The sequence below is a fragment of the Rothia sp. P5766 genome (genome assembly GCF_048513555.1).
In the GTDB taxonomy this organism is placed as follows: Bacteria; Actinomycetota; Actinomycetes; order Actinomycetales; family Micrococcaceae; genus Rothia.
This window is the reverse complement of the sequence record NZ_JBLXXS010000006.1, coordinates 1-115343: the sequence shown is the minus strand read 5'-3', so window position 1 is coordinate 115343 and position 115343 is coordinate 1. Positions and strand designations below refer to the sequence as shown.

The following is a 115343-nucleotide window of genomic DNA, read 5'->3' as shown; positions in this document are numbered from 1 at the left end:
GCCCAGGAGCTAATATTGAGTGCGCTAGCCTCAGTAGCTCAGTGGATAGAGCAGGAGCCTTCTAATCTCTTGGTCGGGGGTTCGACTCCCTCCTGGGGCGCTATGCACAATAGCCCCTCACCTCTTGGTGAGGGGCTATTTCTTTGGGCGGACTCTCCGGTTCGAGTTTTTGGGCCTCTCCCCTATTCCTTAGATACTGACCTCGTAGAGGGAAGAGCGCTGGGCTCTTCGCAGGACTCGACGGGTGGCTGGGTCAAAGAAGACCAGCCAGAAAGCGTAAGCCAAACTCAAGACCACGGCAATAAGACGGCCCATGTTTTGGTCGAAATTATCCAGATAGGGCGAGACAGCCAACTGGTCTGAAACCGCATAGATAACGAAGAACATGGTGGTCAAGAAGTAGAAGTCAAGTTGCCAGTCAGTTCGTACACCAGAGACAACAAAGAGTGGGATAAACCACAGCAGGTACCAGGATTGCAGCATCGGTGAGAAGGCCACAACTAGGCCCAGGGCTAAGCCTGCCCTGCGAATCAGGTTCTCGTCTTTACCGCACACCATAGTCAGGACTGCCAGTAACACGCCAGTGAGCTTGCCCAGGTTGAAGAATGTGTCCCGAATACCGTTTGCCAGGGCATTATCACCTGTAATCGACACAATAATCTGGTTAATTTGTAGTCCCAGGAACCCGATGGGAGTGAACCAGATGTACTGCCCACCGGTAGTGGAAAGGGCTGAAACCCAGCCAAAGTTAAGGCCTGTTACCCAGCCCATGAGACCGAGTTGGGCCATTGAAATTGCCAGGGTGAGTGCCCAGAAAACGATGCGGCGTGGCCAGCTTGCCCCACGCCCTGCCCAGAAAAGCCCGATAAAGGGTAGGGCTACCAGGGCAATCGGTTTGACGGCAACGGCAGCAGTCACCAGGGTCACGCCAAGAAGGCAACCCAAGGTATCGCGTCTAGAAGCAGCGTAGTAAACGCCGGCCAGGATCAGTCCGGTCATCAGCGCATCATTATGTGACGAGGTAATAAAAGCTGCGATGAAGAGCGGGTTTGCTACCACCAGCCAGTTGGCGCGAATACCGTTGATACCGTGGAGTTGAGCGAGCTTGGGAACGTAGTAGGCAATCATGGCTACGCCGATGAGTGCAAGGAGCCTAAAGAGATAAAGGGCGGTATCGACTGAATTACCCGACCATTGGGCTACCCATTTCTCAATCACCAGGAATATGGGTCCGTAGGGCGGTGCTGATTCAGACCACATCTGGTCGGCCCCGTATTGGAAGAAGTTGTTAACCGAGGAGACTCCATACTCATAGGGGTTGAGGCCTGACGCCATCACCCGCCCCTGGGCAAAGTAAGAAAAAACGTCCCGGCTATAGAGCGGGAAAGCAAAAAGTTGAGGAATGATCCAGCATACCGCTGCACCCGTAGCCCATTTTTTTGCCCTCGAATCCCAGACCATGAGCTTCTGAACCATGCGGAGCCATTCTCGACACAGCATCATGGAACCTACCACCAGCATGGCGATGCAGGTTACCAGACCGGGAGCGGTGTAACGCAGGGGAATAATCCAGTCGACGCGTCGGAAAAGTGAAGCATCGGCAAGCCAGCCCACACCAAAGGAGGCGAACATGACCAGGAGCGAACCAATGGTTCCAACGATTAGGGTACGTAGTGGGCTACCCGACACATAGTTAGCTGTCTTGGGGTTATAGCGGTGTACAGGGCGGTTGCCGGGTTCGATTTGCGCTGTTCTGGGGCTCATGGTCATCCTAGGCGGGCTGAAGATTACACCTGATTTTACCCGGCTCACGCCTTGAGCGAGTACAGCTTCTGCTGGTGGGCCATATTTCCCGAGTTCGGGCCAGCCTGCACACGGTTTGGGGTAGATTGGAGGTGTGTCTATTTCAAATGAACGAATCGTATGGATTGATTGTGAGATGACGGGCCTTTCCTTAGAGAATGATGCCCTGATTGAGGTTGCAGCCTTGGTGACTGACGGGGACCTGAATATTTTGGGCGACGGTGTTGATGTTGTCATTAAGCCTGAGCCCCGGGCCCTTGAGCAGATGGACGATTTTGTGCGGAATATGCACACCGTGTCGGGTCTGCTCGATGAGCTTGATGGCGGTATGACCATGGCGGAGGCCGAACAGCTGGTTCTGGACTACGTCAAGGCCTGGGTGCCCGAACCGGGTAAGGCTGTTTTAGGCGGTAATTCGGTGGGTACCGATAAGACCTTCCTGGTACGCGATATGCCGGCCCTGGTGGACTACCTGCACTACCGTGTGATTGATGTATCTACCATCAAGGAACTTTCTCGCCGCTGGTTTGAGAAGGCAACCTATAACGCTCCTGCTAAGACAGGGAATCATCGTGCTTTGGGCGATATTCAGGACTCTATCGATGAGCTCCGTTACTACCGCGGTACGGTTTTTGTGACCGCTCCCGGACCGGATAGTACGACCTGCCAGCGGGTAGCTGAGTCTGTGGCTGAAAGCCGCCAGGAGATCAACCCGGCCTAGCTCTTGTACGGTGGGCTGAGCTTTCTTGGCTGAGACAGTCATTTTCCAACCCTACAGTGAGAACCATCACCTCAATTTGGGGTAGGAAAATTTGCAGGTTCCCCTGGACGCATGTAAGCTAGTATCCGTTGCCAAGACAAGCTGTTGAATCGGTTTGGCTTGAACACATGGTGGTCGTAGCTCAGTTGGCAGAGCGCCTGGTTGTGGTCCAGGAGGTCGCGGGTTCAACCCCCGTCGATCACCCCGAGTGAGAGGGTCGCTACGGTTTGTCCGTAGTGGCCCTTTTCCTTTACCCAGTTTTCCGAGAGGTTGTTCCGATGGCTGTTTTACCTATTGTTGTTCACGGTAACCCTGTTCTGCACCGCCCGGCAGCTCCGGTGACCGTGTTTGATGATGACTTGCGTCAGCTCATTGATGATATGTATGAGACTCAGGAATTATCGAACGGTGTGGGCCTTGCTGCCCCGCAGGTGGGTGTGGGTCTGCGGCTTTTTACCTATAAGTTTGAGAATGAGGATGGTGTGCCTCCCCTTGGTGTGGTGGTGAACCCGGTTCTAACTCTGGGCAAGATTGCTACCACTGACCCTGACCCCGATGAAGAGGTTGAGGGTTGCCTATCTTTCCCCGGTTATTCTTTCCCATTGAAGCGTGCTGAGTGGGTAACTGTTTCTGGTTTTGATGGCCACGGTAATCCCCTAAAGTTTGAGGCGACCGGATGGTTTGCTCGCGTGATGCAGCATGAGACGGATCATTTGGATGGCAAACTGTATGTAAATCGTTTGAACGCTAAGTACAGCAAGAAGTACAAGAAGGTTGTTAAGGCTGAGGGCTGGACCGTTGAGGGTAACTCGTGGGTTCCCGGTGTGGACCCTGACCCTTTCGGCCACTAATTTGGCAGTTTGAGTGTAGGACGCTGGTGCTGGGCACCGGCGTCCTTATGCCTTAAGGGGTCGTGTGGTCTGTAGCGACGGGCCTAGCACCCCGGGTTCTGCCCGGCAAACGGAGCTGTGCCCTGAGCACCAACTGGCTCGGGGCTGACCTTTAAGGGTGTTGGGTCTAGCTACACCGCCCAGTAGGTAGATAGGTAAGTAAGAGAGAACGGGACGCCCGATAAGCCGGGTTCTGTCCCCCATTTCTGGGGTGGCAATCATCCATCTAGGCCCGTCGTTGCCGGCGGGCTCAAGCAGCCTACCCGAGCGCTTCACCGCACTAGTTACTGGCGCGCTCTGTTTGACCTTGCTCCGGGTGGGGTTTACCTAGCTACCGTAGTCACCTGCGGTACTGGTGAGCTTTTACCTCGCCTTTTCACCCTTACCCCGTGGGGGCGGTTTGTTTTCTGTGGCACTGTCCTGCAAGTTGCCTTGAGTCGATGTTATCGACCACCCTGTGCTGTGGAGCCCGGACTTTCCTCGAGGTGTTGCCTCGCGATTGCCTGGGCGTCCCGTTCCGGGTTCCTACTTTACTACAATGGTGGGTATGTTGATTTTGTTTCCACCGTCTGAGGGTAAGTCTGCAGCAGCTGTGGGTGAGCCGGTGTGCCTGGGTGATTTATCGTTTCCGTGTTTGACGGGTGCTCGTGAGGCTGTTGTTGATGAGCTGGTTCGTGTCAGTGCCTTAGAGGAGGCGCCGGAGATATTGAAGGTTGGGGCTTCCCTAGTAGGTGAAGTGGAGCGCAATACCCGTTTGTGGTCTGAACCTGCGATGGCTGCCGCTCAGGTCTATAGCGGGGTCCTGTTTGAGGCTTTTGGGTACGGGTCGCTATCTGCTGCGGGGCGGGCTCGGGCTGATAAATCGGTGCTAGTGATTTCAGCGGCGTGGGGTGCGGTGCGCCTGGTTGATGCTATTCCTGCTTACCGGCTGTCGATGGGGACCAAGTTGGGTGAGATGGGTGATACCGCTAAGTTCTGGAAGGGTGAGCTAGCTGATGCTCTTGATGAATTTGCGGGCGATCAGCTTATTCTTGATGGGCGGTCAGCGGCCTACGCTAAGGTGTGGTCGCCGCATCCGTCGCGCCACCTGCTGGTGCGGGTGGAGCGGGTGCAGGCTGATGGGGCCCGTAAGGTGGTTTCGCACATGGCCAAGCATTACCGGGGGTTACTGGGCCGCTATGTGGTGGAACAGGGGCTTACCGGTCTTGAGCAAGCTGAAGAACTTGTTCAAGCTCTCAGCGGCGCCTTTGAGGTGGAGCTTGTTGCTCCTACCTCAAAGAAGGCGGGGACGCTCACCTTGCTGGTCAGGGACTAGCCTTTCTACCCCTAGGGTAAGGCAGGCTCACAGCCCCTCTTGGGTGGGGCTGTGAGCATGTTGTAGTTGGGGGCCTTGGATGTTTTCTAGCTGCTGGGCGTTCTAGCCGGCGGTGGAGGCAGAACCCGGTGTGTACCCGGTGCTGACGGTGAAGTCCCAGGGGTCGGTGTTCAGGGTTGAGACGTAGGTGCTGATAGCGAAGCCGCGCTGGGCTAGGGCATCACTCAGAAGCCGAGCGGTTTCTTCCATCCAGAGCCATTCACTGGCGTAATGGGAGCAGTCAATGAGTGCGGGTTTACCGCCGTTCAGTAGTGCCTGTTCGCGGGCTTCTGAAGCGGGGTGGTGGCGCAGGTCAGCGGTGATGTAGACATCGGCCCCGCTGTCACGGGCCTGGGCAAAGAGTGAATCACCGGCCCCGGTACACAGGGCTACCTTCTGCACGCTGGTTTCGGGGTTCCCTGCGATACGGAGGCCACCTGCTGTGGCAGGGAGGAATACTGCAATTTTTTCTGCCAGTTGGGCCAGGGTCAGGGGCTCGGGTAGGTTACCGACTCGACCGATACCTACCCTTCTTTCGGTTCCCGAGATCAATGCGTTTTTTTCATCGGCTAGTATCTGCCGGTCGGTAATCCCCAGGCAGTCCATAAATGCTTCGTTGGTGCCGTGAGGGGCTGAATCGACGTTGGTATGAGCGCCCAAGAGACCGCAGCCAGCTTCGATGAGAGTATGAACGATTTCGCCCTTGTAGTCTGTAGCGGGGAGGAAAGAGGCTCCTTTCAGCAAAAGTGGGTGGTGGGTGATGAGCAGGCCTGCCTGTTCCCGCGCGGCTTCCTGTGCCGTGGCTACGGTTGCATCAACAGCAAAACCTATACGGTCGACGGGGCGATCAGCTCTGCCTAAGACCAGTCCTGCGGCGTCCCAGCCCTCGGCAAGCTGAGGGGGGAACATCTGGTGAAAGGCTTCGACAATATGAGCTAAGGTCGGGGTTAATAGTTCAGTCATAGCCCTTATTCTTCCACGGTGCTCAGCTCACGGGAATAAAGGGGCATTGTGAGCAGTTGAGGAGAGTATGAAAAGTTTTGTTGTAGGCGGCGGATGCTTCTGGTGCATTGACGCCGTTTTTCGCCAGTTTAAGGGAATTACCGCCAGTATCTGCGGGTACACCGGGGGCACATCCCCTGATCCCACCTACCGGGAGGTCTGCTCAGGGCTAACCGGGCATGTGGAGGTGGTCAAGGTAGAGTTTGATGAGACGGTAATCCCGGAGGAAACCGTTCTCGATATTTTCTTTGCCTCGCACGATCCCACCAGTTGGGACCGTCAGGGGGCCGATGCAGGCAGCCAGTACCGTTCCGCCCTCTTCTATGCCTCTGAAGAGGAGAAGAACCTTTTTCAAGATGCTGTTCGTCGAGCCCAGAACCTGTGGGACTCCCCCATCGTGACCCTTGTCCAGCCGCTAGAAACTTTCTACGAGGCTGAGGACTACCACCAGAATTACTATGCGCTCAACCCTTACCAGGGCTACTGCATGGCAGTGATTAACCCAAAACTTGCTGCGGCAAGGAAAAGTTACGCTAGGTTTCTTAAAGGGTAAAGCTCTTGCGTGTGCTCTCGTAGACTAGGGAGCGAATTCATTGACCTATTTGAAAGGCTTGCCTCATGACTCAGCTTTACAAGAACATCACCGAGGTCGTAGGCCGTACCCCGATTGTGCGTCTGAACCGTCTCGATGCTGACCTGCCGGGGAATGTGGCCGTCAAGCTGGAATTCTATAACCCCGCTAACTCGGTCAAGGATCGTATCGGCGTAGCTATTATTGATGCCGCCGAAAAGGCGGGTGTACTCAAGCCCGGTGGCACCATTGTCGAAGGTACCTCGGGTAACACCGGTATCGCTCTGGCTATGGTCGGTGCGGCACGCGGTTACAAGGTGATTCTGACCATGCCCGAGACCATGAGCAACGAGCGTCGTGTCATGTTGCGTGCCTACGGTGCCGAAATTGTCCTGACCCCCGGCTCAGAGGGTATGCGCGGTGCGGTGGAGAAGGCAAAGGAGATTGTGGCTTCCACAGAGAATGCTATTCTTGCCTCGCAGTTCTCCAACGAGGCTAACCCTGAGATTCACTATAAGACCACCGGCCCCGAGATCTGGGAAGCTACCGAGGGTAAGGTTGATATCTTTGTTGCCGGTGTGGGTACCGGCGGCACCGTCTCAGGTGCTGGCAAGTTCCTCAAGGAGCAGAACCCTAAGGTCAAGGTTGTTGCTGTTGAGCCTAAGGATTCTCCGCTACTGACTGGGGGTAAGGCTGGCCCCCATAAGATTCAGGGCTTGGGCGCTAACTTTGTTCCCGATACCCTCGACCGTGAGATCTATGATGCAGTTGCTGATGCGACTATCGAAGATGCTGTCAGCACTGCACGGGAGCTGGGCACCAAGGAAGGTATCCTGGGTGGTATCTCCTCCGGTGCGGCTGTTTGGGCTGCTCTTGAAGAGGCGAAGAAGAGCGAAAATTCTGGCAAGCTGATTGTAGCTGTTGTTCCTGACTTTGGTGAACGCTACATTTCAACTCTGCTCTACGAGGATATTCGCGGCTAAGACGAGACTTTTTGCACGGCTACCAGGTGCCCCTTTGCTACGGTTAGGGGGCACCCCTTTTTTGTGCATTACGCCGGGCCCTCCAGGTAGCAGAGAGTCGATCCCAGTTATTTTTTGGGGCCTACCGGAATATGCTGGGCTACCTGAGCGTTAAAGAGTTCAACATGAAAGTGGCATGCGAGTCACAGGAAGGGAAGGCCTATGAGTTTCTGGTCAAGACTGAGAGAAGATCTTGAGACAGTGCGTACCCATGACCCCGCAGCCCGCGGCCACCTGGAAATCCTCATTAACTATTCGGGGATGCACGCTATTTGGGCTCACCGACTTGCCCATAAGCTATGGCAGAGTGAATCGACCAAGAGTTTGGCGCGTACGCTTAGCCAGTTGGCACGGTTTTTGACCGGGGTTGAGATTCACCCGGGCGCAACTATTGGCCGTAGGTTCTTTATAGATCACGGTATGGGCGTGGTGATTGGTGAGACTACGGAAATCGGTGACGATGTCATGCTGTACCACGGTGTGACCCTGGGCGGCCGTTCCTTGGAGAAGGGTAAACGCCACCCCACCATTGGTGACCGAGTGACGGTGGGCGCCGGTGCTAAGGTTCTAGGGCCGGTACTGATTGGCCCTGACTCAGCAATCGGCGGTAACTCGGTGGTTGTGCATGACCACCCGGCTGATTCGATTATTACCGGCATTCCGGCGCGCTCACGACCCCGAACCCCCGACGCTAAGAAGCCCCTGGTTGATGCGGTGGAGTATGTAGACCCCACCATGTGGATCTAAATACTAAGAAAGAAGCCCTACCCCGGTAAAGGAGTAGGGCTTCTTGATATTTAGTACCGGTCAAGCTCACCCACTGACCTGCCTGGCCAGCTGATGCGTGGCTGGCCTTTTGGGATCTTGGCCTGCACGGAAGCGCATGAAACCTGCCAAGCGCAAACCCTAGTGGGTGTGGGAGTCCTCGGCGTTAATCTCGCTACGGTCACCACTCCACTCGGTGTGCCACATGCCCTCAGCATCAACGCGACCGTAGGTGTGGGCCCCGAAGAAGTCACGCTGACCCTGAATCAGGGCAGCGGGCAGGCGCTTGCGGCGTAGGCCGTCGTAGTAGCTCAATGAGGATGCAAACACGGGGACGGGAACTCCCTCTGCAGTAGCCTTGGCCACAACGCGGCGCCATGAGGGAACCAGGTCTTCCAGCAGCTTCTTGAAGCCGGGAGCCAGCAGCATGTTGGCAGGGGTTTGGTCCTTATAGGCGTCCATGATGACACCGAGCAGTTCAGCGCGGATGATGCAGCCTGCGCGCCAGAGACCGGCGATAACATCGAGCTTGAGATCCCAGCCGTATTCCTTGCTTGCCTTGGTCAGCATGTCGAGGCCCTGGGCGTAGGAGACGAGCTTGGAGGCGAAGAGTGCCTTGCGGACGTCCTCGATAAATTCCTCATCGCCAGCGGCTACCGCGGTGGCCGCAATCAGGCCTGCGGGCAATTCTGCCTGTGCCTGGGTGCGAGCGGCGGGGTTTGATGAAGACAGCGCACGGGCGAAGACTGACTCAGCGATGCCTGAGACGGGTGAGCCGAGGTCGAGTGCGGCCTGAACAGTCCAGAGACCGGTACCTTTCTGGCCTGCTTGGTCTGTGATGACATCAACGAGAGGCTTGCCGGTCTTGGCGTCGACCTGGGCCAGAACCTCAGCGGTGATTTCGATGAGGTAGGAGTTCAGGTCCGTGGTGTTCCAACGCTTAAAGATTTCGGCCTGCTCGGCGGGCTCTACTCCGGCAACGGTGCGGAGCAGGTCGTAGGCTTCGCCGATAACCTGCATGTCTGCGTATTCGATGCCGTTGTGAACCATTTTGACGAAGTGACCGGCGCCGTCGGTGGAAATCCATGCGCAACAGGGGTCGCCGTTGGGTGCCTTGGCGGAAATCTTTTCGAGCAGGGGGCCGAGGGATTCGTAGGCCTTGGCGGAGCCGCCGGGCATGATGGAGGGACCCTTCAGGGCGCCCTCTTCGCCACCTGAGACGCCGATACCGACAAAGTGCAGTCCCTTTTCAGCCAGTGCGCGTTCGCGGCGGATGGTGTCGGGGAAGTGGGAGTTACCGCCGTCGATAATGACGTCGCCTTCATCGAGAAGGGGTACCAGCTGGTCAATGACGGAATCAACGGGACCGCCGGCCTTGACCATGATCAGAATCTGGCGGGGCGACTCCAGGGAGTCAACCAGTTCCTGGAGCGTCTCGGTGCGGATAAAGTCACCTTCTGAACCGTGGGCTTCAAGGAGGGCATCGGTTTTTTCAACAGAGCGGTTGTGGAGGGCAACGGTGTAGCCGTTGCGGGCCAGGTTTCGGGCTAGGTTAGCGCCCATAACAGCCAGGCCGGTTACGCCAATCTGCGCCTTCTGTGCAGTCTTATTTTTAGTCATGTCTTAAAGACTACGCCGGTTACTGTCTTTTGTATTTACAGGCCGACTGAGACAAATAAAACTTTCACATATTGGGAGGGAACGGGCGCACTCCCCCAGCCTCTAATCAGCTAGCTGTTATAGGTGTCCTTAAAGAGGACCCAGACGGCAGCAGCGCCAATTACTAGGGCAACTACAGCGAAGATTGACCAGAGGGTTACGAGAGTGCCTTGCCCTATGAAGAAGAGGGAAATTGCCAACCAGGTGGCTGACAGAAAGACTGCTGTAAAGTTTCTGGGTTTAAAGTTACGATTCATGGCTTTCTTCCGTCACCTAGGGACACGAGGTGTCAGGGCGGCTCATCAGGTGAGTGAGCTTTTAGCCCCTGATAAATCTTAATAAAAGGAAAACCCCGCACAGGGTGCGGGGCTTCTTGGTGGGTCCTACCGGGATCGAACCGATGACATCCACGGTGTAAACGTGGCGCTCTACCAGCTGAGCTAAAGACCCATGTGTCTTCCGCCTTATCTCTCGCGGCGACAGGTAATACTCTACGCAGTCCTAAAGGGCTGTGCAAATCGAAAAGGGGTTCACCTGACCATTTTTAGGTCATTTTTTGCCCATTTTTACCCAAAAACCCCGCATTATACTGCCCTGACATGGGAATATATTCAGGGTAAAAAAATTCCAAAAAATTTTCCAAGCACTCCCCAGAAAGCCGAAGGGCCCCTTACTAGAGGCCCTTCGATACTCACACTTTACTTGCCCTGGTGGGAAATCAGACGGGTAGCAGTCCATTCCTGAGCCAAGGACTCAGTGGTGGTCACTCTAAGCCCTGCCAAGGGAGCCGCATGCAACACATCTGCCGGAGAAACATAACCTTGACGACCGGATTTAGGTGTCAGCAACCAAATCACACCCCCATCATCAATAGAGGCAAGCACATCCATCAGCCCGTCAACCAGGTCGCCATCATCAGAGCGCCACCACAGAAGAACACCGTCGACAATTTCCTGGTCGTCCTCATCCAGCAACTCAGAACCCAACAAATCTTCTAGAGAGTCTCGAAGATCAAAGTCAACGTCGTCGTCATAACCGAACTCTTGAACCAAGCCGTCTTCGGGCAGGCCCAACATTTCTAGTGTCAGTTTTTGTGCAGCACCAGTGGCACTCACGTGCGTCCTCCAAAATCAAACCGTTAGGGTCCTTAGCTCCCAGGCCCGCATCGTGGAACGGCCCTCAAAGCTATACAACCCTGCTATCAGTACCTACTGAACACTTTTCAGCCCATCAAATCAACAGAACACGACCAAAAACTGCCGGTAAATTTTGCGCTGAACCCAAGCCACCTTAAGTGACGGCTATTTCACACCGGTAAACCAACGTCACCGTGACCTAAAAGGGGATAATTTGTGACAACATAGAAGAGAAGTTGTCTCTGCGACTAAAACTCTTGGCACATGAGACAAGACAAAAGGTTCACCATCGGCAGCACAGTTGCCCCGCGGTGACACAGACCCCTACAACAAAGAGAGGTTGGCTAGTGGGACCCTCAGATACGAACGATCACGTTCTCAGTGCACTGACCAATAGCTTCACTGACATCGACCCCGAAGAGACCAGCGAATGGCTCGAATCGTTTGATGACCTTGTAGAAGCGCACGGCACCGAGCGTGCGCAGTTCATTGTTCGCTCACTCATGCAGCGGGCAGGCCAGAAGTCAATCACCGTCCCCATGGTGACCACCACTGACTACGTCAACACCATACCTGTAGACCAGGAACCTGAATACCCCGGTGACGAGCAGATCGAACGTCGCTACCGCGCATTCCTCCGCTGGAACGCAGCCGTCATGGTTCAGCGTGCCCAGAAAGCTACCATCGGCGTGGGCGGGCATATCTCCTCGTATGCCGGTGTTGCAACCCTCTACGAGGTAGGCTTCAACCACTTCTTCCGCGGACGCAACCACCCCGGTGGCGGCGACCAGATCTTCTTCCAGGGCCACTCCTCACCCGGTAACTACGCTCGTGCCTTCCTCGAAGGCCGTATCACCGAAGAGCAACTCGATGGTTTCCGTCAGGAAAAGACCAAGCAGGGCACCCACCTACCCTCCTACCCGCACCCCCGGAACCTGCCCGACTTCTGGCAGTTCCCCACCGTATCCATGGGTCTTGGCCCCCTCAACGCAATCCACCAGGCACAGTTCAATAAGTACCTGAATAACCGCGGTATCAAGGACACCTCCCAGCAGCATGTCTGGGCTTTCTTGGGTGATGGCGAAATGGATGAGCCCGAGTCGCGTGGCGCTCTCCAGCTTGCCGCTAATGACAAGCTGGACAATCTGACTTTCGTCGTTAACTGCAACCTGCAGCGACTGGACGGCCCCGTTCGCGGTAACGGCAAGATCGTTCAGGAACTCGAAGCTTTCTTCCGCGGTGCCGGCTGGAACGTCATCAAGGTTCTCTGGGGCCGTGAGTGGGATGCCCTCCTCGAAAAGGACAAGTCCGGTGAGCTTGTTCGCATCATGAACGAAACCCTGGACGGTGACTACCAGACCTACAAGGCAGAGTCCGGTGGCTTCATTCGTGAGCACTTCTTCGGCCAGACTCCCGAGACCAAGGAACTGGTTGCGGATATGACCGACGACGAGATCTGGGCCATGAAGCGCGGAGCCCACGACTACCAGAAGGTCTACGCCGCCTTCAAGGCCGCCATGGAACACAAGGGCCAGCCAACTGTCATTCTGGCGCAGTCCGTTAAGGGCTACGGTCTAGGTGCTAGCTTCGAAGCTCGCAACGCTACCCACCAGATGAAGAAGCTATCCATGGAGGACCTCAAGCAGTTCCGTGATCATCTGCGTATCCCCATCTCTGACGAAGAGCTGGAGAAGGACCTCTACAACCCGCCTTACTACCACCCCGGTAAGGACTCCGAAGAGTACAAGTACCTCATGGCCCGCCGTGAGGAACTAGGTGGCTTCATCCCCGCTCGTAAGAATGTCCAGCCCGAGATTACCCTGCCCTCCGAGAAGGCCTACAAGGGTGCTTTCAAGGGCACCGGTAAGCAGATGGCCGCTACCACCATGACCTTTGTGCGCCTGCTCAAGGACCTCATGCGTGAGAAGGACTTCGGCCACCGCATCGTCCCCATCATTCCCGATGAGGCACGAACCTTCGGCATGGACTCCTACTTCCCCACCGCTAAGATTTACAACCCCAACGGCCAAAACTACCTGGCTGTTGACCGTGAACTGATGCTGGCCTACAAGGAATCACCCGAGGGTAAGATCATTCACGTAGGTATCAACGAAGCAGGTGGCACCGCCGCTTTCACCGCTGTCGGCACCTCCTACGACACCCACGGCGAACCCATGATTCCCGTCTACATCTTCTACTCGATGTTCGGCTTCCAGCGCACCGGCGATGCCTTCTGGGCAGCCGGTGACCAGCTCAGCCGCGGTTTCATTATGGGTGCAACAGCAGGCCGCACCACCCTGACCGGTGAAGGTCTGCAGCACGCAGACGGCCACTCGCCGATTCTGGCCGGTACCAACCCCGCCGTCATCCACTACGATCCCGCCTTCGGCTACGAAATTGGCCACATCGTCAAGCGCGGTATCGAGCACATGTACGGCACTGGGGACGAAGACCACAACGTCATGTACTACATCACCGTCTACAACGAGCCCATTCAGCACCCCGCTGAACCTGAGAACCTCGATGTTGACGGCCTGCTTGGCGGTATCTACCGTCTACATGAGGCAAAGAACGACGGGCCCCGCGCCCAGATTCTCGCTTCGGGTGTAGCCGTTCCCTGGGCAGAGAAGGCACAGCAGATTCTGGCCGATGACTGGGGCGTTTCCGCCGATGTCTGGTCAGTTACCTCCTGGACCAACCTGCGCCGCGACGGCCTAGAAGCTGAGCGTGAAATCCTTCAGGATCCCACCGCCAGCCCACGCACGCCCTTTGTTGCCAAGCAGCTTGAGGGTGCAACCGGCCCCATCGTGGCCGTGTCTGACTACCAGACCGACCTCATGGACGGTATCCGCCAGTTCGTTCCCAACGAATTCGCAACCCTGGGTACTGACGGCTTCGGCTTCTCCGACACCCGCGCAGGCGCACGTCGCTTCTTCAAGATTGACGCCGAGTCCATTGTCGTCCGTACCCTGCAGATGCTGGCAAAGCGAGGCGAAGTACCCGCCGATGCGCCCGCCAAGGCATTCGCCCAGTACGATCTGAACAACATCAACGCCGGTACCTCAGGTACCGCAGGTGGTGATGCCTAAGCAGTAGGGCAATAGCTCTGCTTGCCTAGGCCCAGGCAAGCCCCCGAGTTCCCTCGGGGGCTTGCCTTTTATCTGCATAGGGTGTAAGTGGCTGTGTGAACTTTATTGGCTTTTGAGAAGATGCAGGTCGAGATGGGGCCTGACCAGGCTTTGGGGAGTAGGATAGTTATTTGAAATTATGTACCGGTAATCTTCAAAGATCCGGTCTCCTTCAAGAACTGAGGCGGTAAATCGCGTGATTGCACTGGTGTGCCCCGGTCAGGGCTCTCAAAAACCCGGCTTCCTATCCCAGTGGCTAGAGCTGGAGGGAGTTCGCGACCACTTAGAGCAGCTCTCAGCGGCAGCAGACCTAGATCTGGTGCACTACGGCACCGAAGCTGACGAAGAAACTATCAAAGACACCGCCATTGCCCAGCCCCTTATCGTTGCCGCTGGCCTTGTGACCGGTAGGCTGGCTCTCACAGCGCTGAAGGGCCAGGACCTCATTCTGGCTGGGCACTCCGTGGGTGAGATTACGGCCTGCACCCTAGCCGGTGTACTCACCGACGAAGAAGCCATGCGCTTTATCAAGGTTCGAGCTACCGGTATGGCCGCCGCGTCAGCTGCTACTCCCACCGGCATGGCCGCTGTTCTAGGCGGCGCCGAAGCGGACGTCCGGGCAGCTATTGAAGCAGCTGGGCTGACAGCAGCAAACTCTAACGGCGGCGGCCAGATTGTTGCCGCTGGCTCCCTTGATAGCATTGCGACCTTTGCTCAGAACCCCCCGGCCAAGGCCCGGGTGATTCCCCTCAAGGTGGCCGGCGCTTTCCATACTTCTTACATGGCATCTGCCCAGGAACCCCTGGCTGATTTTGCCGCGACTCTCAGCCCCGCCCAGCCCCAGTTTGAGCTTCTTTCTAACTATGACGGTCAGGCTCTTGCAGGTGGCCAGGAGACCCTGGACTCTTTGGTCGCCCAGGTCACCCGCCCCGTCCGCTGGGACCTCTGCATGCAGACTCTCGGTAACCACCAGGTAAGCCGCATCGTTGAAGTCTCTCCCGCTGGCACCTTGATAGGCCTGGCTAAACGAGCCATGCGCGGAACCCCCAGCACTGCAGTAAACACCCCCGCCGACCTTGAAGAACTTACAGAAGCGCTCAGCGCATAGCCCACCCGAAAGGATCTCCCATGCCTACTCTCCAGCAGGTTGAGACCAACCGATACTCCCGTATTCTGGGGTACGGTGCCGCCCGCCCCGACCTCCTGGTCACCAACGACGATATAGCCGGGCCGATCAACTCATCCGATGAATGGATTGTTCAGCGCACCGGCATCAAGACCCGCCACCGTGCCTCAGAAAAGATTTCGGTTGCCGACCTAGCTATTGGTGCCGCTCAGGACGCGCTAGAAGCCTCAGGCCTTGCCGGGGAAGAGCTGGATGCTGTCATCATCTCCACCATCTCCCACCCCTACGCCACTCCTTCCTTGGCTACTATCGTGGCCGATGCAGTTGGGTCAAAAGCGCCAGCCTACGACATATCAGCCGCCTGCGCAGGCTTCTGCTACGGTATTGCCCAGGCTGATGCGCTAGTACGCTCAGGCCTAGCGAATAAAGTACTGGTCATCGGTGTTGAGAAGCTCTCAGACTTCATCGATAACACCGAACGATCCATTTCCTTCCTGCTCGGTGATGGTGCTGGTGCCGCAGTGGTAGGAGCATCGGATACTCCCGGTATCGGCCCCACCATCTGGGGTAGCGACGGCGAGCGTTGGGGTGCAGTGGGCATGACCCACTCCATGCTCGATATCCGCAACCGCGACTTTATAGCCAACCCAGTGCAGGAGGGCGAAAAGATTTGGCCCACCCTGCGCCAGGACGGCCAGGCTGTCTTCCGCTGGGCCGTCTGGGAAATGGCCAAGGTTGCTCAAAAGGCACTGGAGGCCGCAGGTATTACCGCAGATGATCTGGGTGCGCTCATCACCCACCAAGCCAACATGCGCATCATCGATCAGATGGTCAAGACCCTCAAACTACCTGAGACTGTTGAGGTTGCCCGCGATATTGAATGCGCCGGGAACACTTCCGCCGCGTCGGTTCCCCTTGCCGCCCACCAGCTTCTGCAAGAGAACCCCCAACTGTCCGGCACCTTTGCCCTACAAATCGGTTTCGGCGCGGGCCTAGCCTTCGCAGCCCAGGTCGTCGTCCTTCCCTAGCTCCTATCGGCAGGGTACCGCTAAAAACGGCGCTCAGGCTGCCGCAATATTTTGAAAAATGTTAGATTTATTTCAAAATTTTAGTGGCGTCACACCGTCTCTTTGCGCGGGCTAGAAGCTACACTCATTGTTGAGGCTTAAGCGGGACTCCCGTGGCCAGCCACCACCCTTGCCCTAAGGCTTGGTGCGTAAAGTCAAAAGCGGCCTATAGGGCCGTCATCTCTCAAAAGGAGCCATCATGGCAGATCAGAACGAAATCCTTGCCGGTCTTGCAGAGATCGTCAACGAAGAAACCGGCGTTGAGGTAGAGGACGTCCAGATGGATAAGTCCTTCACCGATGACCTGGATATCGACTCCATCTCAATGATGACCATCGTTGTCAACGCTGAAGAGAAGTTCAGCGTCACCATCCCCGACGAAGAGGTTAAGAACCTCAAGACCGTAGGCGATGCCGTCAACTTCATTGCCAACGCCTAAAAAGCGTCGTTAGGTTGGGCCCGGTTTTATGCCGCGCCCAACCTCCTTTTTATTATTTTCACCCTTAGTTCGTCTTCAAAGGATTCAAACATGACTCGTAAAGTTGTGGTGACCGGTCTCGGTGCTACTACCCCCATTGGTGGGGACGTCCCAACGACCTGGGAGAAGGCCCTTGCCGGTGTTTCTGGTATCAGCACCATTGAAGAAGACTGGGTTGAAAAGTACGAGCTCCCCGTTTCTATTGCTGGTCGAGTCGCAGTTTCCGCTCTTGATTCGGGCCGTCTGACCAAGGTCGAAGCCAAGCGCCTTGACCCCTCAGGCCAGCTCGCTCTGGTCGCGGCCCGTGAAGCCTGGCAGGATGCAGGCTTCAGTGGCCCCGACGCTGAAGCAGCTGAGGAGTGCGACCCGCTGCGGACCGCGGTTGCCTTCGGCACCGGTATCGGCGGCGTATGGACCCTCCTTGATGCCTGGGACACCTTGCGCGAAAAGGGGCCCCGCCGTATGCTCCCCATGACCGTGCCCATGCTGATGCCCAACTCTAACGCCGCCGCAGTTTCTATGAACCTCAAGGCTCGCGGCTCAGCACAGACCGTGGTATCTGCTTGTGCCTCATCGACCGAAGCACTTGAAATCGGCCTCATGCTGATTCGTTCGGGTAAGGCTGATGTTGTGATCGCTGGTGGTTCAGAAGCCGCTATCCACCCCATGACCATTGGTGCCTTTGCCAAGATGCAGGCCCTGTCTACTCGCAACGACGACCCCCAGGGCGCTTCACGCCCCTACGATACCGACCGTGACGGCTTTGTCATGGGTGAAGGCGGCGCCGCCCTGATCCTGGAATCTGAAGAGCACGCGCTGGCTCGCGGTGCCCGTATCTACGCTGAACTTGCCGGTACCGGTGTATCAGCCGATGCCTACCACATCACCGCGCCCGACCCCGCAGCTCTCGGTGCTAGCCGTGCTCTCCAGGAAGCGCTAACCGACGGCGGTATCAGCCCCGAACAGGTTGTTCACGTCAACGCACACGCGACCTCCACCCCCGTGGGCGATATTCCCGAGTCCCTGGCTCTACGCGAAGTCCTTGGCGATCACACCGATCAGGTCGCTGTCTCTGCCACCAAATCCATGACCGGGCACCTGCTCGGTGGTGCTGGCGCCCTTGAGGCAGTGCTGACCGTCCTTGCTCTTCATCACCGCAAAGCCCCCTGCACCATCAATCTGCAGAACAAGGATCCCCAGGTTGAGCTCGATATCGTTACCGAAGCACGTAACCTACCTGCAGGCGAGATCGTTGCTCTTTCCAACTCCTTCGGCTTTGGCGGCCACAACGCCGTAGCCGCTTTCCGCAGCGTTGAAAACTAACTAAACCCTAGGGTTCAATAACCAGGGGCGGTCTTCTCAACTAGGGGAAGACCGCCCCTGTGCATCTTCAAAACGCCCTTACCTGCATACTGACATCTGTGTGTGAGAAAAGTCAGATGGTTTTTAGCCTTCGCTCCTAATATGAGCGATATTGATGGTCTTCTTGCTATAACGAAGTGGCTCAAGCTCCTCGTCCCAGGCTTGGCCCAGTGCGAGCGCAAACTGGTCGTAGAGGGCCTTGTAGTCACCGGCGGCTTGCTCAAAGGCGTAGCGGATTCTGTCTTCAGTCACGGTAAAGTTGCCCTGCGCGTCAACGGGCTGTGTACAGAGGCCCAGTGAGGGCGTATGCATGATGCGTAAGGCGCTACTGGTGGCGGTGGGCCGTTCGGTGATCTCAAAGTGGGTATCTGAAAATTGGCGGAGGGCTGAAGCCAGCTGGGCGGCTGTGCCTGCTGGGCCGGTCCAGGTAAGTTCGGTGCGCTGGTAACCGGGGCGGGCAGGTTGGGCTTCCCAGCTCAGCTTGAGGGAGGCTTTGAGGGTGTTTTCGATGCTCCACCGGATATGGCTGGTCAGGGCGGCGGGGACGGCATGTAACAGCACGAACCCGCCGGTGAGGGCGGGGCGTTCAAATAATCCTTGAGTCTCTGTTGCTGAAAACATGCTTTTTCTATCCTATATCGTGGCTGATGGCTATCAGAAAGCGAGGGTGCAAAGGTGCAGGCAAGAATGGTGGGGTTCTCTTGTTAGGCTCTGGGGTGGGCACGCGAATAGACCTGCGCTAACCGGTCTACGGACACGTGGGTATAGACCTGGGTGGTTGCCAGGGAGCTGTGTCCAAGGAACTCTTGGACTGCTCTGATGTCTGCGCCCCCGTCGACCATGTGGGTAGCGGCGGTATGGCGGAAGATGTGGGCACCACTGGCATCAGTATTATCGAGGGTTTCTAGCAAGCGGGTTAGGTCGGCTCTGATTTGCCGGGCATTTGCTCGTTTGCCCTTGGGGCCTATGAAGAGCGCGTACTGAGGCTCTGGTTGAGTGTGGGGGTACTCCGTGCTAGCTTGCGGTAGCCACTGGGGCCTACCCTGGGCAACCCAGAGGGAGAGAGCTTTCATAGCCTGAGGACCGAACGGCACTACCCGTTCTTTGTTGCCTTTGCCGATGACCCTCAGGGTTCTGCCCTGCCGGTCGATGCTGGTTAGATCGAGCCCGGTGAGCTCTGAGATGCGGATACCTGTTGCGTAGAGGACTTCCACGGCCGCGTTCAGGCGCAGGAGCCGGGGATTGAGCGGGTCTAGCCCCAGCGCACGGTGCAGGGTCTGGGTCAGGTTTTCCATATGGTGAGCTGAGAGCACCGGGGGAAGGTAGCTGGTTTTCTTGGGGGTGGAGAGCTTAAGCGCCGGGTTGGTTGCTATCAGTTCTTCCTCTTCTGCCCAGAGAAAGAAACTGCGAATACTTGAGGTTCTGCGTGCCATCGACGATCTGGCCGCCTGCTTCTGGTGGTGGATTGCCAGCCAGCCACGGAGCAATTCCAGGGTGATATGTGAGAGGTGGGTTGTTCCGTGCCTCCTGGCATAATCAAAAAAATCCCGGAGATCTGCCAGGTAGGCCCTCATGGTTTCGGGTGACCGGTGCAATTCATAGGTCAGGTAGCGCTCATAGGCTTCAAGGGCCCTGACGTATTCTCGATCTTCGTCGATAGCGGCTGCACCGATTTTGAGGGTGGTGGGCAGCTGATGACTCTCGTAGCTTGGGCCCATCTACTCCCCCTCTTTTCTTACCTGGATATGACGACCATAGGTTCACCCCATTTTAGCCCCTAAGTGCTTGTGCCCTTGCTCAAACTTTTTGCGCCAGCCATTTCCCTGACTCTGAGCTAGCCCTAACCGTTCCATCTGGGTCAGCGCTAGCATGACAGACCGGGCTGGGATTCCGCTTTCAGCACCGATAGCGTCCACAGGGCGGTAGCTACTGACCGGGAGCACGTCCCAGACCCTGCCTTGGATCTCCGTTAGGCTGTCTATTAGCGCCTTCCGGGCATCGACAGATTCGCTCAACAGACTTGCCTGTTCAGGGGCTTCTAAATTCAACCTACCTCTTTCGAGGTGTGTGGCATCGGTGATGAGCTGGGCTAGCCCATCGCGGATCAGCCGGTGGCAGCCCTCAGAGCTCGGGGAAAAGATAGGCCCGGGTACCGCGTAGACCGGCCTGCCCAGCTCTAGAGCGTGGTGGGCGGTGTTGAGGGCTCCGCTGCGCCAGCGGGCTTCTACGACCACGGTGCAGTAGGCAAGGGCCGCAATGAGCCGGTTCCTTTGCAAAAAACGGTAACGCGTGGGGTTCTGGCCCAGAGGGACTTCCCCCAGAATCAGTCCACGGTCGATGATGTTTTCGAGCAGACTGGCGTTTTGACGCGGGTAGAGCCGGTCCAGCCCACCTGCCATGAGGGCAACCGTAGGAAGTTCCGACGCGCCGGTGCTCAAGGCGACCCGGTGAGCTAGAGCGTCAACCCCAAATGCGCCCCCGGATACGATGGTCTTACCCGCTGCGGCTGAGTCACCGGTTAGGTGTGAGGTTGCAGAGTTACCGTAGGAGCTGACATCCCTGGAGCCTACGATGGCCTGGCTGGTAGCAAGGTTGAGATGCTTGAGCAAGGCTCTATCGCCTCTGCCCCACAGCCCAAAGGGCATACGTTCGGCAAGGTCATTGAGGGCCACCGGCCAGTCAGGGTCTTCGGGCACACAGAGCCAGGCCCCGCAGGCCTTTGCCCAGGTCATATCCTGCTCTACCCTAATCCCACCCCGTCGGGCCTGCCAGCGTTCCATACGGGCTTGCACAAGACCACGGAGCGAGGCAAAGAGCTGGGGGTCCTCCCGGCCAGCTTGCGCCAGCTCTTCCTGCAGGTAGCTGGCCGTCAGCTCCCTGCGCCCGGTCAAGAAATCGGCTGTCAGGAGCGGCCCGCAGAGGGCGATCAGGGCGGTAGTTGCTGTATCTTCGGGGTCGCTGATCCGCATGATTTCCGCTCTTGCGCGGCGGATATTTTCGAGGTCCTGGTGCTCAGTCATGATGCGCCGCCTTCCATACCAAGATTGCGAAAATACAGGGCCAGGTCCAGATGGTCCTGGGTGGGGCTAGTGCTCCCGTCAAGATCGGCCAGGGTCCAGGCGGTTCGGAGTACCCGATCATAACCGCGAGCGGTGAGCGTCCCCCGGTCAATGGACCGGGATAGCTCCGCGGTGAGAGCCGCAGAGAGCTTAAGCGGCCCGCGCAGAATCTTTCCGTTCGTCTCAGCATTGGTGCTCAACCCGTAGGGAGCAAGCCGCTCAGCCTGAGCCGCCCGTGCCTGTGTCACTCTGTCCCGAACCTTTGCAGAACTCTCATAAGTGCCGCTGGCCGCCAGATCAGCGGCCGTCACCTTAGGGACGGTAATACGCACGTCAAGACGATCAAGTAAGGGGCCAGAGAGCCTACCGAAGTATGCCCTCCGTTCCCTGCTGGTACAGGTGCAGTCCAGCCCCCGCCCCACGTTGTTACCGCAGGGGCAGGGGTTAGCCGCCATTACCAGCTGAAAACGTGCCGGGTAGCGAGCAGAAGCTGCAGCGCGGTCGATGACAATCTCCCCGCTCTCCAGCGGCTGGCGGAGCGAGTCAAGAACTGTCCGCTTGAACTCAGGTGCCTCGTCCAGGAAGAGGACCCCGCGGTGGGCCTTAGAGACACAGCCGGGGCGGGGAATGCCAGCACCACCACCCAGAATTGCGGGAGCGCTGGCGCTGTGGTGGGGCGCTTCGAAGGGAGGAAGGGTCATCAACGAACTCCGAGCCGCCCCACCCGAGCACAGCGAATGAATTGCCGTTACCTCCATAGCATCTTGGGGACCCAGCGGCGGCAGAATACCGGTCAGCCGCTCAGCAAGCATGGTTTTACCTGAGCCAGGAGGCCCATTCAGGAGCAGATGGTGCCCACCCGCCGCAGCAATTTCTAGTGCCAGCCGGCCTTCGGCTTGACCAGCAACATCTGCCAGGTCAGGAGGTAAAGCCTTGGTTTCTTGTTCATTCTCTCGCACGGGTCTGGTCAGCTGAGGCCGTTTGAGACTTTCAGGCTTCTTAGCACCCAGCTCCACAAAGATATCGGCCAGGCAGCTGTAGCCGTAAACCTCAGCCCCCGCAACCAGCGCCGCCTCCTGCTGGTTACCGGCAGGAACCACAACCTTGGGGTACCCCGCATCGACAGCGGCCTTAACCGCAGGCAAAATACCGGGTATCTCCCGCAGGCTCCCGTCCAGACCTACCTCCCCCAGGTAGACAGTCTGCCCAGACGGCTTCAGCTCCCCTACAGCTTGCAGTGCAGCTACCAGCATGGCAACGTCAAAGGCAGATCCCCGCTTAGGCAGGGTCGCCGGAGTGAGATTGACGGTGAGCTTCTGCGGCGGCAGGGCAAGCCCGGAATTCTTAGCCGCAGAACGTACCCTGTCCTTAGCCTCATTCAAAGAATTATCGGGGAGACCCAGCAGTACAAAGCCAGGAAGCGCAGCGGACACATCAGCCTCTACCTCAACCAGGTGGCCTGTTACCCCGACCAGTGCTATTGAGAACGTCCGAGCAAAAGCCACAGCTACAGCACCGCCTTAACATGCTCAAAAGTGAAGTCCTCGGCTGTGCCGCACACCGCAACAGCATCAATACGCAGGGAACGGTAATCACCGGTATGCTCCGAACACCAGGCATAAGCAAGCTGACGGAGCCGGTTGCCTTTCTCACGGGTAATAGCTTCTAGCGGGTGGCCGTATCCGCTCCCTGACCGCGTTTTAACCTCAATAAAAACCAGATCCATGTCGGGATCAACCATGACCAAATCGATCTCCCCCACCGGTGAGCTCCCTAGGTTGCCAGACGGTGGCCGCCAATTCCGTTCCACCAGGCTATAGCCGTTAAGTTCCAATACAAGCAGCGCAAGGTCTTCACCCCAGCGCCCTACCCTAGTGTGGTTGGCGATACTGGACTGGGTTCTCAAGCTCATAGCCAGGCCTTTCTCATGTGAGGGTCAGGTACCCTCAGCATGGCCTAGCAGACCCCCACTACCTCGCCCCAAGTAGCGCTGTGTATGACTCAAACCGCCCTAGATGCACAAATACAGAGGTAAGCCAGCTACCAAAAGGTGAAAGAATGACGGCCTATTTCCTCGCAGACCTCTCGGGTGCTCACACCCGAGAGTCAATCACCCCACCAGCAGTAGGTAGCGCGGGTAGGGCAAAGCCCCGGTGGGAACTCACTCACCGGGGCCATGAGAACAAGACAGGCACTACCCTAAATCGGGGTCCAAATCAGTCAAATGAGGTACAACCAGTTCCTCCGCAGCCGCCCGCTCCTCAACGTTGATATCACGCACAGAGTAGACCCTCACATTCTTCACAAACCGGGAAGAACGGAAGACATCCCAGACCCACACGTCCTGAAGCTCAACCTCAAAATAGATAGCTCCGTCTGCGGTTCGCGGTCTTACCTGCACCTGGTTAGCCAGGTAAAAACGACGGTCGGTTTCCACTATGTAGGTAAAGAGCTCAGCGACATTCTTGTACTCTTCGTAGAGGGCAAGCTGGGCACCTGATTCGTAGCTCTCTAAATCTTCGTTACTGCTCATCGATCCTCCTTCTCTCGTTCAAGCAATGCGGCTTTCACCTGATCTGCTGTTGCTGGGAGCGACCAGCTCAGGCGGTGGACCGGTGTAGGGCCGGCCTCCTTAATCCTGGCCCGGTGAGTGGTAGAACCATAGCCCTTATTCTTGGCCCATCCAAAGCCCGGATAAGTACGGTCAAGCTCTACCATGAGCCCGTCGCGTTGGACCTTGGCTACCACTGAGGCGGCAGCAATGGAGGCACACCGGAGGTCTCCCTTAACTTCCATCTGGACCGGCCCGAACCAACCGTTCTGGGTACCCGGAACAGCTTTCCAAGCTTCTGCAACAAGGTCAGTGTAGAGTGCCTGGACTGGGTCAAGCTCAGCAAAAAGGTCATTCTGCGGGTCTGCCAGCCAGTTATGTTTGCCATCCAACAAGATAGCATCGGGGTAAGCCCCAGCGGCAGCTACCTGGGCAAGCGCTCGCTGACCTGCTAAGCGCAAGGCTGTGGTAATGCCCAGGGCGTCAATCTCCGCCGGTGATGCATGACCGACAGCGGTTACAGCCCACTGCTGAATCTCGGGGAGCATAGCCAAGCGTTTTTTCTCGCTCAGTGCCTTGGAATCAACCAGTCCCTCAACCTTCAGCTGGGCACCGGCCTTAATGACAGCTACCCCCACCGTCACCGGCCCAGCCAGCGGTCCACGGCCTACCTCATCCATACCGGCTAGCAGGGTAAGGCCCCGCGCAAACAGCGAGGACTCTACCGAAAGGTCAGCAACTGGCCTTGTTGTACCTACCAACTGGCTACTCGCTATCGGGGACCTGCGAAAAGACGTCATCGGCACCATTGATGAAAGTAAAGTTGGACAGCGGCCAAGCTACCACGAATACCTCACCAACCACCTCAGCATCGTTGATGAACTCTGTACCGGTCTCAATGTGGTAGCGGGAATCAGCCGAATTGGAACGGTTATCGCCCATGACGAAGTAGGAGCGTTCGGGGACAATGACGTCAAAGGCGACCTCGGTCGGTTTGACACCGGGCTTGAGGTAGGTTTCGTCAATCTTGACACCGTTGACAAAAATACGCCCGTCTGGGGTACCCACAACGTGATCCCCGCCGACACCGATAACGCGTTTCACAAGGTAGTTGGATGAGCTGTCTGGCATCACGCCCACAAAGGCTAGGGCATCGCGCACAGGGTTTGAGTTAGAAGACGCAGGCATCCACCCCTGGGCGTCTTTGAAGACCACGATATCGCCGCGCTCAGCCTCACCGAACAGTTCACCGGCCACATTCACAAAGACTCGGTCGTTGATCTGGAGAGTGTCCTCCATAGAGCTGGAGGGGATGAAGAACCCTCGTACCACAAAGGTTTTGAGCAAGAAAGCGATGAGGACCGCGTACAGAATAATCAGGGCGTACTCTTTGAGAGCGCTGTTTTCGCGGCGGCGTTTACCGCCTTTAGGTTTCTTCACCTTTGCGGTCTCGCGGTCGCTAGTCTCATCAATGTTTGCTGAGTTCTGCTGCTCCATGAGCATGCACCCTTCTGCTGAAAACGTCTTTACTGGTTTAGTTTAGTTGCTGATTCTGCAAGGACGGTGGAGGCCTTGGCCCAGCCCGGTTTGGGTAGGGGCCCTTGGTCACCTTAGTCAGGTGTGGTGCTACTTGGCCCTATTTTGTTCAAAGGCCAGACGGTATAGACGGGGGACCCAATCACCTTGTCCACCCTAACCATGCCACCTCCAGGTGCCCCCAAAAGCGCCCGTGAGTCAGCTGAGTTAGATCTGTTATCTCCCATAAGCCAGATTCTGCCCTCTGGAACCTGCACGCTAAAGGACACATCACTAGCACTCTCCCCCTGGGGCAGGTAGGGTTCCTCAAGCCGCTGGCCGTTCACCAAAAGGTAGCCCTCTGAATCGCAACATTCAACGGTGTCACCGCCCACCCCAATCACCCGCTTGATGTAAACCGTATCTGAACCCACCAATCCTAGCCACTGCCCAGCCGTTCCCAGCGGATCCCGAACCCAGGGACTACCGGATTGGTAGGGGGAAAAAGAACCGGTGCCGTCAAAAACGACTACGCTACCGCGCTCGATATGGCCGGACTGCTTGGAAACAATCAGCCGGTCCCCGGGCTCATAGGTCGGTTCCATGGAGGCAGAAGGAATGTAGTACACGTCATAAAAGAAAGACCGAATAACCAGGAGCACCGCCAAGGCAAGGAGCGAGGCAGTAGCAACAAGGCGCCAGCCCCGTAAAAAGGGTTGGCGCCTTGCCTCACTGGATTCGGCGGTGAGGCCGCTATCCATTGATAAAGGTGAAACCTAGTCGGTTTAGGCTTCGCGCTTCTCGCGGATACGAGCAGCCTTACCGTGGCGGTCACGCATGTAGTAGAGCTTGGCGCGACGGACGTCACCGCGGCTAACAACCTCAATCTTTTCGATGACGGGAGAGTGTACGGGGAAGGTACGCTCTACGCCAACACCGAAGGAAACCTTACGAACGGTGAAGGTTTCGCGGATGCCGCCACCCTGGCGACCAACAACGAAGCCCTTGAAGACCTGGACACGGCTGCGGTTACCTTCAACGATGTTGACGTGTACGTTGAGGGTGTCGCCGGGGCCGAACTCGGGGATGTCGGTGCGAAGTGACTTGTTGTCAATGAAGTCAAGAGTCTGCATTGAATTTCTCCGTGAATATCTCTGCCGCAGGTCAAACATATTCCTGATAAATCGTAGGCAGTGTCTGAGGACGCCGGGGCGCCAGACCGATGCTGTCTACGAGTAGATTGTTTCACCCTCACCCACTCTGGGGGCTTGGGTGGCTCATACTGTTAGCGGTCGCTCTTCCCCCTACGGCAGGGGCGTGCCCAGTATGAACACAAAAAATAATTATCTCACAGGAAATTAGCTCTGGCCAAGTATGCTGGCGGGAAAGATTGCTGACCTTGTGTGAGTTTAATTGCTTGGCTCTGGGGCTCCTTATGCAATGGCCGCTTGCTCGGCGGCTTTCTTAGCGGCATGCAGTTCTTGCAGGAGCTTACGGTCCTTCTTGTCCCAGCCCTCTTGGGGGTAGGCCTTTATCATGTCGTAGCGTCGCTCAAAGGTGCGGATAATCTGCTCATCGCGCCGCCAGCGGGCGATGGCCCCGTGGTTGCCAGATAGCAGAATAGAGGGAACCTGCTGGTCCCGCCAGGTAGCCGGTTTGGTGTAGACCGGGTATTCAAGCAAGCCGCCTGTGTGGGATTCTTCGTCCAGGGACTCGGGGTTGCCCATAGCACCGGGTATCAGGCGGGTAATAGCCTCAATCATGACCATGACCGCGACCTCTCCCCCATAGAGAACATAGTCACCAATGGATACCGGCATGACTCTAAAGCTTTGCTGGGCCCAGTTGAGTACCCGCTCGTCGATGCCCTCGTAGCGGGCGGGCGCAAAGACAATGTGTTGCTCTTCTTCGGCCAGCTGGTAGGCCAGTTGCTGGGTGAGGACCTGCCCGGCCGGGGAAGGAACGATCAGTAGCGGCTGGGAGTCGCCAGCAAGCGGGGAGTTAGCTAGGGCTTGGTCCAGGGCCAGGCCCCAGGGTTCGGGTTTCATGACCATGCCTGCTCCCCCGCCGTAGGGGGTGTCGTCCACGGTCTTGTGCCGGTCGGTGGCGTAGTCGCGCAGGTTGGTGAGGTTTAGCTCAACTTTGCCGGTCTCTTGGGCTTTGCCCAGCAGGGAAAGTTCCAGGGGCGCAAGGTACTCGGGGAAGATAGTAATGACATCAAAGCGCATGGGTTATGCGTCCTGCTCGTTTTCGCTCTCTTCGGTCTTGCTGTTGAGTTCCAGTAAGCCGGCGGGCGGGTCGATAATGACGTACCCCTCTTCAATATCAATAGCTGGAATAAGCTCTTCGACGAAGGGAATCATGACCTCGGAGCCGTCCGCGGTGTTTTTAAGGAGCATGATGTCCTGGGTGGGCATGGTCTGCAGGCCCACGACTAGGGCGATGGGTTCTTGGGGTAGGTAGCCGTCCTCGCTGATGTCAGAGGCCAGGTAGACCGGCAGATCCAGGAGTTGGTGCTCGTAGTAGCCTTCGCTATCGTCTTCTGCCGCTTCGGTGGTGGAGTCGAAGCTGAGGCGGGTGTCGCGTAGGAGTTCGGCCTGGTTGCGGTTTGTGATTTCTTGGAAGGCTACGACCAGGATTTTTTTGTTCCAGCGGGAGTTTTTGACAGTCAGGCTACCTGCCGGTGCCAGGGCACCGGCAGGAGTTGCGGGGTTGTGGTTTTCGATCTCGAGGACGGAGCCGGGGGCGAAGCGTTCTTGGGGGGAATCGGTGAAAAGCTGGACGGTGACTTCGCCGCGAATGCCGTGGGGTTTGCCGATTCGGGCTACCTGGACCTGCATGGGTGGCTCCTTGAGGGGTTGGGGATGAGGGGTGTTCTTGTTCTTACACTCTACCGGTAGCGCAATGGTGCGGGCACAAAACGCACCGGGGCAGGCAAAAGCCCCGCGCCGGTTTCCCGGAGCGGGGCTTCTTCAAGTATTCAGTTAGCGTCGTCGATCGGTCTCGATGACATCTACCCTAAGACGGTCACCATCATTAATGGCGTTGACCACGGTGCGGATGCTCCTGGCGGTTCGGCCAGAACGGCCAATCACGCGACCCAGATCATCGGGGTGGACGCTGACTTCCAGAGTTTCACCGCGCCGACCGGTCTTAGCCCGAACCTTCACGTCCTCTGGGTTATCGACGATACCCCGAACCAGGTGTTCGAGAGCGTCAGCCAACATGATTACTCTGCTGCTTCCTCAGAAGCGGCTTCTTCAGTAGCCTCTTCAGCGGGAGCTTCCTCAGCCTTGTCCTCACCCTTGGGGGTGATAGCCTCGGGCAGGATGACCGAGCCCTTCTCGGGAACAACGAACTCAGGCTTAGCGTCAACAGGCTTGACCTGGTTTTCAGCCTTTTCGCCCTTGGCAGCAGCCAGGTCGCCGGTTAGCTTCAGCAGAGCAGCTACCTGCTCGGTGGGCTGGGCGCCAACTGACAGCCAGTACTGGGCACGCTCTGAGTTGATTTCGATGCGTGAGGGGTTCTCGGTCGGGTGGTAAATACCGATTTCCTCGATAGCCTTACCGTCACGCTTGGTGCGTGAGTCAGCTACTACAACACGGTAGCGGGGATCGCGGATTTTACCGAAACGCTTGAGACGAATTTTAACAGCCACTGTAGTGGTTTCTCCTGTTTTCTATCAGTGTTCGAAGAACTGGTCCTGGCTCGTGGGGCGGGCCTGACCAAGCTCCTCTGCGGACACAACCTCCCCCGGATGAGAGGGGCCGGGGAAAATCGAGTACCCGTCAAGTATGCCAGCTTGTTCCCACTTAAGCTAGGCTTTAGCCACCTAAAAGCGGTGTGTTGTGTCTAATGCCTATGAGGCTGTGCCCGCCGACTGGCTCGGCTCTGGCGGTCAGGGGAGGTCGGCAGGCTCAGCCGCGAGCGTGCAGGGAGCAGGTTTACTTTTTGACTGCCTGCCTCCAGCTGACCGAGCCACCGCCGCGCATGATATTGGAGTGATAGATTCGGGCACCCAGGCGGGTCAACAGGGCTGCCGCCAGCAGGGTAAGGCCCAATGCGGCCAGTGGCTCCCACAGGGCCACTTCTTCCGTCAGTAGACGGCGGGGCATAGCGATGGAAGACAGCACCGGCACAAAGGATACTATTTTCAGGATGGTACCCGAAGCATAAACTCCGCCAAAGAGGGCGGCTAACAAAACCATAGTGACGGGGCTAGCCAGGTTGGCTATATCTTCGGTACGGGCCGCCATAGCCCCCACAGCCGCCCAGATAGTTGCAATAGCAGTGAAGCCGGCAATATAGAAGACAGCAAACCAGCCTGCCGAAGGTAGGATCCAGCCAAACTCAGCGGCAGCTCCGGTAACCTGTAAACCGATCAGGGCAACGATTGCGTAAGCAGCAACCTGCAGGATAGCCAGGATCAAATTGCCCACTACCTTGCCTGCTAGCACCTGCCTTAGGGGGACGGCGGTAGCGATGATTTCTACGATGCGATTCTGTTTTTCTTCCACAACGCTATTAGCGATGGCAACACCAAAAAGCACAGTACTCATATAAAAGAGCATGGCAAAGACAAAAGCCACCAGGAAGGCTAGGGCGGTGTTATCGTTACCGGAGATAGAGCTACTCGTCACCTTAGTTCCAGCACTGAGGGCCTCTAGGTCTATGCCCTGGGCTGCTGCGTTTTGGGCGGTGACGGTGGAGGTAATGGCCTCGCTCATATCGTTGAACAGGCTCTTATCGGGCTCGCTGTCAAAAACCAGCTCCCAGCCACTATCGGTGGGTGCTAGATAGGCATCAGCATCGCCGTCTTTGACCAGGGCGCGGGCGGCATCGGCATCGGCTACTTGGGTAGCGGTGAAGCTGGTGTCTTGGTCACTGGTGGCATCAGCTACGGTGACGAAGGAGCTGCCTCGGCTGTCAGTGGTGGCTAGGGTGTATTCTTTGCCGCCGGAGTTGAGGAAGTAGGGAATAAGGATACTCGCTAGCACGATTAATACTGTGAAAATAGTACTACCGACAAAGCTCTTGTCTTTGAGCTTGACCATGACCTCCCGTGTGGCCACAATCTGCCAGGCGTTTTTGGGCTGATTAATCGTAGTGCTCATTGCTGGGTTACCTTCCGGTAGATATCGCCAAGAGTGGGTAGCTGACGGGAGAATTCGTGCATGTCGTGTTCGATGCCCTGGCGGAGGAGGGCGGTGCGAGTGGCATGCAGGTCGGCGCCGGGTTCGATTTCTAGGATGGCTTGGGTTCCGGCAACGTCCAGGACCTTGAGGCCGGGGAATTCACGCAACCAGGCGGCATCTTGGCCGCCCTTGTAGATGAACCGAGGTGCACCGGCCTGACGGAGGTCTTTGGCTTTGCCTGCGGCAGGGATACTGCCCTGGTGCAGGATAACCACGGAGTCGCAGAGGCGTTCGACCAAATCAAGCTGGTGGGAGGAGAAGAGAACGGGGACACCCTGTCGCATGAGCGAGCGGAGCATAGCGACCATGGTATCGACGGCTTGAGGATCTAGGCCAGAGAAGGGCTCGTCCAGGATCAGGGCGCTGGGGTTATGCAGGATCGAGGCTACAATCTGGACTCGTTGCTGGTTGCCCAGGGAAAGGGCTTCGAGCTTGTCGTTGAGTCGCTCCCCCAGCCCCAGTTCGCTCAGGTGCTCAGCGGCAAGGCTTTTGGCGCTGCTTGCGCTCATTCCGCGGAGCTGGCCCAGGTAGGTGAGCTGGGCCAGGATGGGCTGTTTGGGGTAGAGGCCGCGTTCTTCGGGCATGTAGCCAAAGCTGGCACGGTCGGCGGAGGTAATCTCTCGACCCCGGTAGCGGATTGAACCTGCGGTGGGTTCGAGCAGGCCCATGATCATACGCATAGTGGTGGTTTTACCTGCACCGTTAGCGCCAAGGAATCCAGTCATGCTCCCGGGTTCTACGGTAAAGCTCACCTGATCAACAACGGTCTTGGTGCCGTAGGTCTTGGTCAGACCTTGCACCTCAATTCTGTTAGCTTGCATCACGGTCTTTCTCCTGGGGAGGTAGGGCTAGCTGCTGTGCTTGCCCCAGTATGTGGTTTTGTTTCTATCTATCACTCTAGGTTTGGGCCAGCATAAAGAACTCCCCCGGGAGGGGGAACCTCTCGGGGGAGTTGTGTGGGGTGGATCAGCTGACCAGCCCTACGCGGTGGGCAAAGATAACCGCCCCGACTCTGTCCCTGCTGTGGGTCTTAGCCAAGATGTTAGAGACATGGGTTTTGACAGTAGCGGCTCCCAGGAACAGGCTTGAGGCTATCTCGGCGTTGGTCATGCCCCCTGCCAGCAGTTCGAGGGTCTCTTTCTCGCGCGGGGTCAGAGAGCTCAGAGCAAAGGCATCCTCAGGGCTCAGCTCAGGCCCGCTCCCCTGCTTGTTTTCCTTCCCCCGAGAGGTGGATTGCACGAACCGGGCGATGAGTGGCAGGGTCATCTCGGGTGAGAGCAGGGCCAGGCCGCTGGCTACCTTACGGATAGCATCGACCAGGTCATCGGCATCGGATGTTTTGAGCAGGAAGCCACTGGCTCCGGCTTCGAGAGCCGCAAAGAGGTAGTCCTCCCGATCAAAGGTGGTCAGAATCAGGACGGCGGTTTCGGGGTAATCTTGGCGGATACGCGCGGTGGCTTCGATACCGTCCATGACCGGCATCTGAACGTCCATCAGAATGACATCAGGCCGAGTCTGCCCGGTCAGGGCTATCGCGTCCTGTCCGTTACCCGCTTGGCCAACGACCTCCATATCCTCTTCCATAGAGAGAATCAGCGAGAAGCCGCTCCGAACCAGTTCTTGGTCATCGGCCAGAAGAACTCGAATGCTCATGGTTACTTTTCTTCCTGGTAGTCTTCAAAATGGACGGGGAACCGAACGAGTACCCTCCAGCCCTCGGCTCCTGTGCGAGGGCCAATCTGGGCGCTACCGCCGAGAGCGGCGGCTCTTTCCCTGATGCCCTGAAGTCCGTACCCAGCCCTTGGCCTAGCCTGGCTGTTTTCTGTCAAAGTACCGTCATCGGTGACTTCAAGCTCCGCCCAGGTCTTCTCCCCTTGACCGCCGGTACGCAGAGCCAGGATCACCGACCGAGCCGATGAATGTTTACGAACGTTTGTTAGGGCCTCCTGGGCCATACGGTAGATGGAGAGCTGGGTGCCCTGGTGGAGGCCCTCTATTTTTTCCAGGCTCTGGGTATCTACCTGTATCACAGTTTCAATGCCACTTTCTTGCATACTGTGGGCCAGGGCCGGAATATCAGCTACTTGGGGTTCCTTGGCAGTACTACCGGGATCAGCCTCTGACTCTCTCAAAATCCGAATGAGGTTCTTCATCTCTGCCACCGATGAACGGGCCAGCTTTTCAATATTCCGTAGTGGTACTGTAGCTAGCTCAGGTTTTTTCCTGAGGGCTCGGTCTGCCGCAGCAGCCTGAACTCCTATGGACGAGACATGATGGCCCACCGAGTCGTGAAGCTCCCGGGCTATGCGCAACCTGTCCTTATGAACTGCATCCTGGGCTATCTGAACGGCCTGAGCCTCAAGCTGGTCGGCCTGCTGGGCCAGAATATGACGCTGATAGGCCTCCTTCCAGGCAGTACGCCCCAGGGCACCAGCCAGGCCGAAGTAAGAGATATTGACTAAGGTCATTACTATATAAGAGGCTGTAGGGCGACTAAAGAGCCCCCCGCTGTAGTTCTCAATCCCAAAGAGGTTAAAAGCAGAACCCAAGGTCAGCCAGATAGCGATAATCCACAGAAAAACTGAAAGGCAGACTAAGGCGTAAGCAATCCACAGCATAGCCCGGTTTTTAGCCCAAGCCACTGCTGTGTAAAGCACAGTAAAGTAGCATAACTGAGAGCTGAGTGTAGAGACTGCAAGCTGGGAAAAGCTACTCATACCGAAAAATATGGCGGTAGCTACCAGCAGGGTTGCTATGGGGTAACGCCGCCGGGTCATCAGCGGCAGGGTCAAGGCGGCAACAACATAATAGCTCTTGACCGTTTGCTCTGGGTCACTGCTGTAGAGCCCACTGCTGTGTAAGCCGGCATTGTAGAGCAGGCTGATAGCTAAAATAAGGACCCAGGCCCAGATATCGCGCCGCAGGCTAGCCCTTGGCGGGGTGGGCCGCTCCCAGTCAGGATCGATACGGTTCCAGGTGCTCATGGTAGGCAGGAAAAGTCTTTTCACCCGCCCACCCTATCAAGCCTGCTAGCCCTTCAAACTCCCCCATCCGGGGGATATATGACCCAGTTCTAGGTGCCCTTAGAAGAAGTGAACTAGACACCAGGCCACAAACCCCGGTCTGGTTTTATTCGGACCTAGGCCCAAGATACTTCTGGCCAGCCCTCCTAGCTTTTGCCCCCAGGCCTGTAAAGGCTCTGCGGCTCAAAGTTTTCAGACTCTTGAGGTCAAGCGGATGAGGATTTTTCTGCTCAGCTTCTTCTTTCTGAGCTTGTAGCTCATCAAGAATTGAGGTAGGCGGCGCATGCCCCTGCTCCGCAGCAGGGGGGTGGACCTGGTGAAGCCAGCTATAAGCACGAGCAAGGACCAGCTCTGCGGCTCCGCTTGCCCCCAGCGCCGCTGCGCTAACAGCGGCACCGCGGGCAGGCTGGCCCTTGAGAAGACGGCGGGTAGCCCACACAGCCAGCAGGCCGGAAGCACCCAATTGAGCAAAGCCATCTGCTGCCGCTAGCCAGGGCCGCTGAATCAGCTCACGGGACACAGCGCTGAGCCTATCAGTACCGTTGGGGTAGGCAGTGACGCTCTCCTTGAGCCGGTCCAGGCCGCTCATCTGCGGGCTAAATTCCCGATAGCCTACAAAGTCGGCAAGGAGCACGGAGCCATCGATAACTTTAAGGAGTTCATCAGGCAGTTCCAGCGCGTGCAGGGCAGATTCTAAACCTTCGGCGCTGGCACCATCCATGACATAGTTGGTCAGTCGTCTGCTCGCCTGCTCATCCAGGCCGTAGAGCCAGATGAGCTGGTCCAGGTTATCGCCGGTCACGATGTCCTGGTGCGGGTTGGGTAGGCGCCCCGGCAGGGACCAGAGCATGTCTCCAAGGGGGCTTTCAAAGGGCAAGCTCACGGTACCGCGTTTGGCTATGCCCGACCAGCTAAAGGTCAGGACTGCCCCCAGGCGAGCATTATCAGGTGCCCCCAGGGCGCGGTTGACCCAGTCGGTTACGGACCCTTCAGCAGGCCCCTGGGCACTCTGAGAGGGTAAAACAAAGCTGAGGTTGTGGGCAAAGAATGTTTTTTCGGCAACGATAGCCGGTACGTTCATGGTCTGTATCAGACGGCTTAGGGTCAGGCTGTCTGCCTGGAGCAGCGACCAGCCCTTATCAGCAGGGGCCGCTTGAACCTCACCGGCTATGATCTCGGGGCGCATATAGCCGGGCAGGCCACTCATGGGCAGCTCTACCAAAGCGGCACACCGGCCAGCAGGGTCAAGGTCGAGCCGATCAAGCCCATCAGAAAAATTGGCGGTGTGTAGGAAATCGCTACCATCGAGCACCCACTGAACACGCCCAGCGGGGAAGCTGGCGGTTAGTTGATCCACAAAGGTCTTCAGGGCAACCCCCGCGAACAGTTCACCCTCTTCGTTGGTCTGTACAGTGCCCAGCGCTCCCCCAGCTTGGCTCTGCTCGCACAGAATGTAGAGCTGAGCGCGGCCACCCTGCATCTCATAGACGGTGGCTTCGGAGCGTGCGGCTAGGAAAGCTGGAAGGTCAAGGGCAAAGTCCCAGTGGGAGTCAGTCTCAAAAGGGGCAGATTCACTCTCTGTGAGAACAACCCGGCCCTCTTGGGCTGAATCCGTTTCGGGAGCTTGGCTAGTCTCTTCGGTTTCTGCCTCAGCCTGCACCTGCGAGGAGCTATTGCTCTGAGTGCCCTCGTCCACAATGCGCTGAATCAGCTCATCAAATTTCTGGGGGTCTGCCACCAGCTCGTCCACCATCCGCAGGTCTTCAACGCTCATAGGCTCAGTATGCCCCCCTGCGGCCTGCACGTTCACAGTGGCCTGATACTGGATCAAGTCGATGATATTCGCTAGCTGTTCACGCACCTGGCGCTTGATTTCTTCTTCCGAAACAGCCCGACTCTCCTTGCTACCCGGTTCGGTGCTATCGGCCTGGTCCGGGGTAAGGGCAAGGGCTGCCGGCCAGTCCTTGGGATCATCAACAACCGATAATCTCATACGAACCCACACGGTGCCAGCTTCCACCTGTTCGCCATTAGCAGGGGGCAAGGGATTGTGCTCGGGTTCGTCCAGGGGGAATGTCATAAAGCCTTTTCCTTGAAAGATGAGCGCCCCTTATCAGAGGGGTCAGGGCGGTAGGTGGTTCTAGCGGGCGGTGCTTGAAAACTCGTAGACAGCACCGGTGTCTAAAGCCCGGTAGGCTTGGCGAAGGCGGTGGGCGTGGCGGGCACCAAAATAGCGGTCCAGGTCCTCCGGCGCAACCCACTCATAGCCCACCAGTTCTTCTTCTTGCAGGGTGATTTCGGCACCCTCGGGCACTACCCCTGCATCGTAAATGTAGTAGGTTGAGTCGCCCCAGATACCCATCGCTAAGCCGTGAAAGATCACCAGAAGGCGGCCAGGTTCTAAGTCCAAGCCCACTTCTTCAGCGACCTCGCGGAAGCAGCCCTCCTGAGGTGCTTCACCAGCTTCAACCGTTCCACCGGGCACAGTCCAGCCGTCCTTGTAGTTGGGCTTAACTGCCAGCATGCGTCCCTGAGTATCACGAATCAGAGCACCGGCGGCCAGACGTCGGGTAGGCAATGTAGCAATAAAGGCTTTGAGCTCATCTTCAGGCAGGTAAGAATCAAGCATGTCAGTCTTCCCTCGGTTCATAAATACAGTGCTGTGCCCAGCGTGCAGGCCTACACCCAAATAGGTGTCACTACCCAATGTACATCTGTCACAGGGCACTCAACAGCAGGGTGTCCCCTTGCACTCTCTCAGCAGAATAGGAGCACTAGAAGATAAGAAGCGGGCGGGCCAGTCACTAGGACCGCCCCGCCCGCTCACCAATCCCGGGCTGTCACCTAATCACGCCCTACTTAAGGAATTTCTCGAAGCCCTTAGGCAGGTTCATCTCGGACATATCAAAGTCCTGCTTCTGCTGGCCAAAGGCTGAGCCTGCCGCGCTCTGCTTCTGAGCGGCGGCCTGTTCCTGGGCGGCACGCTTGGCGGGATTACCGGAACGAGCCTTAGACTTCTTGCCCTTACCCTTACCCTTGCGGGCAGCGCCACCAGCGGCGGCCATACCCGGCATCTGCATGCCACCGGGCATACCGGCCATATTGCCACTGGCCAACTTCTTCATCATCTTCTGAGCCTGGGCGAAACGCTCCATGAGCAGGTTCACCTCGGTCACGCTCACACCGGCACCCTTCGCGATACGGGCACGGCGCGAACCGTTAATAATCTTGGGAGCGACACGCTCGTGCGGGGTCATTGACCTGACGATTGCCTCAACCCGGTCAATTTCCTTCTCGTCAAAGTTCTCCAGCTGCTGGCGAATCTGAGCCGCACCGGGCATCATCATCAGCAGTTTCTTCATGGAGCCCATCTTGCGAATCTGCTGCATCTGAGCGAGGAAGTCCTCAAAGGTGAAGTCTTCCTGGTCCACGAACTTCTTGGCCATGCGGTCAGCTTCGGCCTTGTCCCAGGTCTGCTCAGCCTGCTCAATCAGGGTGAGCACATCGCCCATGTCCAAGATACGGCTGGCCATACGGTCCGGGTGGAACTGCTCAAAGTCGCTGACGTTCTCACCGGTTGAAGCGAACATAATCGGCTTGCCGGTCACCGAAGCAACGGAGAGGGCAGCACCACCGCGGGCATCGCCATCGAGCTTGGAGAGGACAACGCCGGTAAAGTCCACGCCCTCGTTGAAGGCGTTGGCGGTGTTCACGGCATCCTGACCAATCATGGCGTCAATGACGAAGAGAACTTCGTGGGGCTCGATGGCATCGCGGATATTGCGGGCCTGTGCCATCAGCTCGGCATCAAGGCCCAAACGACCTGCGGTATCGACAATGACTACGTCGTGGAGCTTGGCGCGGGCCTCAGCCACACCGTCACGGGCCACCTGAACGGGGTCGCCGGTGGGAGCGTCAAATTCACTGGTGACACCGGGGTGCGGTGCGTAGACGGGAACGCCAGCGCGTTCACCAACTACCTTGAGCTGGTTGACGGCGTTGGGGCGCTGAAGGTCAGAAGCAACCAGCATGGGGGTGTGCCCCTGCTTCTTGAGCCAGTGCGAGAGCTTACCGGCCAGGGTGGTCTTGCCGGCACCCTGCAAACCAGCCAGCATGATGATAGTCGGGCCGGTCTTGGCCATGTTAATGCGGCGGGTCTGCCCGCCCAGGATATTGACCAGCTCTTCGTTAACGATCTTGACGATCTGCTGGCTGGGGTTGAGAGCTTCAGAGACCTCCGCGCCCAGGGCACGTTCTTTGACGTGGGCGGTGAACTCGCGTACCACGGGCACGGCGACGTCGGCATCCAACAGGGCGCGGCGGATTTCGCGTACTGTGGCGTCGATGTCCGCTTCGGTGAGCTTGCCTTTACCGCGTAGGTTTTTGAAGGTTGCTGTCAACCGGTCTGAGAGTGAATTGAACACGAGCTGTGCACTACTTTCGTGGCTGGATGGGTTCGAGGAGGGGAACTGCGTCCACTCAAATGTAAGTCAGCTATTAAGAATAACGCATCAGGACCCGTTCTAGCAGGGTTCAGGTACAGACTATTGGTCGAAGAATAGATACATCTGCCCGATAAAGAACAACTGGGGTGGACACATCCACCCCAGTTAGAGGACCTATATAAATTACCTAACTTTGTTAGCTGGGCATCTTGGGCTTACGACTTCGGCTAGTCTGAGGGAAGATTACCCCAGCTTTCTCAAATTCCTCAAGAGAAATGAGCGGACCGGTCAAGACAGCTTCCAACAGAGTCTGTTGCTGGTCTTCAAGGTATATAAGATGAGTAAGAACAGCGAGAAGCTCGTTAAACTCTTCCGACCACTCCCGAGGCCATGACTCTTGAACAATATTGTTCAGGGGAGAGGTACGTTTACCATTAGGGCTTTTGAGCCTATATCCCGCCCATGAGCCAATCACGTTGTTTCCACCCACTGCGTAATCAAAGACACGGCGATCAACGCCAGACCAGATTGCGTTACCAAAGCACACTACTCTTTCGTAGGAATGCTCGCCGATGGTGATAGAGGGCTCCCATGTCGGCTTATCCTCTGGCATATCACGGCCCATGGCCTTCTCATAGATTGGCAGGCTGTACCCATCACCTGCATCTCTGATTCTCGATATCCCTGGAATAGGTTCACCGACTTCTCCATAGGTATGGAGCCAGACGATATTACGGCCTAGTTTCACTAGGTTAGTCCACAGCTCGGGGTCAGCCGTAACCGGAACACGGATACCAGCTTCTTGCAGTTCTTCATCAAAGGTTCGAACGTAACCAGAGTGTCCAGTAATCCCAGCTAGGTAAAACACGATATCTTCTTCAGTGACCTCTAATCCGAGTCTATCAGTGAGCGAGGAGAGGATACCTTCAATAAGGTTGGCACTACCATCCGGGTGATAAAGGGGGTGGACACGCCCACCTCGATTATTGAAATGGTTCATGTCCGGTATCAGCGAATCAAAATACAATCCGGGGCCAGATTCTGGGAAACGAGCATGTTGTTCCACCACAAAAATCTGGCCGGGAATGCGTGCTGCCCATAGTTCTTTACGGGGACGTTCTATTGCCCGAGAATCAGCAATCAAATATTGTCTGTCAAATGACCTATAGGCTATCGGAATTGTTGTCGGTTGACTCAGCCAATCCAATTCATTGATAGTTATAGTTGTATTTTGCTCAGTATCTGAACCGGGTAATGGCTTACAGGACTTCTGAAGGGATGTACTGGAAGTTTCCTTGAACATCTCTTTTTTGAGTTCAAGGTTTTCCTCGGAGACAAGGTGCGTCCAGCGGGTTTCTAATACCGTGGCTGATGGCGCATAGACCCAAGTCTTATTAGGCTTAACACCTGGGCTTTGCCATAGAAAGAGGTCGGAAATAGCCGGGTAGCTATCCCAATCACTTGTCGGCTTAGGCGTGAACTTATCCCCCCAGCCCTCACGAACTGGCTCGAAACGCTCACTCTTGAGAGTCAGAGACTCTAGTTGCTTGAATTTATGTTCTCGAGTTCCCCCCAGAGCAATGTAACGGATATCAGCTGGGGTATCCTCGGAGGTTCCCGGTTCTCTTACAAAGAGCGCAATGGTCACAGGAGTCTCAATATTGAATATGGCGTTCTTAGCCGGTGGTGTACGCCCTTCAGGAGTTACGTTAATAATCCAGCCTCGACTGGTCTTACGGCGAATGTACTCACGCATACCCGAAAAACCTGGGCCACGCAGATAGCCATCTGCTGTAATGAAACAAACCACCCCTGCATCCGCTGTCTCAGCAGATTCAAAGACCTTCCAGAAGGCCCACCGCCAAAAGTAAACATAGAGATTTTTCAGGACATATTCAAAACGCCCATTGCCCTCCTTACGGAAGTCAGCAAGAGGGACCCCTGAATCGATGTTACCCGACTCTATCCATCCCCCCAATCCCTCAGATTTATCTTTATAAGGCGGGTTACCTATGCACACCTGAATCGGGGTTTCAGCTTTAACCTTGTTCGCTAAAATCCGTTGCTGGGCAATCACCTGTAGGTTATAGCTCATACGCTTATTCGAGGTGGCAGTAGGGTCTTCCAAAGTATCCGTGACATATAGATTTAACCCCTCGTCTGGGATCGTGCCACCAAGCTGCTCAATTGTCTGACTAATACGGAGTTCTGCCACCGCAAATGAACCAGACTGTAGCTCAAAACCGTAAAGGTTCTCAGCCATTGCGCTGACGCGGTCAGCAGCTTCCCCAGGGCCTAACAAGTCGGGATTAGCAGCAACAGAGCGCAAAACTGACAGCGGATACGTACCTGTACCCATCGCCGGGTCAATTACAGCTACCCCATCCGATGCTAGCCCCATATCTTTCCCTAAGAAACCACGGAGAGCTTCATCAGTCAGCCGAACCATAGAGTCCACAACTTCAACAGGCGTATAGTAACTACCCGTTTTCTTGCGTAGCTCAGGATCATAAACGCTCAAGAAATGCTCGTAAAGGTGGAGGTAAACGTCCTCTTTCCCCTGAGAAATCTCCTCCCAGGCAACGGCCTCAAACATTCTGGTGATAATAGTCAAAGTCCGATAAAGGGGGCTGTCTGCATTTATGTAGTCAGTTAGCAAACCTAAAGCGCTCCCCAAAAGGCCATGATTACCGCGCAAATCACGTGACACAGCGTTGAGAGATTGAACATTGACCTCAAGGCCTTCAGATACGGCAATAATCAGAGAGAATACTACGGTCTGTGCGAAACCATCCGCGAATTCTTCATCAGTGGCACCAGGGTAGAGAACGCTACGCCAGTCATCTTTCAAACCTAAAAGGTACAAATCAGCTAAGGCAACCCTGGGATTATTGTTCTTGGCCTTACGCTGTTCCTTGAGTTGGACCAGTATCTCCTCGCGAAGCAGAGCTGCGAGCTGCCCCATGCGCTCCACCAAAGAACTCGCCTTAGTAACCGGTAGCGGTTCCCAGGCCAAAAAAGTCCTTAAGAGTCGCTCAAACTGGTAGATTGCTTCATCTGGAGTAACCGCATAGAGATGAATAGTTGCCTGGGCAACTAGCTCACCAAATGAATACAGATACCATTCAGAGCCATTGGTATAGAGAAGATTTGGCAAACGCCTTAGCTTTCTCCATTGTTCTTTATTACGCTTATCAAAGCTCACTGGGTCTAGCGAAGTTCCTGGTTTCTTTAACTCAACATGGCCCGTAAGTAGGCCGTCCACAACAACGCCAAAATCAGGACGTGCATCGCCCCCATCTAGGCGAGTTTCCCGAACTGTTACTACAGTACCCACTCCGGATATTGAACTTGTCCCTACATTTTGGATAAGAACCGCGGCAGGTGTTGTGAGCTGCGCTTCAGGCTCCCCTATGCCAGTTGCTAGGTTTTGTTTAACGGCTTTAACATACTCGTCTAGATATGCTTTTGTTGTCTGAGTCAAAGGGGAACCTCGTGGAAGCTGAATACGTTTATTGTCGCCCTCATTGTATCGTCGACGACTCTGATCACCGTCACGAACAGGCTGGTAAATGCAGATAAATCGTGACGGCACATTGTTGTTTTTAGGGCCTACAGGTCAATTTCTAGCAGAATCGGAGTGTGATCCTGGCGGGGTCCTGAATCGACCGTCTCCGATGTGGTGACCTTATCGGCCACGCGGTCACTGACCAGCCAGTAGTCAATCCGCCAACCGGTGTTGTTAATCTTGGATGTTTTAGAGCGCTGGGCCCACCAGGTGTAGGCACCGGTCACGTCGCCGTGCAGGTGGCGGAAGGTATCGGTAAACCCACGTGAAAGTAGGTGGGTGAAGCCCTCGCGTTCCTCATCGGTAAAGCCGGGTGAGCGGCGGTTGGACTTAGGATTAGCCAGGTCAATTTCGGTGTGGGCAACATTGAAGTCACCGGTCGCTAGGACCGGCTTGCTGGCGTCCAGGGTTGCCAGGTAGTCAGCATAAAGACGATCCCAGACCTGACGGTCCTCCAGGCGACGCAACCCCTCGGAGGCGTTGGGTGTGTAGACCTGGGTGATGTAGCAGTTTTCGAATTCGAGGGTAATCATACGCCCCTCGGAGTCCATGGTGGTCGGCGCGTCAAGGCGGGGGTAGGTGACAACCGGTTCCAGTTCGGGGCGGTAGAGGAACATGGTCCCGGCGTAGCCCTTGCGGGCAGGCTCATCGGAGGACACCCAGGCCACCTTGTAGCCCGGGAAGTAGCCATCAAGCACCTCCAAATGTTTTTTGGTGGGGCCCTTGACCGGGAGCTTGGTTTCTTGAATAGCCAGCACGTCCGGAGCCAGCTCTGAAAGAGTGGCAAAAACATGGCGGGACAGCTGGGCACGGGGTGATGCGCTGGTAAGAGCCGCATTAAGGGAATCAACATTCCAGGAAACTAGTTTCATATCTACCAGTCTAACGGCCACCCTGCTAGGGTCCCCACCAGCCACCATAGGCTATCGGCTCACTGTGTTGCTTTTCCGTCAGCTAAATGATTCTGCCCAGAAGTTTCCCTTTGAGGCCGGTGTAGGGCGGGTAAATCAAGCGCAGGGTATCCGGGGTGAGAGGCTTTATGAACACAGTTTTTTCGTGGCTAAAAATTTCCACGCTTTTTTCGCCATGATAGGCCCCCATGCCGGACTCACCTACCCCGCCGAACTGCCAGTTGTGCGGTGAGAGGTGAACCAGACCTGCGCCAAAGACCAGGCCACCGCTGGAGGTCTCTGCTACCAGCCGCTGTTGGTTCTGGGGCTGAACAAAGCCGTAGAGGGCCAGGGGTTTGTCGCGTTCATTGATAAAGTCGATGGCTTCGTCCAGGCTAGCCACGGTCACAATAGGCAGCAGCGGCCCAAAGATTTCCTGGGTCATCACCGGGGCTTTGAGCGAGGCTGGTTTGAGCAAGGTCGGTTCAATGTATTTCTCTGCGGCATCGATGCGACCGCCCTGCAGAATCTCACCGTCATCCAGGTATCCACTGACCCGCTGAAAATGGCGGTCGTTGACCATGCGGCCGTAGTCTGGTGACTGCTGGGGGTTTTGGCCGAACATTTCGGTAATAGCTGCCTGCAGCTCCGGGACTAGGTCTTTCTCAACCCCGTCGATAGCCAGCAGGTAGTCAGGAGCTACACAGGTTTGACCGGCGTTGATGAACTTGGCCCAGACGATACGCCGGGCGGCAGTTACCAGGTCGATACCTGGCTCTACAAGGGTTGGGGATTTACCACCCAGTTCCAAGGTGATGGGGGTCAGATGCTCGGCTGCGGCTCGTGCCACCACACGCCCCACCTGACCGTTGCCGGTATAAAAAATGTGATCATAGCGCTGGGCCAGAACTTGGGTGGTTTCTTCTACCCCACCCTCAATGACCCTTACCGCCTGAGAGTCCAGGTAGTTAGGAACCAACCGCGCAATCAGAGAAGAAACGGTTGGCGTGACTTCACTGGGTTTGAGCACCACGGTATTCCCCGCGGCCAAGGCACCCACCAGGGGCACTAGCAGGAGCTGAACCGGGTAGTTCCAGGGAGCAATAATCAGTACCGTACCAAGAGGTTCACGCACGGTAGCTGCCTTGCCGGGGGCCAAGGTCAGGGGCAGCGGCAGGCGGCGGGGCGCTGTCCATCGCGCCAGGTTCTTGAGGCTGTGATCAATAGCATCCAGCGTGATACCAATTTCGGTCATCTGAGCCTCAGTAGCCGACTTGTGCAGGTCAGCGTATAGAGCACCTAGAAGCTCCCGGGTGTTCTCTGCTACCAGAGCGCGGAGGGCCTCAAGCTGTTCCTGCCGCCAAATGCGCGGCTTGGTGGCTCCGCTTGCAAAGTACTCGCGCAAGCTCCTTACTGTCGGTTCAATCATGCTGATATCTGCTGCCATGTTTCTCTCTTTCATCGGGCCGGCTATTGTCGGTTATCTCTGCTATCTCGCCTTGGCGCTCCACACTCTAGCAGGTAGGCGGGTAGTCCTCTCGCAGCTGGCTTTGGTGTTGTCTCGCCCCCTCCCACACACAAGACATAAACGGGCAGAGAAAACCCGCGTACCCTCCCCCACAGCTGCTTGTAAGGAAAATACGCGGGTTCAAAGCTCATACTGCTTAGTCGAGCAGGGCGTCCACGAAAGCACCGGGCTCAAAAGGAGCCAGGTCATCCGGGCCTTCACCCAGGCCAATCAGCTTGACCGGCACGCCCAGTTCTTCCTGGATAGCCACCACAATGCCGCCCTTAGCGGAACCGTCCAGCTTGGTCAGCACGATACCGGTAATCTGCACAACCTCGGAGAAGACTTTGGCCTGAATCATGCCGTTCTGGCCGGTTGTAGCATCAATAACCAGGAGCACCTCGGTCACGGGAGCTTCTTTCTGGACCACACGCTTAATCTTGCCCAGCTGATCCATCAGGCCGGCCTTATTCTGCAGGCGGCCAGCCGTGTCAATCATGACCGTATCTACACCACGAGCTTTGCCCTGACGGATAGCCTCAAAAGCAACGGAGGCAGGGTCAGCACCGTCTTTTTCTGAGCGCACGGTATCCACACCTACCCTGTCGCCCCAGGTTTGAAGCTGGTCAGCAGCGGCGGCGCGGAAGGTATCGGCAGCGCCCAGAAGCAGGTTCTTGTCCTCAGCAACCATCACACGAGCCAGCTTGCCAACGGTCGTAGTCTTACCCACACCGTTGACACCCACCACAAGCACCAGGCCGGGGTTACCGTCAACACCCTCAAGGTTGAGGGAACGGTCGGTGTCCTCCCCCACGATTTTCAGGAGCTCTTCGCGGAGCATCTGCTTAACATGGGCGGGGTTCTCGGTACCCTCAACACGCACACGCTCTTGGAGGGCCTCCACCAGGCGGGTAGAAGGCTCAGAACCCAGATCAGCCAAGAGAAGGGTTTCTTCAACTTCGTCCCAGACCTCCTGGTCAATCTTGTCGCGGGACAGCAGAGCCAGCAGACCCTTACCCAGTAGGTTATTGGACTTGGACAGGCGGGCGCGCAAACGCACCAGACGGCCCTGAGCAGAAGCAGGCTTCTCAATCGAGGTGACCGGTTCACCGGAGTCGGTGACCGGGATATCGTCGGCGTCGCGGGTCGTCCCATAGCCACCTTTAGGTGCCTTAGGACCGCGCAGGAGGACGGCTAGAACACCGCCCAGGATGAGAAGACCCAGCAGAATATAGACAATCAGAGTTAAAGAATCATTCACACCTCTAGCTTGCCACATTCTGCACCGCTATACAGCCCCCGCACCCACCGGTAGAATGCAGTTCTGCATATTATAGCGCTCAGAGGTGTGAGCTATAATACTTTGAGAAAATCTAAGACTGGCGAAAGCAAGATGAGCAAACATATCCCCACCCCCTCCATGGACACCGGAGCCATCCCGGTCATTCCAGAATCAATCCGTCGAAGTGTTCACATCCAAGGCTCCCCTCACCCAGCACAAGAAAACACCAAAGTACCCACCCAAATCAAAGTACTCATCGCTGCCTCCTTTCTCATCGCGCTAGGATACGGACTTGTAGCACCCGTCCTCCCCGGCTTCGCACGCTCCTTCGATGTGGGAGCTATGGCAGCAACCTTCGTAGTCTCAGCTTTCGCCCTCTCCCGCCTTCTCTTCGCCCCGGTCTCCGGCAAACTCATTACAGCATTCGGGGAACGACGCATCTACTCCACCGGCCTGATCATTGTAGGGCTAGGATCCATCGGTGCAGGGCTATCTATCAACTACCCCATGCTCATCGCTTCTCGTATCATCGGGGGCACAGGCTCGGTCATGTTCACCGTAGCCGCCATGGGAATCCTGGTGCGCAACTCACCACCCTCCATCCGGGGTAAAGTCTCCGGCTACTACGCCACATCCTTCCTGCTGGGCAACATCCTAGGCCCAGTCCTAGGAGCTGCAGCCTCCGCCCTGGGCATGCGCGTCCCTTTCTTCGTCTACGCCGGCATGCTCCTGTGCGCCTCACTCATCGTCATAACCCAGCTTAAAGACCAAGCACCACAAACCCACCTCAACACCCAGGGCATACCCGTAGCAAAGCCCGAACTCACCCTCAAAGAAGCCCTCAAGTTCAGCAACTACCGCTCAGCCCTGTTCACCAACCTCACCGTAGGCTGGAGCATCTTTGGACTCCAATCAACAGTTGTACCGCTGGCGGCAGTAGCCCTACTGGCCAGCCTCCACGGCTCAGAGGCAGGCTATGACCCTGCCGCCGCAGGTGCCCGCCTGGCCGGTTTCACCCTGGCCACCTACGCAACCGGCAACGCGCTCATGCAAATCTACTCAGGCAAGCTCGGTGATAGAATCGGTCGCCGCCCCATGATCTTCTCAGGCCTCCTCTTGGCCGGCATCGTCACAATCCTCTTTGGAACCATTACCGCACCGTCGGCCTTCGTTGCCTCCGCAATCCTGCTCGGTATCGCTGCAGCCCTTCTGAGCCCCTCCCTCCAAGCGGCAATCTCCGATATCGTAGGCAACAAACGCTCAGGTGGCCAACCCCTGGCCTACTTCCAGATGGTCTCTGACATCGGCCTGATTGTAGGTCCGCTCTTCGCTGGCTTCATCATCGATGCCTGGGGCTTCTTCCCCGCCTTTGCTGTTGCCGGTGCACTCCTGCTGATCGCCGCCATTGGCTGGATACCGGGCATCAAACCCAAGTTCCCCGCAGATCTTGCCGACAAAGGCTACACAGGCCGCTAAGACTGCAGACACGAGCGCCGGGCTGAAATTTTCAGCCCGGCGCTCGCCCCCTTTAACCTGCCCTGCCTACACCTCAGATGATTGGCTGTAATCTGCAAGCCTCTGCGAAATAACAGCCGAAACGCCATTGCGCATCGATACCCCGTAGAGTGTATCGGCCTGCGCCATAGTGCGCTGGTGGTGGGTAATCATCAGTAGCTGCGACCGATCCCGCAGCTGCCCCAGCACCTCAAGAAGACGGCCCAGGTTTCGATCATCGAGAGCCGCTTCTACCTCATCAAGCACATAGAAGGGAGCCGGGCGGGCCATGAAAACCGCTAGCAACAAGGCCAGTGAGGCCAAGGTCCGCTCGCCACCAGAGAGAAGCGATAGCCTGGTTACTTTTTTACCAGCTGGCTTGACCTGAATCTCCAGGCCGCTGTTCTGACGGTCAGCGGGGTCACTGAGCACCAGCTCCCCCTGACCACCGGGAAAGAGCGTGGCAAAGATAGGCCCAAATTGTTCTTGGACATCTGCCAAAGCTGAGTCAAAAGAGGTCACAATGTAGTCGTTGACCTCCTTCATGACCGCACGCACATCGGTGCGACTAGCTTTAATGTCAGATATTTGCTGGCGCAGATAGCCAAACCGTTGTTCCAGAGCCTGATATTCCTCCAGCGCTAGCGGGTTGGTAACACCCAGGCGGGCTAGCTCAGCTTCTGCCTGGGCCAGAGCTTTCTCAGTCTCAGCACGATCAGCGGCCACCCCGCTACGGCTTGCAATCAGCTCATCCAGGCTCAGCCCTAACTCATCACGGACACGGTTCTCCAACCCCTCCCAGCGCGTCTCACAGCGAGCCCGCTGGGCGGCGGCCTCTGCCTGGAGCGTCAGCGCAGCAGCCAGTGATTTCTGCCCGCTGGCTAGTTTCTCCCGGGTATCGCTGAGACCTTCTGCCAGGGTAAGGGCCTGGGACCGTGTGCTTTCGTGGCCTTTCTCTGCCTCTTTCAGTAGCCCGGCTAGCTGACAAGCAAGAGCCTGAGCCGCCAGGTTTAGACGGGTAGCTTGGCGACGAGCAGCTTGTTCCTGGGCATGGCGGCCTTGCCGATTCAGTTCGGCCGTTTCAAGGGCGTTCAGAGCTTCTTGGGCTTGGAGTGAGCGAGCATGGGCGGCCTGTGCATTCTCCCGATCGCGCTCCAGACCGGTACGGGCCTGAGCAAGTCGTTCAGTAGCTTGCTGAACGGTGCTAGCGGCTTCTTGCGCCCTCTCCAGCAGATCAGCAAGGTTGGGGTGAGGTGGGTTCTTCCGGGCGCGCTCAAGCTCATCTGTTGCCGTAGCCAGTTGTGCTGCAGCCTCTTTAAGCGCTTCATCTGCTCGGTGTGCCGCATCGGTGAGCCTGCGCTTTTCAGCCTGGGCACTGGTACAGGCCCCGGTCAGACTAGCCAGGTCAGTTCGAGCTGTGGTGACCCGCGCAGACAGGGCTCCAACCTTTCGGGCCGCCTGCTTCTCCTGCTCCTGGGCAAGAGTCAGCCCCTGCTGATTTTGGGCAAGGGCGAGGCGAGCTTCTTCGCATTCCTTTTCGATATCTGTCATATGCGACTGAGCCGCAATCAGCTGGGCGTGAGCGTCAAAGCTCGTCTCGACCTCTTGGGGGTAAAGGACAGAGACAGATGTGACCAATAGGCCGTCTGCTGTCGCCACGGTGATGTCCGGGAAGTCTTTGACTGCTTCCTGCGCCTGGACAAGGTTCTCACAGAGATAAACCCGGCCCAGGAGAATGTTGAGGGCATCTGTTAGCGCGGCGGGGGCAGATAGGGCCTGCCGCAAAGCCATAAAACCCTTATCTTCAAGTTCAGGTATAGATAGTTCCTTCTGGCCAGAAGGGTTCTGCATGCCTTCGGGCCGGAATACCTGCGACACCAGGTGGGGCTGATTCCTCCCTTTCTCATCAGCAAGAACACGGGCATAGGGACCAATGACAGCTGCTACAGCCTTCTGCCACTGAGGCTTAACCTCAAGTAAAGATACAAGCTCCTGCGCACCTGCGCTCAGGGCTTTTTCGCGCTCCCCAGCTGGCTCGGTGGATGACTCGTGATCCTGTGACCAGGCCGCTTCGAGTGCCTGGTAGCGAGCCTGAGCAGACCGCAGAGCCAGCTCGGTCTCTTGCAGCTTGACCCGGCTCTTCTCCTGGGCATCCGCCGCGGCTTGACGTCCGCAACGGGATTGTTTCTCGTAGAGGAGAGCCTGCTCGTACTCTGCTACAAGCGCTTGGACCGTGGCACGGGCGGCTTCAACAGAGGCGCTCACCTGCGCCTGGTTGCTCTCAAATTCTTGGTATTCATCCTTGCGGCGGGCTGCTTCAGCCTGAGCTTTTTCAAAGGAGGTCCGCGCCGCTGCAAGTGCGGTGGTCAGCTGCGAAAGCAGTTCCCGGTGTTCAGCAACCTCACTCCTAGCCTGCTCTAGCTCTTGGTTGAGCTGACGGTGATCCTTTTCAGCAAGCCGCGAGATGTCTTCCAGGCCTTTAAGCTCTTTTTCCGCCTGAAGCACCCGTTCCTTAGCCAGGCGGGCGGTTTCTTCCTCCTGGCCTGCACCCAGCCGGGCAGTTTCAAGGTGCGCCAGGGCATCAGTATAATCGTCCTGCTGATTCGCCTGTTTTATACGCTCTGAGGCAACCCGCTCAATCGTCTGGACCCGGGCAGCAAGAGCCTTAAGGGTAGCGACTTCTTGCATGCTTTCTTCCAGGCTGGCTTTGATGGCGGCTTCATGTGCCGTAAGGTCAGCTAGGTCTTGGGTGAAAACCAAGTTCTTTTCTTCGGAGCGAGCGCGGGCTACAGCCGCCTGTTCGGCTGCTTCAGTGTGTTCCGCTATCTCCGTTTTCAGATGGGCACCATCCAGCGCCAACAGATCACCCTTCAGTGCCCGCACACGAGCGGCAACGTCAGAGGCAATACGAGCCGCTTCAGCCTGCTCGCGCCTTCCTTCGAGCTGGTCAGAAAGTTCAGCAGCCAAATCTTCCAGCCGGTCAAGATTACCTTTAAGGTCGTCGAGTTTAGCTGCGGTCTTTGCCTGGCGACGGCGGTGCTTGACCAGGCCAGCAGCCTGCTCAATCAGCTCCCGTCGGTCCTGGGCGGTGCCGTGCAGGATTTTATCGACCTGCCCCTGCCCCACCAGGGTGTAGGGGTCTTTGCCCACGCCGGTATCGGCAAGAAGCTCCTGAACATCGGTCAGACGAGCGGGCTGGCCGTTGATTTCGTACTCTGACCCGCCAGCGGAAAACATGGTGCGAGTGATGCGAATCTCTGAGTGAGGGAGCGGTAAGGAACCGTCAGAATTATCAATAACCAGCTCAACCTTGGCCCGACCCAGCGCCCCGCGTTCGCCGCCACCGGCAAAGATGACGTCCTTCATGGCAGCTCCGCGCAACTGCTTAGCGCCTTGAGCACCCATGACCCAGGCCAGGGCGTCCGCCACGTTGGACTTGCCCGACCCGTTGGGCCCAACAATCACGTTCAGGCCCGGTTCAAACTCAAAAACGGTGGCCGAAGCGAAGGATTTGAAGCCGCGCACGGTCAAAGATTTCAGGTACATTCGAGGCCATTCGGTTGTTCTCTTGGGACAAATTCTCAGGTTTCAACTCTACAACAGCAGCTCCTGGCTACTGTTCGGTGTGAGAGGAACCAGCCCCGCCAATGGGGCGCATGCAAGCGAGCGGGGCATAATATGGTAACGGTGCGCTTTGCAATGAATATTAGCGCCCGCCCCTGTCCCCACTCCGAGGCTAGAAGAGTAGATTGACCGCTAATTCAGATATACGCCACCAGAACGCTTCGATTCTGTCTGTCACCCGTGTACTGCCTCCCGAGGTAGTCACCAGTTCCTACTTCGATGAGCAGCTTGCCGCCACCTATAAGCGGCTCAAGATGCCCAAGGGCCTGCTTGAACGCCTGGCCGGTATTAGTGAACGTCGTTCGTGGGGTAAGGGCATGACCTTTGAGGACGGCGCTGTTGCCGCCGCCGAGCAGGCTATGGCCCAGGCCGGTATCGCCAAGGAACAGATTGGTCTTATCATCAATACCTCGGTAACCCGTGATAACTTTGAGCCTGCCGTTGCCGTGGGCATCCATGACCGTCTGGGTTTGCCCCGCCAGGCCCTTAATTTTGATATCACCAATGCCTGCCTAGGCTTTGTCAATGGCATCACCGTTGCCGCAACCATGATTGATGCCGGGGCGATTGATTATGCTCTTATTGTGGACGGTGAGGATCCTTCGCCCTGGCATGCTACTGCACTTCGTCAGCTCAACCGCCCTGATTCCACACGCGACGATGTTCTTGCCCAGTTCGCTACGCTCACCCTAGGGTCGGGTGCGGCCGCAGCAGTCATCGGTCGTTCCGACTTACACCCCAAGGGGCACAAGATTGTTGGCTCTGTCTCCCGCTCCGGAACCGAGCACCGCAACCTCTGCATCGGCGGCGAGGCTGACCAGGGTATGAGCACCGATGCCGCCGGTCTGCTCAAGCACGGCCTACAGCTGGTCGCTGAGGCCTGGGAAGAAGCCCACCAGAACGGCTGGGACTGGACCGATATGCACTCCTATGTAACGCATCAGATTTCTAACGCTCATACCAACGCAATTATTGAGGCGGTGGGCATTGACCGCAAGCGGATTCCGCTGACCTTCCCCGTCTGGGGCAATGTTGCGGCGGCGGCTCTACCTATGACCCTGGCCGAGGACAGCACCAACTACTCCCCCGGCGACCGTATTCTGTGCATGGGCGTTGGCTCCGGCCTGAATACTGCCCTCATGGAAATTATCTGGTAATAAACCTTTGGGCCCCGGCTCTTTCTGCCAGCAGAGAGAGCCGGGGCGCTGCCTTCTAAAGGGTGCATTGCACCGTCCCGCGTTTTAGCCTGACGAGAGAAATACATGAAGAATCTACAGCTCACCCCGACTCCCGCCCAGTGGCCAGGTGTTGACAGCGACTGGTCCCAGACCATCACGGTAGCCTCCACAGCGCCGGTTGAGAGCACCGGGTCTAGCCGCACCTGGCATTATCTGGATAACGGGCCCCAGCTGGCTGCCGCGGGGCGGGAACCTGTCGGTACGGTATTGGCTGTCCATGGTAACCCCACCTGGTCCTACCTGTGGCGTTCGGTCTTAGCGGCAGCTAGCCAGGCTGAACGCCCTTGGCGGGTGGTGGCTGTTGATCAGCTCGATATGGGCTACTCGGAGCGTACCGGTCTCAAACGCGCCCTCATCGATAGGGTAGCTGACCTGGGAGACTTCACAGCAGCACTGGGTCTCGATAGCACCGACCGCCCTCTTCTTACCCTGGCCCATGACTGGGGTGGCCTGGTATCACTCGGCTGGGCACTGCGGCACCGCGATATTCTCTCGGGCATTATGCTCACCAACACCGCTGTCTTCCACGACTCGGCAGAAAAGATTCCGCTTGCTCTGCAAGCCGCTCTGAACCCCGCTCTTCATTCCTGGGCTACGGCAAAATCTTCCGCCTTCATTGACGTCACTCTGGGTCTTGCGCAAAAACCGCTGGGCGAGGCTGTCAAACAGGCCTACAAACTCCCTTATACCACCAGTGAGCTTAGGGCAGGTGTCCGTAATTTTGTAGCGGATATTCCCGCTACCCCGGCAGCAAGCAGCTACCGGCAGATGATTGAAATCGCAGAAGGTATAAGGGAACTGGACCTTCCAGCTCTCATGCTCTGGGGTACTAAGGACCCGGTCTTCCAGCGCCGCTACATGGCCGATCTTGCCACCCGGCTACCTCATGCTGATATCCACCGTTTTGAACAGGCCAGCCACCTGGTCGCAGAAGACGAAGACATTGCCAGCCCTATTCTTAACTGGCTGACTGAGCACTTTGTCACCGGCATCACCCAGCGTGAGCGCCACCTTGCAGCCCGCCAGGAGCAAGCCCCCGCTTTAGGCGAATACCGCCCGATGATTGCGGAGTTGACCGCCCGGACCAAGGATCATTCACTGGCCGTTGTCGATATGAACCCCAAGGGTGACGGCACCCAGGTTGCGGCTCAACTGACCTGGGCGGAGCTGGCAGCTGAGGTTGATCGGGTCGCTGATGGCCTGTACCAGTTGGGTGTAGGCCGGGGGCATCGAGTCAATCTGCTGGTTCCTCCGGGTATTAGACTCACTACGCTCATCTATGCCTGCCTCAAGCTGGGAGCGGTCATTGTGGTGGCCGATACCGGGTTAGGCGCAAAGGGGCTAACCCGCGCTCTGAAGGGTGCCCGCCCCGACTGGCTGGTGGGTGTTCCCGCTGCCCTCACCGCCGCCCGTTCTCTGGGCTGGCCCGGCCAGCGCATTGCTGCCACGGCTTTGCCCAAGGCGGCCACTAAGGCTCTGGGCCTTGTGGGTTCCGTTGAGGATTTCACAAAATCTGGAACCGCTGACGTTGAGCTCCCCGACCCCGATAGCGACGCGGCAGTTCTTTACACCTCCGGCTCCACCGGCCCCGCTAAGGGTGTGGTTTATACCCACCGTCAGCTGGCCGGTATGCGCGATACCATTTCATCGACCTATGGTTTGAAGGCTGGTAGCGGCCTGGTTGCCGGCTTTGCCCCCTTCGCCTTACTTGGCCCCGCTCTGGGCGCAACCAGCGTGACTCCCGCTATGGACGTCACCAGGCCCAAGACCTTGACAGCGCAGGCGCTAGCTTCGGCAACAGCCGCTATCGACGCCACCACCATTTTTGCCTCCCCTGCGGCTCTGATGAACATCATTGATACCTTTGATGCCCTTGATGAGAACCAGCGGGCCGCTCTGGCTAAGGTCACTACCCTGCTTTCAGCAGGGGCACCAGTAACGACTCCCCTCTTGACCAAGCTTCAGACCATTTTGCCTGCGGCTTCTTTGCACACTCCTTACGGTATGACTGAAGCCCTACCCGCCACCGATGTTTCATTCGATGAGATTAAAGAGGCTGAGCAGGACGCCCGTGACGGCATGCACGGCGCAGGCGGCGGCGTTTGCGTGGGCAAGGCTGTTGATGGCGCTTTCGTTCAGATCGCCCCCTTACTGGCCGATGGTACTGCCGGTGCAGAGACAAGGAAGGAGCCCGGTATTACCGGCGAGATTCTGTTGGCGGCCCCTCACGTTAAAGACCGTTATGACACCCTCTGGGTGACCGAGCAGGTTTCAACTTCGACCCCTGGCTGGCACCGTACCGGCGATGTGGGGCACTTCGATGCGGCTGGCCGCCTCTGGGTGGAGGGCCGCCTAGCCCACGTGTTGGTGACCTCCCAGGGTGTACTGACCCCTGTTGCTCTGGAACAGGCTGCTGAGGGTGATGCCGAGGTGCGCCGCGCTGCCGCTGTAGCCATTGGTCCCGCTGGTACTGGCACGGTTGTGCTGGTTGCTGAGGTCGGTCCCAGGTTCCGGGGTAAGAGGACCGTTCAGGGCCCTGCCCCAGTTGATTTGGCTGCTCGGGTACGGGAGCGTGTCCTGGCTGAAACAGGCGTGGAGGTATCGGCTGTCCTCATTGTGGATGAGCACCCCACCGATGTTCGCCACAACTCAAAGATTGACCGCCCTGTGGTTGCTCAGTGGGCTGAGAAGGTCCTCACTGGTAAGCGGGCTCGCCTAGGAAAGGGTGTTATCGCATGGTAGTCTCCCTGCGTTCTTTAGATCCCAAGGTCTGTCTGCCGGAGCTCGGTGAGACCGTTCTGGTTACCGGTGCCTCTGGGTTGCTGGGCCGCGAGGTTGTCTTTGCCCTCCTGCGGGCTGGCTACTCAGTCCGGGCCTTTCAGCGCGGGGACGCCCAGCTTGAAGAGGTTTTACCCCAACACCTGCGGGGCCGTTTTTGGCAGGTGCGGGGTTCGCTCACTGACCCCGGCGCTGTTGAGCAGGCCTTGACCGGCGTGGATGGGGTGGTCCACCTGGCCGCCAAGGTTTCTGTGGTAGGCCGATGGGAGGACTACCGCCAGGTCAATGTGGAGGGTAGCCGCACACTCCTTGAAACTGCTCAGACTCTGGGGGTCAGTAAGTTCCTGCATACCTCATCGCCTTCTGCAGCTCATACGGGTTCGTCGATTGTAGGTGAGGGCAACCCTCCTGCCTCTCCCAACCATGCCCGGGGTAACTATGCCCGCTCTAAGGCCGAGTCTGAGCTACTGGCCCTTTCCTATAACTCGGACCGTTTCTGGGTGGGTGTTCTGCGCCCGCACCTGGTCTGGGGTCCGGGTGATACCCAGCTGGTTGAGCGTGTTTTGGAGCGTGCCGCCGCTGGCCGTCTCCCCCTGCTCAATCGTGGCTCGGCGATGATTGACACGCTCTATATCGACAACGCCGCTGACGCTTTTGTGCGCGGCTATCAGCGTCTTGAGGCTATCCGGGGTATTCCTCTGGTGGTTACGAACGGCCAGCCCCGCCCGGTGGCGGAGGTTATTGCAGGCATGTGTGCCGCGTGCGGGGTAACACCGCCTGCTTATTCAGTGCCTGCCCCGGTGGCTTACGGGGCGGGTTTGGTCATGGAGAAGCTCTGGAAGGTTTTTGCTCCCGGTGAGATTCCGCCGCTGACTTCTTTCTTGGCTGAACAGCTTTCTACTGCCCACTGGTTTGATCAGGGAACTACTCGTAGCTTGTTGGGCTGGGAGCCCGAGGTGAGCCTGGAGCAGGGTTACCAGGCTTTGGGCCGTTTTTATGGGGACCGGTTTAGTAGCTAGGGTCTTTATCCCTGAACCCCGCGGGGCCTCCGTTGACAGTGCGGATGGAGTGCCCGGGTGCGAGCGAGCGAGCACACCAGAGGGCAGGTAATCGGTGCCCGCCACCTTCAGGCACTTATCACTGAACCCCGCGGGGCTTCCGTTGACAATACGGGCACCGGTAGGAGCTCCTACCCCCAAAAGGTTCACGTACCATCAGCGAGGTGCGACCCGCTTCCAGGCAACGGTAGCAGGGGCGCCCTGCCTGACCGTAGGCCTTGAGGGAACGGTCAAAGTAGCCTGATTCGCCGTTGACGTTCACATAGAGAGCGTCGAAGCTGGTGCCTCCTTGGGTGAGGGCATCGTTCATGACCTCTTGGCAGGCTTTGACGAGTTCCCGGGTAGCTTGCGGTGTGATTGTCCGCGCTGGCTTGGCGTAGTGGAGTTTTGCCCGCCAGAGGGCTTCGTCGGCGTAGATGTTTCCCACCCCGGAGATGGCTGACTGGTCAAGGAGTAGTTTCTTAATGCCGGTTGATGTGGACAGCATACGGCGGCGAAAGTCTGCGCTATCAAAGTGGGGGTCGAGCGGGTCACGGGCGATGTGGGCTACAGCCTCGGGAATGAGAGGCAGGCCCAGGACGCTCATGGAGGCTCCTGGGAGTGGTTGCCCCTGTGTGCCTGTGACCGCTTGTAGGGGGCTGAGGAACATGCCACCGAAGATTCTCTGGTCCACGAAGCGCATATTGAGAGGGCTGGTTTGCCCGCTTTCATCTGTGGCATCTTCGAGTTTCAGCACGATTTTCTGGTGTTTTTCGGCGGGCATGGGCCCCTCTTTGAGCAGGACTTGGCCGCTCATACCCAGGTGAATGACTAGGGCGAAGTCTTCAAGGAGCCTGGTGTCTGCGGGATCTGCCACGGAGTTCAGGCTGGCAGCTTGCTGGGCATGGATGTGGGGCTGGGCGTGGAAGAGGACCCACAGGTATTTGCCACGCCGGGCGATATCGGCTATTCGCAGGCCGGTGAGCCGGGCGCAAAAATCTGGAGTGCCTTCGGTGTGTCGACGGATGGACCGGCTATCGGCTACGGTGACAGCGCCCACTCTTGCCCCTACACAGTGGGCAGCAAGCCCCCGTCGAACAACCTCAACTTCGGGTAACTCAGGCATACTACTTGACCTCTCTTTAGTGTCGTCCCCTAAAATTATGCCCTCTTTACCTCGCTCTTTAGACAGGAGCCTTGCAGAATAGAGTCTAGGCTATTGCGCAGAGAGCAGCCGAGTCTGAACACTACCCTGCCTTGTACCCTGGGTGTGGGTATACCAGCCAGCACAAACTGCTAACCTCAAGGATTATTATGTCTCATCAACCACTGCCCTCCGCTAGGGGCGCGACACAGTCTTATGCCCATGAGCAAGAGGGTTTTAAACAGGGGCTCAAACCCCGCCAAATCCAGATGATAGCAATGGGTGGATCCATTGGTACCGGCCTCTTTCTGGGCGCCGGTGGTCGGTTGCATGATGCCGGTCCCTCCCTAATTTTCCTGTACGCTATCGCCGGTTTCTTCGGCTACCTGATCCTGCGTCAGCTAGGTGAGCTAGTGGCCTACCGTCCTTCGTCCGGCTCCTTCGTGAGCTACACTCGTGAGTTCTACGGTGAGAAGTGGGCTTTCTTTGTGGGCTGGATGTACTGGTTCTCCTGGGCTGCTACGGCCATTGTCGATGCCACTGCTATCGCTATTTATTTCCGTTGGTTCGGTCAGTACCTCCCCTCCATTAATGATGTTCCCCAGTGGGTTGTTGCCTTTGTCGTCATCGTTCTGGTGGTTTCCATGAACCTAATTTCAGTCAAAATTTTTGGTGAGCTGGAGTTCTGGTTTGCTCTAGTAAAAGTCTGTTCGCTCCTAATTTTTATGGTGGTTGGTATCCTCTTCCTTATTTTTGGTACTCCCACGGGTGCCCCGGTGGGTATTACCTTAATAAGCGAATCTGGGTTCTTTCCCAACGGTCTAATGGCTGCTTTGATTGTTTCTCAGGGCGTTATTTTTGCTTACTCAGGTATTGAGCTGGTGGGTACAGCTTCGGGAGAGATTAAGGATCCCCGCCAAGCTATCCCCAAGGCTATCAATACTGTAATTTGGCGTATTGCCCTCTTCTATGTGGGCTCGGTTCTCTTGCTTTCGCTTTTGCTCCCCTACGATGCCTACAGCGCCGATGAGTCGCCCTTTGTGACCTTCTTCGGTTCAATCGGGGTGGATTACGCCGCACCCATTATGCAGCTTGTGGTGATTACTGCAGCCGCTTCTTCACTGAATGCTGGACTCTACTCCACCGGTCGTATTACACATTCTATGGCTATCAACGGCTCAGCACCCAAGTTCACCGGTGTAATGAACACCTCGGGTGTGCCTGTGGGCGGTATTTTGTTGACCGGTGCAGTAGCTCTGTTGGGTGTCATCATCAACTACTGGAAGCCTTCCGATGCCTTTGAAATTGTCCTGAATATCTCGGCAATTTGCATTGTGATTGGCTGGATGGCTATCACCCTGCCTCACCTGCGTTTCGTCGCCCTGGCACATAGGGGTGAGCGTACCCGCCCGGACTTCCGTGCTCCTCTGGCTCCCTTTACCAACTGGTTGACCATGTTCTTCCTGGTGGGTGTACTCGTACTCATTGCCTACGACTATCCCATCGGAACCTACTCGCTTGAGGCGATGGCTCTGGTCATTCCTCTGCTGGTCCTTGGCTGGTTCATGGTTCGTACCAGGGTTAAGCAGCTGGCTCAGGAACGTCTGGCAGAATCCACAGCCAAGACGACCTCCATCAGCATTGTGACCCGAGAAGACGAAATCGGCCTGCCCTAACGATTCATGGGGCGGTTGCCAGGCTGTGAGCGGCCAGCCTGCTTAGCTCAGGGTTGGGTAAGGCTCCGCTTAAAGTCAGAGGGCGGGGGAAGCAGAGGTAATCTTTGCTTCCCCCGCCCTCTGGCATAGGGGACTTTACTTACTGTCGCCGTAGACCCTGTAGTAGGCTTCTTCGGCGGCCATTCGTTCAGCTTCTTTCTTGCTGGTCCCTTGCCCAGTACCCATAAGGTTATCTGCTAGCAGTAGCTGGGCTGTGTAACGGCGGGCATGGTCAGGGCCAGTACCCTCCACCCGGTAGACCGGCTCCCCCAGAGAGTTCGCCGCGGCGTACTCCTGGATTTCGGTCTTCCAGTCACGACCAATGTTGAGGGTTTTACGATCATCCAGCAGGTGCGCTGTATGAGCTAAGACCAGCTCGTGAGCTTTTGCGGGGCCGTAGGCCATGTAGACGGCACCGAAAACAGCTTCCATGGTGTCTGCAAGGATTGAGTCCTTGTCCGCTCCACCGGTCTTTTTCTCACCCTTGCCTAGTAGGATGCAGGGGCCCAGTTTGAGGTTGCGCGCCAGCATCGCCAGAGTCCGGGTTGAAACGACCACATGGTGGCGTTTAACGAGTTCACCCTCGGCCAGGTCCGGGAACCTCTTGTAGAGTTCAGAGGCAACGGCCAGTGAAAGAACCGAGTCGCCCAAAAATTCTAGGCGCTCGTTGTGGGGCACGTTACCGTTCTCAAAAGAATAAGAACGGTGCGTCATAGCAAGCTGAAACGTCTCGGTATCGAGTGTGATACCGAGACGTTTCATAAACTCTTGTGATGCAGAGTTAGTCATACAAACGCTAACTTACGCGTCAGCTACCTTGCGGCCCTTGTACTCGTAGAAGAGTTCGTTGCCGGCTGAGTCAGTTACAAGCTTTGCCTGGTGGGGCAGGGAGTAGGTAACGCGACCGTTTTCAACGGTCTTGACCAGCTGAGGTACGGACGCCTTCCACTGGGAACGGCGTGCGCGGGTGTTAGCACGGGACATTTTCCGCTTGGGAACAGCCACAGCTATCTCTTTTCTCTTGTCGCTTTATAAGTTTATTTTTCGTCTGCATTGAGCAACGCAGAAAGCGCGTTCCACCGGGGGTCAATGACCTCGTGGTGGTGCTCAGGGTCGTCCTCAAGGCGTGTGCCACATTCGGAACACAGGCCCTGGCAGGAGTCACTGCAAACAGGCTGGAACGGCAGTTGAAGAATCACTGCGTCCCGCAGTGCCGGTTCGAGATCAATTTCATCGTTCTCTACGGCATACTGCTCATCTACTTCATCTTCGGGGCCACCTTCTGGTGCCTTCTCGAAAACAAAAAGCTCTTGAACATCGGCTGTAACTTCAAAGTCAACCGGGTCTAGGCAGAGACTGCACTCACCGCTAACGGTAACGCATGCAGTTCCAGTAACCAAGATACCATCTGAAACGGATTCCAGGCGAACATTGAGGTCAATGTCGCTTCCTTCTTCCGCTTCAATGAGAGCGTTGCCAAAGTCGCTTGGCGCTGGCAGAACTTCTTCAAGGGTCTCCATGGCACCCGGGCGATGAGCTAGATCCCTTACAGAGATCATCAGGGGCGATGAATCTTTTCGTGAAATGACGAACTCCCTATCAAATGTTTTAAACCAAGTACCCAGTTTAGAGCTAGGTCAGCCTTGAAGCAAGTAGGGCTAGCTCACTCTTCTACCTGGTTGACCCCAAGCGGGCTTCTGCATGAGCCTAGCCTGGCAACTCTTGCAGGGCTCGCTGGGTGGCACGCGGTACGAAGGATGAAACATCACCACCTAGCCCGGAAACCTCTTTAATCATGGTCGAAGAGAGGTGGTTGTATTTGGGGTCACCCGCTATAAAGGCTGTTTCGACACCAGCAATATGCCGATTCATAGAGGCCATAGGAGCCTCATATTCAAAGTCAGCGGTATTGCGTAACCCCTTGACAATCAGTGAAGAGCCCTGCTCTCGCACAAACTCAGCAAGGAGCTTACCCTCGGGCAAGATAACCGCAGACACACCGGCGAAGAGCCCAAAGGTTTCCTCCACCATCGCCACCCGCTCTTCAAGGCTGAAGCGGTATTGTTTGGAGGAGTTGTGGGAAACAGCCACCAACACGTTGCCATAGATTTTGGCGGCTCGGGTAATAATTTCGACGTGACCATTATGGATAGGGTCAAAAGACCCCGGGCAGACAACAGTTTGCATATGTCAAGGCTACAGTACGGCATGGTCTATGACATACAGTGTCACAGTACCCCGGGTATCCTGGCTTAGCTTGTATTCTGTTGAGGACACAATCCACTGGGAACCGTCGGGCTTTTAGCTAGGCTTTCCCGACTCTTTCAAGCGGGAGGCCAGCATGAGCAAGCCCTACGAGCGTGTAGGAGCGGCAACCGGGCTGCTAGGAGCTGACGGCAGCCAGCGCTCTACTATCTTTGAGGAAATGTCGGCCCTAGCCCAAGCCCACGGCGCTATTAATCTAGGGCAGGGTTTCCCCGATACTGACGGCCCCCAAGCCATGTTAGAAGCCGCTGCTGAGGCAATAGCGCGCGGTGCCAACCAGTACGCCACCATTGCAGGTAACCCTGCTCTTCGGGGAGCCATCGCAGAACACCAGCATCGTTTTTACGGCCTTGAGCTGGACCCCGATACTCAGGTGACGGTCTGTGCGGGAGCATCCGAAGGTCTATCTGCAACCCTAGCAGCTCTGGTGCAGCCAGGTGATGAAGTCATCCTCTTTGAGCCCTACTATGACCTTTACCCTGCGGCGGCAGCGCTGGCTGGAGCCACCATCCGTACCGTACCCCTGCTGCCACCCACTTTTGAACCCGATCTTGAAGCACTCCAGGCGGCTTTCTCTGCCCGCACTGCGCTCATTGTCGTCAACGATCCTCACAACCCCACAGGCATGGTCTTCTCTCAGGAAGCCAAAGAAAAAATTGTCGAGCTAGCCCAGCGATTCAATGCGGTGATTCTAGCTGATGAGGTCTACGAGCATCTGACCTACGGAGCACCCTACTCCCCCATCCAGGCCCTGCCCGGTGCCGCCGAACGGACTATCGCTGTCTCGGCCATTTCTAAAACGCATTCGGCCACGGGCTGGCGTATTGGCTGGATGACCGGCCCTGCCCATCTGATGTCCGCTCTACGAATGGTCAAAGGCTATTTCACGCACAGTGCTGCCGCTCCCCTACAGGAAGCGGCAGCCGTAGGCCTTGCCTCAGGTGATGACTTCTACCTGGGCCTTAAAGAACGCTACGCCCACCAGCTCAGGGTGCTAGTTGAAGGTCTAGCTGATAGCCCCTGGCAGATTATCGAGCCTGCGGGTACTTTCTTCGCTGTGGCTGATGTTGCTCAGGTACTGGCCCAAAAGGGCTTTACAACCGCTCAAGAGCTTTGCCAGGAACTACCCCAAGCCTCAGGAGTCACCCTTATTCCGCTCACTGCCTTTACCACCGAGGGCTACCGATCCCAGGTTGAAGGTTACGTTCGTTTTGCTTTCTGCAAGAAACCTGAAGTACTGGCAGCAGCGACCAGCCGTATCCTGGCATACAGTGCGGGCTAACTACTTACTATCCTTGGCGCGAATCAGGTCAAGAGCCACCAGAGCACCAATAATGGCAAGCCTGACCTCAGCGGGAGCAACCGGGTCAAGATGCACTCCGTAGCGGCTCTTACCTCGAATGGCTGAGGTCAGACCGCCCCACTGCCTGCTAACCTGAGCCGCAACGGTACTACCGGCCATAATATTGAAGCTGTATTCAAGCAGGTTGCCTTCAAGGTTAAGGGTGAGCTGGGGCAGTTCAATGCTCAACCGTTTGGTCAAGAACGAAAAGTGCTTCTGTACGTGAGCGAAGAAGCTACCGTCGGGCTTATACAACTCGTAGCGATCCAGACCCAGGTCAAAGGGGTCACGGATGGTCAGAAGAGGCTGACCACGGTCATCGACCAGGTCGAAGGAGCGATTACCTTTCAAAAAATTGACAGCTAGCGAGCCGGTGGTGTGCACTCGACCCAAAACCATCCCACGCTCGTCTTCAAGAGCAAAATCGTTGCTGAGGAAACTTCGGGTCTGCTGAATCACCAAAGAGTTTTCAGTCAGAAGCCGGGGCACTCCTGTTGACGGCGGCGGCTCATAGGGTGGGGGTTGCTGGGGTTGTTTGTGCTCTTGGGTCATACCTTTACCCTATCAAGGCCACCCCCTAGCAGGTTATGAAGAGAGGTTTTATGCGGAAGTGCTAAGCGCAGGTTCAGCATAGAAGAGTTGAGTCTCCCCGTATTTCTTCTCAGCGAACCGTTCCAGGCCGGTCCCCCAGGAAGGTTCACCAGTGCGGGTAGAACGCTCGACCACTACAACAGCGCCCTGCGCCAGGTAGTCTGACAATAGTTCTAGCAGCTCTTCCAGCTCGGCGTTCGTGACAGAGTATGGAGGGTCAATGAAGACCAGGTCCCAGGGCGCACCGCTATAGCTGGATAAGTAGGTTTTGGCCTGCATACGGTGGATTCTGCTGGTGCTTGCTCTTAAGCCGGCGCTGGTCGCACTCTGAGCAAGAGCCCGGGCGTTCTTCTCGATAACGGCTATTGCCTTGGGGTAATGATCCACAAAATCTACATGGGCCGCACCGCGCGAAAGTGCCTCGCACCCCAGCGCGCCGGAGCCAGCGAAAAGGTCGAGTACACGAACGTCGGCCAGCATGTTGTAGCTCTCCAGGCGGGAGAACAGCGCTTCTTTGACCCGGTCTGTTGTGGGGCGGGTCTTATCGCCGGGCACGTTTGCCAGGCGTAGGCCTCCGGCCAAACCAGAAATAATGCGGCTCACTGCTGTCCTCTCTTGATAATTATTCTGCTTCGACTTACCAACCTACCAAGGCTAGACAAAAACCATGGCACCACCGACTTCAACGGGGGCACCATGGTTTACTTGCTAGTAGTCTAGTTCTTTATCTGATTGACAAATTCTGCCGCAAAATCGTGAATACGTTGTGTATCCACCTCAATGCCATCGGTGCGGGTCTTATCGACCGTACCAGCTAACATGAGTACGCCGCCATCTGCCACAGGGAAGTAGCATTTCTCAGAGCGCATGCTGTCTGATTCATGTTCCATGCCACACATACCGTTACCCATTTCGTGTTTCTCATCCAGACCAGATGTGCGGGTCTGGTAGTCAGACCCGGGAAGGTAGGACACGAGAACGTTGGTGTAGTTCCTGGGATTATCGCCGTGATACATGTACTTCTGGCTACCCTTCGATGAGCCGCTATCTTCAAGCTGTGCACCGTCTTTTTCAAACTGAGCGATTCCATCAGGGCGGGCACCTCCTGCTTTCTCGGCAGAAATAGTCATATCTGCTGGAAGCGGCGCTGAACTAGACGTTACGTCATGAGAAGCTGAAGCGCTTGCCGAGCTGCTGGAAACAGACTCGGTCGGTGAGGCTGAAGCCTGCTCAGACTCACGTGCAGAGGCCGAGCTTGAAGAAACAGCGAAGCTATTGCTCGTAGAGGTCTCAGTAGCCGAAGCGCCCGATTCTTCTGTTTTGGCAGCTTCGGTTGATGAGCCACAGGCTGATAAAGCCAGGGCTAGGGTAGCACAGGCGGTAACGATTTTAAGTGTTTTCATACAACCATCATAGGCATATCTCGGGAAGTCCTCCAGCACAAACAGCACAGTGAAGTGAGTGTCTACAGTGACCCCAAAATATGAACAAGTTCTGCTCTGCCCAAATTTTCATGGCCCAAGAACTCCGCTTCCCAAAGTCTAGCCCCGCCCCAGGAAGGCTTCACGGTCAGCGTCCAAGGCTCGGTCAATGGTACGAGCCAAGTCGGGATGCAAAGCAAGAGTCGGATCCCTCTCAATCACGGCAAAGGCATCTTGCCTAGCCCGCTCAATCAGCTTGGCATCGGTGAGAGCACGCAAGAGTTTTAGGGTGGATTTCTTACCCGACTGAGCGGCCCCCAAAATATCGCCCTCTCGGCGCTGCTCAAGGTCCACCCGTGAGAGCTCGAACCCGTCGGTAGTGGAGGCAACCGCATCCAGGCGCTCCCGGGAGACACCGTCCGCAGGTTGTTTTGTCACCAGCAGGCAGGTTCCGGGGAGCTGGCCTCGGCCAATGCGACCGCGCAGCTGATGCAGACCCGAAATGCCAAAACGGTCAGCGTCCATAATGACCATGAGGGTCGCGTTAGGCACGTTCACGCCCACCTCGATAACGGTGGTGGAAACGAGCAAGTCTAGCTGGCCATCAGAAAACTCGGTCATGACCCGGTTTTTCTCGGCGGTATCCATACGCCCGTGCAGGCCGGCGATACGAACACCGGCAAGTGCGGGTTCCCCCTCAAGGTCTTCCAAGACCGACTCGACCGATGCTAGCGCTCCACCGCGAGCGCTCTCGGTGCTGGCAGTAGCAGAGCCAAAGAGGGTTTCACCGGTTTCAGTTTCTGCTGAGCTGTCGCCCCCGCCAATTTTGGGCACCACTACATAGACTTGGTGGCCGGCATCAATTTCTTCGCGGGCGCGAGACCAGATTCTTTGGGCCCAGGTAGGGTGCTCGGCCAGGGGCACGACGTGTGTACTTATTTTTTGGCGACCCGCGGGGAGCTGGTCAAGTACCGAGGTATCGAGGTCGCCAAAGACGGTCATAGCCACGGTTCGAGGTATGGGGGTTGCGGTCATGACCAGGCGGTGAGGTAGCGCCCCGCCGGGGCCGCGCAGGGCATCACGCTGTTCGACACCGAAGCGGTGCTGTTCGTCTACCACGACCAGGCCCAGATCAGCGAACTGCACGGCATCGGCCAGCAGAGCATGGGTGCCAATCACGATGTCGGCAGAACCTGATGTTATGGCTAGCAGGGCCTCTTTTTTGGCTTTTGTTTTGAGTGAGGCGGTCAGCAGAACCACCCGGACGGTGCCTTTATCTGCCGGGGGTTCATGCACGGATTTAGCGGCGGCTGGATCGAATGGGCGGGTATCGAGAAGATCACCCAGAATCTGGCAAACCGACCGGTAGTGCTGTTCGGCCAGCACTTCTGTAGGCGCTAACATAGCGGCCTGGGCGCCATTGTCAGCAACCTGCAGCATAGCCCGCAAGGCTACCACTGTCTTGCCTGAGCCCACATCCCCCTGAAGCAGGCGGTTCATGGGGCTGGAACTAGCCAGGTCGTCCCTGATTTCAGCGCCTACCGTTTCTTGCCCCTCGGTGAGCTTGTAAGGCAGTAGGCCCGTCAGCGCATCGGCTAGACCACCGGGAACAAAGGGGCGGGCAAGGGTGTGGTGGGCAGCACGAGCCGCACGGATACGTGCCAAGGCCGCTTGTAGCACAAAGGCTTCGCGGTAGCGCAGGGAGTGGTGGGCCGCCCGCCAGGTTTGCTCGGTATCGGGTGTGTGCACGGCCCGGTAGGTCCAGGCCAGAGAGGGAATTTTACGGCTTTTGCGCACGGTGAAAGGGACCGGGTCTTCCAGCTCTTTGAGAGATAGGCGCTCCAAGAGGGCTTCCAGCGCAGCGGCTACCCTATCGGTAGGGTATTTGGGGGTTGCCTTATAGACCGGAATGGGGGCATTAGCCCGTGCTTTGGCACGCTCGATAGCTTCGGCGCTGGCCCCCGGAGCCATGCCCGAAGCACGGTCGGCTATCACGGCGTAGTGGGGGTTGGTAAGCGTCAGCTCACCACGGTAGGTACCCACCTTGCCCGAGAACATGACCTGGTCTCCCTCGTGAATTTCCCGGGCCGCCGTCCAGGCATTGAAGAAACTAAGGGTCATGGTGTCGCTGTTACCCACCATGGCGTAGGAGCCAGGAGCATAGCTGTTGAAGACAGCACCGAGCTTAAAACCATGACCGGCCCCATAGTCGCTTCTTGGGCTACCGGCCATAGCACCGGCTGATCCTTGAAGCCGAGGGTTACTGTAGCCGGGCTGATAGGCAGCCGGGGCGCCAGCCCCCCGGTAGGCATTGGGGTTGGGTCGCAAGGATTCTATGGCGGGACTTGGAGGCTGATCGGTTAGTTGATCGGTGATAGTAATTTCGGTAATGGAACCGCGGCGGGAGGCCATCTGCCGGGTGGTTACTTTCAGTACCCGGGCAACAATCGTGGCTTCGCTCCCCTCAACCAGCGATGAGAATGGGGTGAGTTCCCCGCGCGGCAGGTATTTGCGCGGGTAGTATTCGAGCGCCTGGCCCACCGTTTCAAGACCCAGGTGCCTCGCAAGTGCCTTAGCGGTGCTCGCACCCAGATAGTTTTTGAGGGGGGCGTTCTCTAACCGGTCTTCACTGGCGTAGGTTTCGATAACCTCCCCTACTTTGGGGTCTAGCTCTTTAACTGTGCGGCGGCGGGTAGAGGCGCTGTTCTTAGTCTTCCGAGCGGTTTTTTGTGTGCCTGCTGATCCGGTGCCAGTTTTCTGAGCGCCATTTTTGCGGCTTGCGTTTTTTGTGGAAGTCCGGCGAGGTGCTGGGGCTTTTTCGGGCAGGTCAAAGAGCCCCTGTCCGGGTTCAGTCATGCGAACACCCCGCTAATGCAGGTTCGCTGTCACCAGGAGCCAGGTTACTGATGCGCACGTTGAGTGGTTCACCAGCGGCTTCAAGCACTGTGAGGGCATCCGCTGCGGTGGGTGTATGCACATGAATAGCCCAAAGAGCTTCGTTACCGGCCTCTACCTGGGCTATTGACACAGAATCACCCACAGCGTCAAGGGCACTACGAAGCTGACTGGCTTCGAGTACAGGCAAATGGATATCGCACATGACCTCTACGGTTGAGCCAGATTTCTTGGAGCGCTGTGAGAAGGGAGGGAGGGCATTAGGCCAAGAAGGCGCGGGGCTCTCTTCCAAAAGATCTGCGTAGGTCTTAGTAGGTGCAGAGCCGTTCAGCTCAGTAGCCAGCGCTACCAGAACTAGCAAAAAACCAAGGGCACCGGCATCTACCCAACCGTTGCGGGCGTGAGAGGCCTGAGCAGTTTCCCGCACAGCAGTCTCAGCGCCCTGCAAGAGCTGTGAGGTGTAGCCGAGCCAGTCATCAGCGGGGGGAACCTGCCCAATGGCCTGCATAACCGTCAGCATGGTTCCCTCAGCGGGCTGGCTCAGGGCCGAGCGAGCGTCACGAGCGGCACGCTTGAAAGCACTGGCTAGAAACGCGGGGGTTAGAGCTGAATTTTCCTCAGGTATACCGGTGGTAACAGGTTCAAGTTCGCCTACCGGCCCCAGCTCCCTCGCCAAACCTAAGAGCCACACCGCAAGCAGGGTACCCGAATTCCCGCGGGCACCCCGCAAGGCGGCACGAGCCGCCAGGGCGAGAGTCGGATCATCGGCCATACCAGCGCTATCAGCAGCCCACCCCAGGGTGGCGCTCAAGTTAGAACCCGTATCGGCATCAGCTACAGGAAAGACATTGATGCGGTTCAAAAGTGCACGGTGTTCGACTAGCTGGGTACGTCCGCCTAGCAACCAGCTGAGCCACCAGTTAGCGGGAACCTGCCTCAAAATGATCCCATCCTTTCGCTGTATAGGGGTGCACATCGACTGTTACACCGGTACCTGGGCTCACCGTCCCAATTCTAGTAAACCCGGCTGGTATCTGCTCAGGTGGGCTGGTACCCAGCAGGGCATGGTTTTCGCCGCCTGTCAGAACCCAGCCTAAAGCCAGGTCAGAAGCTTTCTGGCCCTCAGCCCCCGCGAGGAGAAGAGCAGATTCCCTCAGCTCAAGTAGCCAGGGAGCCAAAGAAGCTGTGTCGATGTCAAAGGCGCAAGCCGATGCCTGAGCCAGTCGCCCGCCATCACGCACAAGACCATCCGATACATCCATAAGAGACGTAAGATTTTCGGCGCCTTGGATACCAGCGGCCAGCGGGCTGACCGGGCGTTGCTGGGCTTCGATACAGGCCTCGATTTGGGGGGAAAGGGTTTCGGGCAACTCCGAGTTTTCAAGTAAGGCCAGCCCCGCCGCGGCGGTACCCAGCGCTCCGGCCAGAACAATAGCGTCCCCAGCTTGAGCACCGCTGCGGGTGACAGGCTTTTGAACCAGGCCAAGGGCTGTAACCGTGACTGAAATCTCGGTACCGGAGCCCACATCTCCCCCTGAAATGGAGCAGGTCTCTGCACCCTGTGCGGTGCAAGAGTCCACCAGGCCTCGGGCGAAATCTTTGACCCAGGCGAGAGGGGTAGAGGGCGGAAGGGTTAGCGAAACAAGCAGGGTAACCGGACGCGCTCCCATAGCCGCAATATCTGCAAGGTTCTGCGTTGCGGCCTTCCAGCCAACCTCATAGCCCCCGCTGGTTCTACCGCTAGGCCAGGAGAGACGAAAATCCTGGTTCTGCGTCTGAGTATCGGTACTCATGACGGTCAGTCCACCGCTCAGGTCAAGTACAGCGGAGTCATCGCCCGGCCCCAGAACCAGGCTTCTTGCACCCGGGGTCAGCCTCTGGGCCTTGGCGTTATGTTCCTGGATGGTAGGGAGGAATGTAGCCAAGAGCTGTCCCTCACTCACAGAAGAAACAAGAGTCATGGTAAAAGTTATGCCTTTGGGCTTCGGTTGCGCCACACAAAGTTGAAGACAACCAGCGCAAGACCGGCCACCGCCACACCGCTGAAGATAAGAAGCGGGCGCGCACCGGTCACAATCGATATACCGCGCTGGAATACGTTCGACCCGCCGGTTGGTTCAAACTGGTATCCCTGAGCTTCAGCCCCAATCACACCTGCGGCCTGGTTAGAGTTGTTGGCGGTATCACCGAAATCGTTCTGGTCGCTCGCGTTGAGGAAGCCTTCAACCCAGTCAGGTGTACCGCTGTAGTTCTGCTGCGGGGCGCTCGTCAACCCGAGTACCGAACTGCCAACCGGCGACCGGTTCACTTTGCTGGTATCAGCATCCATTGTGGCGGGAGGCTCAGCCCCGAGCACTTGCAGGCTCGGTGCTGGTGCTAGCCTGTCGGTGCTGGCTTGAACGGGCACCGGGGCCTGCTGAGTAGTAGCCAGCCGGTTGGAGGGGTTCATAGGTTCCTGGCTTTGTGCGGGCGCAGGGTTGACCGGCTCAGCCGGAACAGGAACCGGTTGCGGTTGCACAGGCTCTGAGCTTGGAAGGGGTGCAGGCTCAACCGGTGGTAAGGGAGTAACCGGGGTTGGTTCAGGATCCGTAGGGGGTACCGGGTTCTCTGTTGGAGTAGGCACCGGCTGCACAGAAGGAGCAGGTTCCGTGGGGGTGGGTACAGGTTCTGTGGGTGAAACGGGGTCTTCTGTTGGAGTGGGAGCCGGCTCTTCCGGAGGCACCGGTTCCTCTGTTGGAGTAGGCACCGGCTGCACAGAAGGAGCAGGTTCCGTGGGGGTGGGTACAGGTTCCGTGGGTGAAACGGGGTCTTCTGTCGGAGTGGGAACCGGATCTTCCCGCGGGACCGGGGCATCGGACGGAAGGGGTTCAAGGGGCGGTTCAACCGCTGCACTAGGGGTGGGCTCCGGGTTGGTGGGAAGTACTTCTTGGACTTGCGCAGAAGTCGCTAGCATTGGCAGCATCTCTGCTGGAAGTGCCATTGCCTGGCTACCCTCATCGTGTAGCTGTACCGGCAACAGAGCAAGCGAAGCCACCGAACATGCAACAAGCACTGTCTTTTTGCTGGTGTTCATTCTTTGGCTCCTTGGGGGGTTCCTCCCCCGGTGATCACGGGCTCTACTGGTCCGATAGTGTTCAATTCATCAACCACCACACTACCCAATCACTGGCAAATCAGCCACCGTTTCAAGCCGTCAGGTGGGGCTCAAGTAGCGAAAGTTATACAATGGGCAGGTGAGCATAGACCATCAAAAGATTCTTCCTCTCCTTGTCCTAACTGCCAGCATCACCGCCTGCGGACCGAGCGCGGTTAATCTTCAGCCCGCGCCCGATGCCACCAATCCTGCCTGCGCCAAAGCTATGGTTGCCATGCCCAAAACCCTAAGCGGTTTAGACCAACGGGAAACGACAGCGCAGGCGACAACAGCCTGGGGTGAACCCACGGCAATTGTTCTTAAATGCGGTGTAGAGCTCCCCACCGACCCGGTCTCAGACCCCTGCCAGTCGGTCAATGGTGTTGATTGGATTGTGAAACCCACCGATAAGGAACAGGCCCAATCATCAGAGCAAACCGCAACGGGAACATGGTATGCAGAAACCTTTGGCCGAGAACCTGCAATCCAGGTAACTTTTGAAGCCGACCGGGTTTCCTCATCAACCGTATTGGCAGAGCTGGCCTCTGCGGTGGAGCAACTCCCCCAGAAGAAGCAGTGCACCAATGTGGAGGATACGCTCACCGATGTTCAGGGTGGGGTCGGCTAAATATCCCTTCCAGCCCGAATATTAGAATGTCCCCGGTGTCTCTGCCATGAGAGACCGGGGACATTGATAATTAGCCGATAAGGGTCCAGCTCGGCTAGCTCTAACGCAGGCCCAGCGGGCGTTCCATGGCCAAGGAAATCAGTTGATCGATTAGGTCGCTATAGGCAATACCGGTATTTTCCCACATGGTTTTATACATGGAAATGGGGGTAAAGCCGGGCATAGTGTTGACCTCGTTGATCACCAGGCGGCCGTCCTCAGTGTAGAAGAAATCAGCGCGGCACAGGCCCTCACCGTCAACAGCTAGGAAAGCCTCAATAGCTAGCTTGCGCATACGCTCCGAAACTTCAGCGGGTAAGTCCGCCGGGCATCGAGTCTCGGCAGAGGTCTTCGAAACGTACTTAGCCTCAAAGTCATAGAAATCGTGTTCACGGTCAACCACCACGATCTCACCGGGGTAGGAAGCGCGGGGTAGCTCAGAGTGGTGGCCATCGAGCACCGCGCACTCAATCTCGCGGCCCACAATCCCGGCCTCAATCACAAGCTTTGGGTCGTGCTTCTGCGCCTCGGCAATTGCGGCATCAAGCTGGTCAGCAGAATCAACCTTAGTGATGCCAAAGGAAGACCCGGCACGGGCAGGCTTAACAAAGACAGGATAACCCAGCTGGCTGATTCGCTCACGGGCACCGGCCTGGTCAAGGACCCACTGGCGGTGGGTGACAACTTCGTAGGGGCCAACTTCAAGACCTGCCGCCTCAAAGGCAACCTTCATGAGATGCTTATCCATGCCTACCGCTGATGACGCGACACCACAGCCAACATATCGCAAGTCCGCCATTTCGAGCAGACCCTGGACTGTGCCATCTTCGCCAAAGGGGCCGTGCAAGAGAGGAAAGACAACATCAATCGCGGGGCCAAGCTCCACCCGGGTTTCATCGGTGGAATCAATCAGACGCAGGCGGTTATCGCCACCGCCCAGAGGCAGGAAGACCTGTTTGCCCTCGGCGGGAAAATCAGCCAGCGCGCTCGCTTCGGTTAAACGGGTCAGGGTTTCTTCATCGGTCAGGTACCAGCGGCCGTCACGGGTAATACCGATAGTCACCACGGTGTATTTATCGTGGTCGATAGCCCCCAGTACGCCGCGTGCGGTAATCAAAGAAATTGAGTGCTCGGAGGAACGCCCACCGCAGAGTAGAGCAACGGTGGGTTTAGTGCTGGTTGTGGTCATAGCGTCCTTTGATGGGGCGGGGAGATTCTGTTCTCAACCCACTTACTTGGTAGGTTCGATGTCTTCTGATTTAAGAGAGCGCCCTAGAAGCGCGGGGGCAAGTTCTTCAACTGATATTGTACGGTTGAGGACCGCTACTACAGCTTCTGTAATGGGCATTTCTACCCCTACTTTTCGCGCGAGTTCTGCCACAACGGGGGCAGATTTGATGGACTCTGCGGTCTGGGTCATTACGGTGTGAAGCTCATCGGGAGCGATTCCTTCAGCTAGCAGACGACCGGCAGTGTGATTGCGGGAAAGCGGGGACGAGCAGGTAGCAATCAGATCGCCCATGCCAGCAAGCCCGCTCATGGTTTCCAGTTTGCCTCCCAGAGCCAGGGCAAGACGGGTTGTTTCGGCCAGCCCACGGGTCATCACTGAGGCCTTGGAATTATCGCCGTACTGTTTGCCTTCGCACATACCAACGCAGAGGGCAATCACGTTCTTGACCAGTCCACCAATCTCAACCCCCACAATGTCGGTGTTGGTGTAGGGCCTAAAGTAGCCTGCCGCACAAACTGAAGCGACGGTGCGTGCGCTTGCCTCGGTTGTTGCGGCAACAACGCTGGTGGTAGGTTGCTCCACAATAATTTCTTTGGCTAGGTTAGGGCCTGAGAGCACAGTAACGCGGTGGGGTACGCTTTCGATTTCTTGGGGAGAAGCGCCGGTTGCAACCAGGTGCCCTTGGAGAGAATCGACAATAACCTCGCTCATGCGCAGGCCGGTTCCCATTTCAAGGCCCTTAGCTAGTGAGACGAGCAGGGCATCGGGTGCCAGTAGGGGAGCTACAGTTTCAAGCTGAGATCGCAGGACCTGAGCAGGGATAGCTAACACCACGATCTGGGCACCGGTAAGAGCCTGAGCAAGGTCCGAGGTCATCGTGAGATTTTCCGGCAGAAGGGTACCGGGGAAATAGGCCTCGTTAATGAGGGTCTTAGACATCTTGTCCATGGTTTGCGGGTTACGCCCCCACAGACTTATTTTCCGGTTGCTACCGGTTGCCCGCGCGGCATCGGCAAGGACCTTGGCAAAGGCTGTGCCCCAGCTTCCTGCGCCTAAAACAGCGACTTGGTGGATATCGGAGGTGCTCATTGTGGGGTCCCTTTCCGGTCGGGTGTCTGGGCCTACTGCTCCGGTGATTGACGGACGTTCAAAACTGAATTCCAGCGCCCTTCGGGGGCCTTTTCTCCTCTAATATCCTCAAGCAGGTCAGTAATCCGGTCAAGCATGCGGTTAGTGACAGCGGTCAGTTGGCTATGACTATAGTGGGTACCTGGATCACGGTCTTCAAGCAGATCGCTCAAGTCGATGGGGTCCCCCACAACAATACTGACTTTTTTACGGGGGAAGCCAAAGCGGGGCTTACCGTACTGCGGCAAGAAGTCCTGGTCACCCCAATGGGCAATCGGGTAGACGGGTGCACCTGTGGCTAAAGCCAGACGGGCAGCACCGGATTTACCGGTCATGGGCCAGAGTTCAGGGTCCTTGGTCAAGGTGCCTTCGGGGAAAATCAGCACCGCTCCCCCGGAGCTCAGCACAGCTTGAGCCACCTCCAGTGACTTAGCTGCTTGAGCTGAGCCTCGGGTAACGGGGATGTGAGCGCACTGACGCATGAGCCAGCCGAGGAGCGGCACACGGAAGAGAGAGTCTTTTGCCAAGAAGCGCGGCAGTACCCCCCGCATGAAGAGCGGGTAGGCAACGGTGATGGGGTCAATCTCGGTGACATGGTTTGCCACCACAATAAACCCGCCGTCGGCAGGAAGCTTTTCCATGCCAATCATCTCGGGCCGCATCGGCAGATTGTAGAGAGGCCTGAGCAGGTGCCCTGCGGCTCGGTAGACCGCATCCCCCCGCTTGCTTGGCTTAATCTCTTTCGGCCATGCGCTGTGCTTACTCATGACTAGGCAGTAACCTCGAAGTCAGCTCCCAGGGCGGTGAGCTTATCTACAAAGTGCTCATAGCCACGGGAAATAACCGTAACGCCGGTGACGTTAGATGTACCCTCAGCAGTCAGCGCCGCGATCACGTGGGAGAAACCACCGCGCAGGTCGGGCACGTTAATATCTGTACCACGCAGGGGTCTCTTGCCGGTAATGACAGCTGAGTGCTTGAAGTTCTGGTGGCCAAAACGGCAGGGGGTGGGGCCTAAACAGTCCTTGTGGAGCTGGATAGTAGCGCCCATGCGGACCAGGGCATCGGTGAAACCGAAGCGGTTCTCGTAGACAGTCTCGTGGACCAGGCTCACGCCTTTAGCCTGGGTCATGGCAACAACAAGTGGCTGCTGCCAGTCGGTCATAAAGCCGGGGTGTACGTTGGTTTCAACGAATAAGGGATTCAGGTCCTCGCCCTGGTGGAAGAAGCGGATGCCTTCGTCACTAATGTCCAGGCCACCACCAAGCTTGCGGTAGACGTTGATGAACGTTGACAGGTCCTTCTGATTAGCGTTGCGCACAAATATATCGCCGCCTGTTGCCAGTGCTGCAGAGGCCCAGGAGGCTGATTCGTTGCGGTCAGGCATAGCTACGTGGTTAAAGCCGGTGAGCTCATCTACACCTTCGATGATGATCTGGCGGTCGGTCTCAACAGTGATGATTGCGCCCATCTTCTGAAGGATTGCAATCAGATCCATGATTTCTGGCTCAATAGCAGCGCCGGTTAGTTCGGTCTTGCCCTTGGCGCGGGTTGCTGCCAGAAGAACCTGCTCGGTAGCACCCACAGAGGGGTATTCCAGGGGAATCTGAGCGCCCTGTAGACCGCCAGCGGGAGCCTTCATGGAGATACCGGTGGGCAGTTTCTCAATCTTGGCGCCGAACTTTTCAAGCACACGCAGGTGGTAGTTGATGGGGCGGTCGCCAATCTTACAGCCACCCAGGTCAGGAATGAAAGCCTCACCGATGGTGTGCAGCAGAGGACCGCAGAGCAGGATTGGAATACGGGAGTCACCGGCGTGAACTTCGATGTCGGTATGGTTGGCGACAGAGACCTTGGTGGGGTCCATGCGGAGCTCGCCTGCCTCCACATCGTAGTCCACAGAAACGCCGTGGAGTTCTACTAGGTCGGTGACGACCTTGACATCCTTAATTTCGGGGACGTTGCGCAACACCGAAGGGGTTGAACCCAAGAGAGCGGCAACCATAGCCTTGGGGACCAGGTTCTTGGCACCACGGACGTTAACCTCGCCCTTGAGAGGGGTGCCACCTTCAATACGCAGTGCGCTGACCATGTATATCCAATCGTAAATTTTCTGTCTTCCGAGTAGTCTACTCGGCTCGCCCCTTTTAACCTGAAGCGTTGCATAGATAAATCTGTGGTGCCCGCCTAGGCGACCGACACCTTCACAGCATTATTTCACGCATCAAGCAAAAATTGGTGAATAAAACCTTGCCTAACAACTTTACCTCAGAGTTCAGAGTAGGGCCTACTGGGGGCAGTGTTCTCCACCATAATGGTGCACCAGCGCCCCCCTTTAAAGGGCCCAGGGCACCTACCTATTTTCTGCCGGCTCCCTGGTCTGATGTGGCCTTATACTGATTCCTTGCTTTACTGAGTGCGCGGTAACCAGGCGGGGCGGTTAGCCTCGTAGGCTGTAATAGCTTCTTCATGTTGCAGGGTTAGCCCGATGTCATCGAGGCCTTCCATGAGGCGCCAGCGGACGTAGTCGTCAATCTGGAAAGGAACGGTCAAGGCACCGACGGTGACGGTTTTCTCTTCCAGGTCCACCGTCACTTCAGTACCGGGCTCGGTCTCAAGCTGCTTCCAGATCAGCTCAATGTTGTCCTGATCAACCTGAGCAGCCACCAAACCCTGCTTGCCCGAGTTACCCCGGAAGATGTCAGCAAAACGAGCCGAGATAACAACGCGAAAGCCGTAATCCTTCAAAGCCCAGACGGCGTGCTCTCGTGATGATCCGGTACCGAAGTCAGGGCCGGCAACCAGCACCGAACCCTGCTTGTAGGGTTGCCGGTTGAGAACAAAGTTCTCATCCTTGCGCCAGCCCGCAAAGAGGGCATCGTCAAAGCCGGTCTTGGTGACGCGCTTGAGATAGACGGCGGGGATAATTTGGTCGGTATCGACGTTGGAGGCCCTCAGGGGCACGCCAATTCCGGTGTGCTTTTTAATCGGTTCCATGAAAAATCCGTTTCTACCCGGCTATCCGGGTACTCAAATTCGATGACTTATTCCGCTCTAGAGGTCAGCGGGAGCTGAGAGAGTACCGCGGATAGCGGTAGCGGCAGCAACCAGGGGTGAGACCAGGTGGGTGCGCCCGCCCTTGCCCTGGCGGCCTTCAAAGTTACGGTTAGAGGTTGAGGCGCAACGCTCCCCCGATGCCAGCTGGTCCGGGTTCATGCCCAGGCACATAGAACAACCGGCAAAGCGCCAGTCTGCGCCAAAATCCTTGAAAATCTGGTCCAGGCCCTCAGCTTCTGCCTGGGTGCGAACCCTGTGGGAACCGGGGACAACCATCATGCGAACACCCTCTGCCATGGTCTTGCCCTTAAGGATTTCGGCGGCGGCACGCAGGTCCTCGATGCGGGAGTTGGTGCAGGAACCCAGGAAGACGACATCAACGGGGATCTCTTTCATGGGGGTACCAGCGGTCAGGCCCATATATTCCAGGGCGCGAGCGGCGGCCTTCTGCTCGTTCTCATCGGCAAAGTCCTCGGGGAAGGGAACAGCCTGGGACAAGGGGACACCCTGGCCGGGGTTGGTGCCCCAGGTGACAAAAGGCTCTAGCTCATCTGCGTTGATGAAAACCTCATGATCAAAGGTTGCACCCTCGTCGGTGGGCAGGGTCTTCCAGTATTCAAGGGCGGCATCCCAGTCGGCACCGGTAGGTGCGTGGGGGCGGCCTTTAACGTATTCAAAGGTCGTCTCATCGGGTGCAACCATACCGGCGCGGGCACCTGCCTCGATGGACATGTTGCAGATGGTCATGCGCCCCTCCATAGAGAGGGAGCGGATGGCGGAGCCCCGGTATTCCAGCACGTAGCCCTGGCCACCACCGGTACCGATTTCGGCAATAACAGCCAGGATAATGTCCTTAGCGGTCACACCGGGCTTGAGGGTACCCTCTACGTTAATAGCCATGGTCTTGAAAGGAGCCAGGGGCAGGGTCTGGGTTGCCATGACGTGCTCAACCTCGGAGGTACCGATACCAAACGCCAAGGCACCGAAAGCACCGTGGGTTGAGGTGTGCGAGTCACCGCAGACAACGGTCATACCGGGCATAGTCAGGCCCAGCTGGGGGCCAACCACGTGAACGATACCCTGTTCTTGATCACCGAGTGAATGGATACGTACACCGAATTCTTTAGCGTTCTTACGCAGGGTCTCAATCTGGGTGCGTGAGGTGAGATCTGCAATCGTCGAGAAAATATTCTCAGTGGGGGTGTTGTGGTCCTCGGTTGCAATGGTCAGGTCCAGGCGACGCAGTAGACGCCCCTCAAGACGCAACCCCTCGAAAGCCTGAGGTGAGGTTACTTCGTGAACCAGGTGCAGATCGATGTAGAGCAAGTCGGGCTTACCGTCTGTACCGGGCACTACGGTGTGCGCCTCCCAGACTTTTTCAGCCAATGTACGCGGGGTATGGTCGGTGCTACCAGCCATCAAGTCCTCCAAAAAATATTGTGATGCGTTAATAAGTGTGACGGCACCGCACTCATCTTTCCAATAAACGAACTTGCATATCAGAATATGAGAAGTCAAAATTAAAGTACTCAGACACAATCCATATACCCACTATCTTTCACCCCCGAAAGATCGCATCACACATAATCACTGGGCCAACGCACCGGCCCATCTGCGAAAGTTGCCCACTATGCAAGAGAAGCCTAGCTCCGGCGTCGGCGTACTTGATAAAGCCGCGCACATTCTTGACTGCCTTGAAGCTGGCCCCGCCACCCTTTCCCAGCTTGTTGAAGCTACCGGTCTGGCTCGCCCCACCGCCCACCGTCTAGCTGTTGCCCTCACACACCACAGGCTGGTAGCCCGCGATGTTCAGGGCCGGTTTATGTTGGGGCCCCGTCTCAGTGAACTCTCAAGTGCCGCTGGCGAAGATCGTTTGATTGCTGCCGCTGGCCCCGTCCTCAACAACCTGCGTAATGCTACGGGTGAATCTTCACAAATTTTCCGTCGGCAGGGTGATTGGCGGGTCTGCGTAGCCTCCGCTGAACGGCCCATCGGCCTGCGTGACACCATTCCGGTGGGCACCCAGCTCTCTATGAAGGCAGGTTCAGCCGCCCAGGTACTCACTGCCTGGGAGGATCACGCCCGCCTGGTCGAGGGCCTGCACAGTGCTCGTTTTTCTGCCACCATGCTGGCAACTGTCCGCCGCAGGGGCTGGGCGCAGTCCGTGGGTGAGCGCGAGCGCGGTACCGCCTCAGTCTCCGCACCGGTTCGCTCCCCCTCCGGCAAGGTGATTGCCGCCGTCTCTATCTCCGGCCCGATTGAGCGCCTGAGCCGCCAACCCGGCCGCCTGCACGCTGAGGTGGTATGTGAAGCGGCTGCTGCACTATCAGAAGCCTTACGGAGCTAGCCTTCTGCTCTCAGACCAAGAAAGAGCCCCGGTACTCTTGTGGGTACCGGGGCTTCTTCTGTGAGACCGTAAAGTTACTTGCCGGCCTGGGCCAGTGCCTTGCGGTAGTTGGCAAGTCGATCCAGTTCCTCTTGAACGGGTTCAAGGACACAGCGTGAGGCTACGTCACTCATATTTTCTTCAAGCTGACGGCGAATACCCTTGGCGTACATACGATAGCCGACAGTAGCTATGGCTCGACCCAGCGCAGCCACCAGAATACCGGCCAAGAGGCCCGTAACCACCAGGAGGGTGGGCACAGGTAGCGGGAAACCCTCAACCGTGGGCGGGTCTGGTAGCACAAGCTGGAAGTAGCTTGCGGCGGCGAGCGCGGTCAACCAGAGCAGGCCAAGCAGAGCTGCTGCTAACCCTACCCACTGCAAGATGTTGAGCAGGTGCCACCACCAGCGTTTTTTGGTTGCCTCGTAGTGGACGCTGGCGGCCGCCCGTTCAATTTCGCGGGGTAGGTGTTCTTCGTAAGTTCGGGCGGCTGACCGGATGGAGTGGCTCCAGGGTTCTGCCAGGCCCTCCGATGCCTGACCTGCAAAGGTGCGCAGGCTGGTGCTCAGCGCCGCCTTCTGGGGCGCACCGAGCGGAGGCAGTGAGGACTTGCTGATGGGTGCCCCATCGTGTTCTTTGTGCAGGCCCAGGCGTTTGAGGGGGTCCCGTTTAATCTTGAGGACCCACCGGGTGGCGATCCAGCCGGTTTTCTCGGCGGCGTGGAGCTTATATGAATCGGAGGCCGCTTTGACCAAGCCTTCAGCGCCGGAGGCCCGGTAGAAGCCCTCTTCAAGCTGGGTCATAGCGGGGGCGGTGATGCCTGCCGGTTCCCCCTGCCCGTCCTGGGTAGCAAGTTCTGAGCGAACCCCGGCCAGGTCTGCCTCGATACGGGCCACAGCGGCATTTTTGGCGACAGCGACCTGCCCCAAGATCTCCCGCAGACGTGGAATGTTATGGCCGGTGCGGGCTGAAACACCCAGGGGGTCAGCCAGCAGGGTGCTGGTTAGCCCGTCCTTGGCCAGAAGCAGTTTGAGGGAGTCCAGCACGGCAGGCAGTTCAGCCTCATCCAGGCGATCTACCTGGTTGAGCACAGCCAAGGTTACAGCGCCGTGGGCGGCTAGGGGCTGGATGAAGTCCTGGTGAATCACGGCGTCAGCGTATTTCTGGGGGTCCATAACCCAGACCAGAACGTCCACGCACTGCGCCATTTTCTCCACGATTTTCCGGTTGGAGGCCTCCACCGAGTCGAAGTCGGGCAGGTCAAGCAGGACTAGACCACCGGTGGCTTCTTCTGTTTTACCGGCACCCACCGATGTACGGATTTTGTTCCACATGCCCACGGTAACCGGCACATCGGCCCGGTTGAGGGCTTCTGCCGCTTGGGCAGGGTCCTCGTCCATGTAGGTTCGGTTGCTTACGCCCAGCCAGTCCAGGAGGGGTTCAACGCCCTCTTTACCCCAGACGGCGGCCTGGGCGGTCGATGTGGTGGGCCGGCGGGCGGCGGACTTGGCGATCTCTTTGCCAACCACCGCATTAAACAGGGTTGATTTACCGGAACCGGTAGCCCCGAAGAAACCAATCACGGTGTGTTCTGCTGAGAGTTCGCGGCGAGTAGCAACCCGCTCCAGGACCAGGCGGCCCTTTGCCAGGATTTCGGGGTCTAGGCGGCCTTGGCCTAAGTCGAGGGCGGTGGTGAGGGCATCCACGGTGGTGGCCAGTGCTGTGGTGGCAGGCTCTGCCTTGCTGGTAGAAGTTGGTGTCACGGTTTTAGCTCTCGGTGGTTGTTTCAGAAGCGGCAGGTAGCTGAATACTGGCCGCTAGCTGGGTGCTTGCGGTGTTCAAGGTGGTGGCAACAGCTTCTAGGTCGCTGGCAGTGGGGCGGGCCTGGTCCTCGCTCCCCTGCCCGGTAACAGATTCAAGGCGGTCGATAAAGCGGGCCTGCTGGGTTTCAAGTAGCTCGCCAATGCGCTCTTCGAGCCGGGTGCGGGCACCGGTTGCCATGCGGCGCACAGCGTCCTCGCCAAAGATAGCTTCAAGGAGCTTTTGGCCAATCACACCGGAGCCACCGGCAATACCGACTTCAACGCCGGTCAGTCCACCGGTCATTGAGAAGACCGCGACCATCAAAATCACGGCCGTTACGTTCACGCCCAGGGACATGAAGCGGGCCTTTTGGCGTTTGCCTGCACCCTCGGCAGAGATGATGTCCATGACATCTTGTTGCCAGGCACGGATGCTTTCGGCCACGTCTTCGGAGAAGCTATCGTCCAGCTTGGCGAGGTCCTCCCCAGCCAGCAGAGCACGGCCTGCACGGTCTTCGAGCCAGCGGCGCTGGACGGTTTCGGTGGCTGTAGCTGCCTCTTCCATAATGACCGAGTGCAGGCTGACTTCAAGGGCCTGTTCTACCTCAACAGCCTGTGTGGGCGGGGTTCCCCTGAAAAAGCCTGCGATACGGTCGCGCACCTTGCCCACGGTTGTTTCTACCTGGCGGAAGAATTCTCCGGTACCCACAAAGTCTTGCCAGCGCCCCAGTACTTCGCCTCGGAGCATCTGGCCGTCCTGCGTGCTTTCGTTCAGGTTGGTCAGGGCGCGTGCGAAAGCGCTGGTAGCGTCGGCCCGCAGACGGTTTTCTGCGGCTTGTTGGTCTTGTGCGGCCTGAGCTAGATCGCTTGCCTGCCGAGCTACAGAACGCACAGCCCCCTCCAGGGTACGGCGGGCGATATCGCCACGGGCATCGGTGTCGGCGCCCAGTGAACGTAACCAGAAAATCAAGGGGAGCAGGGCCACGCTGGGAAGCAGGCCGCGCTCATCACGTTCCTGCTCGGTCACAGAGTGAATCAGGGCAGGGGTGATACCGGCTTCGGCCAGCATTCGGCTCAGATCTGCTTCGATCTCGTCCTCGCTGCCCTCGGGCACACGGTTGAGTACCACGGCAATGGTGATATCTCGGGTAGCCGCCTGTCGCAGGATCTCCCAGGGCAGGGCATCTGCGTAGCGGTTAGCGGTGGTGACAAAGAGCCAGAGGTCAGCGGCTCGTAGCAGTTGCTGGGCGAGACGGCGGTTCTCCTCGCTCACCGAGTCAAAGTCGGGGGCATCAATCAGTGCAATGCCCTTGGGCAGGGAATCGACCGGGACGGTCACCAGCTCGTCTTGGCCGCTGTGGGGGTTGGCCCCCGGTAGGGCCTGGCCGGGTTCAACCGGAAGGCGTACCAGATGCGGAAGAATCCGCTCAGGGGTAAAGGCGGCGACGTCCTCGGGCCTATAGAGCAGCACGGGCTGGCGGGTAGTGGGGCGGATAGCCCCGGAACGGGTTACAGGCTCACCGATGAGCGTGTTAACCAGGGTTGATTTGCCGGCTCCGGTGGAGCCACCAACAACCAGGGTCAGGGGCGCATCCAGTGTGGAGAGCTTAGGCAAGATGTAGTCGTCGAGCTGGGTGACTGCGGTTTTGGCTTCTTGCTGAGCTTGTTCAGCCGAGCCTGTGTTCAGCGGGAAAGAAGCCGCCGCGAGAGTGTTGCGGGCTTCTCGCACGGAGGCCAGAGTATTAAGAATAGTTTGGTTGTACACACTCCCTATTCTGGCATGTTCCTAGCGCCGGAGCTGCCCTATCAGTGGAACTGTCGCCACCTATCTTGCCGCTGGTGCCTACCGGTCAGCACAGGGTACAAAAAAAATCCCCCACCTAAACTTTAGGTGGAGGAATCTTTAGCCTGTGACCCCAACCGGATTTGAACCGGTGTTGCCGCCGTGAGAGGGCGGAGTACTAGGCCGCTATACGATGGGGCCCTTGCTCTCAAAAAAGAGCTGCTACCTTTGTGGCAACAGATAAAACTATATAGGCCACCCCGCTAGTACGCAACTTGAGATACTGTAGTTTCAGCCACAGCGCGACCTTAGCGCACAGCCAACAGCGGGAACAAAAAAATTCCCCCACCTAAACCTTAGGTGGAGGAATCTTTAGCCTGTGACCCCAACCGGATTTGAACCGGTGTTGCCGCCGTGAGAGGGCGGAGTACTAGGCCGCTATACGATGGGGCCGTGACATCTTGAAACAAGATGTTCGCTGGGATACCAGGACTCGAACCTAGAATGACGGTACCAGAAACCGTAGTGTTGCCAATTACACCATATCCCATTATCATTGCTTAGCTGATTTCCTTGAGGAAGTCATCGCCGCAACGAGTTATAACTTTATACGACCCCCAAGGGGCGTGCAACTTGAAAAGGGTAGACCTACATCACAAGGCCTTCTTTCAGGGTGCACAGAATCCCAAAGTTCCCCGGTTTTTCGCGGTTTTTGGGGCCAAAAATTCCCTTCAAAAAATTTTTTGGGGTTGCCCCAAAAAGCTAAAGAACCTGCCCCTCCCCAGAGCTGGGGTCAGGCAGGTTCTTGGTTTAGAGTATCGCCGGCTTAGGCGGCAAGCTCCTGGTGCAGTTTCTTGAGGCGGGTCAGCGAGGAATCCTTCCCTAGAATCTCCATGGACTCAAAGAGCGGCGGTGAGATGCGGGCACCGCTGACAGCGGTACGCACGGGGCCAAAAGCCAGGCGGGGCTTAATCTCTAGGCCCTCCACGATGGCGCTACGCAGGGCTTCCTCAACAGCCTGGGCAGTGAAGGTCTCCAGGGGTTCAAGAGCTGTGAGAGCGGCTTGGAGCACAGCGGGTGCTGACTCTTTGAGCTGCTTGGCGGCGTCCTCAGCGACCTCAATCTCTTGGTCCTTTGTGAAGAGGAAGCCCAGCAGGCCGGCGGTCTCCCCCAGCAACTGCATACGCTCCTGAACCAGCGGGGCGGCTTCGGTCAGGATAGCCTGCTCGCCCTCAGTCAGCTCCTCAAAGCTCTTGGCGGTGACCAGGCCGTCCCTGTGCAGGAAGGGAACCAGGCGGTTGCGGAAGTCCTCCGCCTCAAGCATACGAATGTGGGTGCCGTTGATAGCTTCTGCCTTTTTGAGGTCAAAGCGGGCAGGGTTAGCCAGCACGTCCTTGACATCAAAGTGCTCAACCATGGTGTCCATGCTGAAGATGTCCTCGTCGTGGGACAGGGACCAGCCCAGCAGGGACAGGTAGTTAAGCAGGCCCTCCTTAATGAAGCCAGCATCGAGCAGGTTGTAGAGGCTGGACTCGGGGTCGCGCTTGGAGAGCTTCTTGTTACCCTGGCCCATGACGTAGGGCAGGTGGCCGAACTCAGGGATGAAGCTGGTAACACCCACGGCAACCAGCGCCCGGTAAAGGGCAATCTGGCGGGGGGTGGAGGACAGCAGGTCTTCGCCACGCAGAACGTGGGTGATACCCATGAGGGCATCGTCAACGGGGTTGACCAGGGTGTAGAGGGGGCGACCGTTAGCGCGCACCACAACAAAGTCGGGAACGGAACCGGCCTTGAAAGTGATTTCGCCGCGCACCAGGTCCTTGAAGGTGATGTCTTCATCGGGCATGCGCAGGCGCAAAACGGGGGTGCGGCCCTCGGCACGGTAGGCGGCCTTCTGCTCTTCGGTCAGGTCGCGGTCAAAGTTGTCGTAGCCCAGCTTGGGGTCTTCACCCTTGGCGCGGTGGCGCTCCTCAACCTCTTCGGGGGTGGAGAAATCTTCGTAAACGAAGCCGCCGGCCTTGAGCTTGTCAATGACCTGGGCGTAGATGTCCATGCGCTGTGACTGGCGGTAGGGCTCGTGGGGGCCGCCCACACCTACACCCTCGTCCCAGTGAATACCCAGCCACTGCAGGGATTCGAGAACCTGGTTGAAGGACTCTTCGGAGTCACGAGCGGCGTCGGTGTCTTCAATACGGAAGATGAGCTTGCCGCCGGTGTGCTTGGCGTAGGCCCAGTTGAAGAGGGCAGTGCGGACCATGCCCACGTGGGGGGTGCCGGTGGGTGAGGGGCAGAAACGCACGCGGGTTTCGCTGGGGTCTGACAGCTTGAGGGCGTAATCAGTCATGGGTGGGGTCACATCTCTTTCGTTGTGGGTTCTAGGAAAATTTTTTAGTCGGCGCGGACGGTGTTGATGAGGGAGCCAATGCCTTCAACTTCGATCTCCACCTGGTTGCCTGCGCTCAGGCGGCCTACTCCTGCGGGGGTGCCGGTGAGGATGACGTCACCGGGTAGCAGGGTGAAGTATTCGCTGGCGGCGGCTACGAGCTCGGCTACGGAGAAAACCATGTCGGCGGTAGTGCCGTCTTGTTTAAGGTCGCCGTCCACCCAGGTCTGAATGGCTAGGTCGTCGGTGTCCAGGTCGGTTTCGATCCAGGGCCCGATCGGGCAGGAGCCGTCAAAGCCCTTGGCGCGGGCCCACTGTACATCGGTGTTCTGGGCGTCGCGGGCGGTCAGGTCGTTGGCTACGGTGTAGCCGTAGATGACCTCGGGTACGCGCTCTAGCGGCACGGACTTGGCGATACGGCCGATGACAACGGCCAGTTCGCCCTCGTAGGACACGTCGGAGGACCAGTCGGGCAGGGCGATAGGATCGCCGGGGCCGATCACGGAGGTGTTGGGTTTGAAGAAGAACTGCGGGCTGGTGGGGGTTTGGTTGCCCAGCTCGCTGGCGTGGTCGCGCCAGTTGCGGGCGGCCCCAATGACTTTGGAGCGGGGAATGATGGGGGCCAGCAGGCGGACGTCCACCAGGTCGTACTTCTTATCGGTAGGGTTGACCCCGGTGTAGAAAGGGTCGCCGGTCAGCACGGTGAGGGTTTCGGAGCCGGGCTCACCCTCAACCAGGCCAAAGTGAAGGTTATCATCTACGGTAAATCGAGCAATGCGCATGGCTACTAGCCTACCGGACTCGCCTGCCCTGCGCGCAGGGCAGGGGCGGTTAGGTAAACAACTAGGCAACCTGTATTTGGTTATAGGGTTGCTAGTCGCTCTGCAGACACAGCTACGGCAAGGGCCCTTCTCGCCAGGTTCGCTGGCGCTAACTCGGTGATTCACGCCAGCCCCCATCGAGCTTGCCTACCCGCTGTGCCTGATGGGAGATTAGCACCGAGAAGGTGAATCGCAAGCCGTCAGCGACCGACCTTTCTCTTGGAGACAACAGGGAGTTAGTCCCGGATATTAGGATTCCAAGGCCACATTGCCCTGAGCCGCGCGGCGACGCCTGTGCTCCGTAATAATTTCATCTACAAGACCTTCAGAGAGGTCACTTTTCAAGAGTTCCTCGCGAGCTGGCAACATCTCGCAACAAGAGACACGTTCTACAATAAATTTCCTAGTTTCGGGGTTATTAATATCTTCAGCTTCTTCGCGGAAAATGAACCGAGCTTCATTTAAAAAAGAACTAAATAAATCAGCTTTTTCAAGATTAACCCCTGCCAGATAGGCTCGTTCCAAATGAGCAAAATATAACTCTGCATCTTTTAAATTTGTATGCCAAAACTTTGCACCTTCCAGATTAGCGCCCCTCAGATTGCACCCATTCATATTCGCTTCATTCAGCGTTGAGTCCTTGAGGAATACCCCTCCTAGATTCGCATCCTTCAAATAAGCGCCCCATAGGTACGAATCTTCCAAGTGAGAACAATTTAAATTTGAGTTCCCTAAATCTCGGTACGAAAAATTTAGGTTCCTCAAATCAAGAAAACTTAAATCAAAAATTCTCGATTCGGAATAATTCTCAGCAAATTTATTATTAATGGGTATTGCCGATTTTTGATAAACTGGAAAAATATCCTGAATAATCGAATTGAGAGTTGTTTCCTCCAGTTTAGTTCGCCCATCAACCAGCTCTCCATCCTTCTCTTGAGGAACACCAAAAAGAATTTTCAGGATATTTCTCTGCTGGCTATTTTTCTGCCTTTTCACAACTTCCGATGAAGCCGCCAGAGTTTCCCAATCCTGGTAGAGGGTTGCTAGCTGAAAATAGCTTGCTGACCGCTCGTTCTCATCCTTGCTGTAGCGACGCGACAGAATCTCATGCATGCGGTCATTGAGCGACTTGATAATTTCAGCATCCTGCTTATTCTGCTCCCGCTGGGCGCGTTCGTCCTCAATCTCCCTCTGATGTTCGAGCTGCCGCCTCAGGTTCTCCTGCTGGGCAAGCCTGTTTTCCTCACCCGTCTGGTAGCTAACTGCAACAGACACCACAACACCCACCGCAGCAATCAAAGCCACTTATCCAGCGACTAAGCCACCTAGCAAGGTAAGTTCCCAGTCCATCCTGTCCAGGCACTGGGCAAGAGTCAACTTGTGATTATCCAGCTCATTCAATAGCCTAGCAAATAGCCGCCCTAAAACCGTGGCGCCAAAAACCAAGCGAACGCTAGCCTGCGGGAACTGCCTAAGTTCTCATAAGATACTGGAGGGGCACAGTGTGTACCTCCGCTGTATTTTTCTGAGTTCTCGTGGGTTCAACTACCTTTCAAAATCTAGTAGATACTAAGAAAGACCCGGCAATCCTGTAACGCAGACTATTCCGTAGCCCTAACCGAGATTTTTACGTTTTTGTTCTTGAACTTCTTTGTACCTGGCCTTGATTTGCGCAACTAATTCCTGGTCAAAACCAGCAGCGAGTTCAATATTTTTTGCTTTATCAAGATTATCTGCAAGTGACAACTGCTTAACAATATAATTTCGGGTTTCAGAATCTTGCATTTCAGCTTTCTCACGACCGTAAAATATAACTTCTTCCAGATTAGCATCGAATAAATCTGCCCCTGCAAGATCAGTTAACCATAACTTAGCCCCCCTTAAAGAACATTTTACCATACGAGTGTTTTTTAAACTTGCGCGACCTAGATGCGCTCCATCAAGGTTTGCACCTCTCAAATTTGAACCACCCAAGTCCACGCAATACAAATGCGCTCCAGAAAGATTTGCTTCAGCAAATCTGGCTAACCTCAAATCCCTGCGCAATAGATTAATATTTGAAAAGTCCAGCCAGTCAAAGTGCCATATTAGGTTTTTATGCGAGTATCCAGATTCAACACTCTCTGTCTTCCACCCCAATTTCCCTTTTCCATCTTCCTCAACTTCATCAAATATATCCCTACTAATTGAATTAATAGTTTTATTTTCCCAGTTACTTCTATAAAAAATTGGTTTCTGCCGGTTCCATGGAATACAAAATTTCCCACTGCCACAAAAATTTTTTTCTAGAGAATTCTGATAGATATAAACCTCGGAATCCCTTTCTGCAAGACCACCGTGAATAGAACCAAAGAAAATTTTAAGAATATACTTCTGTTGCTCTTTTCGCCTGTTTTCTACAAGCTCTGAGGAAATTGCAAAATTCTCCCAGTCCTTATACAGAGCAGCAAGCTGATAGTAGCTAGCTATGCGCTCACCTTGATCAGCCCCCTGCCTGCGCGGAATTATTTGATGCAGTCTCTCATTTAGGGATTCTATAAGCTCGGCATCATGTTTTTGATTATCGAGCGCCCGAGCCTCTGCCCCATTTTGATAGGAAACAACCATAGATATCACAACACCTACCGCAGCGAACATTGAAGCAAAAATTGTAGCAACACCTTGCCGAGCTTCTCGCCACTCAAACTGATACGTCATCAAAGTTAAAGTAAGAATAGCAACTGATATTAACAAGTAAAACACCGGAAGGATGCCCCATAAAGTTTTTTCAAGAAAATTATTTTTCTTGTTTTCAGAATTTTCTTTATTGAAGGGAAAAATGAATATAACCGCCGCGAGAACAAGTAATACACCTGCAAATGTTATCCATGATACAAAATTTGGAGATTTTTCCCAATTAAACTCTTGATAGCTATAACCAGTCAGGGTAGCAAAAAAAATCCAGCCATATATGATAGTTCCAGTTATCCAAGGAATTTTTCTGAGCCAGTTTACGTTTAGAATCCAGCCTCTAGTTAGCCGCTCCTGACCCTCTTGCCAGTTCTCTTTCTGTTGCTTACCCACCTGCTCATTGCCTTTCACGCAAACACAATTCACTTAAGTATGCCAAACCCACTCCTCATAATCCCGCAGAAACTCTCTTGACGGGTTTCTGCGCCCGCCCATAAACTGGCTCTCGGAATTACTGTCTACAGAAGGCCTATCGGTGGATTTTTCAGCAGCTCTCTAGCCCAGGCTGAAACCACTCTGCCCGTACCCGGCACCGGTTTTCAGCACCCACATCACTGCCACCCTAGCCAGTGTGCCCTCTAAGTGGTCAGCCATGACGAATATTTCTGCCAACAGCTGGACCTCACCCGGACCTTGGATTTGCCCTAAAACCGCTTAAAGATAGATGCCCGCTTCCCCTGCACTAGCAGGAAAGGCGGGCACAGTTCTTAAGCTGAGCCTTTCTGGTACAGCATCGACCGGAGCTGAGCTACAGGCTCAAGGCCCAGTGATTCTTAGACCAGTGTGACGTTCCAGCCCAAGCGGTCCTCAACCTTGCCGGTCTGAATACCGACTAGTTCTTGACGCAGGCTCATGGTCACGGGCCCGCCCTCAGCACCGGAGGCTGAGGGGACCTCAAAATCAGCGGCCTTGAGCTTACCCACGGGAGTAATCACAGCGGCGGTACCGCAGGCAAAGACCTCGGTGATCTCACCGCTGGCTACGCCCTGGCGCCATTCAGACAGAGTAATTTTGCGCTCTTCATGGGTGTATCCCCTGTCCTGGGCCAGCTTGATGATGGATTTGCGGGTAACACCGCGCAAAATGGTGCCGGTTAGCTCAGGGGTGGCAATACGCCCGTCCTTGAAGACAAAGAAGACGTTCATGCCGCCCAGTTCCTCAATGGCATCATCGCGGTTGGGGTCCTTGAAAATGACCTGCTTACAGCCCTGGGCTTCGCCTTCCAACTGGGCGGCAAGTGAGGCGGCGTAGTTGCCGCCGCACTTGGCTTCGCCGGTACCGCCCACACCGGCGCGGGCGTAGGTGGTAGATAGCCAAATATCAACGGGCTTGGGCGTGCCAAAGTAGTTACCGGCGGGTGAGGCGATCACGTAGAAGGAAACTTCACGGGCAGGGCGGATCCCCAGAAAAGCCTCGGTGGCGATCATGAAGGGGCGCAGGTAGAGGGATTCCCCTTCGCCGGAGGGCACCCAGTCAGCGTCGATGGTAACCAACTGGCGGATTGCCTCCAGGAACAGTTCCTCGGGCAGATGGGGCAGAACCAGTCGGTCTGCCGACTTGTTCAGCCGGGCGGCGTTCTCCTGGGGGCGGAAGGTGGTGATGGAGCCGTCAGCCTGGCGGTAGGCCTTGATGCCCTCAAAAATTTCCTGCCCGTAGTGGAAGACACTGGCCGCCGGGTCAAGACTGACAGGCCCGTAGGGCAACACCTGGGCCTTGGACCATTCACCGCCGTCGGTGTGGTTGCCTTTCCAGTCGATACGGACCATGTGGTCGGTAAAATGGTTGCCGAAACCGGGGTCGGCAAGTATTTCTGCCCTGCGCTCAGCGCTGGCGGGGTTGGGGTTGCGGGTAATAGAAAATTCCAGGGTCATGTTCGTCCTTCAATCACAGTGTATGGGACTGTAGCTTGTCAAAATGTTAAGCCCGGGTAAGCAAGGCTGTGCGCCAGCTGGCTCGGGTCTGGCGTTTTAGGGGGTGCTGGTGCACAGCCTTGCTGGCCAGGGGCGGGCTCCTGAGCTTTTGGCTTGGTGTGTGCCCTTATCTTCCTTTTCCTTATGAGAATACATCAGCTCTGTGGTTTCTGTGCTCTACCTAACGTGGTTCCCCGCCGGTGAGCCAGAAGGGACCAAGGAGCTTAGGCATCCAGGGCGGCCAGAATTGCGGAACCGATCTCGTCAGTACCGCGGGTTGCACCGGGGTTGGCAGCTAGGTCTGCTTCTACGGCGCGGTCAATGCGGGCGGCGGTGCCCTCGTAGCCCAGGTGACGCAGGAGCATGGCGGCGGCCAGGATGCTTGCCGTGGGGTTAGCCTTGTTGAGCCCTGCGATGTCGGGGGCGGAGCCGTGGACCGGCTCGAACATGGAGGGGAAGGTGCGGTCGGCATTAATGTTTCCGCAGGCCGCGTAACCGATACCGCCGCTAATAGCGCCTGCCTGGTCGGTCAGAATGTCGCCAAAGAGGTTGTCGGTGACGATGACATCGAACCGTGCCGGGTCGGTGGTTAGGAAGATGGTGGCCGCGTCAATATGCAGGTAGTCGGTGGTGACCTGCGGGTATTGGGTGGCTACCTGGTTGAAGATGCGGGTATAGAGGGCCCCTGCGTTGACCAGGACGTTGGTCTTGTGGATCAGGGTCAGCTTCTTCTTGTCGCGGGTATTAGCCAGCTCAAAAGCGTAGCGGATTAGGCGCTCGATACCGTGAGCGGTGTTAAGCGATACTTCAGTGGCGATTTCTTCGGGGGTTCCGGCGCGCAGGACACCGCCGTTACCTGCGTAGGGGCCTTCGGTGCCTTCACGCACAACCACAAAGTCGATTTGGCCGGGGTTAGCTAGCGGGGAGACTGCACCGGGGTAGAGGCGTGAGGGGCGCAGGTTGATGTAGTGGTCAAAGGAGAAGCGTAGGTTGAGCAGGATTTCACGCTCAATCAGGCCGCTAGGCACTTGGGTGGAGCGGGGGTCTGCGCCGACGGCACCAAAGAGGATGGCGTCGTGGGTTGCTAGTTTTGCTTTGGTCTCTTCTGAGAGGGTTTCGCCGGTTGCTAGCCAGTGACCAGCACCCAGGGGGTACTCGGTGGCGGTGACAGCAATCTGGTCAAGTTCGGCGGCGCGGGTCAGGACGCGCTGGGCTTGGGCTACTACTTCGGGGCCGATGCCGTCGCCGGGAATTACTGCCAGGTTGATGGAGGGAGTTTCAGTCATGTTCTTAAGGCTAGTCCTGCACAGTGCCCTTTGCCCATATTTTGGCTTTGGGTTTCATATATTGGCCGGCTGGCCTGCACCTGTGGGAACCTCTGCACCATTACCCGGTGCTGCTGCAAAGAAGACGAGTTCTTCCGGGCGGGGTAGGCAGACGGGGTTTTGACCGATGGGTGCTATTTCAAGTTCGGTCAGGTACTGCCCCACTAGATGGGCCAGAAGCAGGGCGGATCCGTCCTGGGTGGTTGCGGTTAAGACAGTGCGGGGTGCCGGTGTTTCAGGCCGGCTAGCCAGTAAGGTGGCTTCTGAGTCTGCCGGGTAGTGCAGGGTAAGGGTGATGCAGGTGGAGCAATCGCAGCTCTGTTTGGCCTGTGCTGTGTTCAGCCTGCGGATTATCCCTTGCCGTTCCTGTGCGCTGGGCTTGTGGCTTTCTGCGTCAAGCGGCAGACCCTGAGTGATGAGCGCGGCCAGCAGGTTTTTCTGCTCGTCGGTGAGTGCCTCCATACGGCAAACCCTAGCAGGGCCTGTTTTCTTCCGACAGGCTTTACACCCGGGTAATTTTAACTAGAACAAATCGTCATGGCTACCTGTACGGGTAAGTACGAGCACCAGTTCTTCTCGGTCCACCCGGCATACCAAAAGCCAATCGCCTTCAATGTGCAGTTCGCGGTAGCCTTTCCAGTTACCTTTGAGCGCATGGTCCCGATACTTGGTGGTGAGAAGCTCCTTATTTTCTGCCATAAGCTCTTGGACGGCTTCTGCCAGTTTTTCGGCCTTGTCATGCTTTTTGAAGAGGGCCTTAGCATCGCGCTTGAATTGAGGGGTTCGGGTGATACTACAAAGCATCGGTCAGGTCTGCCATCAGCTCATCAACAGACGAGAACTTCTCCCCCAGCCCATTTTCTGCTTCGTAGCGTGCGCGAGCGCTGGCAGGGTTTTCGCGACGCGGGTAAACGGTATTCCGTTATCCACGAGCGCCTGGCGAAGAAACATATTCAGGGCTGTACTCATGTCGAGGCCAAGTTCACTGAAGAGCCGCATAGCCTCTTCTTTGGTTTCGCGGTCTGTACGGAACGAGATAGTAGTTGTAGACATTTGCCCTCCAGCAGTTAATACATATTCATTACAATGTCACTACAACTGCATGCTATCCGGTCGACACTCTGAACTCAATACATCCGCGCCGGATTAAACACAGTGGCGGGGAACCGTTCGGTTCCCCACCACTGCGTTGAGACTTGATGCCTTAGCTGGCCTGGCCTTAGCTTTCAGGGCCGAGGGCAAGCGTGCGCCTGCCAACTGGCTTAGGCCTGGCTATCAGGGCAAGCGGGCAAGGCTATGCCTGCCAACTGGCTCGGGTCTGGCGTTCAGGGAGGTTGGCAGGCACAGCTTTGCCCAATCTCCCCACAAGCCCCTTGCCCATAGTCTTAGACGTTGCGCTCAATCAGAGCTTTAACAGCCTCTACATCATTGGGTAGGTCAATTAGGTGGCGGTCAGCCTCCATGATGCCCGCGAAGCGCTCAGGGATAGCGGGCTCGGAGCCGGTTGCTTCCTTGATGGTTTCCGCGAACTTGACCGGTAGCGCGGTCTCCATGCAGATAATGGGAGTTTCGACCCTATCGGCCCAGTCGCGGGCAACCTTCACACCATCGGCTGTGTGGGGGTCAAGCAGGACGTTCAGCCGCTCATGGGCATCACGAATCGTAGCCACCCGGTCAGCGTGGGTGGAGCGGCCCGATGCGAAGCCGAACTTATCTGCGGCATCGGTGAAGGCTGGGTCCCCTGCCAGGGTAAAACCGCCCTCTTTGACCTGTCGGCCGAAGAGGTCGCCCACCCGCTCGGCGTCGCGGTCGAGCAGGTCGTAGATGAAGCGCTCGAAGTTGGAAGCGCGCGAGATATCCATGGAGGGGCTGGAGGTCTCTAAGGTATTAGCCGAGGAACGGACACGGTAGTTGCCGGTGCGGAAGAATTCATCGAGGACGTCGTTCTCGTTGGTTGCCACGATCAGGCGGTCAATGGGCAGGCCCATCTGGCGGGCGATATGGCCGGCGCAGATGTCACCGAAGTTGCCGGTGGGTACGCAGAAGGAGATCTTCTGGTCGTTGGTTTCGGTGGAGCGGATCCAGCAGGAAACGTAGTAAACGATCTGGGCCATGAGGCGGGCCCAGTTGATGGAGTTTACGGCGCCGATGCGTTTTTCTGCCTTGAAGCTGGCATCGGAGGAGATAGCTTTGACGATATCCTGGCAGTCGTCGAATACGCCCTCGAGGGCGATGTTGAAGATGTTGGCATCGTCTAGGCCGAACATTTGGGCTTGTTGGAAGGGGGTCATGCGCCCGGCGGGGGTCAGCATGAAGACCTTAATGCCGGTGCGGCCGCGCATGGCGTATTCGGCGGATGAGCCGGTGTCGCCAGAGGTTGCGCCTACAATGTTCAGGTCTTGGCCGCGGCGAGCTAGTTCGTATTCGAAGAGTTCGCCCAGTAGTTGCATGGCCATGTCTTTGAAGGCGGCGGTGGGTCCTTCTGAAAGGTGTCCGATGAGGATACCGGGTTCCAGCTCGGTGACCGGCACGATCTCTGGGGAGGCGAATTTGGGGTAGGAGTAGGCGCGGGCGGTAATGGCCTTGAGGTCTTCTAGGGGGATGTCATCAATGTAGAGGGCCAGGATTTGGGCGGCGAGCCCCTGGTAGCCTTCGGTAGCGAGGACGGCCCGCCAGCGGGTGAGGGTGGCATCGTTGATCTGGGGGTAGGAGACGGGGAGGTAGAGGCCACCGTCGGGGGCTAGGCCTCCCAGGAGGATGTCGGTGAAGTGGGCTGGGGTGCGGGTGGTGTCGCGAGTGGAGATGTACTGCATGACTATAAGGTTACCTTTTCTGGTGGGGGTAGGCCGGTAGGCGCTTCATACTGGGGTATGAACTTGGGCCTGGTGCAGGGTGGGTGCTGGGTTCTGGGTGCGGGTGCAACCTAAACTGGTGGGGTGGAGAGCTTTCTATTTGAACCGGCTGTTTTGGCTCGGCGTAAGCGCTGGGTGAACGGTATTTTTGTTGCCTTGTGCCAGTTGTTTACGGTTGGTTTTACCGGTATTGGGGGCCTCAACGGTAATCTCTGGTGGCTCTATATGCTCCTTTGGGCGGTGGTGACCGGCAGTCTCTATTTCCGCTATAGCAGGCCAAAGACCGTGACTGTTTTAGTCCTTGTGGGCTTGCTGGTTACTGTTGTTTTGCCCTTCCCGGCTCTTGATATGTGGTGGGCGGCTCCGCTGGCGGTCTATCACTGGGCCAGGTACGGCGAGCGCCGGGTGCGTATAGTAACTATTGTTCTTTTTTTGGTGGCTTCAGTGGTGGCTGGGGCTAGTGCGGGTTTTCAGCTTGCTTCTGTCTATAGCTGGAGCACCGTTGAGCTTTTGGTTCTTTCTCTGGTTATTTTCTTCTTTTGTGCCGCCTTGTGCACGATTGCCTGGTTTCTGGGTGATACTAGGCGCTTGCGGGATAACCGGCAGAGGTCGCTGGTTGAGCGTAACCGGCAGTTGGTGCATGAGCGGGAGCAGGAGCGGGTTATGGCGGCCCTGGATGAGCGTGCGCGTATTGCCAGGGAGATGCACGATATTGTGGCTCATTCTCTTTCGGTCATTATTACGCAGGCGGACGGGGCACGGTATGTGGCTCAAGCCCGTCAGCAGGCGGAGCAAGAGATCTCTGCCCGAGGCGGTGAGCTGGTCGAGCCGGTGGAGATTGCCGCCTTAGGGACTATTTCTGAGACGGCTCGTTCTTCTTTGCAGCAGATGCGTTCCCTGCTGGGAGTTTTGCGGACGGATGAGGGCGCCGCTTTTCAGCCTCTACCGGCTTTGCACAATGTGCCGCAGCTGGTGGATCAGATGCAGGAGCTGGGTTTTAATGCCAGGCTGGTGTGGGAGTGCGAGGGGGTTGAGGAGAAGCTGCCGCAGGGGGCTGAGCTGACGGTCTACCGTATTGTGCAGGAGGCTCTGACCAATGTGCGTAAGCATAGCCCCACGACCCCGCTGGTGACGGTGACGGTTCGTGAGGGTAAGCGTTCCTTAGATATTGATGTGGTCAATGCGCCCCAGGTTCAGGCTTCGGAGCCTTTGGTCGGTGCCCGCCGTGGTTTGCTGGGTATGCGGGAACGAGTTGATATGTATAGGGGTAGCTTGCATTACGGGCGCCTGGCGGACGGCTCGTTTAGGGTCTTTGCACAGATTCCGTTTGCTCCCTAAGAGCGCTGGCTGTCTTTTTGGCCGGGGCAGGCCAGCTGTTAAGAGAGAAGTTGTTGAGGTCGAGAGGATTGAGAAGAGACGATGAGCGGAAAGATTAGGGTCATGCTGGTTGATGATCAGCAGTTGGTGCGCTCTGGCCTTGCCATGTTGGTTGGTTCCCAGCCTGATTTGACGGTGGTAGGTCAGGCATCGAATGGCCAGGAAGCTGTGGAGCTTACCCGGCAGTTGGCGGGGCAGGGTTCTGTACCCCATGTGGTGCTCATGGATGTGCGTATGCCGGTCATGGATGGTATCGAGGCGACCGGGGCAATTATTGCGGGCTACCCCTCCGTTCGTATCGTTATGCTGACAACTTTTGATATTGATGACTATGTCTACGCGGCGGTCCAGCGCGGGGCCAGTGGCTTCTTGCTTAAGGACGCGCCTGCTGAGCAGCTCTTGGAGGCTATCCGTACTATCTACCGGGGGGATGCCGTCATTGCACCAAGTGCTACGAAGCGTCTCTTGGAGCAGATGATTATCCCCCAGCTAGCGCAGGATGCCCCATCCGGTCAGGGCGCGGGCCAGGCCGTGGGGTTTGCTGGCTTACCCGCGGACCGGCAGGCTGGCTCCTCCGCTCAGTCCAGCGGTAAACACCAGCAGGAAATAGCCAGCTTGACTGCCCGCGAGTTCGAGATTTTCATGCTCATGGCCCGGGGCCTCAGCAACGCTGAAATCACCTCAGAGCTTTTTGTGTCGGAGGCAACCGTCAAGACGCATGTCTCCCATATTCTGGCCAAGTTGGGCGCCCGCGACCGTGTGCAGGTCGTCATTATGGCCTATGAGGCAGGCCTCCTGCCCTAGGCTACTTGTCGGTCGTTCCAGGCCGGGAACAGGTATCTCATACCCGGGTATGAGGTCCTTCCCAGGTTTCACTCCCAGGCCTGATGTATCCAGGTAGATCTCTTGCCAGACTGGAACTATGAATACACACCACACATTTCCCGTTGCGGTAGGCGCACGCAACCTCAGCAAAACTTACGGAAGCGGTACTTCGTCCGTGCGCGCCCTCGATCAGGTCAGCATCGACTTTGAACGCGGCAAGTTCACGGCCATTATGGGCCCCTCAGGTTCTGGCAAGTCCACTCTGCTCCACGTCCTTGCCACCCTCGATACCCCAGACCCCGGGACTGATTCTTCTTTGCAGGTACGGGGTGTCGAACTGCTGGGCCTCAAAGATTCCGTGCTAGCAGAGTTCCGGGCCAAGAATATCGGCTTTATCTTCCAGGCCTACAATCTGGTCCCCACACTGACCGCAGGCCAGAACATTGATCTGCCCCTGGGTCTTGCCAAGATGAAGGTTGATAATATTTGGCGTGATGAGCTGGTACGGGTTCTGGGCCTGACGGACCGGCTCAAGCATGCCCCGGCTGAGCTATCGGGTGGCCAGCAGCAGCGAGTAGCCATTGCCAGAGCGCTTCTACCCCGCCCCGCCGTCATTTTTGCCGATGAGCCAACCGGGTCATTGGACTCAGTTTCTAGTGCCGAGGTTTTAGATCTGCTACAGCAGGCTGCCCGCGCTCAGGGGCAGACCATTCTCATGGTCACCCACGACCCGGTAGCGGCCTCTTATGCTGACCGGGTAGTACTGCTGCGCGACGGCAAATTGGCCGGTGTGCTTGAATCCCCCACCCGCGAGTCAGTGCTTGCGGCGCTTTCTGGGTTGGGTGAATAGCATGGCAACCACATTGGGCACCGTTGCCCGCTCTAACTTGGGTAAGCACAGGCTGCGCTTTGCGCTGACCTCCATCGGTATTGCTATCTCGGCTTTCTTCCTCTCAGCGGTTCTTATCAGCAACCTGTCGCTCATGACTAGCTTGCGTGAGTCAGCGGCCCAGTTCTATGGGAACTCGGATCTGGTCTTGGAGGACCCTGATCACAGCCAGTTTGTTATAGAAAGTCCCCCCTACTTGAGTCAGAAGGCTGCCCAGCAGGTTCAGGCTAGTTCCCTGGTCAAATCCAGTTGGGGTGTAGCAACAGCTGATGATGTCATGTATTTAGCTGGCTCGGGGGCCCAAGAACCAAGTTTTTTGGTCAAACGCACTGATTTAGCGGCCGATGATTCTGTTCTCTCTCTCACCCTTCAAGAGGGTGATCTCCCCAGAACCAGCAGTCAGGTCCTCATACCCTCCTCCCTTGCTCAAAACTCCGATCTGAGAGTTGGGCAGACGGTACGGATGACTGACTACACCCTACCCGTTGACTTTCAGGGATTACCCCCAACCAGTGACTTTAAAATCAGCGGTATCTACGCACAAAAAGCTGCTACGGGACCTATGAATAATATGGTCTTCACCGGCGGTAGCTTGACCGCAGACTACACCAAGTCACGTGAAGCTGACCCCAGTAGCGGCTACAGCATGATGATGGTCAAGTTAGCACCGGGGGTTTCAGTCCATGATTTCAAGCAGCAGCTCACATCAGCAGGGCTTGAGGTGGCGGTCTCTACTGTAGAGGAACAAATCCAAAAGGATGTAGATGACTTCACCGGGGGGATCTCACAGGTCACCGCCGTTGTTCTGGGCTTCGGCCTGCTATCCCTCCTCATGTCCAGTTTTGTGATAGCTAATACCTACCGGGTCTACGCGGCCTCGCGTACCCGCGAACTGGCTCTGCTCCGTACTCTGGGTGCCACCCGTTTTGCTCTGGTGCGGATGCTCCTACTGGAGGCCTTCATGCTGGGTGTGCTTTCTGCTCTAGCGGGTATCGTCACGGCCTATGGCCTGGCATTCCTTATGTCCACTTTTATGACCGGGGGCTACATGATCGATTTCTCCCCCGTCCCAGCCCTGATCTCCCTCTTTATCTGTGGGACTGTTGCCGTCCTTAGCGCTTTGGCACCAGCCTGGTCAATGCGCAAGATTTCGCCCATCACAGCCATCCAGAGCGTACCTGAGCCCCGGACAAGGAGCGTCCTTAAGAAGGTCTGGTTCTGGCTGCTGGTGCTCCTCCTTGTAGCCCTGGTAGCTGTGGGTATCTTCTGGGCTCAGAGTTCTCCCTTAGAGCCAGGGTATGTGCTGGCCACGGTTGCCCTGGCAACCCTCCTTGTCCTGGTTTTCCCTTTCTTCCTATCCCCCCTGCTCGCTGTGACGAGCAGGTTCTGCCAGCCATTTACTACCGCCGGTATGGCCCATAGTAATATCCGGCAGGCTAAGGGCCAGACCGTAGCTAGCGGCCGGATGCTCTTTATCTGCGCAGCCTTTCTAGCTGCTCTCATGACCGGTTTCACTACCCTGAAGGTTTCCGTCCTTGAGGATATTGAGCGTTCCTACCCTTTCCCTGCTTCGGGCTTTGTGAGTGCTCAGAGCTGGGAGGCTAGCACCCGCTTGGAGCAAGAAGTTCAGGCTTTTGGCGGGGTAGATGCGGCGACTGTGGCAATCCCCCAGGGCTCCTTGGAGAATAAGCTCTACCAGGATGCCAACAGAGTGAGCGTATATTCTCTCGATGCTTCTCAGCTAGATCGCTTAGCTCCCTATGATTTCCCGCACCCCTTGGCCGATGACCAGCTCCTCATCAATGCCTCAAGCGCTGAATCACTCGGTCTCGTAGAGGGTAGCAAAATTAGGGTTGCTGGAACCCACAAGAGCCAGGAACTGACTGTTGTTTATACGGATACTGATTTGTTTGGACCTGTCATGACCCGGGTAACAGGTCAGAGAATAAGCGGTTCCGAGTTTCTGGCTACCTCGCCCTCCCCCTACTCACCCGCCCTGATTCTTGGCTTTGACCCCTCGCTCAGTAGCGATCAGCAGTTGGCGGCTTTGAAGGGCCTTGAGAGCCAGGTGGGGCTTGCCCAGGGTAGCCTCTACGGGAGCCTGACCATGGGTAGAGATATTGAGTTGGGTCTAAACATAGGCCTCTACGTTGCCCTGGGGCTACTGGGGGCAACCCTGGCTATTACTCTGATTGGTATAGCCAATACCCAGATTCTGAGCGCCTACCAGCGGCGCCGCCCCTACGCCCTGTTGAGGGTTGCGGGTATGAGCAAGAAACAGTTGAGGGCCATGATTTCCTTCGAGACGACCCTGGTGGCTTTGCTGTCCATACTGTTGGGTATTGGGGCTGGTTATGCTTGTGCGATCTTGCTCTTGCAGGTGTATGCCACCAATGGTTTTAGCATGAACTACTCTGTTCATGGCTGGGACCTGCTCCTGATTCTGATCGGCGGGGTCGCTCTGACCTGGCTCACTAGCCTGATACCAGCCCTGCGGGCTTCGCGTCTCTCACCGGTCGTCAGCCTGCAAGAGACCCCCTAAAGCTGGTAGGCACACTACTAGTTCATATTGGGCCAAGAAATTCGGTGCTGTGCCCACCTCTACGAGCTTTGGGCCAGTATGAGCTGGGCACGGCACCGATGAGCACCAGGAGGCTAGCAGGAGGGTGGGAAAGGCTGGCCGCGTCCCTAGGATGCTGTGGCTGTTGGCTCAGCTGAGGCGCTAGCACTCTCAGAGGGTGTGGGTAGGGTGACCGTTGAGGTGTTCTTGGGGTCGGCCTTATCCGCTTCCACCCGCTCCTGGGAGGTAGCGTGGATAGCTTCAAGCTCATCCTTGAACTGTTTGAGCCGTTTGTAAACGGACTCGTAGTAAGAATTTTTGAGCTCAGAAACGGAGGAATCAAAAGAATGTCTTTCACGACAGGAAATATCGGCCTCCAGCATCTTCTTAGCATCCGCCTGGCCTACCAGGCTAGCCTGGTAAGAGGCCAGGTCGGTACTCTTGACCTGGCCAAAGCCAGCATCGGACATACAGCTAGCCCACTGCCTCTGCAACTCAACGTACTTCTCGTCCGAGCGCAGGCTATCGGCGATAGCCGAGCCAAACTGGGGAGCCAAGAGGGCGGCCTTAATACCGTTTTCAACCGACCCATAGAGGTACTCATAGCTCTGAGCCATACAGCCGTCAGCTTTCAGTTCCCCACTGGAATAATCCATGAAGCTCACGCTCAAGGTACTATCGCCCTTGCCCAGGTAGGCATCAAGACCAGCCTGGTCAAAGCTGGCAGTTGCTCGGTCGCTCTGGGCGGGCAAAGGCCCGTACCCGTTAGCTTTCAACTCATCAGTAGTGCGCCCGGTATAGACAGCGTGGTCCAGGCTATGCACCGCAACCGGCTCCAGGTATTTACCCCCGGCTTGAGCTACACAGCGCTCAACAAAAGCACGGCGAGCCTTTTCTGCACCCTCAGGGGGATACATCAAACTCTCAAGAGCGGTAATGTGCTCCGGGTTTGCTTGTTCAGGCTCAAGCTCCTGAAAATTTTGGGGCTGGGGCTTACACCCAGTCAGGGCCACAACAAGCAAAAGGGCCAGGCTCGTACCAGCCTTAACACCGTGGGCAGTAAGTAATGACACGCAAGCCTCCCTAGCTAATCATCATCCATTCTAACTACTATAAATAGTCGGGCATCACCACAACTTCCCGTGATGACACGACGGACTCGTCACAGAAAGTAGCAACCGCACCACCATGACACCTGAAACACAGCCAGGAGTTCGCACCAGCCGCCGCGACCTCGTCCGTTTTGCAACCCTCACGGGCGTTGCAACTGTAGCCACAGCAGCTGCAGGGGGCTTGGCCGGTCAGCAGGCGGCTCAGGCAGCCGATGCCAGCTCTACTGTCTTCCCCGCAGAATACATTTACCCCACTGTTTCTGGCCCTTCCTTAGCTATCTGGGGCAGTTCATCCGTAGAAGGAGCTTACGCCGATCAAGGTGTTCCTGCCGGAGTCAAAGCAACCCTACCTGAGCTTCTTTCAAGCTATCTCTCCGTGCCGGTTCTCGGTTTTGGGCGAGGAGGGGACACCTCTTCCCTGATTACTGCACGGCGGGGTGTATCAGCTAATCGATATAAATTAGTTTTCCCGGATGACATGATTCCAGCTTCAGGCACAGTGCCCGTTACCTTGGCCTCGGATGCCAATGTTTCTTGGGGCTCTTCTACACAGGTCCCAGGCTACGTTGGCGACGTCCCCGGCCTATTGTTAGCTGGGGAAACCGAAAACAGCTTATTCTTTACCAGAACAGTTCCCGGCGAAGAAATTTATGCGCCCTCCGATACAGCTGCAGCCTGGCTTTACTCCTACCAGGAGATGATTAGCCGCGCTTGCTACCATGTACTTCAAATCGGTCGCAACAATCTGGCGGAAACCTCCCGTATACAGGAAGATACCCAACGGGCTTTTGACATGGCCCCCACCCGCTCGATTGTTCTGGGGCACTTCCGCGCCCAAAAGGATTCAAACACATCAGATCGGGCTAAGCAGGTCGAAACCTACAACACCTGGGCAGCTAAAACCTTCGGGGATAGATTCATGAACCCCGAGACCTTTCTCCGTGAAACCACCCAGGAAAGCTGGCTCCGCTACGGTGCGCTGGCAGGGTCCGGGGTCTGGTCATCCGATAAGGACCGCGCCGCCTACAAGGAAGGGAAGATTCCCCCCAGCTTCTATGCCACCGACGGCTTCCACCTCAATGGCTGGGGCTATGTCGCTATCGCACAACAGATTTATTACCGGGTCACCCAACTGGGCTGGTTCTAAAGATTCTTACCTCGGATAGCTTCAGGCCCGCTCCCCTTATCTTGGGGGCGGGCCTGAGCTCTATCTGCTATTCTTACCGGTGGCTACGGGTTAGGCTTCCTTGGGGTCCTCATAACGCGGGAAAATCGGAGCAGGCGCGGGCAGAACAGTACCAGCGACCAGGGCCCGGTCAAGGTCCCTAAAGCTACGGTTTTCCGGTGCCACAGCCAGTAGGTCTAGGAGCTTACCCATAGAGGTAGGCATGACCGGCTGGGTGAGGGTTGCCACAATGCGTAGAACCTCAGCGGTCACGTACAGAACGGTGTTCATACGTTCCGGGTCGGTCTTGCGGAGCTTCCAGGGTTCCTGGGCCGTGAAGTAGCGGTTAGCTTCACCGACAACCTGCCAGATACGTTCTAGGGCACGATGGAAGGCCAGAATATCAAAGTCAGCCCGGACCTGCTCCAGTAGAGCACCTGCGGCCTCAAGCATAGCCGTATCCTCCGCAGTAAACTGCCCGGGCTGGGGAACAGTGCCCTGACAGTTCTTAGCAACCATAGACAGTGAGCGCTGGGCCAGGTTGCCCAGGTCATTGGCCAGGTCGGAGTTAATACGGTTCTTGATAGCCTCGGCTGAGTAGGAGCCGTCCTGACCGAAAGAAACATCGCGGAGCAGGAAGAAGCGGAGCTGATCCAGGCCAAAGCCTGCTACCAGGTCTGCGGGGTCCAGGGTGTTGCCGATGGACTTTGACATCTTTTCGCCGTCCACCAGCAAGAAGCCGTGTCCAAAGACCTTCTGGGGTAGTTCCAGCCCAGCGGACCAGAGGAAGGCAGGCCAGTAGATAGCATGGAAACGGGTGATGTCCTTTCCGATCAGGTGCATATCAGCAGGCCAGTATGTGGTGAAGAGTTCGCTGTCGGTATCGGGGTAGCCCACACCTGTCAGGTAGTTGGTCAGCGCATCGACCCAGACGTACATGACGTGCTTGTCGTTGCCGGGTACAGGTACGCCCCAGTCAAAGGTTGTGCGGGAGATGGAGAGGTCGTTGAGGCCACCCTTAATAAAAGAGGCCAGCTCGTTACGGCGGGTTTCGGGGTAGACGTAGCCCTCGGTTTCATACAGGTCAAGCAGGCGGTCGGCGTACTTTGAGAGGCGGAAGAAGTAGGATTCTTCTTCGGTCCATTCAACCTCTGTATCGGTAGCAATCGCATAGCGCACACCGTCACGCAGTTCGGTTTCTTCTTCGGTGTAGTAGGCCTCATCGCGGACCGAGTACCAGCCTGCGTACTTATCCAGGTAAATATCGCCCTTCTCTTCCATCTTCTTCCAGATGGCTTGAGATGCGGCGTAGTGGTCGGGGTCGGTGGTGCGGATAAAGCGGTCAAAGTCGGCTCCCACGAGCTCGGCCATTGCGCGGAATCGGGCTGAGTTTTCGTCGGCTAGTTCCTTGGGGCTTTTCCCCTGCTTCTGTGCAGTGGTTTGCATCTTTTGGCCGTGTTCGTCGGTACCGGTCATGAAGCGCACATCAAAACCGTCTAGTTTCTTGAAACGGGCCATGGTGTCAGCGGCAATGACCTCATAGGCATGGCCGATGTGAGGGGCGCCGTTGGGGTAAGAAATTGCGGTGGTGATGTAGTAGGGGGTAGCAGTCATAGTCATGATTTTACAGGGTGGGGAACAAACCGGCGACCTGCTGATCCCGCATGAGGGTAAGAACTACTCCCGCAGGGGCTAACAGTGTAGGGGCTGGCCTACCTCAATGAATGGAACTCGCTAGGGCTAGGACTAGTGGGATTGATGGATCAAGCTATAACATGCCCCTAGCCGTTGCATCTAAAGGTTTCAGCTATGCATCTACTCAAGTAGAATCATGAACCAGAATACTTACCTGACACCTTTAGAAGGGTAAACACGGGAAGATGCAGAAAGAAAGAGCTGACAAGGATGACCGATACTCTTAAATTCAGATATGAAGACCTCCAGTCGGTCATAGATATCTTTGAAAAAACCCGAGCCAACTTTGAGACCCTAGCTAGTTCCGCCTGCGAACACTCTGCAAGCCAGGACCCGGTAGCTGAACACCATGCCGGTGTAGTTAGAGGGCAGGACGGAAAGCTTCTGGCTAGCGCAATGGAAGCATTTACCAATGCCCGCGACGGGGCGCAAGAAGCTTATAGGTCTTTTAAAGCAGCTGATGCAGGAGGGAAGTAGGGGCCATGTCTACACGTCCTAGTGATTGGTCTCCTCTTGCTGGCGGGGATCCCTGCCCCGGAGATCCCGATGCCTGGATTTCGATCTCAAACTTTTGGTGGGAACAGCGCAACTATCTTATCGATCCTTATCGTGAGTCTCTTTTGGAATACACGAGTATCGATGGCGAGGGTAACCGAATCCGCAGGCTTGAAGCGGTAGCTTCAGACGGTGCAGGCCTAGTATCTCGTATAGCCTATGCCTACGAAAAGGCATCTGATGCTGTAAGTAGATGGAAAAGACAATTAAGAGATATGCAGGAGCGTGCTGATGCTGCATTGAAATCAGCTCAAGATGCTCAAACAGCGAAAAATGATGCACAGGATAAGATTGCGAGGCTGGAAGAAGAGGCTGCGAAAGATGAAAGCCCTGATCCGATTATTGCCCTGACAATTCATGGGTGGACAGGGCATGGTGGTCTGCGCGGGGATATTGCTGACGCTGATGCGGCAATAGCTAATGCGCAAAGAATTGTTGATGATATCCGGGATGAATATTTTACGAAGGCTTCTGAGATTATCGAGCAGTATTCGATTGCCGATTCGGTCGACGCACTCTATAACAACCGTGGTGGTACCCCTCATCAAGGTAATCCTTTTAGTGCCCCTAGTGATGTCTTGACTAGTTTTGAGCTCTTTGATTCGTTGACCCTGATACGTGCGTTTGAAGATGCTAGAACATCGGAAGAAAATATGCCACGGTTACTGGATCTGCTCTCACAGATGACACCGGAACAGATTCAAACTTTTTTCACTGCCAATCCAAAATACGCGCTGTTTGCTTCGAATCCTATTGGTGGAGACAATGTCCAACGCGCCAAGGATACTCAGAAGTGGTGGAACGCCCAGAACCAATTCACTGATGATAAGGGGAACTGGCGTTCAATCAACGCTGATGATCAGGTACCACCAGGAACTTTGAACGAAGCGCAGCGGAAAGCTCTGATCCAATATGCTCCCGGTCTTGTTGGAAATATGCAGGGCATCCAGTACACCTATAGGTCAGAGGCCAATGTGAATTTGGTGAGGATTCTTTCTCAGGATTCTGAAGAAGCCAGAAATCTTGAGAGAGTTGATGGACTCAAGCTACCTGATTCCCCGTTCAATCTTGAAAAGCTGCATTTGCCAGATAATGTACGTGGCACGGCAAGAAATATGCTTAAGCAGTATGAGGAAAATAAAGCTAACTATCCTGACGTACAGATTATAACCTTTGAAGTATCAACAGGCAGCTTAGATGAAGAGCATTGGGATGATGTTAAAGCAGCTTTTGTACTTGGTAATTTAGACAAAGCAGAGTCAATTAGTTATCTGACGCATGGCATTGATAATAGTGCTCTGCGCGACAGTGACGTTAACAGCCACATCAGATCAGCCGGTTCCCTCTACAAAGCTGAAGAATCAGCCATAATACACCACGGGAATATAATCACTGGTAATGGTTCTGCGCCTCAACATGCAACTGTGGCCTGGATGAATTATGAAGCGCCCAAGGGGCCCGCAGAAGACCTTTCCGTTCTTGATAATGATAAAGCACATGAGGGCGGGCACCGCTACGCTCAGGATCTGGATACGCTGAATACTTTACGGGGAGAGGACAATATCCGCCTCAATACTGTTGCTCATTCCTATGGAACAGATACAACCTTTTCCGGTATGACTGAAATGAAAACACAAGTTGATAGCGCCGTCTTCCTAGGATCTGCGGGGCTTGATCAGAAGCAGGTGGATGATGTGCAGGCTCACCCGGATCATTTAGCTGTGGACATCAATAATATTGCCTATACACATGCCTCAGAGGACATTGTAGCTCCTATGGGTTACCTCAAATTCTGGAATAAAACAAACCCCTCGGATATATTGACCCCAGATGGAGCCAAACCCACTGAGCTTACTTCAGATGGCGGTTATACCCAGGATGGTAACTATCTTCAAGATACGGATGGCCATGCCCTTTATGATGAGGATGGCCTAGAGGGCTATCTCAAACCTGGTACATCAGCTCTTGACCAGACAGCCCTATGGACCACCGGTCACAGAGACAAAATTGGTAGGCTACTTGAATACGTGGATCCTTCAGACTTCACTGAGATCAAATCTGTCGGACCAAATAATTACACCTATGTACCTGCTAATGACCGAAAGACGCCTGTAAGCCAAGAGGAGCTTCGAGAATATGCTCGAGCTCGTGGAATCAACTGGGAAGATGTCCAAAAGACAGAATAAAAACATGACCAAAAACCACATCAGAAAAACACTGCTATCAATCACCATCTGCTCACAACTTCTCCTCACAGGATGCGGCACCATGAACACACCACAATCCCCAGAATCAACAGCCACACCATCAGCCAACGAAGCATACAAAAACCTCTACACCACAGTAACGCTAGCTGCCTCAGCCAACGGAGACTACGAAAAATTTAAATGGAAGCACGGCATGGAGGACTTCCCCTACAAGGAATCATCCTGGGCCGATCTAACACCTATTTCATGCGATGCGACTCACCGAAGAATCGAGGTGTATGCCACCATGCTAGCCCCTTCACCAACCACTACAACCTTCAAAGAAAAAGCTGAAAAGGTAAGGAATGCATGGGAAGCCAAAGGACTCAAAGTCCGTAATGTGTGGGCAGACGACGCTTATTTTAGTATTGTCACCGACTTACCCGATCAGACCGTTGTGGTGTATTCAGTAAGTGATAGAGCTGAGATAATTGACGCAGAAACGCAATGTTTACCCGGGTTAGAAGACGACCAGAAGTCTACCGCCGAAGTCATTCCCGCTGAAATAGCCCAATAAATTCTTCTGTTGAGTTAAAACTCTTTTTTTAATCAATTTCTTTTGAGATATATTTTTACTTAATATTTTTTGGAGAAAATTACGATGCCCCAAGAAAATACCCCCACTCCCGAACCTGATCAGAGCTCTACCAACGGAATTATCATTGCAGGCCTCATAGGTTTTCTTGCATGCGTATTCCTTGAGCTATCAATCGTATTTTTGAGCACTGATGAGCAACTCACATCCGTAAGCACCTTCCTGGTGTTCAGCGCCGCTATCTTTTTAGGTATAGCCCTGTTAGTTCCTCTTTTTAGGAAGAGTGAGAATAAAATAATTTCATCGATTCTCGCCCTTTTATATACTGTCCTTGCTTTTGCAGTAGCTTCTTTTGCCGCTGCTATAGCTGGCTGGTCAATCTATTCAAATGGAATGCATCGATAAAAACGTTTATTTCGGGGGCTCTTCCGCCTTTATACCTAGCCTGGCAATCCCACGTACGACTACCGGGTACACCAGCCGGAAGAATGACAGCTTCCCTCATCCAGTGTTGATAGGGCTTAGGTTGTGTGGCTAAAAAGCGTGATTGCCCTATAGCCTACAACTGCTCCGTTGCAGTTCCCTTGACCGGTACAAACAGCACAGCAGGTCTAGCACTAGGGTCGATGGTCAAACCACCAGCCTCAACTAGATCTGCCACACATACTACCGACGAGCCCTTCACTCATCAGAAAATATCACCGGCTTCGACCCATTCTAAAGCCCGCCACGCCAGTCCTTGGGAGCGAACTGAAGGTGCTGGAAGGGGAAATCATGCAGGTTTTCGGGTGCCTGGCCGTACTTTTTCTGCACCTGGGTGTACCAGCGTGAATTGCCCTGGTTTGCTTGGGACTGGCTGGTGTCATACTCGTAGTTAGCCGCCATGCACCAAATGTTACGGTCACTGCCATAGCCACCGTATTTCTGCACGGCTTGCGCGATCATGAGGGTTAGTGGGCGCAACCCCAGGGTATTGAGGTTAACTGCGGGGTTGATGCGGAACCACTGCCCCTCATAGGGTGCCAGAGCATGGGTCAGGTTACCGTCCCCCTGGCGTGCAGGCCAGGAGAAGCCGCTACGCGCATTAGGCAGGGTGAAAGAAACTGCGTGGTTGATAGAGCCGGCAAGAACCTCGTCAATACCGATCTGGGTGAGTTCGCTGGCCATCCCGACCACCGAACTTGTGCCTCCGGTCAGTTGCAGGCTGTGCTTAGAATCGGGGAGCTTGTGAGCATCTTTAATATAGCCGCCGGAGCTGTAATGCCACTGACCGGCATGACTCCCACTGGTTGTTTTCTTGACCTGGTAGAGGGAACGCCAGATACCGGTTCCCCGATCGTAAATAGCGATAGAGCGGTCCCCACCACCGGGAATCTGGAAGTTCTTAGGGACGGGCAGGCGTACAGCCCTTTCAGCCCCCATCAGCCTCTTATACTCATCACTCTGGTATCTAACCCGGTTATCGAGGCTGTAGAACCATTCGTAGTGCTGGGCGGGGTCTTTGCTGTTGACCGTATGAATGGGGATACTGTAGGCGAAGACATTACCGCTCAGAGGTAGCTTGCCTCTAAACCGGTCACTCACATACCTGCTGTGCAGATTCTTGAGGTAGTTGGCCATCTGTGCAGAGTTGGAGAGCACCGGCATCTGCGAGACATTACGCTGGGCAACCGTTCCTCGCGCCAGGTAGGAGGCGGGGCTAAGTGGTGAGGTTATGGCTGCTGATGCCTGTTCCACGGGTAGGGCCATAGCCGCTATACCTCCAAGGAACAGGGGTGCCAGAGCCCGGCGGCTAATGGGGTGTGCAGAAGACATTGAACATCCTTTATCTCGGGGTCTGTGGGTGCCAGAACCGCTGGGAACTGCCAGGATATTTACCCCGCAGTGCGCCCCTTATTTCAGAGGCTGTAAGCCCCAGCGGTTGCTAGCGACCGGCTCTAACCTACCAGTATTGCGCATCACTTTCACCCTCTTAATATCATTCTGATATGGAAAAACATTTATCTTAAGCCCACAAGAACCGCTCATGAGCCCACTGGTCATTCCCCCATCAGCCCACAAAAAAGGTGCCTCCCCTCCCCCCATTCGGGAGATAGAAGGCACCCCATGCCGAGGCTAACTCAGAGCTTAGTCAGCCAAGTTGATAATTGCGGCGCGTGAAGCATTCACGACCCGCTTGATGGACTCCAAGACCTCATAGGTCAGTGCTGAGTCAAGGGCCAGAACACATAGGGCCTGCGCGTCCTTCTCGTGGCGAGAAACCTGCATACCGGCGATATTGATGGAGGCTGTACCCAGCAAAGTACCGATAGCGGCAATGACGCCGGGGCGGTCCTCATACTCCAGAACCAGCATGTGGTCAGTAATGGCGATTTCTACATCGTAGCCGTTGACGTTGGTCAGCTTCTCAATGAGCTTGGGGCCGGTCACGGTACCTGCCACCGATACAACCTCACCGTTTGCCAGGGCACCGGTCAGAATGGTTTCGTTGCGGAAGTAATCGGTTTCGGTGGTGGTCACCAGCTCCACCGCAAGGCCGCGTTGCTCAGCCAGAATCGGGGCGTTAACGTAGGACACCTTATCGGAGACAACATCGGTGAAGACCCCCTTGAGGGCTGAGAGCTTGAGTGAGGTGACGTCCTTAGTGGCGATTTCACCTGCGATTTTGACTTCAACGCGGGTCAAGGCTTCGTCGCCGCCAATGGCGGTCAAAATCCGGCCAACCTTTTCGGCCAGGGGCACGCCGGGGCGCACGTCCTTGTCGATGGCCCCACCGGCAACGTTCACCGCATCGGGCACCAGATCCCCTTCAAGGGCCAGTCGTACCGACTTAGCCACCGAGATACCTGCTTTCTCCTGGGCTTCAAAGGTTGAGGCACCTAGGTGAGGGGTTGCCACAACATTCGACAAACCAACAAAGGGAACCTTCTTAGCCGGCTCCTTGACGAACACATCAATGGCGGCGCCGGCAATCTCACCGCTGCGCAGTGCCGCATCGAGATCAGCTTCGTCAATCAGCCCGCCGCGGGCCACGTTAATGACGTAAGCGCTCTTCTTCATCCTCTTGAAGCTCTTGGCATTAATCATGCCCAGGGTCTCTGGGGTACGGGGCATATGGATAGTGATGAAGTCTGCCCGCTCAATCAGTTCATCCAGCTCCATCAGCTCAACGCCAAGTGACGCGGCACGCGCGGTCGTAACAAAGGGGTCGTAGGCAATAAGCTCGGTGCCAAAGGCACGCAGACGCTCAGCCACCAGGCCACCGATGCGGCCCAGACCAATGATGCCTACGGTCTTTTCGTAGAGCTCGACCCCGGAGAACTGGGAGCGTTTCCACTCCCCTGCCTTCATCGAAGAGTCGGCGGCCGCAATGTTGCGGGCTAGCCCCAGAATATGACCTAGGGTCAGTTCTGCAGCAGAAATAACATTGGATGTAGGTGCGTTGACCACCATGACACCGGCCTTGGTGGCGGCCTTGATGTCGACGTTATCTAGGCCTACACCGGCTCGAGCAATCACCTTGAGCTTCTTGGCAGCTCCAATAGCTTCGGCATCGACCTGGGTGGCAGAGCGGACGAGAATAGCGTCCACATCGGTGATAGCCTTCAGGAGCTGTTGGCGGTCTGCCCCGTCGCAGGTGCGGATCTCAAAATCGGGGCCCAAGGCTTCGACGGTGGCAGGTGATAGTTCTTCGGCAATCAGTACAACTGGTTTTGCAGTCACGGTTTTCCTTGGTTCAGGTAATGAGGGTGTTCTCTCGTATGGGCAGAGGCGCTTCGGACCCTAAGGACGCCTCATCAAAGATTGGGGGTTGCCCCCCGGTGCAGGGCTCTGCGAGGGGCCGGAGTAGGTGCATCCTGTAGTTCACCTTAAGGGCTACAGGGGGCACTCCGTCTGACCGCTGTAAGGGTCATAGAACAACCAAAGCCGACCACCTGACGGTTTGGCAGGTAGTCGGCTTCAGCTCAGAGAGTGTCGGCGCTTAAGCAGCGAACGGTCTTCATGCGCCTTAGCGAGCTACAGAACCATCAACGTAGTCGGCATCCACGCTGTTGGTCCATGCAAAGAGCTTACGCAGTTCGCGGCCGGTGGTTTCGATGGGGTGTGCTTCGCCCTTAGCTCGAAGTTCCTTGAACTCGGGGCCGCCTGCGGCCTGGTCTTCCATGAAGCGCTTGGCGAAAGCACCACTTTGGATATCGGCCAGAACAGCTTTCATGTTTTCCTTGACCTCGGGGGTGATAACGCGAGGGCCGGAAACGTAGTCGCCGTACTCAGCGGTGTCAGAGATGGACCAGCGCTGCTTAGCAATGCCACCTTCAATCATCAGGTCAACAATCAGCTTGAGCTCGTGCAGAACCTCAAAGTATGCAATTTCAGGCTGGTAGCCAGCCTCGGTCAGGGTCTCAAAGCCGTACTGGATGAGCTGTGAAGCGCCACCGCAGAGAACAGCCTGCTCACCAAAGAGGTCTGACTCGGCTTCTTCCTTAAAGGTAGTCTCAATGACACCGGCGCGGGTTGCGCCCAGGCCCTTGGCGTAAGCCAGAGCCAGGTCCAATGCCTTACCTGAGGCATCCTTTTCAACGGCTACCAGGGCAGGAACCGCGCGGCCAGCTTCAAATTCGCGGCGAACGGTGTGGCCAGGACCCTTGGGGGCGACCATGGCAACATCTACGCCGGCGGGAGCTTCGATGTAGCCAAAGACAATGTTGAAGCCGTGGGCGAAGAAGAGAGCGTCACCTTCGTTGAGGTTGGGAGCGATATCCTTCTTGAACACTTCTGCCTGGACCTGGTCCGGGGTCAGAATCATGATGACATCTGCTTCGGCTGCTGCTTCTGCAACGGTAAGTACGCGCAGGCCTTCTGCTTCGGCCTTGGCACGGGATTTTGAGCCTTCTGCAAGACCAACGCGGACATCTACGCCTGAGTCGCGCAGGTTCAGGGCGTGAGCGTGGCCCTGTGAGCCGTAGCCGATGATCGCTACGGAGCGCTCTGCGATATTAGCCAGGTCTGCATCGTCGTTGTAATAGATCTTTGCCATGTGTTTCGATCTCCTTGATCGGTAGAGGGGTAGCTGGCGCTACCCGATCTGTGGGGTTTGAAAACCTCTAACCTACATGGCGGCGCTTGCCGTGGGTAGACAGGGGCTTTACATTGTGAAAGTAAGTGAGCTAGATCCGGTTCTAGCTTCGGAGGGCTTTTTCGTTCATGGAACGAGAGCCACGGGAGAGGCCGATGGTTCCTGCGCGAACAATTTCCCGCACACCAAAGGGTTCAAGCACTTCAAGAAGAGCGTTGATTTTGTTGGCTGATCCGGTTGCCTCAATGACCACCGATTCGGGGGAGACATCGACGATGCTAGCCCGGAAGAGGTCAGCGGCCTGGGTCACCTGAATACGGGCTGCAACATCGGCGCGCACCTTAATGAGGATGTGGTCACGTTGAGCTGAGTTGTCAGCAGGAAGTTCAACAACCTTAAGGACATGGATGAGCTTATTGAGCTGTTTGGTGACCTGTTCCAGGAGCAAATCGCTTGCGTCCACTACAACCGTTATCCTTGAGATTCCAGGGACCTCGGTAGGGCCCACAGCCAGGGAATCGATATTAAACATACGACGCGCGAAGAGGCCAGATACGCGGGCCAGCACACCGGGCTTATCTTCTACGAGAACAGAGAGGGTGTGGCGACTCATAGCATCTCCTCATCATCCCAGGTCGGTGAGATGTCTTTAGCAACTTGGATTAAATCGTTGGATACACCGGCTGGAACCATTGGCCAGACCAGGGCATCGGGGCTGACGTTAAAGTCCACCACAACGGGCCGGTCGTTGATAGCCAGGGCCTGGGCGATGGTCGCCTCAACGTCTTCATCACGTTCACAGCGCAAACCGGCACAACCGTAGGCTTCCGCGAGTTTGACAAAGTCCGGGACCCGTTCGGTACCGATGCCGGTCTTAAGGTGGGTATTGGAGTAGCGGCCATCGTAGAAGAGGTTCTGCCACTGGCGCACCATGCCCAAGGACGAGTTATTGATAATTGCGACCTTGATGGGGATCTTGTTTTGGACGCAGGTTGCCAGCTCTTGGTTGGTCATCTGAAAGCAGCCATCGCCGTCAATGGCCCAGACAATCGAGTCGGGGAAGGCGACCTTGACACCCATAGCGGCGGGTACGGAGAAGCCCATGGTACCCAGGCCCGCTGAGTTGATAAAGTGGCGGGGCTTTTCGTTGGTGATGAACTGAGCTGACCACATCTGGTGCTGGCCAACCCCGGTGACGTAGTAGGCATCGGGGCCGGTCATTTCGCTAATCTTCTGGATAACGTACTGGGGTGCCCCCAAGCCGTCATTGGTCTTGGTGTAGCCCAGGGGGTAAGTTTGCTTGAAATTATTAACCAGTGTCCACCAGTCCGTGAGGTCTGGCAGGGCGCTGGAGAACTCACCGGTCAGAATCTCATTGAGTTCGGGAAGGACCTGGCGCAAATCACCCACGATGGGCACATCCGCAACCCTGATCTTGGAGATTTCAGCCGGATCAACATCAACGTGGATGACCTTAGCTTCCGGGGCGAACTCCGAGACAACACCGGTAACACGGTCGTCGAAACGAGCGCCGAGGGTAATCAGCAGGTCGGACTTTTGCATGGCTGTTACCGCTGGTACGGTTCCGTGCATACCGGGCATACCCAGGTTCTGGGGGTCGGAGTCAGGGTAGGCACCACGAGCAGTCAGCGTGGTGACAACTGGTGCCCCGGTCAGCTTGGCCAGCTTCATGAGTTCTTCCGATGCACCGGCGCGTACGACACCGCCTCCCACGTATAGGACCGGACGCTGGGATTCGGTGATGAGCTTGGCTGCTTCACGGATCTGCTTGGAGTGGCCGCGGGTAACGATGCTGTAGCCGCGTGCCTCATGGGTAACAGGAGGCCAGGAGAAGTCCATCATGCCCTGTTGCGCGTCCTTGGTAATATCGATCAGGACGGGACCGGGGCGACCGGTGGAGGCAATGTGGAAAGCTGTTGCGATGCACCGCGGAATTTCCTGAGGGTCCCGCACCATAAAGGAGTGCTTGGTAATCGGCATGGTCATGCCCACGATGTCTGCTTCTTGGAAGGCATCGGTACCGATAACGGCAGAGGATACCTGACCGGTAATGCAAACAAGCGGTACAGAGTCCATATTGGCATCGGCAATAGCGGTCAGCAGGTTGGTTGCACCGGGGCCGGACGTAGCGATTGCCACACCGACCTTGCCGCTTGCAATAGCGTAGCCTTCCGCCGCATGCCCAGCCCCCTGCTCATGACGCACCAGAATATGATTGAGCTGCTCGGAGTCGTAGAGGGGGTCATAGGTGGGAAGGATGGCTCCACCGGGCAGGCCGAAGATATCGGTGACGCCCAGCGCTTCGAGCGAACGGACGATAGCCTGGGAGCCTGTCATACGTTCAAGGGGTGAGGGTTCTGAGGGTGCGGATGCAGCCCTCAGATTCTTTGCGAGATCTGCCGGGTTGATGGGTTGTCCCGTCGTCATGGGTGATCCTAGTGGTGGTACGAAGATAGTCTTGTGTGCGAGCGGTGGGGTACGCCCTGTGGGCCAGGTGCTACCGGGTCACGGTTTTACCTAGAAAAAAACCCTCCGCTTGGTTGAGCGAAGGGTGCGCACGCCATCAGACACAGAGCATCTTATGCTGCGCACTCCGCTAGGAGTCGCACCACAAAAATAATCTGTGATTGCTGGTGTGATGTCATACTCTTTATTGTTGGCTTTTCCCGGCCAGCAGGTCAAACCGGTCTTAGAATATGACACTATATTTCGTTACTGGGTTCACTGCGCGTAAAAAATCTCGGCTGGTCACAGGTCTATGGTGAGCAGCGCAAGCCTGCCCTCGTCAGCGGGCGAACACCCATTGGGTCCCCCTGCGGATGCCGCTGTCATCTTGTGTCATTTAATATCCCCACAGGCTTAACTGCCCCGAGCCACAGCCCTGCACCGTAGACTGGGGGCATGACTGCCTCACATCAGCTCACCAGCAATGAGATCGCCAAGGCCCTTCACACGGTCTTCGATAGCCAGATCATCAATTACGGTGCCTATAACCTTGTGTTTGCAACAGGTTCAGCTATTTACCGTAACTCCGATGTGGCTTCACTCCAGGAGGACGAGCAGCGTTACTTCCTGGTCGGTTACCGGGACACCCCCCGGGAGGCGATTATCGCTCCCCTCGACCTACCTCAGATTCGTAGCTTGGGCACCCCCACCTCGATTGATAACACCAATGCGGCTCGCACTTTTGCCGTCACAGACCTCAATTTTGGGCTAGAGGCAACCAACGGAACCTCTTTTTCTCTTACCTTTGACCCCAAGCACTTTGTTGAAACGAGTCAGGGATCGGGGGTCTTGGACCAGGCCCTTGATATTGAAGATTTCAAACGGGTCATCATTGACGCATGGGCCCTGTAGTCACCTGTCAATGTATAGG

General features: G+C 56.5%; 97 protein-coding genes, 6 tRNA genes and 1 other RNA gene. 31 read left to right on the top strand and 73 right to left on the bottom strand.

Annotation, left to right across the window (positions count from 1 at the left end; translation table 11 throughout):
• Window positions 1-27: 27 nt before the first annotated feature.
• Window positions 28-100: transfer RNA gene (locus tag ACN08V_RS04665), tRNA-Arg, on the top strand.
• Window positions 101-189: 89 nt separating this feature from the next.
• Here ACN08V_RS04665 and mptB read toward each other — a convergent pair.
• Window positions 190-1764 carry a polyprenol phosphomannose-dependent alpha 1,6 mannosyltransferase MptB gene (gene mptB, locus ACN08V_RS04660; RefSeq protein ID WP_419104714.1) on the bottom strand — a complete coding sequence of 525 codons (1575 nt, stop codon included), beginning with the start codon at window positions 1762-1764 and terminating at the stop codon, window positions 190-192.
• Between the two features lie 133 nt (window positions 1765-1897).
• Here mptB and orn point away from each other — a divergent pair, with 133 nt between their 5' ends.
• The 3 genes from orn (at window position 1898) to def (ending at window position 3414) form a co-directional block, all read left to right on the top strand.
• Window positions 1898-2524 carry an oligoribonuclease gene (gene orn, locus ACN08V_RS04655; protein WP_419099540.1) on the top strand — a complete coding sequence of 209 codons (627 nt, stop codon included), beginning with the start codon at window positions 1898-1900 and terminating at the stop codon, window positions 2522-2524.
• Between the two features lie 170 nt (window positions 2525-2694).
• Window positions 2695-2767: transfer RNA gene (locus ACN08V_RS04650), tRNA-His, on the top strand.
• A 74-nt stretch (window positions 2768-2841) separates the two neighbouring features.
• Window positions 2842-3414: a peptide deformylase gene (gene def / locus ACN08V_RS04645; RefSeq protein WP_419099539.1), complete on the top strand. Its 573-nt coding sequence runs from the start codon at window positions 2842-2844 to the stop codon at window positions 3412-3414.
• A gap of 205 nt (window positions 3415-3619) precedes the next feature.
• Here def and rnpB read toward each other — a convergent pair.
• Window positions 3620-3968: RNase P RNA component class A (rnpB, locus tag ACN08V_RS04640), an RNA gene on the bottom strand.
• A gap of 32 nt (window positions 3969-4000) precedes the next feature.
• Here rnpB and ACN08V_RS04635 point away from each other — a divergent pair.
• Entirely contained in the window at window positions 4001-4768 is a 768-nt protein-coding gene (locus ACN08V_RS04635; RefSeq protein WP_419104713.1) for a YaaA family protein, read from the top strand.
• A 102-nt stretch (window positions 4769-4870) separates the two neighbouring features.
• On the opposite strand, the gene ACN08V_RS04630 is transcribed toward ACN08V_RS04635, so the two are convergent.
• Complete coding sequence (locus ACN08V_RS04630; protein WP_419104712.1) at window positions 4871-5770, bottom strand: Nif3-like dinuclear metal center hexameric protein; 900 nt, start codon at window positions 5768-5770, stop codon at window positions 4871-4873.
• 67 nt (window positions 5771-5837) lie between these two features.
• Between ACN08V_RS04630 and msrA the strand changes: the two genes are divergently transcribed.
• The 3 genes from msrA to epsC all read left to right on the top strand — a co-directional run bounded on the left by msrA (window position 5838) and on the right by epsC (window position 8149).
• Window positions 5838-6362, top strand: a complete 525-nt coding sequence (gene msrA, locus ACN08V_RS04625; protein WP_419099536.1) for a peptide-methionine (S)-S-oxide reductase MsrA — start codon at window positions 5838-5840, stop codon at window positions 6360-6362.
• A 65-nt stretch (window positions 6363-6427) separates the two neighbouring features.
• Complete coding sequence (gene cysK, locus ACN08V_RS04620) at window positions 6428-7363, top strand: cysteine synthase A (protein ID WP_419104711.1); 936 nt, start codon at window positions 6428-6430, stop codon at window positions 7361-7363.
• Between the two features lie 201 nt (window positions 7364-7564).
• The gene (gene epsC / locus ACN08V_RS04615; RefSeq protein WP_419104710.1) at window positions 7565-8149 is read left to right on the top strand and encodes a serine O-acetyltransferase EpsC; all 585 of its coding nucleotides are present in this window, start codon (window positions 7565-7567) and stop codon (window positions 8147-8149) included.
• Between the two features lie 159 nt (window positions 8150-8308).
• Here the strand turns inward: epsC and gndA are convergent, their stop codons facing one another.
• The 4 genes from gndA to ACN08V_RS04595 all read right to left on the bottom strand — a co-directional run bounded on the left by gndA (window position 8309) and on the right by ACN08V_RS04595 (window position 10941).
• Window positions 8309-9787: an NADP-dependent phosphogluconate dehydrogenase gene (gene gndA, locus ACN08V_RS04610; RefSeq protein ID WP_419099533.1), complete on the bottom strand. Its 1479-nt coding sequence runs from the start codon at window positions 9785-9787 to the stop codon at window positions 8309-8311.
• Window positions 9788-9897: 110 nt separating this feature from the next.
• Complete coding sequence (locus ACN08V_RS04605; RefSeq protein WP_419099532.1) at window positions 9898-10083, bottom strand: hypothetical protein; 186 nt, start codon at window positions 10081-10083, stop codon at window positions 9898-9900.
• 117 nt (window positions 10084-10200) lie between these two features.
• Window positions 10201-10276, bottom strand: a tRNA-Val gene (locus ACN08V_RS04600).
• Window positions 10277-10524: 248 nt separating this feature from the next.
• Window positions 10525-10941: a DUF3052 domain-containing protein gene (locus tag ACN08V_RS04595; RefSeq protein ID WP_419104709.1), complete on the bottom strand. Its 417-nt coding sequence runs from the start codon at window positions 10939-10941 to the stop codon at window positions 10525-10527.
• A 368-nt stretch (window positions 10942-11309) separates the two neighbouring features.
• On the opposite strand from ACN08V_RS04595, the gene aceE reads away from it, so the two are divergent.
• The 5 genes from aceE to fabF all read left to right on the top strand — a co-directional run bounded on the left by aceE (window position 11310) and on the right by fabF (window position 18084).
• Complete coding sequence (gene aceE, locus ACN08V_RS04590) at window positions 11310-14051, top strand: pyruvate dehydrogenase (acetyl-transferring), homodimeric type (protein WP_419099530.1); 2742 nt, start codon at window positions 11310-11312, stop codon at window positions 14049-14051.
• Window positions 14052-14286: 235 nt separating this feature from the next.
• Window positions 14287-15198 (top strand): ACP S-malonyltransferase, encoded by a 912-nt coding sequence (locus ACN08V_RS04585; protein ID WP_419104708.1) that lies wholly within the window; start codon window positions 14287-14289, stop codon window positions 15196-15198.
• Between the two features lie 20 nt (window positions 15199-15218).
• Window positions 15219-16244 carry a beta-ketoacyl-ACP synthase III gene (locus ACN08V_RS04580; RefSeq protein WP_419104707.1) on the top strand — a complete coding sequence of 342 codons (1026 nt, stop codon included), beginning with the start codon at window positions 15219-15221 and terminating at the stop codon, window positions 16242-16244.
• Window positions 16245-16482: 238 nt separating this feature from the next.
• Window positions 16483-16722 carry an acyl carrier protein gene (locus ACN08V_RS04575; RefSeq protein ID WP_419099527.1) on the top strand — a complete coding sequence of 80 codons (240 nt, stop codon included), beginning with the start codon at window positions 16483-16485 and terminating at the stop codon, window positions 16720-16722.
• Window positions 16723-16812: 90 nt separating this feature from the next.
• Entirely contained in the window at window positions 16813-18084 is a 1272-nt protein-coding gene (fabF, locus tag ACN08V_RS04570; RefSeq protein ID WP_419104706.1) for a beta-ketoacyl-ACP synthase II, read from the top strand.
• Window positions 18085-18207: 123 nt separating this feature from the next.
• On the opposite strand, the gene ACN08V_RS04565 is transcribed toward fabF, so the two are convergent.
• The 25 genes from ACN08V_RS04565 to ftsY form a co-directional block, all read right to left on the bottom strand.
• On the bottom strand, window positions 18208-18744 hold the full coding sequence (locus ACN08V_RS04565; protein WP_419104705.1) for a DUF3145 family protein: 537 nt from the start codon (window positions 18742-18744) through the stop codon (window positions 18208-18210).
• An 83-nt stretch (window positions 18745-18827) separates the two neighbouring features.
• Window positions 18828-19841, bottom strand: a complete 1014-nt coding sequence (locus ACN08V_RS04560; RefSeq protein WP_419104704.1) for a tyrosine recombinase XerC — start codon at window positions 19839-19841, stop codon at window positions 18828-18830.
• Between the two features lie 42 nt (window positions 19842-19883).
• Entirely contained in the window at window positions 19884-21143 is a 1260-nt protein-coding gene (dprA, locus tag ACN08V_RS04555) for a DNA-processing protein DprA (protein ID WP_419104703.1), read from the bottom strand.
• Window positions 21140-22687, bottom strand: coding sequence for a YifB family Mg chelatase-like AAA ATPase (locus ACN08V_RS04550; RefSeq protein ID WP_419104702.1), 1548 nt, complete (start codon window positions 22685-22687; stop codon window positions 21140-21142). Before ACN08V_RS04550 ends, dprA begins: the two co-directional genes overlap by 4 nt.
• A gap of 2 nt (window positions 22688-22689) precedes the next feature.
• Window positions 22690-23094 (bottom strand): YraN family protein, encoded by a 405-nt coding sequence (locus tag ACN08V_RS04545; protein WP_419099521.1) that lies wholly within the window; start codon window positions 23092-23094, stop codon window positions 22690-22692.
• A 282-nt stretch (window positions 23095-23376) separates the two neighbouring features.
• The gene (locus ACN08V_RS04540) at window positions 23377-23715 is read right to left on the bottom strand and encodes a DUF2469 family protein (RefSeq protein ID WP_419099520.1); all 339 of its coding nucleotides are present in this window, start codon (window positions 23713-23715) and stop codon (window positions 23377-23379) included.
• Window positions 23712-24494 carry a ribonuclease HII gene (locus tag ACN08V_RS04535; protein WP_419104701.1) on the bottom strand — a complete coding sequence of 261 codons (783 nt, stop codon included), beginning with the start codon at window positions 24492-24494 and terminating at the stop codon, window positions 23712-23714. The genes ACN08V_RS04540 and ACN08V_RS04535 overlap by 4 nt, the downstream gene beginning before the upstream one ends.
• A gap of 4 nt (window positions 24495-24498) precedes the next feature.
• A complete protein-coding gene (gene lepB, locus ACN08V_RS04530; protein ID WP_419104700.1) occupies window positions 24499-25230 on the bottom strand; it encodes a signal peptidase I in 732 nt (243 codons plus the stop codon).
• 113 nt (window positions 25231-25343) lie between these two features.
• The gene (lepB, locus tag ACN08V_RS04525) at window positions 25344-26009 is read right to left on the bottom strand and encodes a signal peptidase I (RefSeq protein WP_419104699.1); all 666 of its coding nucleotides are present in this window, start codon (window positions 26007-26009) and stop codon (window positions 25344-25346) included.
• 24 nt (window positions 26010-26033) lie between these two features.
• On the bottom strand, window positions 26034-26381 hold the full coding sequence (rplS, locus tag ACN08V_RS04520; protein ID WP_419099516.1) for a 50S ribosomal protein L19: 348 nt from the start codon (window positions 26379-26381) through the stop codon (window positions 26034-26036).
• Window positions 26382-26681: 300 nt separating this feature from the next.
• On the bottom strand, window positions 26682-27476 hold the full coding sequence (gene trmD, locus ACN08V_RS04515) for a tRNA (guanosine(37)-N1)-methyltransferase TrmD (RefSeq protein WP_419104698.1): 795 nt from the start codon (window positions 27474-27476) through the stop codon (window positions 26682-26684).
• A gap of 3 nt (window positions 27477-27479) precedes the next feature.
• A complete protein-coding gene (gene rimM / locus ACN08V_RS04510) occupies window positions 27480-28088 on the bottom strand; it encodes a ribosome maturation factor RimM (RefSeq protein ID WP_419099514.1) in 609 nt (202 codons plus the stop codon).
• Window positions 28089-28232: 144 nt separating this feature from the next.
• Entirely contained in the window at window positions 28233-28475 is a 243-nt protein-coding gene (locus tag ACN08V_RS04505; protein WP_419099511.1) for an RNA-binding protein, read from the bottom strand.
• Window positions 28476-28477: 2 nt separating this feature from the next.
• Window positions 28478-28906, bottom strand: coding sequence for a 30S ribosomal protein S16 (gene rpsP, locus ACN08V_RS04500; protein WP_419104697.1), 429 nt, complete (start codon window positions 28904-28906; stop codon window positions 28478-28480).
• A gap of 286 nt (window positions 28907-29192) precedes the next feature.
• Window positions 29193-30362 (bottom strand): ABC transporter permease, encoded by a 1170-nt coding sequence (locus ACN08V_RS04495; RefSeq protein ID WP_419104696.1) that lies wholly within the window; start codon window positions 30360-30362, stop codon window positions 29193-29195.
• Entirely contained in the window at window positions 30359-31264 is a 906-nt protein-coding gene (locus ACN08V_RS04490) for an ABC transporter ATP-binding protein (protein WP_419104728.1), read from the bottom strand. Before ACN08V_RS04490 ends, ACN08V_RS04495 begins: the two co-directional genes overlap by 4 nt.
• A 145-nt stretch (window positions 31265-31409) precedes the next feature.
• Window positions 31410-32096, bottom strand: coding sequence for a response regulator (locus ACN08V_RS04485; RefSeq protein WP_419104695.1), 687 nt, complete (start codon window positions 32094-32096; stop codon window positions 31410-31412).
• 2 nt (window positions 32097-32098) lie between these two features.
• Window positions 32099-33427, bottom strand: a complete 1329-nt coding sequence (locus ACN08V_RS04480) for a sensor histidine kinase (protein WP_419104694.1) — start codon at window positions 33425-33427, stop codon at window positions 32099-32101.
• A gap of 145 nt (window positions 33428-33572) precedes the next feature.
• A complete protein-coding gene (locus tag ACN08V_RS04475) occupies window positions 33573-35546 on the bottom strand; it encodes a hypothetical protein (RefSeq protein ID WP_419104693.1) in 1974 nt (657 codons plus the stop codon).
• A 60-nt stretch (window positions 35547-35606) separates the two neighbouring features.
• The gene (locus ACN08V_RS04470; protein ID WP_419099505.1) at window positions 35607-36095 is read right to left on the bottom strand and encodes an NUDIX domain-containing protein; all 489 of its coding nucleotides are present in this window, start codon (window positions 36093-36095) and stop codon (window positions 35607-35609) included.
• A gap of 226 nt (window positions 36096-36321) precedes the next feature.
• Complete coding sequence (gene ffh, locus ACN08V_RS04465) at window positions 36322-37890, bottom strand: signal recognition particle protein (RefSeq protein WP_419099504.1); 1569 nt, start codon at window positions 37888-37890, stop codon at window positions 36322-36324.
• A 217-nt stretch (window positions 37891-38107) separates the two neighbouring features.
• Entirely contained in the window at window positions 38108-41395 is a 3288-nt protein-coding gene (locus ACN08V_RS04460; RefSeq protein ID WP_419104692.1) for a type ISP restriction/modification enzyme, read from the bottom strand.
• A 128-nt stretch (window positions 41396-41523) separates the two neighbouring features.
• Window positions 41524-42351 carry an exodeoxyribonuclease III gene (locus tag ACN08V_RS04455; protein WP_419099502.1) on the bottom strand — a complete coding sequence of 276 codons (828 nt, stop codon included), beginning with the start codon at window positions 42349-42351 and terminating at the stop codon, window positions 41524-41526.
• A gap of 82 nt (window positions 42352-42433) precedes the next feature.
• Window positions 42434-43816 carry an aldehyde dehydrogenase family protein gene (locus ACN08V_RS04450; protein ID WP_419104691.1) on the bottom strand — a complete coding sequence of 461 codons (1383 nt, stop codon included), beginning with the start codon at window positions 43814-43816 and terminating at the stop codon, window positions 42434-42436.
• 217 nt (window positions 43817-44033) lie between these two features.
• Entirely contained in the window at window positions 44034-45155 is a 1122-nt protein-coding gene (gene ftsY / locus ACN08V_RS04445) for a signal recognition particle-docking protein FtsY (protein WP_419099500.1), read from the bottom strand.
• 114 nt (window positions 45156-45269) lie between these two features.
• On the opposite strand from ftsY, the gene ACN08V_RS04440 reads away from it, so the two are divergent.
• Window positions 45270-46634 (top strand): MFS transporter, encoded by a 1365-nt coding sequence (locus ACN08V_RS04440; RefSeq protein WP_419104690.1) that lies wholly within the window; start codon window positions 45270-45272, stop codon window positions 46632-46634.
• Window positions 46635-46700: 66 nt separating this feature from the next.
• Here the strand turns inward: ACN08V_RS04440 and smc are convergent, their stop codons facing one another.
• On the bottom strand, window positions 46701-50198 hold the full coding sequence (smc, locus tag ACN08V_RS04435; protein WP_419104689.1) for a chromosome segregation protein SMC: 3498 nt from the start codon (window positions 50196-50198) through the stop codon (window positions 46701-46703).
• 203 nt (window positions 50199-50401) lie between these two features.
• Between smc and ACN08V_RS04430 the strand changes: the two genes are divergently transcribed.
• The 3 genes from ACN08V_RS04430 to ACN08V_RS04420 all read left to right on the top strand — a co-directional run bounded on the left by ACN08V_RS04430 (window position 50402) and on the right by ACN08V_RS04420 (window position 55311).
• On the top strand, window positions 50402-51433 hold the full coding sequence (locus ACN08V_RS04430) for a 3-oxoacyl-ACP synthase III (RefSeq protein WP_419104688.1): 1032 nt from the start codon (window positions 50402-50404) through the stop codon (window positions 51431-51433).
• Window positions 51434-51538: 105 nt separating this feature from the next.
• Entirely contained in the window at window positions 51539-54256 is a 2718-nt protein-coding gene (locus tag ACN08V_RS04425; protein WP_419104687.1) for an alpha/beta fold hydrolase, read from the top strand.
• Entirely contained in the window at window positions 54250-55311 is a 1062-nt protein-coding gene (locus ACN08V_RS04420; protein ID WP_419104686.1) for an NAD-dependent epimerase/dehydratase family protein, read from the top strand. The genes ACN08V_RS04425 and ACN08V_RS04420 overlap by 7 nt, the downstream gene beginning before the upstream one ends.
• 118 nt (window positions 55312-55429) lie before the next feature.
• On the opposite strand, the gene mutM is transcribed toward ACN08V_RS04420, so the two are convergent.
• Window positions 55430-56455 carry a bifunctional DNA-formamidopyrimidine glycosylase/DNA-(apurinic or apyrimidinic site) lyase gene (gene mutM, locus ACN08V_RS04415; RefSeq protein ID WP_419104685.1) on the bottom strand — a complete coding sequence of 342 codons (1026 nt, stop codon included), beginning with the start codon at window positions 56453-56455 and terminating at the stop codon, window positions 55430-55432.
• A gap of 188 nt (window positions 56456-56643) precedes the next feature.
• Between mutM and ACN08V_RS04410 the strand changes: the two genes are divergently transcribed.
• Window positions 56644-58149 (top strand): amino acid permease, encoded by a 1506-nt coding sequence (locus ACN08V_RS04410; RefSeq protein WP_419104684.1) that lies wholly within the window; start codon window positions 56644-56646, stop codon window positions 58147-58149.
• 135 nt (window positions 58150-58284) lie between these two features.
• On the opposite strand, the gene rnc is transcribed toward ACN08V_RS04410, so the two are convergent.
• The 4 genes from rnc to coaD form a co-directional block, all read right to left on the bottom strand.
• Window positions 58285-58977: a ribonuclease III gene (gene rnc, locus ACN08V_RS04405; RefSeq protein ID WP_419104683.1), complete on the bottom strand. Its 693-nt coding sequence runs from the start codon at window positions 58975-58977 to the stop codon at window positions 58285-58287.
• A gap of 12 nt (window positions 58978-58989) precedes the next feature.
• Window positions 58990-59193, bottom strand: coding sequence for a 50S ribosomal protein L32 (gene rpmF, locus ACN08V_RS04400; RefSeq protein WP_135011069.1), 204 nt, complete (start codon window positions 59191-59193; stop codon window positions 58990-58992).
• A 32-nt stretch (window positions 59194-59225) separates the two neighbouring features.
• Entirely contained in the window at window positions 59226-59708 is a 483-nt protein-coding gene (locus ACN08V_RS04395) for a YceD family protein (RefSeq protein WP_419099492.1), read from the bottom strand.
• Window positions 59709-59895: 187 nt separating this feature from the next.
• Window positions 59896-60375 (bottom strand): pantetheine-phosphate adenylyltransferase, encoded by a 480-nt coding sequence (gene coaD / locus ACN08V_RS04390; RefSeq protein ID WP_419099491.1) that lies wholly within the window; start codon window positions 60373-60375, stop codon window positions 59896-59898.
• A 154-nt stretch (window positions 60376-60529) separates the two neighbouring features.
• On the opposite strand from coaD, the gene ACN08V_RS04385 reads away from it, so the two are divergent.
• The gene (locus ACN08V_RS04385) at window positions 60530-61735 is read left to right on the top strand and encodes an aminotransferase class I/II-fold pyridoxal phosphate-dependent enzyme (RefSeq protein ID WP_419099490.1); all 1206 of its coding nucleotides are present in this window, start codon (window positions 60530-60532) and stop codon (window positions 61733-61735) included.
• On the opposite strand, the gene ACN08V_RS04380 is transcribed toward ACN08V_RS04385, so the two are convergent.
• From ACN08V_RS04380 to ACN08V_RS04350, 7 genes are all read right to left on the bottom strand, one after another.
• Window positions 61736-62347 (bottom strand): LURP-one-related/scramblase family protein, encoded by a 612-nt coding sequence (locus ACN08V_RS04380; RefSeq protein ID WP_419104682.1) that lies wholly within the window; start codon window positions 62345-62347, stop codon window positions 61736-61738. It abuts the gene before it with no gap.
• Window positions 62348-62395: 48 nt separating this feature from the next.
• Window positions 62396-62989: a 16S rRNA (guanine(966)-N(2))-methyltransferase RsmD gene (rsmD, locus tag ACN08V_RS04375; RefSeq protein ID WP_419104681.1), complete on the bottom strand. Its 594-nt coding sequence runs from the start codon at window positions 62987-62989 to the stop codon at window positions 62396-62398.
• Between the two features lie 113 nt (window positions 62990-63102).
• The gene (locus tag ACN08V_RS04370; RefSeq protein WP_419099487.1) at window positions 63103-63789 is read right to left on the bottom strand and encodes a hypothetical protein; all 687 of its coding nucleotides are present in this window, start codon (window positions 63787-63789) and stop codon (window positions 63103-63105) included.
• A 138-nt stretch (window positions 63790-63927) separates the two neighbouring features.
• Window positions 63928-66663, bottom strand: a complete 2736-nt coding sequence (locus tag ACN08V_RS04365; RefSeq protein ID WP_419104680.1) for an ATP-dependent DNA helicase RecG — start codon at window positions 66661-66663, stop codon at window positions 63928-63930.
• The gene (locus ACN08V_RS04360) at window positions 66656-67642 is read right to left on the bottom strand and encodes a DAK2 domain-containing protein (protein ID WP_419104679.1); all 987 of its coding nucleotides are present in this window, start codon (window positions 67640-67642) and stop codon (window positions 66656-66658) included. Before ACN08V_RS04360 ends, ACN08V_RS04365 begins: the two co-directional genes overlap by 8 nt.
• Window positions 67623-68663: a thiamine-phosphate kinase gene (gene thiL, locus ACN08V_RS04355; protein WP_419104678.1), complete on the bottom strand. Its 1041-nt coding sequence runs from the start codon at window positions 68661-68663 to the stop codon at window positions 67623-67625. The genes ACN08V_RS04360 and thiL overlap by 20 nt, the downstream gene beginning before the upstream one ends.
• A gap of 8 nt (window positions 68664-68671) precedes the next feature.
• Entirely contained in the window at window positions 68672-69775 is a 1104-nt protein-coding gene (locus ACN08V_RS04350) for a hypothetical protein (protein ID WP_419104677.1), read from the bottom strand.
• A 160-nt stretch (window positions 69776-69935) separates the two neighbouring features.
• Here ACN08V_RS04350 and ACN08V_RS04345 point away from each other — a divergent pair, with 160 nt between their 5' ends.
• The gene (locus ACN08V_RS04345) at window positions 69936-70463 is read left to right on the top strand and encodes a DUF3515 domain-containing protein (RefSeq protein ID WP_419104676.1); all 528 of its coding nucleotides are present in this window, start codon (window positions 69936-69938) and stop codon (window positions 70461-70463) included.
• Window positions 70464-70563: 100 nt separating this feature from the next.
• Here the strand turns inward: ACN08V_RS04345 and ACN08V_RS04340 are convergent, their stop codons facing one another.
• From ACN08V_RS04340 to leuC, 6 genes are all read right to left on the bottom strand, one after another.
• Window positions 70564-71691: a D-alanine--D-alanine ligase family protein gene (locus ACN08V_RS04340; protein WP_419104675.1), complete on the bottom strand. Its 1128-nt coding sequence runs from the start codon at window positions 71689-71691 to the stop codon at window positions 70564-70566.
• A 42-nt stretch (window positions 71692-71733) separates the two neighbouring features.
• Window positions 71734-72822 (bottom strand): NAD(P)H-dependent glycerol-3-phosphate dehydrogenase, encoded by a 1089-nt coding sequence (locus tag ACN08V_RS04335; RefSeq protein ID WP_419104674.1) that lies wholly within the window; start codon window positions 72820-72822, stop codon window positions 71734-71736.
• 32 nt (window positions 72823-72854) lie between these two features.
• On the bottom strand, window positions 72855-73628 hold the full coding sequence (locus ACN08V_RS04330) for a lysophospholipid acyltransferase family protein (RefSeq protein WP_419104673.1): 774 nt from the start codon (window positions 73626-73628) through the stop codon (window positions 72855-72857).
• A gap of 2 nt (window positions 73629-73630) precedes the next feature.
• Window positions 73631-74953 (bottom strand): UDP-N-acetylglucosamine 1-carboxyvinyltransferase, encoded by a 1323-nt coding sequence (gene murA / locus ACN08V_RS04325; protein ID WP_419104672.1) that lies wholly within the window; start codon window positions 74951-74953, stop codon window positions 73631-73633.
• A 317-nt stretch (window positions 74954-75270) separates the two neighbouring features.
• On the bottom strand, window positions 75271-75858 hold the full coding sequence (gene leuD, locus ACN08V_RS04320; RefSeq protein WP_419099477.1) for a 3-isopropylmalate dehydratase small subunit: 588 nt from the start codon (window positions 75856-75858) through the stop codon (window positions 75271-75273).
• Between the two features lie 57 nt (window positions 75859-75915).
• Window positions 75916-77337, bottom strand: a complete 1422-nt coding sequence (gene leuC, locus ACN08V_RS04315) for a 3-isopropylmalate dehydratase large subunit (protein WP_419104671.1) — start codon at window positions 77335-77337, stop codon at window positions 75916-75918.
• Between the two features lie 211 nt (window positions 77338-77548).
• Between leuC and ACN08V_RS04310 the strand changes: the two genes are divergently transcribed.
• The gene (locus ACN08V_RS04310) at window positions 77549-78265 is read left to right on the top strand and encodes an IclR family transcriptional regulator (protein ID WP_419099475.1); all 717 of its coding nucleotides are present in this window, start codon (window positions 77549-77551) and stop codon (window positions 78263-78265) included.
• 74 nt (window positions 78266-78339) lie between these two features.
• Here the strand turns inward: ACN08V_RS04310 and ACN08V_RS04305 are convergent, their stop codons facing one another.
• The 15 genes from ACN08V_RS04305 to thrC all read right to left on the bottom strand — a co-directional run bounded on the left by ACN08V_RS04305 (window position 78340) and on the right by thrC (window position 93871).
• Entirely contained in the window at window positions 78340-80067 is a 1728-nt protein-coding gene (locus tag ACN08V_RS04305) for a dynamin family protein (protein ID WP_419104670.1), read from the bottom strand.
• Between the two features lie 4 nt (window positions 80068-80071).
• Window positions 80072-81871 carry a GTPase gene (locus tag ACN08V_RS04300; RefSeq protein WP_419104669.1) on the bottom strand — a complete coding sequence of 600 codons (1800 nt, stop codon included), beginning with the start codon at window positions 81869-81871 and terminating at the stop codon, window positions 80072-80074.
• Between the two features lie 146 nt (window positions 81872-82017).
• A tRNA-Glu gene (locus ACN08V_RS04295) sits at window positions 82018-82090 on the bottom strand.
• A gap of 179 nt (window positions 82091-82269) precedes the next feature.
• Window positions 82270-82342: transfer RNA gene (locus ACN08V_RS04290), tRNA-Glu, on the bottom strand.
• A 25-nt stretch (window positions 82343-82367) separates the two neighbouring features.
• Window positions 82368-82439: transfer RNA gene (locus ACN08V_RS04285), tRNA-Gln, on the bottom strand.
• A gap of 276 nt (window positions 82440-82715) precedes the next feature.
• A complete protein-coding gene (gene gltX / locus ACN08V_RS04280; protein WP_419104668.1) occupies window positions 82716-84233 on the bottom strand; it encodes a glutamate--tRNA ligase in 1518 nt (505 codons plus the stop codon).
• Between the two features lie 44 nt (window positions 84234-84277).
• Window positions 84278-85054: a fumarylacetoacetate hydrolase family protein gene (locus ACN08V_RS04275; RefSeq protein WP_419104667.1), complete on the bottom strand. Its 777-nt coding sequence runs from the start codon at window positions 85052-85054 to the stop codon at window positions 84278-84280.
• 288 nt (window positions 85055-85342) lie between these two features.
• Window positions 85343-86398, bottom strand: a complete 1056-nt coding sequence (locus tag ACN08V_RS04270; protein WP_419104666.1) for a pentapeptide repeat-containing protein — start codon at window positions 86396-86398, stop codon at window positions 85343-85345.
• A 309-nt stretch (window positions 86399-86707) separates the two neighbouring features.
• Complete coding sequence (locus ACN08V_RS04265) at window positions 86708-88174, bottom strand: pentapeptide repeat-containing protein (RefSeq protein ID WP_419104665.1); 1467 nt, start codon at window positions 88172-88174, stop codon at window positions 86708-86710.
• Window positions 88175-88596: 422 nt separating this feature from the next.
• Complete coding sequence (locus ACN08V_RS04260) at window positions 88597-89694, bottom strand: branched-chain amino acid aminotransferase (RefSeq protein WP_419104664.1); 1098 nt, start codon at window positions 89692-89694, stop codon at window positions 88597-88599.
• A 263-nt stretch (window positions 89695-89957) separates the two neighbouring features.
• Window positions 89958-91019, bottom strand: coding sequence for a 3-isopropylmalate dehydrogenase (locus ACN08V_RS04255; RefSeq protein ID WP_419104663.1), 1062 nt, complete (start codon window positions 91017-91019; stop codon window positions 89958-89960).
• A gap of 54 nt (window positions 91020-91073) precedes the next feature.
• Entirely contained in the window at window positions 91074-91520 is a 447-nt protein-coding gene (locus ACN08V_RS04250; RefSeq protein WP_419104662.1) for a hypothetical protein, read from the bottom strand.
• 60 nt (window positions 91521-91580) lie between these two features.
• Window positions 91581-91862 (bottom strand): type II toxin-antitoxin system YafQ family toxin, encoded by a 282-nt coding sequence (locus ACN08V_RS04245; protein ID WP_419104661.1) that lies wholly within the window; start codon window positions 91860-91862, stop codon window positions 91581-91583.
• 15 nt (window positions 91863-91877) lie between these two features.
• A complete protein-coding gene (locus ACN08V_RS04240; protein WP_419104660.1) occupies window positions 91878-92111 on the bottom strand; it encodes a type II toxin-antitoxin system RelB/DinJ family antitoxin in 234 nt (77 codons plus the stop codon).
• Window positions 92112-92443: 332 nt separating this feature from the next.
• On the bottom strand, window positions 92444-93871 hold the full coding sequence (gene thrC, locus ACN08V_RS04235; protein WP_419104659.1) for a threonine synthase: 1428 nt from the start codon (window positions 93869-93871) through the stop codon (window positions 92444-92446).
• A 123-nt stretch (window positions 93872-93994) separates the two neighbouring features.
• On the opposite strand from thrC, the gene ACN08V_RS04230 reads away from it, so the two are divergent.
• The 4 genes from ACN08V_RS04230 to ACN08V_RS04215 all read left to right on the top strand — a co-directional run bounded on the left by ACN08V_RS04230 (window position 93995) and on the right by ACN08V_RS04215 (window position 99543).
• Window positions 93995-95248: a sensor histidine kinase gene (locus ACN08V_RS04230; RefSeq protein WP_419104658.1), complete on the top strand. Its 1254-nt coding sequence runs from the start codon at window positions 93995-93997 to the stop codon at window positions 95246-95248.
• Between the two features lie 81 nt (window positions 95249-95329).
• A complete protein-coding gene (locus ACN08V_RS04225; protein ID WP_419104657.1) occupies window positions 95330-96091 on the top strand; it encodes a response regulator in 762 nt (253 codons plus the stop codon).
• Between the two features lie 118 nt (window positions 96092-96209).
• Window positions 96210-96962 carry an ABC transporter ATP-binding protein gene (locus ACN08V_RS04220; protein WP_419099461.1) on the top strand — a complete coding sequence of 251 codons (753 nt, stop codon included), beginning with the start codon at window positions 96210-96212 and terminating at the stop codon, window positions 96960-96962.
• 1 nt (window position 96963) lies between these two features.
• On the top strand, window positions 96964-99543 hold the full coding sequence (locus tag ACN08V_RS04215; protein WP_419104656.1) for an FtsX-like permease family protein: 2580 nt from the start codon (window positions 96964-96966) through the stop codon (window positions 99541-99543).
• 146 nt (window positions 99544-99689) lie between these two features.
• Here the strand turns inward: ACN08V_RS04215 and ACN08V_RS04210 are convergent, their stop codons facing one another.
• Window positions 99690-100634: a hypothetical protein gene (locus tag ACN08V_RS04210; protein WP_419104655.1), complete on the bottom strand. Its 945-nt coding sequence runs from the start codon at window positions 100632-100634 to the stop codon at window positions 99690-99692.
• 115 nt (window positions 100635-100749) lie between these two features.
• Here ACN08V_RS04210 and ACN08V_RS04205 point away from each other — a divergent pair, with 115 nt between their 5' ends.
• Complete coding sequence (locus ACN08V_RS04205) at window positions 100750-101820, top strand: hypothetical protein (protein ID WP_419104654.1); 1071 nt, start codon at window positions 100750-100752, stop codon at window positions 101818-101820.
• A gap of 90 nt (window positions 101821-101910) precedes the next feature.
• Here the strand turns inward: ACN08V_RS04205 and metG are convergent, their stop codons facing one another.
• Window positions 101911-103452, bottom strand: coding sequence for a methionine--tRNA ligase (gene metG, locus ACN08V_RS04200; protein WP_419104653.1), 1542 nt, complete (start codon window positions 103450-103452; stop codon window positions 101911-101913).
• 291 nt (window positions 103453-103743) lie between these two features.
• On the opposite strand from metG, the gene ACN08V_RS04195 reads away from it, so the two are divergent.
• The 4 genes from ACN08V_RS04195 (at window position 103744) to ACN08V_RS04180 (ending at window position 107274) form a co-directional block, all read left to right on the top strand.
• Entirely contained in the window at window positions 103744-104010 is a 267-nt protein-coding gene (locus tag ACN08V_RS04195; RefSeq protein WP_419104652.1) for a hypothetical protein, read from the top strand.
• Between the two features lie 5 nt (window positions 104011-104015).
• Window positions 104016-106274 carry an alpha/beta hydrolase gene (locus tag ACN08V_RS04190; RefSeq protein ID WP_419104651.1) on the top strand — a complete coding sequence of 753 codons (2259 nt, stop codon included), beginning with the start codon at window positions 104016-104018 and terminating at the stop codon, window positions 106272-106274.
• Between the two features lie 4 nt (window positions 106275-106278).
• Window positions 106279-106851, top strand: coding sequence for a hypothetical protein (locus ACN08V_RS04185; RefSeq protein WP_419104650.1), 573 nt, complete (start codon window positions 106279-106281; stop codon window positions 106849-106851).
• Between the two features lie 84 nt (window positions 106852-106935).
• Entirely contained in the window at window positions 106936-107274 is a 339-nt protein-coding gene (locus ACN08V_RS04180; protein WP_419104649.1) for a hypothetical protein, read from the top strand.
• Window positions 107275-107586: 312 nt separating this feature from the next.
• Here ACN08V_RS04180 and ACN08V_RS04175 read toward each other — a convergent pair whose 3' ends face one another.
• The 5 genes from ACN08V_RS04175 to ACN08V_RS04155 all read right to left on the bottom strand — a co-directional run bounded on the left by ACN08V_RS04175 (window position 107587) and on the right by ACN08V_RS04155 (window position 114394).
• A complete protein-coding gene (locus ACN08V_RS04175) occupies window positions 107587-108684 on the bottom strand; it encodes a hypothetical protein (protein ID WP_419104648.1) in 1098 nt (365 codons plus the stop codon).
• A 312-nt stretch (window positions 108685-108996) separates the two neighbouring features.
• Window positions 108997-110592 (bottom strand): phosphoglycerate dehydrogenase, encoded by a 1596-nt coding sequence (serA, locus tag ACN08V_RS04170; RefSeq protein WP_419104647.1) that lies wholly within the window; start codon window positions 110590-110592, stop codon window positions 108997-108999.
• Between the two features lie 286 nt (window positions 110593-110878).
• Window positions 110879-111907, bottom strand: a complete 1029-nt coding sequence (gene ilvC / locus ACN08V_RS04165) for a ketol-acid reductoisomerase (RefSeq protein ID WP_419100595.1) — start codon at window positions 111905-111907, stop codon at window positions 110879-110881.
• A 142-nt stretch (window positions 111908-112049) separates the two neighbouring features.
• On the bottom strand, window positions 112050-112559 hold the full coding sequence (gene ilvN / locus ACN08V_RS04160) for an acetolactate synthase small subunit (RefSeq protein ID WP_419100596.1): 510 nt from the start codon (window positions 112557-112559) through the stop codon (window positions 112050-112052).
• Window positions 112556-114394, bottom strand: coding sequence for an acetolactate synthase large subunit (locus ACN08V_RS04155; RefSeq protein ID WP_419100597.1), 1839 nt, complete (start codon window positions 114392-114394; stop codon window positions 112556-112558). Before ACN08V_RS04155 ends, ilvN begins: the two co-directional genes overlap by 4 nt.
• A 474-nt stretch (window positions 114395-114868) precedes the next feature.
• On the opposite strand from ACN08V_RS04155, the gene ACN08V_RS04150 reads away from it, so the two are divergent.
• Window positions 114869-115324 (top strand): hypothetical protein, encoded by a 456-nt coding sequence (locus ACN08V_RS04150; protein ID WP_419100598.1) that lies wholly within the window; start codon window positions 114869-114871, stop codon window positions 115322-115324.
• The last annotated feature ends 19 nt before the right edge of the window (window positions 115325-115343 follow it).

Excerpts from the sequence above, each read along its gene's own strand:
- ACN08V_RS04255 (WP_419104663.1), bottom strand. The coding sequence starts at position 91,019 with ATGACTGAAACTCCCTCCATCAACCTGGCAGTAATTCCCGGCGACGGC.
- ACN08V_RS04450 (WP_419104691.1), bottom strand. The coding sequence starts at position 43,816 with ATGGCAGCAGATATCAGCATGATTGAACCGACAGTAAGGAGCTTGCGC.
- ACN08V_RS04245 (WP_419104661.1), bottom strand. The coding sequence starts at position 91,862 with ATGCTTTGTAGTATCACCCGAACCCCTCAATTCAAGCGCGATGCTAAG.
- ACN08V_RS04180 (WP_419104649.1), top strand. The coding sequence starts at position 106,936 with ATGCCCCAAGAAAATACCCCCACTCCCGAACCTGATCAGAGCTCTACC.
- ilvC (WP_419100595.1), bottom strand. The coding sequence starts at position 111,907 with ATGGCAAAGATCTATTACAACGACGATGCAGACCTGGCTAATATCGCA.
- ACN08V_RS04495 (WP_419104696.1), bottom strand. The coding sequence starts at position 30,362 with ATGAGCACTACGATTAATCAGCCCAAAAACGCCTGGCAGATTGTGGCC.
- ACN08V_RS04410 (WP_419104684.1), top strand. The coding sequence starts at position 56,644 with ATGTCTCATCAACCACTGCCCTCCGCTAGGGGCGCGACACAGTCTTAT.
- ACN08V_RS04350 (WP_419104677.1), bottom strand. The coding sequence starts at position 69,775 with ATGAACACCAGCAAAAAGACAGTGCTTGTTGCATGTTCGGTGGCTTCG.
- ACN08V_RS04330 (WP_419104673.1), bottom strand. The coding sequence starts at position 73,628 with ATGAGTAAGCACAGCGCATGGCCGAAAGAGATTAAGCCAAGCAAGCGG.
- thiL (WP_419104678.1), bottom strand. The coding sequence starts at position 68,663 with ATGACTCTTGTTTCTTCTGTGAGTGAGGGACAGCTCTTGGCTACATTC.
- ACN08V_RS04455 (WP_419099502.1), bottom strand. The coding sequence starts at position 42,351 with ATGAAACTAGTTTCCTGGAATGTTGATTCCCTTAATGCGGCTCTTACC.
- ACN08V_RS04480 (WP_419104694.1), bottom strand. The coding sequence starts at position 33,427 with ATGAGCACCTGGAACCGTATCGATCCTGACTGGGAGCGGCCCACCCCG.
- ACN08V_RS04205 (WP_419104654.1), top strand. The coding sequence starts at position 100,750 with ATGACACCTGAAACACAGCCAGGAGTTCGCACCAGCCGCCGCGACCTC.
- gndA (WP_419099533.1), bottom strand. The coding sequence starts at position 9,787 with ATGACTAAAAATAAGACTGCACAGAAGGCGCAGATTGGCGTAACCGGC.
- ACN08V_RS04545 (WP_419099521.1), bottom strand. The coding sequence starts at position 23,094 with ATGAGCTTGAGAACCCAGTCCAGTATCGCCAACCACACTAGGGTAGGG.
- ACN08V_RS04440 (WP_419104690.1), top strand. The coding sequence starts at position 45,270 with ATGAGCAAACATATCCCCACCCCCTCCATGGACACCGGAGCCATCCCG.
- lepB (WP_419104700.1), bottom strand. The coding sequence starts at position 25,230 with ATGGAGCAGCAGAACTCAGCAAACATTGATGAGACTAGCGACCGCGAG.
- trmD (WP_419104698.1), bottom strand. The coding sequence starts at position 27,476 with ATGCGCTTTGATGTCATTACTATCTTCCCCGAGTACCTTGCGCCCCTG.
- mptB (WP_419104714.1), bottom strand. The coding sequence starts at position 1,764 with ATGAGCCCCAGAACAGCGCAAATCGAACCCGGCAACCGCCCTGTACAC.
- ACN08V_RS04150 (WP_419100598.1), top strand. The coding sequence starts at position 114,869 with ATGACTGCCTCACATCAGCTCACCAGCAATGAGATCGCCAAGGCCCTT.
- ACN08V_RS04470 (WP_419099505.1), bottom strand. The coding sequence starts at position 36,095 with ATGCTTGATTCTTACCTGCCTGAAGATGAGCTCAAAGCCTTTATTGCT.
- lepB (WP_419104699.1), bottom strand. The coding sequence starts at position 26,009 with ATGGATAGCGGCCTCACCGCCGAATCCAGTGAGGCAAGGCGCCAACCC.
- ACN08V_RS04260 (WP_419104664.1), bottom strand. The coding sequence starts at position 89,694 with ATGACCCTGGAATTTTCTATTACCCGCAACCCCAACCCCGCCAGCGCT.
- coaD (WP_419099491.1), bottom strand. The coding sequence starts at position 60,375 with ATGCAAACTGTTGTCTGCCCGGGGTCTTTTGACCCTATCCATAATGGT.
- ACN08V_RS04185 (WP_419104650.1), top strand. The coding sequence starts at position 106,279 with ATGACCAAAAACCACATCAGAAAAACACTGCTATCAATCACCATCTGC.
- ACN08V_RS04220 (WP_419099461.1), top strand. The coding sequence starts at position 96,210 with ATGAATACACACCACACATTTCCCGTTGCGGTAGGCGCACGCAACCTC.
- thrC (WP_419104659.1), bottom strand. The coding sequence starts at position 93,871 with ATGCAGTACATCTCCACTCGCGACACCACCCGCACCCCAGCCCACTTC.
- ACN08V_RS04335 (WP_419104674.1), bottom strand. The coding sequence starts at position 72,822 with ATGAGCACCTCCGATATCCACCAAGTCGCTGTTTTAGGCGCAGGAAGC.
- def (WP_419099539.1), top strand. The coding sequence starts at position 2,842 with ATGGCTGTTTTACCTATTGTTGTTCACGGTAACCCTGTTCTGCACCGC.
- ACN08V_RS04340 (WP_419104675.1), bottom strand. The coding sequence starts at position 71,691 with ATGACCACAACCAGCACTAAACCCACCGTTGCTCTACTCTGCGGTGGG.
- ACN08V_RS04250 (WP_419104662.1), bottom strand. The coding sequence starts at position 91,520 with ATGGAGGCACTCACCGACGAGCAGAAAAACCTGCTGGCCGCGCTCATC.
- ACN08V_RS04195 (WP_419104652.1), top strand. The coding sequence starts at position 103,744 with ATGACCGATACTCTTAAATTCAGATATGAAGACCTCCAGTCGGTCATA.
- ACN08V_RS04175 (WP_419104648.1), bottom strand. The coding sequence starts at position 108,684 with ATGTCTTCTGCACACCCCATTAGCCGCCGGGCTCTGGCACCCCTGTTC.
- ACN08V_RS04190 (WP_419104651.1), top strand. The coding sequence starts at position 104,016 with ATGTCTACACGTCCTAGTGATTGGTCTCCTCTTGCTGGCGGGGATCCC.
- leuD (WP_419099477.1), bottom strand. The coding sequence starts at position 75,858 with ATGGAACCGATTAAAAAGCACACCGGAATTGGCGTGCCCCTGAGGGCC.
- ACN08V_RS04370 (WP_419099487.1), bottom strand. The coding sequence starts at position 63,789 with ATGAAAACACTTAAAATCGTTACCGCCTGTGCTACCCTAGCCCTGGCT.
- ACN08V_RS04630 (WP_419104712.1), bottom strand. The coding sequence starts at position 5,770 with ATGACTGAACTATTAACCCCGACCTTAGCTCATATTGTCGAAGCCTTT.
- ACN08V_RS04485 (WP_419104695.1), bottom strand. The coding sequence starts at position 32,096 with ATGAGCATTCGAGTTCTTCTGGCCGATGACCAAGAACTGGTTCGGAGC.
- metG (WP_419104653.1), bottom strand. The coding sequence starts at position 103,452 with ATGACTGCTACCCCCTACTACATCACCACCGCAATTTCTTACCCCAAC.
- ACN08V_RS04310 (WP_419099475.1), top strand. The coding sequence starts at position 77,549 with ATGCAAGAGAAGCCTAGCTCCGGCGTCGGCGTACTTGATAAAGCCGCG.
- murA (WP_419104672.1), bottom strand. The coding sequence starts at position 74,953 with ATGGTCAGCGCACTGCGTATTGAAGGTGGCACCCCTCTCAAGGGCGAG.
- gltX (WP_419104668.1), bottom strand. The coding sequence starts at position 84,233 with ATGACTGATTACGCCCTCAAGCTGTCAGACCCCAGCGAAACCCGCGTG.
- ACN08V_RS04565 (WP_419104705.1), bottom strand. The coding sequence starts at position 18,744 with ATGTTTTCAGCAACAGAGACTCAAGGATTATTTGAACGCCCCGCCCTC.
- smc (WP_419104689.1), bottom strand. The coding sequence starts at position 50,198 with ATGTACCTGAAATCTTTGACCGTGCGCGGCTTCAAATCCTTCGCTTCG.
- ACN08V_RS04575 (WP_419099527.1), top strand. The coding sequence starts at position 16,483 with ATGGCAGATCAGAACGAAATCCTTGCCGGTCTTGCAGAGATCGTCAAC.
- ACN08V_RS04490 (WP_419104728.1), bottom strand. The coding sequence starts at position 31,264 with ATGCAAGCTAACAGAATTGAGGTGCAAGGTCTGACCAAGACCTACGGC.
- ACN08V_RS04225 (WP_419104657.1), top strand. The coding sequence starts at position 95,330 with ATGAGCGGAAAGATTAGGGTCATGCTGGTTGATGATCAGCAGTTGGTG.
- ACN08V_RS04605 (WP_419099532.1), bottom strand. The coding sequence starts at position 10,083 with ATGAATCGTAACTTTAAACCCAGAAACTTTACAGCAGTCTTTCTGTCA.
- ACN08V_RS04475 (WP_419104693.1), bottom strand. The coding sequence starts at position 35,546 with ATGACATTCCCCCTGGACGAACCCGAGCACAATCCCTTGCCCCCTGCT.
- ACN08V_RS04560 (WP_419104704.1), bottom strand. The coding sequence starts at position 19,841 with ATGGGCCCAAGCTACGAGAGTCATCAGCTGCCCACCACCCTCAAAATC.
- dprA (WP_419104703.1), bottom strand. The coding sequence starts at position 21,143 with ATGACTGAGCACCAGGACCTCGAAAATATCCGCCGCGCAAGAGCGGAA.
- rplS (WP_419099516.1), bottom strand. The coding sequence starts at position 26,381 with ATGCAGACTCTTGACTTCATTGACAACAAGTCACTTCGCACCGACATC.
- ACN08V_RS04380 (WP_419104682.1), bottom strand. The coding sequence starts at position 62,347 with ATGACCCAAGAGCACAAACAACCCCAGCAACCCCCACCCTATGAGCCG.
- ACN08V_RS04155 (WP_419100597.1), bottom strand. The coding sequence starts at position 114,394 with ATGACGACGGGACAACCCATCAACCCGGCAGATCTCGCAAAGAATCTG.
- ACN08V_RS04215 (WP_419104656.1), top strand. The coding sequence starts at position 96,964 with ATGGCAACCACATTGGGCACCGTTGCCCGCTCTAACTTGGGTAAGCAC.
- leuC (WP_419104671.1), bottom strand. The coding sequence starts at position 77,337 with ATGGCTGGTAGCACCGACCATACCCCGCGTACATTGGCTGAAAAAGTC.
- ACN08V_RS04420 (WP_419104686.1), top strand. The coding sequence starts at position 54,250 with ATGGTAGTCTCCCTGCGTTCTTTAGATCCCAAGGTCTGTCTGCCGGAG.
- ACN08V_RS04635 (WP_419104713.1), top strand. The coding sequence starts at position 4,001 with ATGTTGATTTTGTTTCCACCGTCTGAGGGTAAGTCTGCAGCAGCTGTG.
- msrA (WP_419099536.1), top strand. The coding sequence starts at position 5,838 with ATGAAAAGTTTTGTTGTAGGCGGCGGATGCTTCTGGTGCATTGACGCC.
- mutM (WP_419104685.1), bottom strand. The coding sequence starts at position 56,455 with ATGCCTGAGTTACCCGAAGTTGAGGTTGTTCGACGGGGGCTTGCTGCC.
- ACN08V_RS04240 (WP_419104660.1), bottom strand. The coding sequence starts at position 92,111 with ATGTCTACAACTACTATCTCGTTCCGTACAGACCGCGAAACCAAAGAA.
- ACN08V_RS04385 (WP_419099490.1), top strand. The coding sequence starts at position 60,530 with ATGAGCAAGCCCTACGAGCGTGTAGGAGCGGCAACCGGGCTGCTAGGA.
- ACN08V_RS04275 (WP_419104667.1), bottom strand. The coding sequence starts at position 85,054 with ATGCGCATTGCTCGATTTACCGTAGATGATAACCTTCACTTTGGCCTG.
- rimM (WP_419099514.1), bottom strand. The coding sequence starts at position 28,088 with ATGCAGGTCCAGGTAGCCCGAATCGGCAAACCCCACGGCATTCGCGGC.
- cysK (WP_419104711.1), top strand. The coding sequence starts at position 6,428 with ATGACTCAGCTTTACAAGAACATCACCGAGGTCGTAGGCCGTACCCCG.
- ACN08V_RS04540 (WP_419099520.1), bottom strand. The coding sequence starts at position 23,715 with ATGAGCAGTAACGAAGATTTAGAGAGCTACGAATCAGGTGCCCAGCTT.
- ACN08V_RS04425 (WP_419104687.1), top strand. The coding sequence starts at position 51,539 with ATGAAGAATCTACAGCTCACCCCGACTCCCGCCCAGTGGCCAGGTGTT.
- ACN08V_RS04365 (WP_419104680.1), bottom strand. The coding sequence starts at position 66,663 with ATGACTGAACCCGGACAGGGGCTCTTTGACCTGCCCGAAAAAGCCCCA.
- epsC (WP_419104710.1), top strand. The coding sequence starts at position 7,565 with ATGAGTTTCTGGTCAAGACTGAGAGAAGATCTTGAGACAGTGCGTACC.
- ACN08V_RS04395 (WP_419099492.1), bottom strand. The coding sequence starts at position 59,708 with ATGGAGACCCTTGAAGAAGTTCTGCCAGCGCCAAGCGACTTTGGCAAC.
- ftsY (WP_419099500.1), bottom strand. The coding sequence starts at position 45,155 with ATGTGGCAAGCTAGAGGTGTGAATGATTCTTTAACTCTGATTGTCTAT.
- ilvN (WP_419100596.1), bottom strand. The coding sequence starts at position 112,559 with ATGAGTCGCCACACCCTCTCTGTTCTCGTAGAAGATAAGCCCGGTGTG.
- fabF (WP_419104706.1), top strand. The coding sequence starts at position 16,813 with ATGACTCGTAAAGTTGTGGTGACCGGTCTCGGTGCTACTACCCCCATT.
- rnc (WP_419104683.1), bottom strand. The coding sequence starts at position 58,977 with ATGACTAACTCTGCATCACAAGAGTTTATGAAACGTCTCGGTATCACA.
- ACN08V_RS04505 (WP_419099511.1), bottom strand. The coding sequence starts at position 28,475 with ATGTTGGCTGACGCTCTCGAACACCTGGTTCGGGGTATCGTCGATAAC.
- ACN08V_RS04580 (WP_419104707.1), top strand. The coding sequence starts at position 15,219 with ATGCCTACTCTCCAGCAGGTTGAGACCAACCGATACTCCCGTATTCTG.